Below are 115343 nucleotides of genomic sequence, written 5' to 3' on the forward strand. Positions count from 1 at the left end.
TGGCCTGGATGCCCTCATCATCACCGGCGCCAATGTCACCCAGCCCGACCTCTCGAACGAGGCCTTCTGGGAGCCCCTGATTAAGGTCGTGGACTGGGCGATGGAGCACGTCACCTCCACCCTCTGTTCCTGCCTCGCCACCCATGCCGTCCTCCAGTTTCGGTATGGCCAGCGACGTTATGGACTGCCGCGCAAGCGGTGGGGCGTCTATCCGCATCGGGTCGTGGACCGCGCCCACCCCCTGGTGGCGAGCGTCAATACCCTCTTTGACGTCCCGCATTCCCGTTTCAATGAGATCGACCGACGGCAGTTCGACGCGGCTGGGCTCCGGGTCCTGGCGGAGAGCGATGAGGCGGGCGTGCATCTGGCGGTCAGCGAGGACGGCTTTCGCCTGGTCTTCTTTCAGGGGCATCCGGAGTACGACACCGTCTCCCTCCTCAAGGAGTACCAGCGCGAGGTCAGGCGTTTTATCGCCCGCGAGCGGCGGGATTACCCCCCCTTTCCGGAGAACACCTTCCGGCTGCGGGACCGCGCCATCCTGGAGGAGCACCGCGCCCGGATTCTCACCGCCCTTGACCGCGGCCAGACCGCCCCTCCGTTCCCGGAGGCGCGCATCGCCCTCTCCCTCGACAATACCTGGCATGACACGGCGGAAGGGGTGGTGGGCAACTGGATGGGGGTCATCTATCAGATCACCCACAGCGACCGGCGGCTGCCCTTCATGTCGGGGGTGGACCCCACGGACCCCTTGAGGCTGGCTGGCCGCTGAGGCGATCAGGGCTGGCCCCCCTCCCGGGCCAGTTCCAGGGGCTGTCCGCAGGTGCCGCACAGGTAGCGCTGGCCGCGCAGGATGCGATGGTGGCGGATGCTGGTCAGCAGGTGGGACCGGCAGCCGCACTGATAGGGGTAGCGGTTGAGGGTGCGGGCCTGGAGACCGCTGACGTCGAAGTCATGGCAGCGGTCCGGGGCGGCCCCAAAGCCTTGCATCAGAGACCGCCACTCGGGGCCATGGGGTTGGATGCCCAGGCCGTGCAGGCGGAAGGCCAGGATGTGGGCCACCTCGTGGGGGACGGTGCGGGCCAGGAAGCCCTCCCCATGACGCTCCAGCAGGGCCGGGTTATAACGCACCATCCACACCCCGCCGGCCTGTCGGCGGACCTGTCCCGCCCCGCGGCCACGCAGATCGAAATGGATCTCAACCTTGGGCGTCTTCAGGCCGAAATGCCGCGCCGCCTCGTCCAGCAGGGCCTGGGTACGCGAGCGCGCCAGCAGGATCAGGTGATCCAGGGGGAGGTGCGGAGGGGGGCTGGGCTGGGTCATGGTCATGGTGCGGGTCGTCGCGCGGGCGGGGCTGGCTGGCCATGGGCGGCGGCTAATGAGGGCGGGGTTTTGCTTGCCCTGAGCCGAGGGAAACCGTATTATCACATGGATTGGAGCAGCAGAGGTTCCGTCCCGAACCCCCTGGACGCAGGCAGGACCCCGACAACGGGGTTTTTTTTGGTTTGTCGTTGCCTGGACGGGCACACTCGTTCGGGGGCGACTCGCAGCGAGTGGGCCAATTGGCCCTTTTTTTGTTTTACGGCGGTGGATGACGCATTCGGCACACAAGTTGGTGGATCTGGCCCGTTTGGTCGTGGAGCCCATGGGCTACGAACTGGTCGGCGTAGAGCATCTACCGCACGGCGGTAGTCATGGGGGTTCCCTCCTGCGCGTCTATATCGACGCCGAGCAGGGGATCAATCTGGACGACTGCTCGGCCGTCAGCCATCAACTCAGCGGCGTGCTGGAAGTGGAGGATCCCATCCCGGGCCATTACGACCTGGAGGTGTCCTCCCCTGGGCTTGATCGGCCCCTCTTCGGCGTCGCGCATTACGAACGCTTCCGCGGCCGGCGGGCCAAGGTGCGCCTCGGCGTCAAGCTGGAGGGCCGGCGTAACTTCGAGGGCCTGCTGGCCGGGGTCGAGGGCGACCGCCTGCGGCTGGAAGTCGATGGCGCCGTCCGGGAGCTGCCCCTGGCCACGATCGAGTCCGCGCGGCTGGTCCCTGAATTCTGATTCCGGATTAATGAATGAGTAAAGAAATCCTGTTAGTCGTCGAGGCCGTCTCGAATGAGAAGGATGTGCCTAAGGAGGTCATCTTCGACGCCATGGAGGCGGCCCTGGCCTCGGCTACGCGCAAGAAACTCGGCGGCGAGTCGGATGCCCGCGTGGCCATCGATCGCACCACCGGCGAATACCATGCCTTCCGGCGCTGGGAGGTGGTCGAGGACCCCGAAGAAGGGGCCGCTCTGGAGAATCTCGACGCCCAGATCGCCCTGTCCGAGGCCCGGGCCCGCGATGCCGCCCTGCAAGTGGGGGATGTCGTCGAGGACGCCATTGATATTGAGTTGGGGGGCCGCATCGCCGCCCAGGCCGCCAAGCAGGTGATCGTGCAGAAGGTGCGCGACGCCGAACGCGCCAAGGTGGTCGAGTCCTACGAGTTGCGCAAGGGTGAACTGGTCACGGGCCTGGTCAAGAAGGCCGAGCGGGGCACCATCATCCTGGATCTGGGCGGTACCGCCGAGGCCCTCATTCCCCGTGATCAGGTCATACCCCGGGAGTCCGTGCGCCCCGGTGACCGGCTGCGCGGCTATCTTTACGAGGTCAGCGCCCAGCCGCGCGGCCCCCAACTCTTTGTCAGCCGCACCCGGCCGGAACTGCTGATCGAGCTCTTCAAGCTGGAGGTCCCGGAGGTGGGCGAGGGCGTCATCGAGATCCTAGGGGCCGCCCGGGACCCGGGCGCGCGGGCCAAGATCGCCGTCCGCAGCCGCGACCCCCGTATCGACCCGGTGGGCGCCTGCGTCGGCATGCGCGGCTCCCGGGTCCAGGCCGTCTCCAACGAACTCAACGGCGAGCGGGTGGATATCATCCTCTGGAACGAGAATCCGGCCCAGTTCGTCATTAACGCCATGTCGCCGGCGGACGTGGTCTCCATCGTCATCGACGAAGACGCCAACAGCATGGATGTGGCGGTCAAGGAGGAGAACCTGTCCCAGGCCATTGGCCGTGGTGGCCAGAATGTCCGCCTCGCCAGCCAGCTCACCGGCTGGCAACTGAATGTCATGAACGAGTCGGATGCGGCGTCCAAGAGCGAGCAGGAATCCCGTAAGCTGCTGGAAAGCTTCATGGAACAGCTGAATATCGATGAGGATGTGGCCCTGGTGCTGGTCGAGGAGGGCTTCACCAGCATTGATGAGGTGGCCTTTGTCCCCCTGGCCGAAATGTTGGCCATCGCCGAGTTTGACGAGGACCTGGTCAATCAGTTGCGCGAGGGCGCCAAGGATGCCCTTCTGACCCGCGCCATCGCCAGCGAGGAGACCCTGGTCAAGGAACCGGCGGCGGACCTGCTGGCCATGGAGGGCGTGGACGAGGCCCTCGCCTACACCCTGGCCAGTCACGGCATCCTGACCATGGACGACCTTGCCGAGCAGTCCGTGGATGAGTTGGTGGAAGCCACCGGCATCGACGGCGAGCGGGCAGCCCAATTGATTATGAAGGCGCGCGAACCTTGGTTTACCGAGGCGGCGAGCGTCTAACGGCGGAGGCCACACCGAATGAGTGAAGTTACGGTTAAACATCTCGCCGGAATCGTGGGGATCCCGGTCGATCGGCTGATGACCCAGTTGAAGGACGCGGGAATCATTGTCGCCGATGGGGATTCCCAACTCAGCGAGCAGGAAAAGGTGCAACTCCTGACCTACCTGCGGCGTAGTCACGGCAAACAGGATGCGACGGACGCCAGCGGGGCACCCAGTCGCGTCACCCTGCAGCGCAAGTCCGTCAGTGAGTTGCGCCAGCCGGCCTCCTCGCCCCGTCCCCCCGGCGGTGGTACGCGCGCGCCCACGCCGGCGATCCGCGCCAAGACGGTCAGCGTCGAGGTGCGCAAGAAGCGCATTTATGTCAAACGTCCCGGAACGGGCGAGGTAAGCGAGGCCGAGGTGGCGCCACCGCCACCACCACCGGTACAGGCGCCGCCCCCTCCGGCCCCTACCCGGTCCGCGCCAGCCGTCGCCCCCGAGCCGCGGCGTCGCATTGAACCCCCACGCACCCGTCTCGACGAGTCGCGCCGCCGTGGCGAACTGGAGGCCCGGCGCGCCGAGGTGGAGACTCGCCGCTTCGCCGACCAGGAGGACCAGGAACGTCAGGCGCGCGAGGACGAGGCTCGCCGGCGCGCCGAGGAGGAGATGCGCCGTCAGGCCGAGGCCGAGGCCCGCCGCCTGGCCGAGGAAGAGGTCCGTCGCCGCGCCGAGGCGGAGGCCAAGGCCCGCCTGGAGGAGCCCGTCGTCGAGGAAGACCTTGAGGTGGAGGAAGAGGAGGAAGGCACTGCCCGTCCCAAGGCCCGCAAAGAGGGTGTCAAGGTCGAGGCCAAGCCTATCAAGGTCGTTAAGCCACGGGCCGAGGCCACCGAGAAGGAGCGTTCCGTTAAAAAGGCGGCGCGCAAGGATTCCCTGCGGGATCGCGACATCATCGTCCTGCCCCAGGCCGACTATGAGGAGGAGCCGGGCGCCGCTGCGCCGGGTGGCCGCGTGCGACGCAAGAAGCGCCTCGGCAAGCCCCAATTACAGGATAAGCATGGCTTCCAGCGTCCCACCATGAAGGTGGTGCGCGAGGTTGAAATTCCCCCGTCCATTACCGTCGGCGAACTGGCCTCGCGCATGTCCGCCAAGGTGTCGGATGTTATCCGTGAGCTGTTCAAGCAGGGCCTGGCGGTCACTATCAACCAGTCCCTGGACGCGGATACCGCGACTCTGCTGGTCGAGGAGATGGGCCACAAGGCCATTGCCGCCAAGCGCGAGAGCGTCGAGGACGCCCTCATGCTAGAACTGGAGCGTGAGTTGGGCGAGATGGCTCTGGAATCGCGGCCACCCGTGGTTACCATCATGGGCCACGTCGATCACGGCAAGACCTCGCTCCTCGACTACATTCGCCGCACCAAGGTGGCGGCGGGCGAGGCGGGTGGCATCACCCAACACATCGGCGCCTATCATGTGAAGACGGGCCGGGGCATGGTCTCCTTCCTGGATACCCCGGGTCACGCCGCCTTCTCGGCCATGCGGGCCCGGGGCGCCCAGGTCACGGACATTGTCATCCTGGTGGTGGCGGCGGACGATGGCGTCATGCCCCAGACCGTCGAGGCCATCCAGCACGCCCGTGCCTCCAAGGTGCCCATCGTGGTCGCCATCAATAAGATGGACAAGCCCTCCGCCAACCCAGACCGGGTGATGCAGGAGCTGACCCAGCACGAGGTTGTGGCCGAGGAGTGGGGTGGCGATACCATCATGGTCAAGGTCTCCGCCAAGTCGGGCCTGGGCATTGATGACCTGCTGGAGGCCGTGCTGCTGCAGGCAGAGGTCCTGGAGCTCAAGGCCCCGATCACGGGTCCCGCCCGCGGCGCCGTCGTTGAATCCAGTCTGGACAAGGGCCGAGGCCCCGTGGCCACCATCCTGGTCCAGGCCGGCACCCTGCATCAGGGCGACATGATCGTCACCGGCACCGAATTTGGCCGGGTCCGCGCCATGTTCGACGAGACGGGGCGGCCGGTGCGCGAGGCCGGACCTTCGATCCCGGTGCAGGTGCTGGGTCTCTCCGGCACCCCGAACGCGGGTGACGACGTGGTGGTGGTGGCCGACGAGCGCCGCGCCCGCGAGGTCGCCGAGTTGCGCGCGGGCCGCGAGCGCCAGTCCCGCTTCGACGATCAGAAGGTGGCCAGCCTTGACCAGCTCTTCTCCCAGCTCAAGGAAGGCGATACCAAGACGGTCAACATCGTCCTCAAGGCCGATGTCCAGGGCAGCATGGAGGCCCTGCGGGATAGCCTGAACAAGCTCTCCACGGATGAGGTCAAGGTGATGATCGTGGCCACGGGTGTGGGCGGTATCACCGAGTCCGACGCCAACCTGGCGGTGACCTCGAATGCCATCCTGCTCGGCTTCAATGTCCGCGCGGACGCCGCGGCCCGGCGGGTGGTGGAGGACAAGGGACTCGATCTGCGTTACTACAGCATCATTTACGAGCTGATCGACGATGTGAAAAAGGCCCTGTCCGGCCTGCTGAGCCCGGAGGTGACCGAGACCATCATTGGCCTGGCGGAGGTCCGCGACGTCTTCCGTTCCTCCAAGTTCGGCGCGATCGCCGGCTGCATGGTGCAGGAGGGTCAGATCAAGCGCAACAACCCCATCCGCGTCCTGCGCGAGCATGTGGTCATCTACGAGGGGTCCCTGGAATCCCTGCGCCGTTTCAAGGAAGACGTGGCCGAGGTCAAGGCCGGCATGGAGTGCGGCATCGGCGTCAAGAACTACAACGACGTACGGCCCGGTGACCATATCGAGGTCTTCGAGCGTACCGTGCGCAAGCGCGAGCTCTAGGCGGTAGTTTTGAGCCCCGGCACCGGAACCGCTCATGAAGGAATTTGATCGCACCGAACGGATCGGCGCGGAGATGCGTCGCGAGTTGGCGGCCATCCTCCGTGACGAGGTCCGCGACCCGCGCCTGCAACAGGTGACGATTCAGGAGGTCCGGGTCAGCCGCGACCTCTCCTGGGCCAAGATCTTTTTCACCTGCTTCCCCCTGGACGAGGCGAGTCAGGGACAGTCGAAGCTGCTGAATGGCCCGCTCTCCGGTTTTCTGCGGGCTCAGTTGGCGCGCCGGATGCTGTTGCGGATCATCCCGCAACTCCATTTCGAGCACGATGAGTCCATCGCCCGGGGCGAGCACTTGACGAGCCTGATCGATGGGGCCATGGCGTCCGTGAGCGAGGAGGCGGATTGATCCATCGCGGTCTCGGTCCGGTAGCGGGCTCAATTTTCAATCCTTTTATGGAAACGTGATTTATGGGGCGTCGGCGTAGGCTCGGCCGCGATATCGATGGCATTCTGCTGCTGGATAAGCCGCTGAATTTGACCTCCAACGAGGCCCTCCAGCGAGTCAAGCGGCTTTTTCAGGCCAATAAGGCGGGCCATACCGGGAGCCTGGACCCCCTGGCGACCGGCCTGCTGCCGGTGTGTCTGGGCGGTGCCACCAAGTTCTCCACCTATCTGCTCGACGCCGACAAGCGTTACCGGGTACGGGTGCGCCTGGGGGTCACGACCACCACGGCCGACGCCGAGGGCGAGATCCTGGAGACGCGGCCCGTGGCGGGTCTGGACGAGGCCCGGGTGCGGGCGGCCATGGATCGCTTCCGGGGCCCCATCGACCAGCTTCCCCCCATGTATTCGGCGGTCAAGCACCAGGGCGAGCGCCTCTACAAGCTGGCGCGCCAGGGCATCGAGGTGGAGCGCCAGACGCGCACCGTGACCATCCATGCCCTGGAACTGCTCGAACTGGCCCTGCCGGAACTGGAGATGGACGTCCACTGCTCCAAGGGCACCTATGTGCGGACCCTGGCGGAGGACATCGGCGCCATGCTGGGCTGTGGTGGCCACGTCATCGGCCTGCGCCGCACCGGCGTGGGGCCCTACGTCCAGCCCGAGAGCCGCTTCGTGACCCTGGGTGAGCTCGAGGCGATCGTCATGGCGGACGAGGAGGGCGCCTACCCTCTGCTCGACGCCCTGCTTCTGCCGCTGGCGAGCGCCCTGGATCATTGGCCGGCGGTGCGCCTGACGGCCGATGCCGCCTTCTACCTGCGTCAGGGTCAGGCGGTGCTGGTACCGCAGGCCCCGACGGAGGGTCTGGTGCGGCTTTATGATCCCTCGCTCCATTTTCTGGGCGTTGGCTGCATCCTCGATGATGGCAAGGTGCAGCCTAAGCGTCTGCTATAACCGCAAGCCACTATGCTTTTCCTGGTCGGCTGGCCGCCTGCCCGCCGTCCCTAACCCAAGGCCTGGCCCCCTGAACTCATTGTCGGAGGGCCGGCGGTAACGCCGCCAAGGGCCACCGTCGCAACACCCCTAACAGGAGTAAGACAACATGGCAATGAGCACAGCCGACAAAGCCAAGGTCGTTGAAGACTACCAGCGCAGCCCCGGGGACACGGGTTCGCCCGAGGTCCAGGTGGCCCTGTTGACCGCCCGTATCCTCGACCTGAGTGGCCATTTTGCCCAGCACAAGGGCGATCACCACTCCCGTCGGGGTCTGGTGCGCATGGTCAACTCCCGCCGCAAGCTGCTTGACTACCTCAAGGGCAAGGATGTCGACCGCTACCGCGAGCTGATCGCCCGCCTGGGTCTGCGCCGCTGATCCTCGTGCCGGATGGCCCGGGACCCCAAGGGGGGTCCCCCGACCTTTGGGCGCCTCGCCTTGCCGCGGGGCGCCCTAGCTTATGCCCATCACGGAACCCGGGGTCAACCCCCCGGGTCACCCCGTGCCTCATCCCGAATGGCGCCGGTCATATCCCCGCCCGCGCCCCCAGGCCGCTCAACGGGGGCATATCGCCCCGGCCTGCCACAGCCCCGAGGAACCCCCAGTGACTCACATCAAAAAGACCTTCCAATTGGGCGCCCAGACCGTGACCCTGGAGACGGGCGAAATCGCCCGCCAGGCCGATGGCGCCGTCCTGATCAATGTTGATGACACCGTCGTGCTCGTGACGGTGGTGATCGACAAGCGCGCCACCGAGATCAAGGACTTCCTGCCCCTGACCGTGGATTATCAGGAAAAAACCTATGCCGCGGGCCGCATCCCCGGCGGCTTCTTCCGCCGCGAGGGCCGGCCGAGCGAGAACGAGATCCTCACCTCGCGCCTCATCGACCGCCCGATCCGCCCGCTGTTCGCCGACGGCTTCGGCCGCGAAGTGCAGATCATCGCCACGGTCAAGTCCCTGAATCCCGCCGTCAACCCCGAGGTACCGGCCTTGATCGGCGCCTCGGCGGCCCTGGCCATCTCCGGCGCCCCCTTCAACGGGCCCATCGCTGCGGCGCGGGTCGGCTACAAGAACGGCGAGTATCTCCTCAACCCCTCCGTGGTCGGCCTGGGTCTCGACAGTGACCTGGACCTCATCGTGGCGGGCACCGAGCATGCCGTGCTGATGGTCGAATCCGAGGCCCGGGGCCTGTCCGAGGAGGTCATGCTCGGCGCCGTCCTCTTTGGCCACCAGCAGATGCAGGTAGCGATCCAGGCCATCCGCGAGCTGGCGGCCGAGGTCAACAAGAAGCCCCTGGCCTGGACCCCCGCCAAGAGCGATCCCGCCCTGGCTGCCGCCGTCGCGGCCATCGCCGCCGAGCGCCTCGGCGCGGCCTACCTCATCAAGGAGAAGATGGCCCGCTACGATGCCCTGGATGCTATCCGCTCCGAACTCTACACCGAACTCAGCGGCGAGGGCACGGCCTGGACCCAGAGCCAGGTCTATGGCGCCATCGAGAAGCTGGAGATGAAGATCGTCCGCGGCCGCATTCTGGCCGGCGAGCCCCGCATCGATGGCCGCGACACCAAGACGGTCCGCCCCATCAGCATCCGCACGGGCGTCCTGCCCCGCACCCACGGCTCCGCCCTCTTCACCCGCGGCGAGACCCAGGCCCTGGTCATCACCACCCTCGGCACCGAGCGGGATTCCCAGATCATCGACGCCCTGGACGGGGAGCATCGCGAGCCCTTCATGCTCCACTACAACTTCCCGCCCTTCTGCGTGGGCGAGGTGGGTCGCGTCGGCAGCCCCAAGCGGCGCGAGATCGGCCACGGTCGGCTGGCCAAGCGTGGCGTCCTGGCCTGCATGCCGAGCATCGAGGAGTTCCCCTACTCGGTGCGCGTGGTTTCCGAGATCACCGAGTCCAACGGCTCCAGCTCAATGGCCAGCGTCTGCGGCACCAGTCTGTCCCTGATGGACGCGGGGGTGCCCGTCAAGGGTGCCGTGGCCGGCGTGGCCATGGGCCTGATCAAGGAGGGCGATGCCTTCGCCGTCCTCACCGACATCATGGGCGATGAGGATCACCTGGGCGACATGGACTTCAAGGTCGCCGGTACCGCCAGCGGCATCAATGCCCTCCAGATGGATATCAAGATCGAGGGCATCACCCAGGAGATCATGGAGACCGCCCTGGCCCAGGCGAAGGCCGGGCGCCTGCACATCCTGGGCGAGATGAACAAGGTCATCGGCTCCCACCGTGCCCAGATGTCCGAGCACGCCCCGCGCATCATCGAGTTCAAGATCCATCCCGAGAAGATCCGCGACGTCATCGGCAAGGGCGGCTCCGTCATCCGCGCCATCACCGAGGAGACCGGTGCCACCATCGATATCAACGATAACGGCCTGGTCAAGATTTTCTCGGTCATCAAGAGCGCCGGCGAGGAGGCCAAGCGCCGGATCGAGCTCATCACCGCCGATGTCGAGGTGGGGGCCATCTACGAGGGCCGGGTGGCGCGCCTCATGGACTTTGGTGCCTTTGTCACCATTCTCCCCGGTCGCGATGGCCTGGTGCATATCTCCCAGATCAGCGAGGAGCGCGTCCAGAACGTCAGCGACAAGCTGTCCGAGGGGGATGTAGTCCGCGTCAAGGTCCTGGAAGTGGACAAGCAGGGTCGTATCCGCCTCAGCATGAAGGCGCTGGAGGGCTGATTAGGGTGTTCCGGCCCTACCTTTAAACGCCGAAGACTGACCAGTGCTGGGTGCTATACCCAGCCACCATAAAGGGGCCGCGAGGCCCCTTTATGGTGGTGGCGTTGGTAAATTTTGGCGGGGATCAGCCCGGCTGTTGCTGCAGGGATTCAAAGCGGGCCTTGAAGGCGGCTTGGCGCAGACGTTCGGCGTCGGCCTCTTGGGCGACCAGGGGACCGTCCAGCCATTGGCCGCTGGCGTGGTCGTAAACGGAAAAGCGGTAGCCCTTGCCGACTTTGAAGACTTGGGTGACGTCGTTGCCCGCCTGTTCCATGGCCTGGAACTTGTCGAGCCCCAGGGGCGCGGGGGTGGGCGCGAAGCTGGGTTCTGGCTGGAGCGCGGCGGTAGCGGGGCGGGCGGCGACCGTAAAGATGCTGTTTTGCATCTCGCCGTGGGTGTCCAGGGTGACGGACTCCACCCCGGGCAGGCGGGTGAGGATGTAGCCGGCCATCAGGATGCCGAGTTTGGTGTTCTCTTTCTCCAGGGCCGTCAGAAGCTTGTCGCCGACGATCTGGCAACGCTCGACCTTGCTGGGATGGGCGACCCATTCCCGACTCATCTGCCAGCCTTGATCCATGTCGGCGTCCAGCTTGGCGAAGAAGGCCTCGCCCTCCTTCAAGACTGGGTCGGGCACTTCCAGACTGAATTCTTGATCCTCAATGATGGCCTTGAGGCGCATCTCGTTTCCCCTTTCGCGAGTGGACGAAAACAGGCATTCTAGCAGAAGAGCGCCGGTGATCCGTCCCGGCCCCGCCATGTCCTACCCACCCCGCGAGATAGGGATAAGCCGTTATGCTCCTTACCATCCCCGGCCTGCTCAATGCCGCCCAGGTGGAGAAGATTCATGAAATCCTCCAAGGGGCCGCCTTTGTCGATGGCCGCCTGAGCGCCGGATTTGCCGCCGCCCGGGTCAAGAACAACCTGGAGCTGCAAGCCGATGAGCAGCGCATGGGGCGCCTGATCCGCGTCATCATGGCCAGCCTGGGCCACAACGAGACCTTCCGCTTCGGCGCCCTACCGCACCGGGTCGCCGACCCCATCATCGCCCGCTATGAGCCGGGCATGACCTATGGCGATCATGTGGACGACCCCATCATGGGCGCGACCGGGCCGCGCTTTCGCACCGATGTCTCCATGACCCTCTTCCTCAATCCGCCCGAGGATTATGACGGCGGCGAACTGGTGGTGCGCACCCCCTTCGGCGATCAGCGGGTCAAACTTCCGGCCGGGGATGCGGTGGTCTATCCCTCCTCCAGCCTGCACCAGGTGGCCCCGGTCACCCGCGGAGAGCGCCTGGTGGCCCTGACCTGGATCCAGAGCTATGTCCGCGATGCCGCCCGCCGGGAGCTGCTCTATGAGCTCAACCTGGCCCGCGAGGCCCTCCTCAAGGAGGCGCCAGGCACGGCGACCACGGGCTACGTGGACCGGTCCTATGCCAACCTGTTGCGCATGTGGGCGGATCTGTAAGCCCGTGGGCGGGACGGCGTGGCCAGGGGCGGGGGTGAGGCGGGTTGGGCTCGCCCTGCTGCTCGTCGCGGGGATCGGGCTCTCGGGGTGCTGTAGCCGGCGTCCCGCCACCGAATTCAATCGCTTCGATGGCACGGCCAACCAGCCCACCGGCTTTTGCGGCATCTTTGCCGGTTTTGGCACCAGGGACGAGCCGGAACGCTGGGGGGCCCTCTATACCCCCATCACGGTCGAAGAGTATGGCGAAATCCTCTGCGGCCGTCTCGACCCGGCGGACTATGTCACCTGCGTCAACCGCACCTGGGCCCAATATCGCCAGGCCCAACGCCAGCCGGACCTGCCCGGTGAGTCCACCTCGGGCCCCTTCGCCGTGGTGGTTGGCAACGAAATTCTGCTCGGCACCTACAGGTCACAGCCCTTCGCCGCCCACTTTCGGGTGAGCAACGAACGCCTCGTCTGCCAGGGTGGCTACGACGCCTTCGCGGGCGACACCCAGGCCGTCTTCCAGGTCCGCTGCAACAATGGTCTCAAGGGGTGGGCCCAGATGGTCCGCGACCGCAACGGCCGTAACGGCATCGGTGGCCTCTACATGGACGATGGCACCGCCGGCAAGATCGTCTTTGGCCCGGATACCCTGGGCGCGGCGCGCAACCCTCTGGCAACGCCCTAGCGCCTAAACCTGACTTCCCGGGTGCCGGCGGACGGCCCGGTTAGCCCCAGTCGCTCGGGCGAATTCGCCCCCCGCGCATCCGCCGCCCCAGGCTCAATGCCGCTGCTCGACGCCCTCTACGCTGGAGGCCGAGGCCATGTCCATGAGGCCACGCATGAGTTCGGCGCGGTCCGCCAGAGGAATGGTCTCGATCAGAGCCTGCTTGTCCTCCGACGGCAAGGGTAGGTGGGCGGTCAGGAGATTGATCAGATCCAGGTCCTCCATGCCCTTGAGGTCATCCCAGGGGATCTCGACCCCGCGCGGGCGGACATAGGCGCGCAGGGAGGCGAGAAAGCGATCGCGGTTCACCAGGTGACCGCCCTCCGGCAGAAAATCGTTGGCGAAGCGGCTCCAGCCCGCGCGTACCCGGCGATAGCCCCGGGTCTCCTCCAGTTCGCCCTGGACCTCGAAGCGGCATACCCCAGTGAGGACGATGACGACACGCCCGTCATTGGTCTCGCTGTAGGAGGTGACGCGCCCGGCGCAACCGACCCGGTGCAGGGCCGGGACTTTGACATCCTCCTGGCCGATCAGGGGCTGGATCATGCCGATGAGGTGGTCCGTCGCCAGCACGTCCTGAATCATGTTGAGATAGTGTTGCTCGTAGATATTGAGGGGGAGCTGTATCCCCGGCATGGCCACGGCCCCGGCGAGCGGGAAGATCGGCAATTCCGCGGGCAGGTCGGCGAACTTGGGCATGAAGGGCGAGGGCATGGCAATAACTCCGGGGCCGGTCAGACGCGGGTGACAAAGACGCGCGCCATGCCGGGGTCCAGTTCGAAATCAAAGGGGGTTGGCAGAAAGTCCATGGCCCACTCCGGTGAGACGTCGAGGAGGGGCGGTGGGGCCTGCACCAGCCGGTAGAGGTCGTCGCAATGGAAATGCTGACGGTTCCAGGGGTCCTTGTTCACCACCAGCAAGGCCTGGCCCTGGCCCCGGAGAGAGGCCTGCCAGAGCAGCAGGACGGCCGGGTTGCGGGACTCCAGGCGCTGGATGAGCCCATCCTCGCGAAAGACGGGGTAGGCCGCCTTGATGCGATTGACGGCGGCGATGAAGGCGGTCAAATCCACCCCCGGCGCCTCCCAATCCTCCGGTCGGGTCTTGACCACATGCAGCCGCCGCTGGAAGCCGAACTCATAGCCCATGGGCATCAGGACGCCGGTAGAGAAGAGGGCCGTGAAGAGGTAACGCTGCTTGAGGGCGTTCACATTGTGCCCCGACTCCGCGAAGAGGCGCTCTGTGTCATGGCTCTCCGGGGAAGCCGATGGACGGGGCGATCTGGCGCGTCAGTTCGTATTGCTCCAGCAGCCAGGGACTGGAAAAGTCCCACCACTTGGCGCTGTTGAAGATGGCGTCAAAACCCGCCGAGGCCGTCTGGCGGGTCTGGTCTGGCGAGCAGCCCAGGGTCTCGGCCACGAAGATCACACCGGGATGCTGGCGCCGGATATCCTTGATCAGCTTGCGCCAGAAATCCGTCGGGATCTGATAGGCCGCGTCGCAACGGAAACCGGTGAAGCCCAGGCCGATCAGGTGCTCGACCACCTTGATGGCGTATTCCAGCAGGTCCTTGCCGCCCCCCGAGCCGCTATGGTCGAACTGGGCCAGGTCCTCCCAGACCACCTTGCGCCCATCCTCCTCCAGGCAAAAGGGATGGGCGATGCGCCCGCCCTCCTGCCTGAACCAATCCGGGTGCTTGTGGGTCAGAGGTGAATCCACGGCGCAATGGTTGATGACCAGGTCGATCATGAGGCGCAGGCCCAACCCATCGGCCTCCTTGACCATATCCTTGACCTGGGCCTCCGGCTTTTTGCGCGAGCCCGGGGCCAGCAGCGCCGGGTTGACCCCGAAATAGTCGCTGATCGAATAGAGGCTACCCGATCGTCCGGGCGGTTGGATCGGGTTAATGAAGATCCAGTCGAAGCCCATGGCCGCCGCGCGCTCCAGATGGGGCGTCCAGTTGGCGAATGGTCCCGCCAGCAGGGGGAAGAGGTTGTAGATTTTCATGCTTATCCAAAAAGTCGAGTCCGGGTGACATCAGTCCTGGGAGCCCTAGGTAACCACGAGCCATGCCAATGGGCAGCCAGTGAGCATCATCTTCGCATACTGACTAGCGAGTTGTAGCTGTTCCCGGTCATCCTGACAAGCCAGGCATGGTGCTGCATCGCCCCTCATGGTCCTACATAGAGCCGATGGATGAGATTCAACATGCCGCTGTGCTTCGCCGGGGCTGGGATGGCCGAGGGCGCGGGGCGGGAGGGTCGGGAAACCGAAAATTCATGTGTTAGGAATAGCTACCCGGTTTGCACCAGTTTGACGGTGATACTGGCCGGGTAGGAAAGCGCCCACGAAGGGGGCCAAAGCAGATAGAATGCCGTGATTTTCAGCGGTTGAGGACAAGCCCATGTTTGACCAGTCCATGCACATCGAGGGTTACGACGACGCGCTTTGGGCGGCGATCCAGAATGAGGAACGCCGCCAGGAGGAGCATGTCGAGCTGATCGCCTCCGAGAATTACACCAGCCCGCGGGTGATGCAGGCCCAGGGTTCCGTCCTGACCAATAAGTATGCCGAGGGTTATCCGGGCAAACGCTATTACGGTGGCTGCGAATTCGTCGATATCGCCGAGCAGTTGGCCATCGACCGCGCCAAGGCCCTCTTTGGCGCCGCCTTCGCCAATGTGCAGCCGCACTCGGGTTCCCAGGCCAACGCGGCCGTCTATATGGCCCTGTGCGAGCCGGGCGATGTGGTGCTGGGCATGAGCCTGGCCCATGGCGGCCATCTGACCCACGGCGCCAAGCCCAACTTCTCCGGCAAGCTCTACCAGGCCTTCCAGTACGGCCTCGACCCGGCGACGGGCGAGATCGACTATGCCGAAGTGGAGCGCCTGGCCCGGGAGCACCGGCCCAAAATGATCGTCGCGGGTTTCTCCGCCTATTCACGGATCATCGACTGGCAGCGCTTCCGGGACATTGCCGACGCGGTGGGCGCCTATCTGCTGGTCGATATGGCCCACGTGGCGGGTCTGGTGGCGGCGGGCCTCTACCCCAGCCCGGTCCAGATCGCCGACGTGACCACGACCACTACCCACAAGACGCTGCGCGGTCCCCGCGGCGGCCTCATCCTGGCCAAGGCCAATCCCGAGATCGAGAAGAAGCTCAATTCCCTGGTCTTCCCCGGCACCCAGGGCGGGCCCCTGATGCATGTCATCGCCGCTAAGGCGATCGCCTTCAAGGAGGCCATGGAGCCCGGCTTCAAGGACTATCAGCGCCAGGTGCTGGCCAATGCCCGTGCCATGGCCCAGGTTTTCCTCGACCGGGGCTACGAGGTGGTCTCCGGTGGCACCGACGATCACCTCTTCCTGGTCAGCTTCATCGCCCAGGGCTTGACCGGTAAGGCGGTCGATGCCTGGCTGGGCGCGGCCAACATCACGGTCAACAAGAATGCCGTGCCCAACGATCCTCAGTCGCCCTTCGTGACCAGTGGCATCCGCGTCGGCACGCCGGCCCTGACGACCCGCGGTTGTGGCGAGGCCGAGGCGCGGGCCCTCGCCGGCTGGATGTGCGACCTGATCGACGCCCGGGGCGAGCAGGCCCGGATCGACGAGGTCAAGGCCCGGGTGCTGGACCTCTGTGCCCGCTTCCCGGTCTATCGGCACGCGGCGGGCTGATCCCGGCCCCGGATCAGGCCCCGTCCTAGACCCAGCTCAGACCCGGGATCCGGATGCGCTGTCCCTTCTGTGGTGCCCAGGACACCAAGGTCGTCGATTCCCGACTCTCCGGGGACGGCGATCAGGTGCGCCGCCGCCGCGAGTGCCTGGTCTGCAAGGATCGCTTCACCACCTACGAATCGGCGGAGTTGAACCTGCCCCGGGTCATCAAGCGTGATGGCACCCGGGTGCCCTTTGACGGCCGTAAGGTGCGCTCGGGCATGATGCGCGCCCTGGAAAAGCGGCCCGTGAGTACCGGGGAGATCGAGGACGCCCTGGCGCGCCTGACCCGGCGGCTCATCTCCAGTGGCGAGAGCGAGGTCTCCGCGCGCCTGATCGGTGAGCTGGTCATGGAGGAACTGCGCCACCTGGACCAGGTCGCTTATGTCCGCTTTGCCTCCGTCTATCGCAAGTTCGAGGATGTGCGGGCCTTCCGCGATGAGATCGATCGCCTCGAACGTCAGCCGGGCCCCGAGGCGAAGCGCCAGCAGCTCGACCTCCTGGCGAACCTGGACCCCAAGCCATGAACGATCACCTCAGCGATCCATTCAGCGATCCCATCGGTGACAGGGTCCACATGGCCCGCGCCCTCCGCCTGGCGGTGTTGGGTCTCTACACCGCCGAGCCCAATCCCCGCGTCGGCTGTGTCCTGGTTCGGGACGGCGAGGTGGTGGGCGAGGGCTGGCACCAGCGGACCGGCGGGCCGCACGCCGAGCGCCTGGCCCTGGCCATGGCGGGGGAGCGGGCGCGGGGGGCGACCGCCTTTGTCAGCCTGGAGCCCTGCTGCCACCATGGCAGGACGCCGCCCTGTACCGATGGCCTGATCAATGCCGGGGTGGCGCGGGTGGTGGCCGCCATGCGGGACCCCAACCCCCTGGTCGCCGGCGCGGGCCTGGCGCGGCTGCGCGCCCAGGGCATCGCGGTCGTCGTGGGGCTGATGGAAGAGGAGGCGCGACAACTCAATCCGGGCTTTATCAAGCGCATGGAGCAGGGATTGCCCTATGTGCGCTGCAAGCTGGCCGCCAGCCTGGACGGCCGCACCGCCATGGCCAGCGGCGAGAGTCAATGGATCACTTCCGAGGCCGCGCGGCGGGATGCCCAGTTCCTGCGCGCCCGGAGTTCCGCCATTCTCACCGGGGTGGGGACTGTGCTGGCGGACGATCCCTCCCTGAACGTGCGCCTGGCCGCCAGGGATCTGCCGGGCGTCGAGCCGGATGGTCCGGTTCGTCAGCCCCTCCGGGTGGTGGTCGATAGCCGGCTGCGCACGCCACCGACCGCGCGGATGCTGGGTCTGCCGGGGACCACGCTTATCGCCTGCCTGGCCCCCGAGCCCAGCCATGCCGCCCAAACGAAGGCCGCGGGTGCCCAGGTGTTGGCGACACCGGCGGGGCCGGGCGGGGTGTATCTGGAATACCTGCTGCGCTATCTCGCGCGCCAGGATATCAACGAGGTGCTGATCGAGGCCGGCGCCACCCTGGCCGGTGCCGCCCTCCAGGCGGGCCTCGTCGATGAACTGGTGATCTATCTCGCCCCCCACCTCATGGGCGACGCCGGTCGGGGTCTCTGCCATCTGCAGGGCCTAGAACTCATGCGGGATCGTCTGCCGCTAGTTATCCGGGATGTCCGCAGGGTCGGGCCGGACCTGAGGGTGACCGCTATTCCCCCCGGCCTGAAGGTTAGCGATTCCGTACCCCAGCCCCACGGTAGGGATGGGTGAGATCTACGCCACCCGTTATGTCGGCGGTGGCCAGGGCCGGGAGTTCTTCGCGCAACCCCCGGCCGGCTTGGGTTCCGCCATGCGCCTACAAGAGTTTGACCAGGGCCGCAATCGCCCCAACTTGCGCGAACATCAGCGGGATGAGCCACAGCAACAGGCTGTTGCGGCTGCGCTCGATCTGGAGCGTCAGGTCCCCCCGTACTTGGGCGATCTCTTTCTGCAGCCGCAACTCGACCTCTCTGATATCACCGCGTAACTGCTCGATGTCGGTCTTGACCTCGCCGCGCAATTGCTCGATTTCTTTCTGTAGCCGCAACTCGACCTCTCTGATATCGCCGCGTAACTGCTCGATGTCGGTCTTAACCTCGCCGCGCAACTGCTCAATCTCGGTCTTGACCTCGCCGCGCAACTGCTCGATGTCGGTCTTGACCTCGCCGCGCAACTGCTCGATTTCTTTCAGGAGCCGCAGTTCCGTCTCGCGCAGGTCTTGCTGGGTCACCAAGTCCGGCAGGTGCGGGTAGCGCTCCTCAAGGCGCTCGAAGGCCTCGGCGATGAGGCGCGCCCGTGCCCTTTCGTCCGGCGCGCTGGCCAGGGCTTCATAGAGTTCGACGACGGTGCCCATGGGATTGGTCCCTCCGGGGAAGGGCTGATTAGGTTGTCAATGATACCGCCCGACCGCGCGCATCACCATGGGCACCGCCAGCCCCGCGCGCTGGCGATTGGGCCGTAGGAGCGCTAAGATTCCGGGCACATATCGGCAATCCAAGTTCACGAGTATGTTTACAGGCATCATCCAGGCCAGCGGCGCGGTACATTCCATCGAATCCCGGGGCGGGGACGCCCGCCTGACCCTAGCCACCGGCAAACTGCCCATGGGCGAGGTGGTGCTCGGGGACAGCATCGCCGTCAATGGGGTCTGTCTCACGGCCGTCGCTCTCGATGGGGCGCGCTTCGCGGCGGATGTCTCCCGCGAAACCCTGTCCCTGACCACCCTCGGCGAGCTGCGGCCGGGCAGTCGGGTCAACCTCGAAAAGGCCCTGACCCTGGCCACGCCCCTGGGGGGGCACCTGGTCAGCGGTCATGTCGATGGGGTCGGCGAGGTGCTGGAGCGGCGCCAGGATGGCCGCTCCTGGCGATTCCAGATTCAGGCCCCGGCGGGGTTGGCGCGCTACATCGCCCAGAAGGGCTCCATTTGTGTCGATGGCACCAGCCTGACGGTCAACGCCGTCCAGGGGGCCCTCTTCGAGCTGAACATCGTCCCCCACACCCTGACCGAGACCCTGTTCGGCGACTACCAGACCGGGACCCGGGTCAACCTGGAAGTGGACCTGGTGGCCCGCTATCTGGAACGGCTGGTTCTGGGCGACCGGGCCGCGTTGCCCGAAACCACAGCCATTACCCCCGCCTTTCTGGCCGAGCACGGCTTTCTGCGTTAAGGCGCCCGGGCAGGCGAATCACCCGGGGCCGGCGCGGCGAGGAAAGCCACCACCCAGCACTCGGAGGGGGCCGACCCGGCGCCGCCACTGAATCAGTCCACCCTGGGTTCCAGGGCCGTGACCCGTATCTGACCGCCGGTTTCGCGCCATTTCACCTCCAGGTCATAGAGCCGCATGGCAAAATCCTGACGATCCGGATAGCGGTCCAGATAGCCGGGGCGCGGGTCCTGACGCAGGATCTGGGTGATGAGTTCGGGCAGGCGGCGCTGGCCGTCTGGGTCCAGCGCGCGGAGTTGCTCCTGGGCCTGGGGGCTGAAGGTCACGACGCGGGCGAGATCGGGCGGCGCGGGGACGAAGCCGGAACTGGCCTGGGGCAGGGCGTCGGCATAAGGGATATAGGGTTTGACGTCCAGCACGGGCGTGCCGTCCAGCAGATCCACCCCTCCCAGGCGCAGGGCGATCCCCGCCTCGTCCTGGGAGAGGCCGAGGAATTCGACGGCGGACAGGCCGATGGGGTTGGGCCGGTGCGGCGAGCGGCTGGCGAAGACCCCGACCTTGCGCCGGCCACCTAGCTTGGGGGGTCTCACCGTCGGTCGCCAGCCCTCGGCGAGGGCCTCGTGGAAGATGAAGATGAGCCAGAGATGACTGAAGCCCGTCAGGCCGGCAAAGGCCTCGGGCCGCGCAAACTCCGCGAACAGCTCCAACCGTGCCTCCGCCGCCGTTACCAGACCCGCTTGACGGGGGATGCCAAACTTGCCGGTGTAACAGGATCGGACCAGGCCGATGGGTCTTAAGGCATAGGTTTGGGTGGGAGAAATGACGGCAGGTGGCATGGATCGCGGGCGCGGAGGTGGCGTTGCCTGTTGCGTGCCAGCCGAGCGACAGCCTCAATTAGGCGGAGGCTCCAGCAGGGGCATGGCATCGGATTCGGGGCCGACGGCGTTTTGGAAGCGCTCGACGGCCTCGGCGGCCATGTCGGGCTCGCCAAAGCGGGCGATGTGGTAGAGGGCCTCGCCCTCGTTCACCAGGGGCAGGTTGACCTTGCCGATGATGATGCCGGCGGTGGGCGATTCCACTGCTATCTCGTTGTCGCCCAAAGGGTCGGCGATCCAGCCCAGATTGCCCCCCTTCTCGGCCCGGGTTCCCAAGGGCCGGGGGACGCGCAGGATGCCGCTCTGGGGGGCACGCACCCATTGACTGGAGGTGGCGATGACGGGTTCGGGCTGGCCCGGCCCGACTCGCGGGGACCGCTTGGCCCCGCCCAACATCCCAAGGGCGCGCAGCACCCCCAGGACGCCGCGGACGCCGGCGCCGATCGCCAGTTCGCTGAAGCGCAGCGCCTCGCCACCCTCATAGACGAGTACGGGCACCCCCAGGTTGGCGGCGGCCTCGCGCAGGGAGCCGTCCCGGAGGTCAGCGTTGAGGATGACCGGGCTGCCAAAGGCCTTGGCCAGGCCTTCCACCCGGCCGCTGTCGTCGAAACTGGCGCGGATCTGGGGCAGATTCTCGCGATGCACGGCGCCGGTGTGCAGGTCGATGCCAAAGTCGGCCTTGGCGACGATCTCCTCCAGGAAGGCGTTGGCCAGGCGGGCGGCCAGGGAGCCCTTCTCGGAGCCGGGAAAGCAGCGGTTGAGGTCGCGCCGGTCCGGCAGGTAACGGGACTGGCGTACAAAACCATAGACGTTGACCACGGGCACCAGGATCAGGGTGCCACGCAGGCGGGCGAGGGCCGGTGCCTGGCGCAATCTGCGCACGATCTCGACCCCGTTGATCTCGTCCCCATGCACGGCGGCGCAGACGAAAAGGCAGGGGCCGTCGCGCCGGCCGCGGAAGACCTGAGTCGACAGCACCACCGGGGTATGGGTGTAGAGCAGCGGCAGGCGCAGCTCCACCAGGCGCTGGCTGTTGGGTGGAATATCGACACCACCGATCTGGAGTCTGGCACTCACCCCTGGCCCCGGGTCCGCGTCCGTCCGAGCGAGGCGTTACGTTCGATGAAACTAATGATGGTGCCGGCGATGTCCTTGCCGGTCGCGCCCTCGATGCCTTCCAGCCCGGGGGAAGAATTGACCTCCATGACCACGGGTCCGTGGTTGGCGCGCAGTATGTCCACGCCGGCCACGTTCAGGCCCAGGATGCGGGCGGCGCGCACCGCTGTGGAGCGCTCCTCTGGAGTGATGCGGATCAGGCTGGCGGAGCCGCCGCGATGGAGGTTGGAGCGAAACTCGCCGGGTCTGGCTTGGCGCTTCATAGCCGCCACCACCTTGTCGCCGATGACGAAGCAGCGGATGTCGGCACCACCGGCCTCACGGATGTATTCCTGGGCCAGGATGTTGGCCTTGAGCCCCATGAAGGCCTCGATGACGCTCTCCGCCGCCTGTTGCGTCTCTGTCAGGACCACGCCGATGCCCTGGGTGCCCTCCAGGAGTTTGATGACCAAGGGGGCCCCGCCTAGCATCTTGATGAGATCCTGGACATCATCCGGGGCGTGGGCGAAGCCGGTTACCGGCAGGCCGATGCCCTTGCGGGACAGGAGTTGCAGAGAGCGCAGCTTGTCGCGGGCGCGGGTGATGGCGACGGATTCATTGAGGGTATAGGTGTCCAGCATCTCGAACTGGCGCAACACGGCGGTGCCGTAAAAGGTCACCGAGGCGCCGATGCGCGGGATGACGGCGTCATAGCGGCCCAGTTCCTCGCCCTTTAAGTGGATGCTGGGCCGGTGCGAGGCGATGTTCATATAGCAGCGCAGCACGTCGATGACGCGGGCCTCGTGGCCGCGCTGGGTGGCGGCCTCCACCAGCCGCCGGGTCGAGTAGAGGCGGGGATTGCGCGATAGGATGGCGATTTTCATCTCTGCGTAGGTTCACCTGTGACCAAGGGGGGGTAAAGGCGTCTTAGATTTGGCTTGCGACCCAAGAGGTAAGAGGCCTGGGGGTCCACCCGCAGTCGCCCACTCATGGCGCTGCGTCCCAACAGCATGCGAAAGAGCATGGAATCCCGGTCCGTGAGGGTCAGTTCCAGGGTCCATTCATCCTCGCCGAGCCGCGCGGGCGTGGCGATGACCCAGCGGGTCTCCCGGTGACCACCGGAATCGCTCACCAGGCGCTGATCCAGGATCTCGGCGGTGCAGATCACCGTCAGTCGCTGGCGCCGTTGCAGGGGGCGGACTCCAAAGCGGATCAGGCTTTTATTATGTTCCCGGTAAGTCTCGGTGAAGAAGGCATGCAGGGCCGAGGTCCGCGCCCCCGTGTCCAGTTTGGCCTTGATGGCGGGTATGCCCAGCGCCGGCAGCGCGAGCCACTCTCGCCAGCCGGCGAGAGTCTTTTCCGGGGGGGCATGGATACTGAACATGGGATTCTGGCGTGATCGGGGCCTTGGGGGGTGGAGGAGGGAGGGCCGCGTGGGGGCACGGCCAGCGGGATCGGGGTTCGGGCTGAGTCATGCCAACCCGAGGGAAGGTGATCCTAGGACATGTGGGACGCTGGCGCCAGTATTTGCTTGGTTACTGGGTCCCCCGAGGCCAGAGACCCCCTGGTTTGGGTGGTGCCCGGCTGGCCTGGATTCACCTAAAGCCCTTCAGGATGGCCTGGGTCTCCGCCGCGGGCAGGCGAGGGCCATAGCTGGAGACCAGGCGGGCGGCGGCGGCGGCGGCCAGATGACCGGCGCCGCGATGATCCCAGCCCTGGGTGAGGGCGTAGAGGCAGGCGCCCGCAAACATGTCGCCGGCCCCCACCGTGTCCAGGGCCTGGGTTTTTACAGGGGCGATCTCGATCAACTCTTGGCCGTCAAAGAGCAGTGCGCCCCGAGGACCGAGGGTGAGGGCGAACGCCTGGCCAATAGTCTTGAGGTAAGCGATGGCCGAGTGCAGGTCGCTGGTCTTGGCCATGCCTTTGGCCTCCGCCTCGTTGGCGAAGACCAGGTCCACCCCGGGGCCGATTATGGCCATCAGGCCGGGCTGGAAGTGGGTGACCATGTTGGGATCGGAGAGGGAAATGGCGGTCTTGACCCCGGCGGCCTGGGCGATCTCCCGGCCACGGATGGCGGCGGCGCGGGCACCCTCCGAGGTGACCAGATAGCCTTCCGTATAGTAGTAGTCGGCGTTGAGGATGGCCTCCGGGACCAGTTCGCGGTCGGTGAATTCACCGCTGATGCCCAGGTAGGTCAGCATGGTCCGGTCCGAGTCGGGGGTGACCAGCACGACGCAGCGGCCCGTGTCGCCCTCCTCGCGTTCGCCATGACGATTGGTGGCGACGCCGTTGGCGATGAGGTCCTCCAGGTAGAAGTGGCCGAGGGGGTCGTTGGCGACCTTGCAGGAGTAGAAGGTGTTTCCGCCGAGTTGGCTGACGGCGATGATGGAGTTGGCGGCGGAGCCACCGGAGCCCTTCTGGTGGGGGCGCTCGGCCAGATGGGCCATGATTTCGCTCTGGTGGTCCTGGCCCACCAGGGTCATGACCCCCTTGTCGAGGCGCAGGGTTTCGAGGTCCTCGAGTTCGACCTCGTATTCCATGTCCACCAGGGCGTTGCCAATGCCGTAAACGTGATATCTGTCCATCCGCTGTCCGAGGCCGGGTGAAAAAGGGGAAGTCATTGTAGCCTTGCCGGGGGGCGGCAAGAAAGAATCGCCGGAATTTACCGGATTGACAGGACCTTGCCCAGGTCCGCAGGAGGGAGAGGCTGTCTGCGGGATCGCCCCGGATCTGATTAAGCCTGGCTGTTACGCGAAGCGGGATAAGCTCGCCGGCATCGTCAATCAGGAGGCATCCCCGGGTTGATGGGGTCGCACAGGCCCTTGGCCCAGTCCTCCATGGCGGCGTTGGCCACGGGCATGGGGGCCTCCAGGAAGGTGATCAGAAACCCCTTGCGCGTCTGGGCCACGCCAATGGTACGCGGGCGAACGGCCAACATGGCGGGGTCCGGCAGGCTGATGCCGAAACAGAAGATCAGGAGCTTGGCGGCCAGGATCTCCTCACCGATCTGGCCCTCGGGCAGGGCGCGAGTGTGGGCATAGTGGTCAAATTCGGCGATGAAGCGGGCGGTCCGGTGTTCCTCGATGCGGTGTCTGAAGTAGGAAATGATGTCATCCACCGAGCGGTAGCGGGTCTCCCCGGGCTCGATCTCCAGACTGAAGGTGCTGTAGGACGCCTGTGACAGGGTTTGCTTCACGGCTGGCCTCCTCCCTATGATTGTCATTGAACGGTTCCCGGGCCTCCCGGCGGGGCCGGCACTATCCTGCTTAAACGCTCCGCCAGGGCCCTCTAGTGCGCCGGCACGCAGATTTGGCCCTCCCGGACGGCGCAGGCCGTGCGATAGAGCAGATAGACCACCACCAGACTGACCAGGCTCAAGAGCCCCCAGCCCAGGATGGCGAAGGCCAGGTTTTGGGTGAGTTGGTACATGATGAAGGTCGCGGTGGTCATGGCGGCGAGGGGGAAGGAGTAGGCCCACCAGGACAGGAAGAATTCCAGGCGCAGAAACCGCCCTGCCTGGACCGTCAGCAGCAAGGTCAGGAAGAGTCCCGCGTAATAGAGGATGCGGGCCAGGGCATCCAGGCCGCCGCTCAATTGCAGGTAGGCGATGAAGCCCACCGCCGGTGGGGCGATGAGGATGAAGAAGGTCGGCATCAGCCGGTCGGGCAGGGAGGGGTGGAAGATGAACCGCTGGAGCACGATGGCGAAGAGCAGCACCCAGAAGAGGAGGCCGATGGATAGGAAAAACCAGGAGGTCTCGATGAATCCCAGGCGGGCGCCGGCGATGGGTACCAGGACATTGCCGACGACCGGGATGAACCAGGCGGGATTGACGTGGTGGACCTCGAATCGCTCATGGTGAATCCAGACATTCAGCACATAGAGGGTCAACAGGAGTTGCGACGTCGCGCCGATTACCCAGAGGCCCAGCGCCAGGCCGGGCCAGTGCTCCAGGGTGGCGATGCCGAGCAGCAGCAGGCTCATAGCGATGGTCGGGAAGAAATTGAGTTGGATGGGATGGGCGAGTTCCTTCAGGACCGCCTCGCGGTAGCGGATCAGCTTGGTGAGATAGAGGGACGCCAGGACCAGGAAAGCAAGGGTGGCGATCCCCAACAGGATGGCGGCGATGGGCAGGCCGATCGCCAGCACCTGCGCGGCCTTGTGCCAGGCAATGGAGAGCCCGGCCAGCCCCATGACTATGGAGAAGAAGGCGACGGGAAAGTAGGCCAAACGGGGCAGGGGGGCGGGATTGGGCATCTTGTTCCGGAGGGATGGCTGTCGCGATGGGGAGGCTATACTAGGAGATCGGTGCCCCCGGGGCATTGAAAAGGGTCAATTGGACCTGATCGCGATGGGGTGGTGGTGTCATCGGCGGCTTGGGAGGGAGGGTCGGGAGCCCGGGAGGGGGGCAGGCGTTTTCTGGCGATGCCGCGCCCGGTAAACCCGATGCTGGGCGGCCCTGGCGGTGGCTGCTGGAGGGTCCCTTAGTCTCCGCCGACCCGGTGGAGGTTGGGGATGTCGAGCAGGAAGCGGTTGGCGCTGAGATCGACCAACAGGCCTTGGCGTTTGAACTCGGCGATGGTGCGGCTGGTAGTCTCGGTGGTGATGCCGAGCATGGCCCCCATGTCCTCGCGGCCGAAGAGGTCGCACTCGCTGCTTTCCCGGTCGCGCACCAGCCGCAACAACAGGCGGGCGACACGTTGGCGGGCGGAGCCGGTCGAGAGTTCCGTCAGCCAGGCATCGGCCTCCGAGAGGGCGCGTTGCCAGCGGGACATGAGTTCGGTGTGCAGTCGGGGGTTTTCGGCCCCCAGGGCCTTGACCACCCGGGCCGGGAAGCGGCAGACCTCCGTGGGCTGCAGGACCACGGCCTCGTGCTGGTAGGAGGCCTCGAGGATGGCCTCCAGGCCGAGGACATCGGTGGAGCGGGCCAGACGGACGATGCGCTGGCTCCCATCCGGCAGGTACTGGACCAGCTTGAGGGCGCCCGTGCGCACCGTAAAGAGGTATTCGCCCCGGTCGCCGGCGTGGTACAGGCAGGCTCCGGGTTTGAGGGAGAACTGATCAATGGGATCGTGGATCTTCTCGAAATCCGCCTCCGTCAGGCCCGCGAACAGGACCGTGTGCCGGAGGGAACAATTGCGGCAATCGGCCTCGCCGGACCATGCCTCGCGCATTGTGACGTTTTTAACCATGGCGTTTATTCGGCTGCGTCTATCAAGTTCAGCGAAAGCAATTGGTTCAAGTTTAACCGAAAAAATGCACGCCCAAGGGGTGTAAGATTCTTCTTTTAAACCATCTGGACGTGAACGGGAGAGAAAGTCATGAGTCTCGTCAATGCCTGGGCCGCCACCGCCGCGGGGGGCGCCTGTCAGCCCTTTGCCTACGATCCGGGCCCCTTGGGCGCGGATCAGGTCGAGATAGCTGTCGAGTATTGCGGCATCTGTCATTCCGACCTCTCCATGCTCCAGAATGACTGGGGCATCACTCGCTATCCCTTTGTGCCAGGGCACGAGGCGGTAGGGCGCATTGTCGCCCTGGGGGACAAGGTCGCCGGCTTAGCCCTGGGACAGCGCGTCGGCATCGGCTGGACGGCGCGAAGCTGCATGCACTGTCATATCTGCCTGTCCGGGGATCACCACCTTTGTGGCGAGGCCCAGGGGACCATCGTCGGCCGCCATGGCGGTTTCGCGGACCGCCTGCGCAGCCACTGGGCCTGGGCAATCCCCCTGCCCGCGACCCTTGATGGCGCCGCTGCGGGCCCCTTGCTGTGCGGCGGTATCACCGTCTTCGCCCCCCTCCTGCTCCACGGCATCCCGCCGACGGCGCGGGTGGGTGTGATCGGCATTGGCGGGCTGGGCCACATGGCCCTGAAGTTTCTACGGGCCTGGGGCTGCGAGGTCACCGCCTTCACCTCGAGCGAGTCCAAGCGCGAGGAGGCCCTGGCTTTTGGCGCCCACCGGGTGGTCTCCAGCCAGGATAGCCGCGCCCTGCGCGCTATCGTCAGGTCCCTGGACCTGGTGATTGACACAGTCAATGTGCCCCTGGACTGGAAGGCCGTGATGGGGACCCTGGCGCCCAAGGGCCGTCTCCATCTGGTCGGCGCCCTCCTGGAGCCGATGCCCGTCAGCGCCATGTCCCTCCTGGGGGGCCAGCAGAGTATTTCCGGCTCTCCCACCGGTTCGCCGAGCGCCATCGCCACCATGCTCGACTTCGCCGCCCGTCACCAGGTTCTGCCCCAGGTGGAACATTTTCCCATGAGCGCGGTGAACGAGGCCCTGGAGCATCTGCGCGCCGGCAAGGCGCGGTACCGGATCGTCCTGGATGCGGACTGCGCGGGCTAGGCGGCGGGCGTTCCGGTTGTCTTTGGCGCGGCGGCGGAGCGCGGCAGGCAAGGCACCAGACGCACATCCAAAAGGTTCCTCGTCTGCGTAGGGTCGGTCAGGTCGCGGGGAGGCCGTAGGGCGGCTCCCGAAGTTTCAGAAGTGGCCCTGACTCCGCCAGGGCGACCCGGCCATCCTTGAAGGCGGCGATCTCCACCACCAGGGAGACCTCGTAGCGGCCATCGCCGAGGGCGCAGGCCTCCAGGATGGTGCCGGCGGTCTGGGCGGAGTCGCTGATGGGCGAGAACACCTCGTCCCCGGGCCGGGGCATATGCTCCGCGGTTACCTCGCCCAGGTAGAGGCGGCGCTTGAGCTTCCCCAGATACTGCATGCGTGCCACGATCTCCTGCCCCGTGTAGCAACCCTTGGTGAAGCTGACGCCATCGATGAGTTGCATGTTGGCCATCTGGGGCACGAAGGCCTCGCGGGTCCCGGGATGGATAGTCGGGATGCCGGCGCGGATATCGAGGAGGGTCCAGTGGGCGGCGTTGACCGGGGTCGCCGTGGCGGCCAGGGTATCCCAGAGGGACATCATGGCCGTGACCGGCCCCAGCATCTGGAAGCGCGGGGTGGGGCCGGCCAGGCGGATCAGTGTCAGCTCGCCGTGACGGGTCAGGTCGTTGGCCTGCTCGGGTAGGGCTGGGAACAGCGCCGCCAGGCGTTCCAGGGCCTGGTCGCCGCTCAGCCCCAGGGTGACGAAGTCGTCCGAGATATCGGTCAGTACCACCTTGGCGCGCAGGACATACATCCGCAGCCGTTTGAGCAGCATGTCAAGTTGCGGCCGCGGGAGTTGCAGGTAGGTGGTCTCGTCCAGGCGCAAGACGCGGAAGTTGGCCAGCATGCGTCCCTTGGGGGTGCAATGGCTGCTGAGTTGGGTGTGAGTGGTGGTGACCAGCCGGATGTCGTTGGTGAACTGGCCTTGCAGAAAGTGGGTGGCGTCTTCTCCCGTGACCGCGATCAGGCCCAGGTGGCTCAGATCGCAGAGGGCGAGGGCGGCGCCGGCGGGCGGGGCGTCGGGAAACTGGGCCTGGCCCAGGTCATCGATCCGGGCCGAGCGGGTCCGCAGAAAATCTCGCCACTGTTCGTTCATAGTCATGGGGTCTCCGTTTCGATGGTGTCCGGGGCGGGTCGCAACCGGTATATCATAGCGAAGAGCGAGAATTTCCAATCCAACCGTGACGGCAATCTTAGAATTGAGTATTCATCAAGCGAATCTCCGGGTCGACAGCCTGGTGCTCTATAAGGGCCACCCGGCTCGGGTCCTGAGCTTGGGCGAGAAAATCGAGATCGGGCTCGACAAGGGCGAGGTCAAGCGGGTGCGTCTCAAGGATATCGACCTGCTACACCCCGGCCCTTTGCGCAACCTCAACGAACTCACCCAGGGGGAAGGCGCCTTCGCGGAGGCATGGGAGCTGCTGGAGGGCGGCACGACCCAGTTGCGGGAGTTGGCGGAACTGCTCCACGGAACCTTCACGCCGGCCTCCGCCTGGGCGGCCTGGCGGCTGGTGGCGGAGGGACTTTGGTTCACTGGTACCCCGGAGGAGATTCAGGCCCGGTCCCGCCAGCAGGTAGAGGCCGACCAGGCCCATCGCGGCGCCAAGGAGACCGCGGCCCGGGACTGGGCGGACTTTCTGGCGCGTCTGACGGCCCGCCAGCCCCTGCCCGAGGACGCCGAGCGCCTGGCGGAGGTGGCGCGTCTGGCCTGGGGCCGGTCCGAACACAGCCGTATCCTCAAGGCCCTGGGGCACGCGGAAACGCCCGAGAACGCCCATCGTGCCCTGATCCAGTTTGGTTTTTGGGCTCCGGAGCATAATCCCTATCCCGCTCGTCACGGCCTGCCCGAGGAAGACCCCCGCTTGCCGGTGGGTCAGCTCCCGGAAGAGGAACGCCTGGACCTCACCCATCTCCCGGCCTTTGCCATCGACGACGAGGGTAACCAGGACCCGGACGATGCCTTGAGCCTGGAGGACGACCGGCTTTGGGTCCATGTCGCCGACGTGGCCGCCCTGATTCCCCCCGACAGTGAGTTGGACCGCGAGGCCCGCGCCCGGGGCGGGAACCAGTATCTGCCGGAGCGCATGGTGAACATGCTGCCCCTCGCCATCACCCAGCGGTTGGGTCTCGGCCTTCAGGAGATATCGCCGGCCCTCTCCTTTGGTTTCGGCTGCGATGAGGCGGGCGAGATCAGCGACGTGACCATCCAGCGGACCTGGGTCAGGGTGGAGCGTCTGAGTTACGAAGTGGCCGAGGGCCGTCTCGAAGAACCGCCTTTCGCCGCCATGGGGGTACTGGTCGAGCGGTTCCGTCAGCGCCGGCAGGCCAATGACGCCGCCAGCATCGAACTGCCGGAGGTGAGCTTGCGGGTGCGCGACAGGGAGGTGGTCATCCGGCCCCTGCCGCGACTGCGTAGCCGGGCCCTGGTCATGGACGCCATGCTCATGGCCGGCGAGGCGGTGGCCGCTTTTTGTCGCGATCAGGGCATCCCCATCCCCTATGTCACCCAGCCGGCCCCGGACAAGGTGGAGCAGCCCACGGATTTGGCGGGCATGTACGCCTACCGTCGCCACTTTAAGCCCTCGCGCCTGGTGGGCGAACCGGCGCCTCATTTCGGCCTGGGCTTGCCCATCTATACCCGTGCCACTAGCCCCCTGAGGCGCTATTCCGATCTCCTGGTCCACCAGCAGCTTCGCGCCTGGCTGCGGGGCGAGGTCCTGATCGAGGCTCAGGCCGTGGCGGCGCGGGTGGGTGAGGCCGAGGCTGTGGCGGTGGCGATCCGCCGGAGCGAGCGGTTGTCCAATCAGCACTGGAAGTTGGTCTGGCTGCGTGATCATCCCGACTGGTGGGGCGAGGCCCTGGTGGTGGACCGGGACGAACGCAAGCATGTCCTCCTGATCCCGGACCTGGCTCTAGAGACCCGGGTGCGCCTCCAGGGTGATCCTGCTCTCAATAGCCCGCTGCGCGTCTCGCCCCGGGAGGTGGACCTGCCGGCACTGGATTGCCGCTTCCGGGTCCGGGAGTGAGGACGTGACTCCCGGTCTCGGCTTTGCCCCGTTCGGAAAATAGCCGACAATAGTCCCTATCGCCGCGTCCGCTTCCGGCACGGCTCACGAGGCCAGCTCATGATTAAGCTTCCCTTCAGCCGCAAGACCCAGGATGAACCCCTCGATCGCCCCAGCCTCGTCTTCGCCGCCTATGGCGCGGCGGAGCGGGAACGGCGCCGCGACACGGTCGATGGCCTGGACGAGAAGCGCTTTCAGGCCGCACTGGACCTGGCCCTAGAGCGGCTCCAGGCCCTGGAGTCGGCGGGGGAGAGGCATTCATGATCATTCTGCGCATCAAGGCCGAGTGTCTGCATCGCTACCGGCGCCTGCGCCTGACGGATCTGCCGGAGCGCGGCATCATTGCCCTCAGCGGTGACAATGAGAGTGGCAAAAGCGCCATCGGCGAGATCATTTGCTTCGCCCTCTTTGGCCGGACCTTCTCCCTCGCCGAGGACCGTATCGGCAAGCTGGTGCACTGGGGCGCGGGCGAGGGGGCGGTCACCCTGCGGTTTCGCGTCAAGGGCCGCAACTACGAGGTCAGTCGCCATCTCGCCCGGGATGGCGAGCAGTCAGCGCGCCTGATCCTGGTCGATGGCCCCGACGGGCCACTGGCACGGGCCACCGGGGTTACCGAGGCTGTCACCCGCCTGCTTGGCTATGGCTTCGACGATTTTGTCGAGACCTTCTATCTGGCGCAACGGGAGATTGGCTCGCCCCATCCCCGCAGCCCCGCCGTGCGCGCCATGGTGGGTGCAGCGCCCCTAGAGGAATGCGCCAGCGGCCTGGGCGAAGAGATTGGCCAGGCCGAGGCGGCCCAGGCATCCCTGCACAAGCAGCAAGGTGCCCTGAGGGATGAGTTGGGGCGGATTTCCCCCGAGTCGGGGCGGCTCCAGGCCCTGGAACTCAACCTTGTGGAGATCGCCGAGCGGGAGGAGCGTCTCGCCGAGCGTCTGCCCGCCCTCCAGACCGCCAGCGATGAATACAGCCAGGCCTACCGGGGCCTCGGATCCCACGGTGCGCGCCGTGCCCTGGCGGGCCTCTTCTCGAATATAGCTCTTCTGGCCGTCCTGGCGGTGGGGACGGTCTGGGGCCTGCTGCGCTTCCAGCCGGATACCTGGCCCATCCCGCTGCTGCTGACCTGGCTGGAGGGCTTGATCGCCGAGACCGGACTGACCCCGCACACGGTCGTGCTGACGGTCGAGGTGATCCTGGGTGGGCTGCTGCTGCTGTTCTGGCTCTGGCTGGCCTTGCTGGCCCTAGGGATGCGCCGCCGCCGGTCTCGGGCACGGCGTCTGGCCCAGGAGCTGGATCGGCTGGATGCGCTAGAACCCCTGCCGGCACGGTTGCTCAGTGCCTTGGGTCAGGGAGGGGCGGACGAGGCGACAGCGGTCTTCATCGACCGGCCAGATGTGGAGCGGCGTGCCCGCCTGCGCCAGCGCATCCTCCTGCTGGAGGCCACGGCCCAGGAGGTGGGTAGCGCCCTGGAACATGAGGCCGTGTGGATCAAGCGCGATCTCGCCCGGCTTGCCGCCTTGAGGGCCGCCGTGGAGGCGGTATTGGAGCGACTGCGGGCAGAGGGTCTGCGTCACCGCGACTTGACGCGGGAGTTGGCGGAAATCGGGAAGCGCATCGCCCTGGATAAAGACTGGCTCGCTACTCGGCGGCTCGCGAAGGAACTCCTGGAGGGGGCGGCACGCGACCTGTCCCGCCGCTTCAGCGAAGGGTTGCGCGACATGGTGAGCCATGCCCTACCGCAATTTACCGAGGGCCGCTACGAATTCCTTGAGGTGGACGAGGGGTTGCAAGTCCGGGTTTATTCGGGGGATAAGCGCAATCTACTGGACCTGGACGAGATCTCCAATGGTACTCAGCGCCAGATCATGCTGGCCCTGCGCCTTGGCCTATCCCAGGAATTGGTGGCGCGGCTGGTTCGCGACGACCAGTTCGTCTTTCTCGATGAACCCTTTGCCTTTTTCGATAGCCGCCGCATGCGCGGAGCCTTGAAAAATCTGTCGGAGCTGGGGGGTGACCTTACCCAGTACTGGATCGTCGCCCAGCGCTTTCCCCAGGATTCCCCCATCGGTCTGGAGATTGCCTGCGGTCAACACCCCGACACCTTGACGGTCGGTTTTCCCGAGACGCTTTGAGGGAAGATGGGGACTGCCGAAGGAACTCCGCTAAGGCGGAGGTTTATCCCGTCGCGGCTTGATTGTTAAACAGCGACGGGGGAGGGGATAACCTTATCAGGAACGCCAGGTACGCACCGGCCCCGTGTCCAGATGGACGAAGCTGCTGGAGTTGCCGTAGTAACCCACCCCGCCCCGGCTCAGAGAAATAGCGCCCTCGCGCAGACTGGCATTACCACAGCCTACGAAGCTGACATCCAGTGCCTGACCCGTGATATGGAGACTGTTGCGCGCGACCCGCTTGGAGGCCTGGCGAAGCATGGCGTTACTGCGGGGGGAGCGATAGGCGCTATAGACATCGATCTCGCATTCCTGGCTATTAACCCGGGTCTGCAAATCATAGATCAAGTCGAAAAGCTTGGGGTCCATGAAGGTGGTTTCATCGGTACGATGATCCCGCAGGAAGTGGTTGAGCTTGGCCAGGGCATCTCGCCGGTAGCTGTCGCCAACGCGGTAGGCTATGCGTAATTTTTCGTCGGTATGGACGTGGCGGAGGTTGAGGACGCGAGTATCTTCTCGGGCGTTAAACTTGGCGAAGGCGGGTGCCGTTGCGGCGGAAAGGGCTAGGCCGAGAAAATATCTCCGGTTCATGCAGTGACCCCCATCGTCGTCAGGTGAATGTGATGATGGGCGCGATTATAAGAATAAAACCCCGTCATGCAACAAAATTATGATTATTTTCCGAGGCATGGCATTCGTGTCATTCATTCGATTTGTCGCCTGCTTGCGACGAACGGATGATTGAAATTCCGATTCCCCAATAATGACCTCCGCGCCATGCAATCAGAAATATTCAACCAAGAGAGTAGGATGACAAAATGCCCAGGGGATAAATCCCGTGGGCGTCTTATTATTACCATCGGTTGCATTTACGCAACTTTTCGGGGAAAAGTACTTAATGCGCTCCCTGATTACCACCCTTTGTCTCCTAATTACTACCGCCCCGCAGGACGCAAGAGACAGCCCCAAAGGGCTGTCCGGGGCTGCCGGCTGGGCTTGGGAGTAGCTTTTGCGCTAGGGTAGGGTGTAGGATGAATGATTCGCCGATCCTCGACTGGATCGCAATCCCTTGTTTAATTTTGGGAAGTCACGAGGCGCCATGCGCGGACTCATTCTGCTCCTGCTGCTTTTGCCCCTGCCTGGTGGGGCGGACGTCTATAAATACGTCGATTCGGCCGGCAAGATCTATTTCACCGACTCTCCCCTTCAGGGTAAGGATCTGAAACTCGAGTGGAAGCGGGATGCGAACAAAATCGCCACGGAGAAGAATGCCAGGGTGGTGGCCATGGGCCAGAGCCGCACCTTGGTCGAGCCGTCCCCGGCCAAACTTTCCGCCCGGCGCGCCCGCTACGAGCGCACCATCGAACTGATCGCGGGTCAGGAAAGAGTTAATTCGGAGCTCCTGCATGCCGTGGTTCGCGCCGAGTCGGCCTACAACGCCAGCGCCGTCTCTCCCGCTGGCGCCACCGGTCTCATGCAGTTGATGCCGGCTACCGCCGCCCGCTACCAGGTACAGAATATCGAGGACCCCACCGAGAATCTGCGAGGCGGCGCCCGGTACTTACGCGAATTGCTCAACTTGTTCGGAAACGATCTGCAACTGGCCCTGGCGGCCTACAATGCAGGCGAGAACGCCGTGGCGCAATATGGCAATCGCATACCACCCTATCCCGAGACCCAACGCTATGTGCGGAAGGTCCTCCAGTTTCTGTGGGCCGAACGTACCTCGGCCAACAAGGGCTGAACGAGACCATCGCCGCGCGACTGGCACCGGGGCTCCAGCCGGCCCTTCGCCTTTAATCCTCGCCGATCACCCGCTCGTCCCTTGGGGTGGAGAGCAGTCTCTCCGCCTCCCCCATGCTCTTGGCGAAGATCATGCGATAGGCGGCGTCCCCGGAGAGGGGGTGATCCTGGCGCAGGGCGCGCACCATTTCCTTGGCCTCCTGGTAGGCCTGCTGGGTGGCGATATGGGACAGGGTCAGCGGTTTCTCGGTTTTCTGGTAAATGAAGTAGGGCATGACAAGGCGCTCTCAATGGGAGGTTAAGGGGTAGGATTTTAGCCCATGGAGGCCGCGACCGCTGGCCCGCCGCCGCGGCGGGATGGAGGCAGGGTGCCCTAATGCCGTATACGAGGCTTGGGGAAGCCTGGTCGCTGTGGTAACTTTCCCAGTGTCGCGCCCAGCCCGGAGCCGGTATCTGGCGGAGCGGCCAAGAATCCGGCGAAAAGCGCCATTGAGGTTTTCCAACAACAAGCTCACCGGCTGATCGGACAGGGGTCCGGAACGCGGCGCGGGGGCGATCAGGAGAGGCAGAAGATGATCAGACCAGTCGGTTCCGACGAGCTCAAACCCCTGTTCGTATATGACCCAGACCAGCACCATCGCCTGATGCGCGAGGCCGAGTCCTTGCCCTCGGTGGTTATCAGCTCCCAGGCGGCGGGCAACGCGGTCATGATGGGTGGCGGCTACTTCACCCCCCTCAAGGGCTTCATGAATGTCGCCGACGCCATGGGTACCTGCGAGAAGATGCGTCTGACCGATGGCTCCTTCTTCCCCGTGCCGGTGATGTGCCTGCTGGAAGACGTCGCGGCCATCCGTGGTGCCAGCCGTATCGCCCTGCGCGACCCTAACATGGATGGCCATCCGGTCCTGGCGGTCATGGAGGTGGAGACCATCGAGGAGGTTAGCGACGGACAGATGGCCTTCATGACCGAGAAGGTCTATCGCACTAGCGATAGCGAACACCCGGGCGTGGCCACCTTCAACAGCCAGGGCCGCTTCGCTGTCTCCGGCTCCATCCAGGTCCTGCACTTCTCCTATTTCCAGGATGACTTCCCGGATACCTTCCGCACCGCGGTGGAGATTCGCCACGAGATCGCCGAACGCGGTTGGCAGCGCGTCGTCGCCTTCCAGACCCGCAACCCCATGCATCTCGCTCACGAAGAGCTGTGCCACATGGCCATGGACCGGCTGAATTGCGACGGCCTGGTCATCCACATGCTGTTGGGCAAGCTCAAGCCGGGCGATATCCCGGCTCCCGTGCGCGATGCCTCCATCCGCAAGATGGTCGAGCTCTACTTCAAGTCGAACAGCGCTATGGTCACTGGCTACGGCTTCGATATGCTCTATGCGGGTCCCCGCGAGGCCGTGCTGCACGCCTACTTCCGCCAGAACATGGGCGCATCCCATTTCATCATCGGTCGCGATCATGCGGGCGTGGGTGATTACTACGGCGCCTTTGATGCCCAGACCATTTTCGATGAGGAGGTGCCCGAGGGCGCCCTCGATATCGAAATCTTCAAGGCTGATCACACCGCCTGGTCCAAGAAGCTGGGTCGGGTGGTCATGATGCGCGAGGCCCCGGATCACACCAAGGAGGATTTCGTACTCCTGTCCGGCACCAAGGTGCGTGAACTGCTTGGTAGTGGCGTTGCCCCGCCCAAGGAGTTTTCGCGTCCCGAGGTGGCCAAGATCCTCATGGATTATTATCAATCCTTGCAGTAATCCCCAAACCCTGGGCTCAGGCGGGGCTTTCCGGCCCCGCCTGAGCCGTGACGACTACCCCTATCATGGGGTGGGAAAGAGCTAACGTTCCGCCACTCTCTCCACGGGTTTAGTAACCATGGAAACCCGGGGACGCCAGAAGCTGGGAAAGTCAGGATTGACGTAGCCCGGCAGGGCGACCATCTCCAGTGGCGGTTCCAGGCGGGAGGTGTAATCCATGATGGCGGCTATGTCGCGGCTGCTGAAGCCCTGGATTTGCTTGACCATCTCCTGGTCCGCATTGCGGCGCTTGCCGTCACGGATCCATTCGAACTGGCGTAGCAAGTAGCGATAGTGTTGCCCCTGGAGCATGGGCATGTGCTTCTCGGGGATCCCCTGGCCACGGTCACCGTGGCATTCCGCGCAGTTTTCAGCATAGAGACGCTTGCCGAGCTTCAGGTCCGTGCCGGGGCCCATGCCGTTGTGCGGGTCCATGGGGAAATGCTCGATGTAGGCGCTGACATCGGCAATGTCCTGGATCGAGAGGGTTTTTGACATGGTAAAGGGCAGCATGGTCGGGTTGTCCCGATTGCGCGCCCGGATGTCGGCGAGTTGCTTGATGGTCACCGAGGCGTACTGGCCGGCGATCTGGGGATAGGCGCCGTCCACGCTGCCCCAGCCCTCCGGTTGATGGCAGACGGAGCAGATGAGATAGACCTTTCGGCCGTTTTCCAGATTGGGGTTGAGATGCAGGGCTTCATTCACCTCCTTGGCGGCGGTTTCCGGGTCATCCGCCAGGAGGGGGGAGCTGGCCGTCAGGCCAAGGGCGAGGGTGAGCGTAAGGACAAGACAGGGATTCATGGGTATTCCTCCTGGGTGGGTGCCGCCGGCCGTGCCATCGGTGATCCCCTTGCTCTCCCCTGATTGCTTAGGCCCTGGGAAGGCGAAAACGCTTGGGAAGGGGCAGAAGGGGGGTGGGTGGGCGTCTCCCCGCGATGCTAGGTCGGGGGAATTATTTCTATATTGTGACAATAACGCGAGTTTTAGGCTGACGCAAGGCCCCTTGAACGGAACCTCGGTCCGTGGGGAAGGGGAGGCTTATCCCCATCGACTGTGGATAAGTCTGTAGACAAGGGTTGGTGAATCTCCGGGAAGGCCCGTCGCTTAAGGGCTGGGGCGGTGTTGGCAACTTTCTGGCCAATTAACATTACATATTGATAAACAATAAGTTAAATAGTCCTAAAAAAGAGTTGCAAGGCTCTTGACATCCAGTGACTCGGATGGCTAGGCCCTGTGGGCAATTCCTCCTTTGCTGCCGGTTTTCAGGGTTCGCGGCTGCCGAGCAGGTCGCGGATCAGGGGTAAGGTCGGGCGGCGCTTATGGGCAAGACTGGCCTGATCGAGTTCGCCGAGCAGGGCGAGCAGGTAGCCGGGTTCACGGGGGCAGTGCTTGAGGAGGTAGGCGATGGCCTCCTCGCCGAGGGGCAGCCCACGCCCTTGTGCCCCTTGGCGCAGCAGCTCCGCGCAGCCCTTCTCGTCAAGGGGCTTGAGCCGGTAGGCGGGGCACCAGGCCAGGCGCGAGACCAGGTCCGGGAGCTGAACCCCCACTTCGGCGGTCGGCCTCCTGGCGGCGACCAGCAGGCCTCGCTCGGCCTGGCGTAGCCGGTTGTAGAGGTGGAAGAGGGCCTGTTCCCAGGCATGAATACCTGCTATGGCCTCCAGGGCGTCGAGGGCGATGCGGTCCAGGCTTTCCAGTTCATCCAGGATGGCGGGGTCTAGCCCCGGATGGTCCAGGGGCAGGTAGGCCGAGGCTAGTCCGGCCTCCCGCGCGGCTTGGCAGGCGGCCTGGAGCAGGTGGGTCTTGCCGGTGCCAGGAGGACCAAAGAGGTAGAGGAAGCGCTCGCCCTCCGCCCCCGGGGTTGCCTGAGCCCAGGCAAGGATGGCCGCTACCACCTCGGCGTTAGGCCCGGGCAGATACTCGGAGAAATCCAGCTCGGGTCGCTTGTCGAGGGCCAGGGGCAACTGTGCACCCAGCCCACCGCCCCTTGGCCCCTCCTGCTGCGCCCCTTCGGGTCCCATCTGCTTCGTCCGCTCAGTGGCTGGCGCGCCCCCTTACCAGGGCAAGGGCCACGCCGGCCAGGCGCCGGCCCAGGGCCTGGCAGAGGCGTTTTTCCTCCTCGGTCAGGGGTTGGTTGCTCTCGCCACCGGCTAGGTGGCTGGGCCCGTAGGGAGTGCCGCCGCTGGTGGTGCGCAGCAGGTCCGTCTCGCTGTAGGGCAGACCCAGGATTAGCATACCGTGGTGCAACAGCGGGAGCATCATGGTCAGGAGGGTGGTCTCCTGGCCACCATGCAGGCTGGAGGTGGAGGTGAAGACCGCGGCGGGCTTGCCGATGAGGGCGCCGGCCATCCACAGCGAGCTGGTGCCGTCGAGAAAGTATTTCACCGGCGCAGCCATGTTGCCGAAGCGGGTCGGGCTGCCCAGGGCGAGGCCGAGGCAATGCCGCAGGTCGTCCGATGTGGCGTAGGGCGCCCCGGTGGGAGGGACGCTGTCCTCGGTGGCCTCGCAGACCGCGGAAACCGCCGGGACCGTGCGCAATCTGGCCTCAATGCCCGATATCTCCTCGACCCCCCGGGCGATGAGGCGCGCCAACTCCGCCGTGGCGCCGTGACGACTGTAGTAGAGAATCAGGATGTAGGGCATGGGGGGACTTCTCGGGTTAGGATGGGGCCGAGGTCGGCGAGGCCTTCCGGGGCCGGGTGAGGGCATTCTAAGGGGCGCAGGCCCCGCGGCCCAAGCGTCCTGGCCTGTTCAATCCCAGGATGAGAGGGTCCGGTTGAGAGGATCCCCTTGCCCTCCTGGCTGCTTGCCAGGACAATCCACCCCGTCCAGGCGCGGTGCGCGAGCATCCTGTTCAACATTTGGGGAGCGGACCATGATCCAGCAAGAGGGGAAGACCGCTCCAATCGGGCTGCGCTGCCTGGTGGCGGGTCGGGTGCAGGGGGTCTTTTTTCGCGCCTCGACGCGCGAGCAGGCCCTGCGCCTGGGACTCACCGGTTACGCCCGCAATCTTCCCGATGGCCGCGTCGAGGTTCTGGCCTGCGGTCCGGCCCCGGCCCTGGACCAACTCCGTGACTGGCTGCGCGTGGGCCCGCCCCAGGCCCAGGTCACCGCCGTCACCAGCGAATTCGTGCCCTGCCAGTCCCTGAGCGGTTTCTCGACCCGCTGAGCCCTGGCCTCCCCGGCGATCCCGACCCCCGTGCGACTGCCACCCCTGGTTGATGGGTGCATCCTGCGCCGTTACCAGCGGTTCCTTGCCGACGTGGCGTTGGCGGACGGCACCCTGGTCACCGCCCATGTCCCCAACACGGGTCGCATGACCGGCTGTTGGGCGCCGGGTGCACCGGTGCAACTCAGTCACAGCGATGATCCGCGGCGGCGTCTGGCCTGGACCCTGGAGCGGGTCGATATGGGCCAGGGGTGGATCGGCGTCCATACCGGGCGCCCCAACGCCGTCCTCGCCGAGGGCATTGCCGCTGGCCTCGTCCCGGCCCTGGCCGGTTACTCGCGGATACGCCGGGAACTGACCTATGCCCCCGCCGGGCGGGAGTCGGGTCGACTGGATATCGCCCTCTTCGCGGGCACGACACTCGCCGTCTTGGTGGAGATCAAGAACGTGACCCTGCTTGCCGGGAAGCGGGTACTGTTTCCGGACGCCGTCAGCGAACGCGGGCTCAAGCACCTGATGTTGCTCCAGACCGCCGTGGGCGAGGGTTACCGGGCCGTCATCCTCTTCGCCATCAACCGGCCCGAGGGCCAGCGCTTTGCCCCCGCCAGGTCCGTGGATCCCCGCTATGCCGATCAGTTGCGCCAGGTCGTGGCGGCGGGTGTCGAGCCCCTGGCTATCCGGTTGCGCCACACGGCGGAGGGTATCGAGGTGGGTGAGAGCCTGCCGGTGGATCTCGATTGATGGGCCTCAATAGCCCGCGCCGCTAAGATCGAGGGGGTCCGGATAGTCCGCGATACGCTCGATGCCCGTGTAGATCCCGCCATCCGGGTGGAGTTCAAGCCAGCGGAAGCCCGGCGTGGCCGCATCCAGGGCAAAGTCCTGGCTCCCGGGCAGGAACTGGATGCAGGTGGAAGGTGCCCCGAGCAGGGCCACCCCGTTACGTTCGGCGCTGAAGGCTTGGTGGATATGGCCGAATACCAGGCCCCGGACCTGGGGCTGGTGGTCGAGAATGGCGAAGAGGTCTTCGGCATTGTTCAGGCCGATCTCATCCAGCCAGGGACTGCCCACCGGCACCGGCTGATGGTGCAGGGCCAGCAGGGTCGGCGCCTGGGGTCTGGCGGCCAGGGCCGAGGCCAGCCGGCGCAGCGAGTCCGCGGTCAGATGACCCCCCTCCTTACCCTCCAGGGTCGAGTCCAGCATAATCAGAAGCCAGGGGCCGCAATCGATTCGGCGAGAAAGATCGATAGGGCCAGCGCCCAGGCTCCGCGCCATCTCCGCGGGGTCATCGTGATTGCCTGGCAGGGCGTGGCAGGGCAGTCCCAGCCGCCCGCAGCGGTCCGCCAGATAACGGTAGGCGGCCGGGCTGGCATCCTGGGTCAGGTCACCGGTCAGCAGCACCCGATCGGGGGCGCCAAATTTGGCACCAGCTAAATTTAGCACCCCTTCCAGGGTGAGGCGGGTTCTCTGGCCGAGCAGATCCCCCTCCGGGTCCGCGAAGAGGTGCGGGTCCGAGATTTGTAGCAGGCGCTGAGTGACGTGGCGAGACATGGGCGCTCCTTCGAAACGGGGGGTGGGTTAGGGATCAACCGCTATTCTGTGCGCAGGTCGGGTTCTGGGCGAGACCGCTAAGGGCCGCCTGAAACCGGGGCCCTGCGGGATGGACCGGCCGGACTCCGGCAGTGATTGGCTCAGGCTATCTTGACTATTGATAGAAACTATTGCTACCAACGCCTGTCGGGGCTATCTTGCCTTCATCCGGGCGAATCACTCGCCCATCATCCCCACCATTGGAGACAAGTATGGAACTCAAGGGCAGCAAGACCGAAGGTTGCTTGAAAGAGGCCTTCGCGGGCGAATCCCAGGCTAACCGCCGTTACCTCTACTTCGCCGCCAAGGCGGATGTCGAGGGCTACAACGACGTCGCGGCCGTTTTCCGCTCCACCGCCGAGGGCGAGACGGGTCACGCCCATGGTCACCTGGAATACCTGGAGGCCTCCGGCGATCCCGCCACTGGCCTGCCGATCGGTGGCACTAGCAATAACCTCAAGGCCTCCATCGCCGGCGAGACCCATGAGTACACCGACATGTACCCCGGCATGGCCAAGACTGCGCGTGAGGAAGGCTTTGACGAGATTGGCGACTGGTTCGAGACCTTGGCGAAGGCGGAGCGTTCCCACGCCAACCGCTTCAAGAAGGCCTTGGACACTCTCGACGCCTAAGCGCTAGTCAGTCCCTACGACATGTTAAGGGGCGCTTCGGCGCCCTTTAAAGTTTTTGTTCCAGCTCCGGCGCCTAAGGCTTCGCCGGCGGCCAACTCTACTGATGATCCTCGACGCCCAAGGCCTTTAGCGTCTTTTGGACTATGCCCGCATCCCCTTGCCAGTCCGGCACCTCCACGATCACCTCCTCGGGCTCTCGCCCCGCCGCCCGCGCGGGATTGGGCGTGAGGAAGCCATCAACCCGCGTCATGACGTCGCCCTCGAAGTGGACGACCAGCGGCTTTTTCTCCATCTCCTGGTGGGCCTGGCGGATGGTATAGGTGTAGTACCAGCGGTCACCGTGGAAGATGTCCACGAGCATGGGTGTGCCCAGCAGATAGCGCACCTGGTTGCGGGTCATGCCGGGTTCGAGCCGATCGACCATATCCTCGGTGATGATATTGCCCTGCTGGATGGTCATCTGATAGACGAAGGGCAGCCGATTAAGCGGCGATTCGCGGTATTGGGGCGCGCCGTCCGGATTTTTGGCGCAACCGCCCAGCACCAGGCCCGCGCCCAAGGTCAGTAAAATGGGAAGCTTTTGCATCTAAATGGTCTTTACCCAGGCGGACGCCGATTTAAGGGGGAAATGATAACCCAGCCTATGGAGCCGATGGGAAGTAATCCGCGTATCACCGGTGCCCGGGCTGGGAAAACCATCGGATCAAGCCGGCCGGGCCCGCGGTCGGTAGGTATTCAGGCCGCCGCCCGCTCGATCATCTCCCGGGCGTGAGCCAGGGTCTTCTCCGTGATGGTGGCACCCCCGAGCATGCGCGCTATCTCGTCCACCCGCGCCTCGGGCCCCAGGTGGGCGATGTGGGTGTAGGTCTGGCCGTCCCGATTCTCCTTACGCACCAACAGATGATGATGGGCCTGGGCCGCGACCTGGGGTAGGTGGGTCACGCACAGCACCTGCCGTTTGGTGCCCAGGGCGCGCAGGAGACGGCCGACGATTTCGGCCACGGCCCCGCCGATGCCCACATCCACCTCGTCGAAGACCAGGGTGGGGATGGCGGCACACTCGGCGGTGGCGACCTGGATGCACAGGCTGATGCGCGACAGCTCGCCGCCGGAGGCGACCTTGGCCAGGGGCTGCAGGGGCTGGCCGGGATTGGCGCTGACCAGGAACTCGACCCGATCCAGGCCCTGTATGCCGGCGGCAGCCGCCTCGCCGCGCAGGGTGCTGGCCTCGAAGCGGCCGCCCTTCATGCCCAACTCCGCCATGGAGGCGGTGACGGTCGCCGAGAGCCGGGCCGCGGCCTGGGTCCGCCGCGCGCTGAGGGTCATGGCCTGGTCCAGGAAGCGGTCCCAGGCGGCATCCCGCTCCTGGGCCAGGGCATCGACCGATACCTCATCACCCTCCAGGGCCGCCAGTTCAGCGCGCAGACGCTCCAGGGTCTCCGGGATCTGGCGGGGCTGGATGCGGAATTTGCGCGCCAGGTCATGAATCAGGGCGAGCTGGGTCTCGACCTGCTCCAGCAGTGCCGGGTCCAGTTCCAGCCCATCCAGGTATTGCCGCAGGCCCGAGGCGGCCTCCTCTACCTGGATGGCGGCCCCGGCGACCAGGTCGCGGATTTCCCCCAGGCGTTCGTCGCAACTCAGCAGCCCCCCGAGATCGCTCTCGGCCCGGCCGAGCTGGTCGCAAATGGCGGCCTCGCCGTCATACAGGCTGTTCAGTAGCCGCCCCGCGGTGCCCTGGAGCAGACCCAGATTGGCCAGGCGTCGTTGTTCCCGGTCCAGTTCGTCGATGTCCTCGGCGCTCAGCCCCAGGACCTCGAGTTCTCCCACCTGGAAACGCAGCAGGTCGAGGCGCGCTGCCCGCTCCGCCCCCTGGGTCTCGATGTTGCGCAACCGCTCGTCGAGGGCGCGGAAGTCGCGGAAGAGCCCCGCCACCTCACGCGCCAGACCCAGATGACCGGCATAGCCGTCCAGCAGCTCCCGTTGGGCCGCCGGGCGCAGCAGGGATTGGTGAGCGTGCTGGCCATGGATATCGACCAGGCGCTCGCCCAGGGCCTGCAGCTGACCACTGCTGGCGAGGCGGCCGTTGATGTAGGCCCGGGAACGCCCGGAGGGGGGCAGGACGCGACGGATGGCGCAGTCGCCCCCATCGGCCAGGTCCTGCTCCTCCAGCCAGGCACGCGCGTGCGCGACGTCGTCCAGGTCGAAGCCGGCCGCCACCTCGGCGCGTTCGCCGCCGTTACGGATCAAGCCGGCGTCCGCCTTGTCGCCGAGGGCCAGCCCCAGGGCGTCGATCAGGATAGACTTGCCAGCCCCGGTCTCGCCGGTCAGGGCCGTCATGCCGGCCCCCAGTTCGAGTTCCAGTTGACTGACGACGGCCAGATCCTGGATGAGGAGATGGCTCAACATTGGGCTTACTCCAAGGAAGGTCCGGCTGGATGACCGCCCCAGCCGAGTTTGGCGCGGAGGATTCCGAAGTGGTCGTGACCCTTGGGGTGCAGCAGGCGGATCGGGTGCGGTCCGCGCTCGATGAGGACGCGGGACTCGGCGGTCAGGAAGACGTCGGTCTGACCATCGCAGGTCACGATGATATGGCCCTGATCGGCGCGACTGGGGGCCCGGATGGCGATCCGGCTGGACCCCGCCACCACCAGCGGCCGGTTGCTCAGGGTGTGGGGGCAGATGGGCACCAGGGCGATGGCGTCCAGGGCCGGGTGGATTAGGGGGCCGCCACCGGACAGGGCATAGGCGGTGGAGCCTGTGGGGGTCGAGACGATGATGCCATCCCCGCGCTGAAGATTGACAAAGACGCCGTCGATGCGGGTCTCCAGTTCGATCATGCGCGCCGTGTTCCACTTGTGGATCACCACGTCGTTGAGCGCCAGGACGGGCGGCTTCTCGTTCACCCGTGCCGAAAGCAGCGAGCGTTCCTCCGCATCGAAATCCCCAGCGAGGATGGCGTCCAGGCAGGTTTCGATGGCGTCCGAGGACATCCGCAAGAAAGCCCAGCCGGCCCAGGTTGATACCCAGCAGGGGCACCCCCGAGCTAGCCAGGGCGCGAGCGGCACCCAGGAGGGTACCGTCCCCGCCCACCGTGATGACCAGGTCGCAATGCTGGCCCATCTCCGTGGCAGTCAGTACCCCAGGTTTCCCCACGCTGGCAAGGGCGGCGGCCAAGGGGTCGAAGCAGACTTGCGGCCCGCGCTGGCGCAGGTAGCGGGCCAGGCGCGCGACCACGAGCCGGGTTTCGGGGGTCTCGCCCTGCTTGGCAATGACGCCGATGGTGGGGAACGGGGGCTGGGAGGACATGATGCGCGCGATCATCGCCGAAAGGGACCTTGGCGTAAACCTTGACAGCCCGATTGGCAATCCCTAAATTGCTATCCTTAGCACTCGCCCACAGGGAGTGCTAATAGGGTCGGAGGTTGCGCAGTCGCGCGTAGTCGGGTTTCCGAGGGGCGCAAGTTGACGGCAAAGAGTGACAATCCGGTCAGCGATCGGGCCTTGCATTTTCTCAAGGTCCTGGTGGAACGCTATATCCGGGATGGACAGCCCGTGGGTTCCCGTACCCTGGCGAAGGACACCGGGCTGGAGCTGAGTCCGGCCACGGTGCGCAATGTCATGTCCGACCTGGAGGATCTGGGCCTGGTGTCTTCCCTCCACACCTCCTCGGGCCGGGTGCCGACGGTCTCGGGCTACCGCCTCTTCCTCGACACCCTGCTGACGGTGCGGCCCCCGGCGGAGACCGAGGTGGACGAGATGCGCCGGCGCTTTACCGCCCTGGACGACTCCCCGGCCCTGATCACGACGGCCTCCCAGGTCCTCTCGGGCGTGACCCGCCTCGCCGGGGTGGTGATGCTGCCCCGTCGCGAGCGCAACGCCTTCCGCCAGATCGAGTTTCTGCCCCTGTCCGGCGACCGGGTGCTGGCCATCCTGATCACGGAAGAGGGCGAGGTGCATAACCGCGTCATTCACACCGATGAACGCTATTCGCCCTCTCAGTTGGAACAGGCGGCCAACTACCTCAATAGCCTGTTCACGGGCCGCGACTTGCGGGAGGTGCGTCATCGGTTACTGGACGAGATGCGCCACACCCATGACCATATGGATCGCCTGATGCGCCAGGCGGTGGAACTGGCGCGGCAGGTGGTAGAAGTGGCCGAGGACAAGGATAAAGACGACCTCTGCGTGGCGGGACAAACCAATTTAATGGAATTTTCCGAGCTCGCGAGCATGGACCGGCTCAAACAGTTGTTCGAGGCCTTCGCCGAGAAGCGTCAGATCCTGCACCTGCTCGATCGCTGTCTCGCGGCCGAGGGCGTCCAGATTTTCGTCGGCGAGGAGTCCGGCTACGAGTTGCTGGGGGGCTGCAGCCTGGTGAGCGCGCCCTACCAGATCGACGGCAAGGTGATCGGGGTGCTCGGCGTTATTGGCCCGGCGCGCATGAATTACTCCCGCGTCATCCCCATAGTGGATGTCACGGCGCGCCTGCTGGGCGCGGCTCTCAAGCACGGTTAACTTTGAATTGACGGATTCCCGGGGCTAAGCACCCCAAAACCCAATCGGGAGGTGACAATGGCAGTGGAAGAGGAAAAGGTTCAACCTGGCGAGGTGGCCGAGACCCCGGCCGAGCCTGTTGTCGAGGCCGATGCCGAGGCCCAGGGGGAGCCGAATCCTTTCGAGGGGGCCACCCAGGCCGCCAGTTCGGCGCCCGCCCCAGCGGCGGGAACGGGCGGAGATCTGACCAGCCTGCTGGAGGATGCCCGTTCCAGGGCGGACGATCATTGGGATCAACTCCTGCGTTCCCGCGCCGAGATGGAGAATTTGCGACGGCGCCATGCCAGCGAGCTGGAAAAGGCTCACAAGTATGCCCTCGACAGCTTCGTCAAGGATCTGGTCGGGGTGCGCGACAGTCTGGAGCTGGCCTTGGAGGCCGCGCGTTTGGAGACGGCGGACCTGGCCAAATTGCGGGAGGGCACGGACCTCACCCTCAAGCAGCTGGCGGATGTCATGACCCGCTTTGGCGTCGAGCGTCTCGACCCCACGGGCGAGCCCTTCAATCCGGAGTATCACCAGGCCATCACCATCCAGCCCCGGCCCGACCTGGCGCCCAACAGCGTGGCGACCGTGATCCAGAAGGGCTATGTGCTCAATGGCCGCCTGGTGCGTCCCGCCATGGTCATTGTATCGAGCGCGGCATGAGCGAGGTCTTGGGCCACCCGGTAACCGGGGTTCGCTAAAACAGCTTTCTATCTTGAAACTTTCGGGGTCTCGACCCCACCTGACGCGGCAATAGGCGCGCGCGGCGCGCCAGCCTCATATTCCGGAGAAAAACAATCATGGGAAAAATCATCGGCATCGACCTGGGCACCACGAATTCCTGTGTCGCCATCATGGAGGGTGATAAGGTCAAGGTCATCGAGAACTCGGAAGGCGATCGCACCACGCCTTCCGTCGTCGCCTTCACCGGCGACGGCGAGGTGCTGGTAGGCCAGTCCGCCAAACGCCAGGCGGTCACCAATCCCCAGAACACCCTTTTCGCCATCAAGCGTCTGATCGGCCGCCGTTTTGAAGACGCCGTGGTCAAGAAGGACATGGGCATGGTGCCCTACAAGATCGCCCGCGCCGACAATGGCGACGCCTGGATCGAGGTGCATGGCAAGAAGATGGCCCCGCCCGAGATCTCGGCCAAAATCCTGCAGAAGATGAAGAAGACGGCGGAGGACTACCTGGGCGAGGAGGTCCGCGAGGCCGTCATTACCGTGCCCGCCTACTTCAACGATTCCCAGCGTCAGGCCACCAAGGATGCGGGCCGCATCGCCGGCCTCGACGTCAAGCGCATCATCAACGAGCCCACCGCCGCCTCCCTCGCCTACGGCATGGACAAGCAGCGGGGCGACCAGAAGATCGCCGTCTATGACCTGGGGGGTGGCACCTTTGACATCTCCATCATCGAGATCGCCGAGATCGAGGGCGAGCATCAGTTCGAGGTGCTGTCCACCAATGGCGACACCTTCCTGGGTGGCGAGGACTTCGACAAGCGCATCATCGATCACCTGGTGGAGATCTTCCAGAAGGAGCAGGGCATGGACCTGCGCAAGGACCCGCTGGCTCTGCAGCGTCTCAAGGAGTCCGCCGAGAAGGCCAAGATCGAGCTCAGCACCAGCCAGCAGACGGACCTCAATCTGCCCTACATCACGGCGGACCAGAACGGGCCCAAGCACCTCAACGTCAAGCTGACCCGGTCCAAGCTCGAATCCCTGGTGGAGGACCTGGTGGAGCGCACCATAGCCCCCTGCCGCACCGCCCTCAAGGATGCCGGCCTGGGCGCGGGCGAGATCAACGAGGTAATTCTGGTCGGGGGTCAGACCCGCATGCCCATGGTCCAGGCCAAGGTCCAGGAGTTCTTCGGCAAGGCCCCGCGCAAGGACGTCAATCCGGACGAGGCGGTGGCCGTCGGTGCCGCCATCCAGGGCGGCGTTCTCGGGGGTCAGGTCAAGGATGTGCTGCTCCTGGATGTCACGCCCCTGTCCCTGGGCATCGAGACCCTGGGCGGGGTCATGACCAAGCTGATCGAGAAGAACACCACCATCCCGACCTCGGCCCAGCAGGTGTTCTCCACCGCCGACGACAACCAGACCGCGGTCACCGTCCACGTCCTCCAGGGCGAGCGCGAGCAGGCCTCGGCCAACAAGTCCCTGGGGCGCTTCGATCTCAGCGACATCCCGCCGGCCCCGCGCGGCATGCCCCAGGTCGAGGTCAAGTTTGACATCGACGCCAACGGCATCCTCAACGTCTCGGCCCGCGACAAGGCGACCGGCAAGGAGCAGTCCATCATCATCAAGGCCTCCTCGGGTCTTTCGGATGACGAGATCAAACGCATGGTCAAGGATGCCGAGGCGCATGCCGAGGATGATCGCCGCTTCCATGAGTTGGTCACCGCACGCAACCAGGCCGATACCCTGATCCACGCTACCCGCAAATCCATGGAGCAACTGGGCGACAAGATGGAGTCGGGTGAGAAGCAGCGCATCGAATCTGCCATCAAGGATCTCGAAGCGACCATGAAGGGCGAGGACAAGGACCGTATCGAGGCCCAGACCAAGGCCCTGGGCGAGGCCTCCGCCAAGATGGCCGAGCGCCTCTATGCCCAGCCGGGCGATACCGGCGGCGACGCGGGCCATGCCGGTCATGCTGGCCAGGCCCCGGGCGGTGGCGAAAAGAAGGCTGGCGGCGACGACGTCGTCGATGCCGAGTTCGAGGAAGTCAAGGACGACAAAAAGTAGCCAGCGCGGGAGACCGACCCGCCGATGCTGGATGGGAGCGCCCCTCGGCGGGCGCCTGGCGGCCACCCGAAGTTCTTCGCGGTGGCCGTCCTGCATCCAGTCAGACCGATATCACGATTGATTTCCGTTAGAGCATTCTGAAGCCCCCCGCCATGTCCAAACGCGATTACTACGAAGTTCTGGGTGTTCCCCGCAACGCCAGCGAGGCCGACATCAAGAAGGCCTACCGGCGCTTGGCCATGAAGTACCACCCGGACCGCAATCCCGGCGAGGAGGCGGAGCAGAAGTTCAAGGAGGCCAAACTAGCCTACGAGATTCTGACGGACCCCAAGAAACGCTCCGCCTACGACCAGTTCGGCCACGCCGGGGTCGAGGCGGACGCGGGTATGGGCCAGGCCGGGGGTTTTGGCGACATCTTCGGCGATGTCTTTGGCGACATCTTTGGCGGCCGGGGCGGTGGCCGGCGGGTTCATCGGGGCGCCGACCTGCGTTATGACCTCAGCCTCAGCCTGGAAGACGCGGTGGCGGGCAAGGAGGTTAAGATCCGCATCCCCACCCTGGTGGAGTGTCACCACTGCGGCGGCAGCGGTGCTCGTCCGGGCTCCAAGCCCCGCACCTGCACCACCTGCAACGGCATGGGCCAGGTGCGGATGCAACAAGGCTTCTTCTCCATCCAGCAGGCCTGTCCCCAGTGTCGTGGCACCGGCAGCCGCATCGATGATCCTTGCGTCCATTGCCACGGCCAGGGCCGGGTCCAGGAGCAGAAGACCCTCTCGGTCAAGGTGCCCGCCGGGGTCGATACCGGCGATCGCATCCGCCTGGCGGGGGAGGGGGAGGCGGGTGATAAAGGGGGTGCGCCGGGGGATCTCTACGTTCAGATCGAGGTCGAGCGCCATCCCATCTTTACCCGCGAGGACAATCATCTGTTCTGCGAGGTCCCCATCGGTTTCGTCACCGCCGCCCTCGGCGGCGAGATGCAGGTGCCAACCCTCGACGGCAAGGTGATGCTCAAGATTCCACCCGGGACCCAGACCGGTAAGATGTTCCGGGTCCGTGGCAAGGGTGTTAAACCCGTGCGTGGGGGCGTTATTGGCGATCTCATCTGCCGGGTCCTGGTGGAGACCCCGGTGAATCTCACCGAGCGTCAGAAGGAGCTGCTGCGGGAATTCGACGAGTCCGTCATTGCCGGCGGCGACAAGCACAGCCCTCAATCCCATTCCTGGCTGGACGGCGTTAAGAACTTCTTCGAGAAGATGGTTACCTAGCGCGAGGACGAGCCCTGTCAGTACAGGCCGGCTTCCGCCCGCTCGAGTTTGTGCCTGATCGCCTCCTCGCGGGCATCATCGATTTCCCGCATGATGCTGTCCAGATCAGCCTGCTTATTGCTGCCCTTGAAATGGCCGGTCAGTTTGGTGTCCGGCCTCAGATTGCCGCTCTCGTAGATGTACCAGATTTCCTTGCCGTAGCTGGTGGCCAGCAGTTCGGGCGCATAACGACCGAAATAGGCGGCCAGATTGTTCACATCCCGTTCCAGCATCCTGGCCGCACTGTTATTCGCCGCTGCATCGACCGCCTGGGGTAGATCGATAATGACGGGGCCCTGGGCATCCACCAGGATGTTGAACTCGGAAAGATCGCCGTGGATCAGGCCGCCGCAGAGCATTTTGACGACATTGCCGATGAGTTGGCCGTGGTAATCCAGCGCCTGCTCTCCGGTCAATTCAATATCGTTGAGTCGGGGCGCGGCTTCACCCTCTTCGTCGACCACTAACTCCATCAGGAGCACGCCTTCGACATAATGATAAGGTTGGGGAACACGCACGCCGGCCGCGGCCAGCCGGTATAAGGCATCGACCTCCACATTCTGCCAGACATCTTCCTGCTGCTGACGGCCATAACGGGAGCCCTTTTCCATGGCCCGGGCTTGGCGACTGTTGCGCACCTTGCGCCCTTCCCGATACAGCACTTGTTTGTGGAATCCTCGCTGATTAGCTTCCTTATAGACCTTGGCACAGCGAATGGCGCCGTCACAGCGCACCACATAGACCGAGGCCTCCTTGCCGCTCTTCAGCGGGCGGATCACTTCATCGACAAGGCCGTCGTTAACGAGCGGTTCGAGACTTCTTGGGGTTTTCATAGTCGGCTTGCTGGGGAATGACCAGTGACAGGGGTGGAACCAACCGCCAGGGCCCTGACGGCCCCGGGAGACGCGCACACACCGGCCCTCACTTCTTCACCCATTGCCCTCCGGATTGAATGAACTGACCCGCGGGGGTCTTATCCATGGCCTTTTTGCCGGCCAGGGCCTCCACGTCCCCCAAGGGGATGGCGTTTTTGTTGGCGACTTGCTGATATTCAGCCCGGCGCGCCTCGTTGATCAGGCGGGCAATCTCGGCGGCCTGGCTACCTGGGGCTATGACCCCCAGGTAGCCAGTGGGCTTCTCGCCGACCTGACCCGAGGCCTTGGCCTGGCCAAGGGCGGCGCTGGCCTGATTCAGGTTGAGCGCCAGAACGGGCAGACTCATGCCCAGGCCAAGGGCCAGGAGGACCGCGGCGATACGGATGCGTGAGGACATGGGCGACTTTTCTCCGGGGAGCCTCGACGGGGCGCCTAAAATAAACCGCTGGATTTGTTGAGGACCTGATCCAGGTCCTTATCGACCTTGATATAAATCTCGTGTTCGATCTTGACGTTAAGATTGATGTTGATCGGCTCCGAGGGCATGGCCAGTTGCACGGTAGGCGTGCAGCCAAGCAACAGGGGCGCTAGCAGGATCAAAAAGGCCGGCCTGGGTAAAGGCATCGAGGTTCTCCTAGAATTCCGCTCAAGATTAGCCGCTTGTCGTGATCCTGACAAGAATAACCCGGTCCCCCTGGGATATCCTGGCCCTCGACCTTTACCAGCGATCGGCAATCCAGATTCAATCGGCCCTGGGGAGAGACCCTTGTTCAGATCCGTTGCGACAGCGTCCCCGGGCTGGGGGCAGCCTCGGGCGCCGGCCGGTCCGCGCCTTGCTCCTCGCGACCCGTGCATCCCCCCTTAGGGTCCGGGTCGCCGAACTCAGGGTTCACTACGAACAGCCTAGCTCCCAGGAGGGAGCCACCGGGTTGGCGCGACAAGGCCGGGCAATTGGCCAGGACGGTGCTTCTCGCCGAAGGGACTTAAATCGGTACCAGCTTCATGGTCATTAAGAGCGCCGGGCCGGTGACGGTGCATTAGGTCAACGCCAACGCCAACGGCACGGCCCAGGTCGGCAGTCATTAAACCGAGCGAGCGTTAGGACACATTTCGCCCGTGCAGGCCCTGCAAGATTGGCAGGAGAAATGCCCCAGATTGTTTAAAAAGAAGGTATATAATCTAACGGGTCTTGATACCAGTAGTACCATTAATACTACCAATGTGCTCAACGCCTTTCGGCATCGGTGATTATTCCGCGGCCAATTCCCAACCCATTGACTTGATGGTGTACCAGTGCTCAACGCCTTTCGGCATCGGTGATTATTCCGCTCGCCACCGCGACCCGTACCCGATCGATGATTTTGTAGTGCTCAACGCCTTTCGGCATCGGTGATTATTCCGCCGGTATGGGCCGCGACCCAGGCATCTACCGAATAACGTGCTCAACGCCTTTCGGCATCGGTGATTATTCCGCAGAGCCACGACAGAAATTTCAAAAGCATAAGTTAGGTGCTCAACGCCTTTCGGCATCGGTGATTATTCCGCAAAAAGTCCGACGTTTGTTGTTGACGATAGAGGCAGTGCTCAACGCCTTTCGGCATCGGTGATTATTCCGCATGTTCCAACGAGGACTCCAATAACCTTCTCGATGTGCTCAACGCCTTTCGGCATCGGTGATTATTCCGCAGATCCCGCGCGGCATCATCCACCACCTGTTGTGCCGGTGCTCAACGCCTTTCGGCATCGGTGATTATTCCGCAGATAGACGGCGCGCTCGCACAAAGCCCCGGTATGTGCTCAACGCCTTTCGGCATCGGTGATTATTCCGCGAGACCTGGAAGGAACAGGGCGACAGCCTGGACAAGTGCTCAACGCCTTTCGGCATCGGTGATTATTCCGCCCCTGACGGAGATTGATATGGCCCTCCTGGCTACCAGGTGCTCAACGCCTTTCGGCATCGGTGATTATTCCGCCATGATCGAAAGCAGGTCTTCGTCTGCGGTGTAGCTGTGCTCAACGCCTTTCGGCATCGGTGATTATTCCGCAGGCGAGAGGGCGAGCAAACTTACAGATTGAGCGGAGTGCTCAACGCCTTTCGGCATCGGTGATTATTCCGCCTTTGGTGGCACGCAGTACGAGGATATGACAGAACGTGTGCTCAACGCCTTTCGGCATCGGTGATTATTCCGCCGCGCCGCTGCAACCGGCGGTATTTTCGGCGAATTTTCGCCTCTCCGACATGCACCGCGGGCATTTTGGCAACGCGGCTTCGGTGAAGGACTTGAAAAGACACTTATTTAAATCAAAAACAATTGATTGCATTCGACATGCGGTTTCAGGAGGAAGGAGCATTAAAATCCGCTGGATTTTCAGGTGACCTTCGGGATTCCCTGCAACCCCGCCTTACTCCACCCCCTGATGCTTGCCGGCCGGCCTCACAGGATTTCGAACCTGGGCCGGCCCTGCTCCCAGCCTGCCCGTTCGCCCCATATCCGCACCCGCGTGGCGCAGCTTGGGCAGAGGTGGATGATGAGCAGGTCATCCTCCTGGGCTAGGATCTTTTCTAATCGCCACCGCAGCCTCTCCAGCTCGGTGCGGTTGAGGTGGCAGCGGAATAGAGAGTATTGCACTCGTTCGCCGGTCCCGCAAAGCATCTGGTAGGCCTTTCGCCAGCGGCGCTGGTCGCGGATGTCGTAGCTCACCAGATACCAGTGGCGGTCGGCGTGCTCCAGTTCCTTGCCCATATTCCTGCCTCATCCGCGCAGCCGCATCTTGGCGAATAGCCCCGGTGTGCCGCTCCACTCCTTCTCCAGTAGCCGTGCCTCCAGCTCGATGGCGCGGTGGTAGCTGAGGGCATAGCCTACCACCGGATGTTTCCATCTCTCCTGCTTGCGGGTTTCGTAGAGTTTGATGGCGAGCTTACGTCCGTCGTCGGAGAGCCAGACCTGCTTGCCGGTGGTGGTGAAGTGTTCTTCGGTCCACTGGCGGCGGTTGATGGCGGCCACTAGGGGCATGTCCCACAGCAGGGTGCGAAACAGCTCCATCAGGTCCAGGGCCAGGGGGTAGGCGGCGCTGCGTGGGGTGTGGAAGAAGCCGAAGGCGGGGTCGAGGCCCACGGCGATAAGGGCGGCCATCACGTCCTTGTAGAGCAGGGCGTAGCCGAAACTCAGCGCGGCGTTGAAGCGGTCGAGGGGCGGTCGGCGGTTGCGGCCGTCGAACTGCATATGGGCCTGTTCGGGGTCGAGTAGCCGGGGCAGCGCGCCGAAGTAGTGGCGGCCGGCCATCCCTTCGTGGCCGCGGATGGCGTCCCCCCCTCCGCAGCCTCCAGCCCACGCAGTTCGCCCCGCATGGCGTCGAGGTGGGAATCGATCTCCTCCCGCACCCCGCGGGTGCGGCCGGCACGGAGCAGGAAGTGGAGCTGGTTTTCGATCTTGGTGTGGGCCAGCCGTCGCGCCAGGCCGAGACAGAGGGCGGGGTCCCCCAGTCCCAGGAACTGGCGGTGGCGGCGCTGCACCCCGCCAGGCGGGACCACGCCGCCAGCGTAGCTGCCGCCGCCGGTGACCCAGTGGATGCCAATGTCGTTGGCCAGACAGTAGTGGATGGTTTGGCTGCTGATCTGCGCCGCGCCGTGGAGCACGATGGCGGCGACATCGTGGCTGGGGAAGAGCCGCGCCACGCCCTCCCTGGGCGTGACCTTGATCTCCTCGCCGTGCTTGCCTACGTGCATGCCGGGGTCGGTGACGTGCAGCACCCGACGTTCATCTATCTCGGGGAAGAGCCGCACCAGCGGGCCGTCGCTTTTTTCAGGCTCGCCTTCGGTCACGGCAGCGAGGCGCTCCTCCTCAGGCAGGCAAACCGGGGCCAGGGAGCAGCGGGCGCAGAGATTTTCGTTTAGAGCCACCGGCGGGCGCAGCACCGATCCCGCGAGCTCATGGGCGCGGTCGATAGCGCTGCGCAGCCCCTCCAGCGCGACCTCGTCGATGGGAACGCGCACCGTCTTGTTGTTGGCGTGGTAGCGGATGCGCCCTTCGGGGATGGGGCGGTCGAGGTGCTCCGCCAGGAGGGCGGCATAGGCGGTGATCTGGAGACGGTCCGACTCCCACGCATCGTCCCCCTTCGAACGGCCGCGTTTGTGCTCAAACGGGACCGGGTGGCCGTCGCGGTAACGGAAATAGTCGAGCTTGCCCTTCAGGCCCCAGCGCTCGCTCTCCAGGGTGATATTCACCAGCTCGCCGCCGTCCTTCGGCAACTCGGACTCGTGAAGGGTGCGGCCGGCGTAGACGCGGTGATCGGCGACGCGAATCTCTTCGACCTCTTCCAGGTAGAACAGCCGCTCGCAATAGGCCAAGGCATGCAAGGCCATGATGCGGAGCAGGGATTGGTTCGTTACGGTATCGGTATCGGACATAGGATGCCTCCGGCGGTGGACGTTCCAAGGATGGATGACGGGCCGTAATGGCCCAACACCCTGGGGCATCGGGGATGGGTGGGCGCCATGCCGCAACGGCTTGCCAGGCCCGCGAGCGTCCATACAGTGGCTATATTAAGCTAATCTCAATCAGGGTGGATAACCCCGAGGTGCTTCATGAATATTCGCGCTGGCCCCGCTCGACCGCCATCAGTTTTCGCGCACTCCCCGCCCACCGGGCGTTGCTTGATCAGGCGGTGACGTTATCTGGATGCTGGGGGTTAGGGTAGGGCGGATACCCGAAGGGCGATTTGCCTTGATCGGCCGTCCTGTTGGCGGAACCCCGGCCGGTTCTGCGCACTACCCGCGATATGAAGAGATGGCATCTCCATTCCATGTCAGTAGCCCACCGCGACCCAGCTCCATTCCGGTGGCTCGCCTCTCGCTTTTGATTCCACCCGAAACAACCCGCTCTCGGTGCGCGCCATGTCGGCGCGATCAATGCGCAGGGTGAGGCGCATCGCTCCCTCGGTGAGATCGTTCATTGCGGTCCCCTGCTCTAACGGGGCGAGCCAGCGGGCCTCGACCGTCTCATCGGCCGGCCCGATGCGATCCGGAAGGAAGTTGTTGTCCCCGAGGAAGGGCAGCCCGTAGCGCGGTCGCTTGCCATGCAGGCCGGCGAGGATATCGGCCTCTAACGCTACGTCACCGCGCAGGGCGAGCAGGGCATCCAGCCGGTGCAATACCACGCGGCGCGCCGGGGTGATGTTGTACTTGTTGCCCCGGGCAAGCTCCTCGCGCTCCTTGCCCGAATTGCCTACCGGATAGTTGTGCAACTGCTGGTAGAGGGTCTGTAACGTGGGCAGCGCGCCGCACACCCCTAAGGCTAGATCGAAGCGCGGTAGGCCAGCGGCGATGAGGGTCATCGCCGATTTCCCGTCGTCCGGGGCGCGCATCTCCCGCCCCGCCAGGTTGAGCAGTAGCCCGTAGGCCGCCGAGTAGGTAATGAAGGGGGCGCTGGGGCGAAAGCTGCCCGCCGCGAAGTTGCGGAAGGTGGCGAAGGGTGCCTGTACCCGAAGACGCAGCATGGCGGCGCGCCTCAGAGTTGCTGGGCGACGGTTTCGAGCAGCCGCTGCGGGTTGCGGTCGAGGGTGACGCCCTTGTCCGCCAGCGCCTTCCGGGTGGCCTCGTCCATCTCCTTGATCAGCTTTCCGCCGAGGAAGAACTCCGCGCCCGGATAGTCGCCCGCGAGCAACCCCTCTACCACCTCGGGGAGTTGGTGTTTGCCCTCCTTGATCGAGAACCCGTAGGTGTCGAAGCCCGCCACCAGTTGCGGGGTAAGGCGCAGCACCAGACTGGCCGGGGCCATCTCGAAGTAGCTGCGGGCGTGGTTGCCGGCCACGCCGTTCAGCTCGCCAATGGCCTTGAGCAGGTCGCGGGTCCAGTCCAGGTGAGGGGCGCAGTCGCCGAGGTTAAGGGCAAAGGGGTATTGGAAGGCGGTGACGGCGGTCTCGCGCAGCAACAGGTTAGAACTGGTGTCGTTGGTGTGGGCCTTGATCCCCTTGTCGGTTGCGTCCAGCGGCGATTGCGTGAACACCGTGTCGTGGCGGTATGGCTCCACCGCCAGCGCCATGTTCATACGCAGGATGGAGTCGCGCTTGAAGGTGAAGGCGTCCGGGTTGCGCCCCTTGGTCTTCAACTCTTTCTTGATCTTCTCGCGATCCTTGCCATTAGCCGCCACCATCCAGCCCATGAAGAAGTCGTCGGCAAAGCGGCCATCGTCGGGGTAGTCCTTGAAGCGCACGGCCAACTGCTCTTCGTCGTCCAGACGTTCGCGGTTGCAGGGCAGGCCGAGGGCGGCGAGGGTCTCGCGCAGGGCGTTGCGCATCGCCTCGGGGCTGATGATGGCGTGCTCGAAGCGGCCGATGGTGATCTTTTGGATGACGGCGCGGTTCTCGGCGGATTCGCCGCGATAGTTGGCGCTAGGGGCGGTGTAGGTGAGGGCTGTACCAAACAGGTTCTTGGTTGCGTTCATGGTGATGGCTCCTTGGAAACGTGCGTTCAATTCGATTCAGCGGATTCGTCGGCGTTGCCGCCCGGCATCCACGAATGGGCCGAGAGGGCGAGCATGGAGAGGTCTTTGATGAGGTCCGGGTCCTCGATAAGGGCTTGGGAGAGTGCGATGAAATCCTCTTGGCGGCCGAAGAACTGGGGGACCGAGCAGATGGTGCCGGTGAAGTAGGCGACGAATTCGCGGTCGTTGCGCCCGCGCATGGCAAGGAAGGCGTCTTTGGTCACTTTCTCCACCGCATCGCGAAGATCTTTGGGGTAGTGGACCTTGCCATCCTCGCCCTTGGTGAAGTCGCGCCGGCGTTTGCCGCTGCGCTCCTGGGCGCGGTGCTCCACATAGGCGCCGATGAGTTGATAGACGCGGGCGACCAGCGCCTCAGCCAGGGGTTTGGGCTTGGTTTGACTCATAGCAATATTCTCCTGTGCCTTGAGGTCTTGGATTTGGGCAATAAATCGGTGGCGCGCAACGGTGCCGAAGAAGGCGAAACGCGGTGTCTTGGCGGAGTGGATAAAGAACTCCACCGGCTGCAAGGCGAGCAGGTTTGCCGCGCCCTGGTGCCAGGGCCGATCCGCCAGCAGGTTGCCCAGAGTGAGGTGTTTGAATAGCGGGTTGCCGTGGCGCTGGCGGGCATCCTCATAACGCCGCAGCAGGGCGCGGTCGGCGCGGATGCGTCCCTGGCCATGCATCCGGATGTTGTTGCCCTGCTTCTCCTGGTGGAACCACTCCACCCCGCTGATAGAAAGCGATAAGCCGGAGTGCTGGCCGGCGCGGCAGTGGGCGAGCTCGTAGAGGAACTCCAGGCCGCCCTCCTGCGGCACGTCGATCACCGCCTGTTCGGGGCGGTAGCCGGCCACCTTATCGGTGCGCGACCGCCAGAACGCTTCGATATTGTCAAGGAACTCTTCCAGATCGCTGACCTCCGGGATAGCCAGCAGATAGCCCTGATCGGTCATGCGCCGATTCTTCGCGTCAATAGTGCGTGGGGCGTAGATCGGCGTGACCAGTTGCCAGAATTGAAGAAGAAAATTGATCTCCACCCTGCCCTGAAAACTCACCTTCTCCGCGTTGACCGCCTGAGCGCCGACGAAGAGCGACCCGGCCACCGAATCGACGATCAGCTTGTTCTTGGCGCGCCCCTTGGCGGCCTTGAGCAGGGCTCCCCAGGTGCTGGAAGGCAGGGCGATGGGTTGGCCGTTGGCGTGGGCCTCGTAGTCGCCCCGCGTGGCGGGCTGGGCGCGCAGCACGGCCCAGAGCATGTCTTGCCAGAGCTTGAGCCAGCGGCTTTCCGCGCCGCCTTTAAGAAGATGAATGAAGAAGGGGCCGGCGGGCCGGAAGTCATCATAGACAAAACGCTTTTCCATCTTGCCCGAGTCGTCGTTCTTGGCCGGGACCTCGGCGACTCGCTTGGGCTCCTTGCCCCGCCACTTCGAAGGGGAGAAGACCTCGCGCCAGGAAGCGGCATAGAGATCATCGAAGGTTGCTTGCAGCGATTCGGGGCCGATGACGATTTCCGCCGCATCGGGGGCGACTTCCGCGACCTCGATGGCGTGCTTAACGCCCCGCGATTGCAGGCTCCGCGCATGGAACACCAGCCCCGCCAGCCCCGCCTTGTGCTGTGCCGATGGTAGCTCGTGGAGCCGGTAGCGCAGCCGCAGGCGGCCATCGGCTTCATTGCTGATTTCTGGATTCATTGCCCTCCTCCTTGGTCGGTCGATCGGGGATGTTTGAGCAGGCCCAGCTTGGGGTCGTAGTGGCTTGCTGGAGCGAGTTTGAGATAGCGCGGCAGGCGGTCATCGGGTTTGGCGAGGCTGCGCGGCGCGGGCAGGATGAAACCATCGGTGGGTTCATGCCGGCGCAGGGCGGCGAGAAAGGCGTCGATCGCATCATCCAGGACCGCCGGAGCGGAGCGGTCGTCGCCATCGCGCAGCTCGTCGCAGTGGGCGTCGGAGGACCAGGGGCCGTCGTCGATAAAAGCAGCCCAGCGGTTCGATTCGCGCCCCTGGCTTTGGGTAATGCGTTGCAACAAGGCTTCGAGCCGCGCCTGGGATACTGGCTGACCGTAGATCTCGGCGACGAAGATCGGAACCGAGGCCATCTCGTCGGGCTTGTAGGGAAGCCCGCTTTCGCCGGGGTAGAGAAGCACCTGTCCGGGGGTGTTGGCCCCTGGCCGGGCGTGGCGGTTGCAGCGGCCCATGCGCTGGATCAGCGACGAAATTGGTGCGTACTCGCTCACCAGCAGGCGGGCGTCCAGGTCCAGGCTCATTTCGCAGATCTGGGTGGTGATGGCGAGGCGGCCTTTGGCCTCCTTCCCCTGAAAGGCGGCGATCACCTCATTGTGGCGCTGTTTGCGGTCGTCCAGGGTGAAGCGGCTGTGGTAGCAGATGGGATCAAGGTCGTGCAGCCGCTGGGCCAGGGCCTGGGCGAGGTCCACGGTGTTGACCACCCACAGCAGGTTGCCCCCCTCCGCCAGGGCGGCGCGCACCGCTGTTTCGGCCTCCTTGTCATCGGCGATGGCCTTGACCTCGTAACGCTCCAGTTCGGCATTGGCGGTTAGGTCGGCCTGATCCGCGCCGGTATAGAGGTGCAGCCCCTCGGCCTCCAGCAGTTGCCGCCGCCCCTCGGGCAGGCTCGCGGTCATCGCCAGCACCGGCAGGTCGAAGTGCTGGAGGAACTTCAGAAAGGCGTCGAACAGCCCGACATCGAAGCTGTGCACCTCATCGAAGACCACCACGGCATCGGCCAGTACCGGCAGCAGGCAGAGCCCCTTGTAGCACTGCTGCATGAAGGCGAGGAACTGATCGACCGTGGCGCTGAATAGGCGCTTGTTCCAATAGCCCAGGGCGTAAAGGCGGGCCTCGGTGAGGTAGTCCGCGCCGTTTCTTCCGTCTCCGGGGTTGCTGAACATGTCGCGCAGCTCGTAGGCGGCGGTGCCGGTCAACAGGCTGGCGTCGCTCTCCGGGGCGTGGGCCACGTAGTCGCGGAACCCCTCGGTGGCAGTGGCGCGGGTGGGGTAGAGGAAGATCACCCGGCCCCTGGGTCGCTCGGCAAGCTGCGCCTGAATCCAGCGCCAGGCGGCCAGCGTCTTGCCCGCGCCGCAGGGTGCGATCATCAGGGTCCGGCTCGGCTGGGCGGCGGCTTGATTCTGAAACCCGTGGTAGTCAAAGGTACCGCCGTGGCGCGCTTCGATCTGGCGTTTGCGTGGGTCAAGGACATGGCGCTGGATGTAGTCGCCGTCGAGCCGCTGGGCCGGGTCGAAGAGCCCGGCGATCCAGCCAGGGATGTCGTACCCCTCGCGAGCGAAGCCGGAACCTGCGCTGTCGGAGGCGATGACGGCGGCCTTGAGAGCGCGCAGCAGGCGGCGGCGTGGCTCGTCCCGCTTCAGGGCAAGTTTTAGTTTGGCAAAGCGGCGGCCTAGCCGCTCGGCGTGGTCGGGGATCGATTCGCCGCCGCCTTCCAGCGACCACAGCCGGGGCAAGGCGAAGGTCGGCTCTGGCGCCCCTTGTTCAGGTGGAAGTAGATTCGGCATGCCCAGGGATGGCATCTCTTGCGAGGATCCGATGGCGCGGCGCGGATGGCCAAGCCGTTCGGCCAGCAGTTGGAAGGCGGCTTGGACCTCGGCATCGTCGCCGGGGAAGGTCAACAGGTTGCGCTCGCCCGTCTTTCTGCCCACCTCATCGGGACCGGCCTTGAGGTGGTGGCCGATCACCGCGCTCAACACCAGATCCCAATCGAGCAGCGGGATGGCTGCAAGCCACCGCTCCACCTCGGGCAGGGCGATGACCAATGCGCTCAGGTGTTCGTGGCGGATGACCTGCTCGCCCTTGCGCCGCAACGCCTGTTGAAAGCCGTCGTTGGCCTTGCCCAGGTCATGCAACGCAATGGCGGCCACGGCGTTGGTCCAGAAGGCAGACCAGTGGAACGGCTCCAGGCGGAAGAAGCGCAGCCAGTCGGCGGCCAGGGCATTGGGGCGCTCTCGGGCGCCAAAGAGGGCGATAAAGGCGTTGAGGTCATCGCGGACGTGGCCGCTCAGGCTCTTCTCGCCGCCCACCGTCGAAGACTTGGCGAGCAGCGTAGTCATTTGGCCTCCCACGGCACAAACACCCCGCACCCCAGCTTGCGCCTTCCGCCCAATCCCACCTCTTGCAGCCGGATCGACTCGTCCGCCGTCAATTCGGTGACCAGCAGGGTGTGGGCGACGACACGCTTGTCCTTCACCCGGAAGGTCCGTCGCGGCCCGCGCTGGGGCTTGCCCCGCACCCCCAGGGCGGTGAGCTGGCGGGCGATCTCTTCGTCAAAACGCACCTCGTCCTGGCCGTTCTTGGTGGTGACGAGGTGGGCGTAGAGGCTGGGGGCGGGAATGAGGACGGCGGGTTGGGGGATGCCGATGCGGAGGCGCTCGTCGCCGAGCGGGATCGCCTTGCCGGCGAGGGGTAGGAATCGGGGGAGCAGCGCTGCGGGCAGGCGGATGGAGAGCCGGGATTCCGGGGTCAGGGCGAGTAGGCCTGGGCCGATGTAGCGCCCGCGGATGTTGTGGATGGCGAGCTCTGCGCTTGCGTGCAGCCATGGGTCGTCCGGTCTTTCGAGCAGGCTGGAGAGCGCGGCGAAGAGGAGGTAGCCGTGGTCGAGCGGAATTTCGCGTCCGGTAAGGGGAAATCTGAGGTCGATCTTTGGGGTGTCCATCTGGTGTGCTCCGGGGTACAGGTCCAGGACGTCGTTGGGCTCGGTGGTTATCTTAGAGCACCTCCCCGCGGACGGCGGCGATCTAGTTAAAGGGTTGCTATTGCATCCCTATTCCCTCTGTAGCGGGCGGGGCCGCAATGTTGGCCAGATCCCCCGGCCCGCGTGGTGAGCCAGACCCGTAACAGTCTAAGTGGTGAGCAGTTAGCCCCGCTCGGTGTTGTCCTCGGCGCTGGAGCGGCACCGCCCAGCCCACCCGCTCTACAGCCGCCGCATCAATACCCCACGCTGCCGCCAGAACATCAGCGCCAATACCAGCACTGTGCCCACAAACCATATCGGCAGCAAAGCCAGGGCACCCGCCAGGCCGGCTTCGGGATTGCTTGTCTCATGGGATGCTCGCAGGGCCAGGGCGAACATCAGGCTGACGAAGCCGTAGCCCAGGTTGAAGGCCAAGCCTTTGAAGGAAATCACCGTGGCCCGGTGGCGGTTATCGACGGCGCTGTTGAGGTAGTGCGATACCACGAAGCCGACGCCGGCGATGGCGGCGGCCAGCGGCAGGGCGAACAGCACGCCCCACAGCGGGACGTTCAGAGCCACGCCCAGCAGCCCCAGGCCGGCGACGGCGGCCAGCAGCAGATAGCTGCGTAGCACCGAGCCGCCCGTCACCAGTCGGCGGGCCAGGGGCGAGACCACCACGCCGATGCCAGCCAGGCCGGCGCCGATCAGGCCATAGCTGGCTTCCGGCAGGTCGATCAGGCGGAAGTAGGCACTGCCGAAGGTCAGGAATAACCTAATGACGCTGTCGATGAGTAAACCGCCGAGGATCAGGAACAGGGCCAGCGGAGTGCGGGCGATCCAGGCACTGGCTTCCAGCACGGCTTGCCAGGCCTGTTGGGTAGTGGGCAGGACATAGCCGGGGGCATGATGGGGTTCGCGCATGCGCAGGCTGACGATCAGCACGCCGACGGCGGTGAGCAGGTTGAGGTAGATGGGGAAGCGCAGGGTGGTACCCAGGTCGAACCGCCAGGCCAGACCCAGCCACGCGGCCAGGCGGTTGAGCAGCTGCGGGTCGTAGACGGCGCTGCCCAGCAGCATGGCGAGGACCATGGCCAGCGATTGCCAGTGCATGACTTGGGCAAGCACCTTGGGCCAATCGTCGCGGCGGTCTGCGTTGGCCAGTGATTCGAAGGCCAGTGATTCATCGGCGCCGCTGGCCAGGGCCTCGGCCATGCCGCTCAGCACGCGATTGAGCAGACAGAACAGGAACAACAGCAGCCCGCCATCGCGCGGGGCCACCGCCAGCACCGCCATTTCGGCGAGCATGCAGACCCCTGCGGCAACCAGTAGGGGACGCCGGCCAAGGCGGTCGGCAAGCACGCCGAAGGGCACTTCGGCAAAGACGATGGCCAGTGCCCAGGCGAAGTTGAGCAGGGTGTATTGCGTGGCGCTGAGACCCAGATCCAGAAACAGGATGGCCAGCACCGGGTAGTAGAAGCGGGCGTTGAACAGCACCCGAAACCATACGAAGAGCCGGCAATTATGGTCGGCCAGTGTGAGCATCATGGGAGTGTCAGCATTGGGCTGCTATTGATTCGGCTTGGGAAGGTGTCAGGGTTAAAGTGGGTCAGGCTTCAAGGGGCCGTCATACCGGCGCAGAAAGGTATCCAGTTTTGCCAAGCTGGAAGGATGCCGCAACTCCAACGGACCGCCAATTGGATAAAGGCGTCCAGGGCGATGCGCAGCCAGTCCTGTTCCAGTGGGCAGGCCGGGACGGAGACCAGGGGGATATAGGGCAGTTCCTGGGTGGGGCGTTTGCCCAGCCGCACAAGGCGCACCAACCCGATCAGGCCGAACCTGGCGGTCACCCTAAAGCCAGCGGCCCAAGTATTTCGCCATCCCACTCGCTAATCCCTGGCCTTCCGCTTCCCCTGCTTACCGGCTTTCCCCTCCACCCGCTCCCGGACCCGCTCACGAATCGTTTCGCTCACCCGATCGGAGAGTTGCAGGCTGGTCAGGAGGGCGGGGATGTTCTCCTCTAGGTTGATGTTTAGGTTGATGAGACGTCCGCCCTCGATGGCCGGGTTGCGGCCGCTCAGGTGCAGGGCGAGCAGGAGCTTGCCGTCTTCGTCGTAGCTCAGGTCGCTGTCGAGCTGGTCGAACTGGAAGTCATCGAGGGCCTGCACCACCAGTTGCAGGGCGGGATTGGCGGCGCCGTAGGTGCGCAGGCCCTCGGAGCGGAACTGGAGCTGACCGCCGGGGGCGCGGGCGAAGACCGTACCCTCCTGGATAGTTATGCCCTCGGCACCGAGGCGCACCGGCAGCCGCCCCTCCAGGGTCCCGGCGCCGCTCAGGCCCTCCGTCGGATAGGCCGCCAGTAGCGAGGCCAGCTCCACGCCCTCGAAGCGCACCGGCAGGGTTGGGCGACCCTTACCCACTGTCAGCGAGCCCGGTTCCAGCCAGACGCGCCCGCCAAAGAGCCTCGCCTCGGCCTGGCGCCAGGACAGGATGCCCGCGCCGGGCGCCTCGAGGGGCGCCTGGTACTGGCCGGCCAGGGTCAGGGGGCCCAGGGTCAGACCGGCGTTGGCCTCCGGCAGGCTCAGGCGGGGCAGGTCCAGCCGCAGCTCCCGCGCCGTCAGTACCCCGGTCAGATGCCCGGTCAGACCCCTGAAGGCGATGCGGTCCTGGATGCCCGACAGGCCGTCCAGGTCCAGGGCCAGGTCCCCGCGCCAGGGCTTGGCCACCGGGGCTGTCAGGTTCAGGGTCAACCGCGCTGCCCCGCCGTCCAGGCTCAGCAGCGTCGGCCAGTCGATGAGGACCGCCGCTAGGGGATTGCCGGTTGCAAAGGCCAGGTCCGCGCCGGGCACCTGGGCTACCAGGCCCGCTTGGGCATCCCAACTCAGCGCCAGCGGGGCGGCGAACCCGCTGGCGGCGCTCATCTCGCCCTGGAAGGCGAGCCGCTCCAGGTCGGCATCCAGGTCCCCACTGAGGGTCCAGGCCTGGGGGTGCAGGGCCGGGTGGCCGACGGACCCGGCGCTCAGCTCCACTAGCCCGCGCATCGCCAGCACTGGGCCCAGGGTCCCCCGATCCGCGGCGTCCAGGTTCCCCAGGAACAGCACATCCGCGCTCAGGTCGCTGAACTCCACCCCGGCCACCACCATCCGGGGCAACTGGGCCAGCAGTCGCCCCTTCCAGGTGTGGCCCCTCTCGGCCGGGAGCACCTCGCTCTCCAGCCGCAGGGGGCCGGCCTCCCAGCGGCAGGCGCCGGTGGGGCAGGGCAGATCCAGTTGCACCCCTTGAATATGCGTGACGCGCGTCAGCCACACCAGGTTGGCGAGGAGGGGCTGGAAGTCCGCCGGCGCCACCGGGGGTGGGAGGGGGGCCGCCGGACCCGGTCGCCAGACCACCTTCAGTTGGGCGATGTCCAGCATCTCCAGGCGGGGCTTGCCGGTCCCGAGTCCCGCCCAGGTCAGGCGCAGATCCCGGGCATCGAAACGTATCTGGTCGCCAGCGGGCAGGGTCCTGGCCAGGGCCAGGCGGTCCAGGTGCAACTCCCCGAGGGCCAGGCGCGGGTAACCCCACTCCAGCAGCTCCAGACCCGAGGCCCGCCAGGCCCAGGCCCCGCCCAAGGCGAAGGCCAGACCGAGCAGCAGGGTCAGGCCCAGCAACCAGCGGGTAATGACCCGCCCGCGCGATCGAGGCCTCATGGCTACTCCCGACGCTCAGGCGTGCTTGATGACCAGGGAGTCCAGGATGGTGGCGATGCGCCCCGCCCCGTCGAGGGCCGTCTCCAGACGGTCCAGCAGGTGGGACCAGCGCAGCAGGGGGAGGGGATGGGCGGCCTCGGCCTCTTCTTCATAAAGCTCGCCCAAGGCCACCAGCAGCAGGCTGTCGGTCTCCTCGGTGAGGTGCTCGACGGCGGCAATCTCGGCGGCGATGGTGTCCCCCCGCCGCAGCCGCTCCAGCATGCGCGCCGTCAGGGTCAGCATCTCCCCCAGGCTCCCGGCCAGGGACTGGGCCGCCGGGCGTGGTGCGGTAAAGCCGTAGAGGCTGGCCCGCGCCGCGACTGCCACCAGGGCGCGGGTGGTCTCCTCCAGGGCCAGGCTCAGGGCGTGGAGGTCGGCGCGCTCCAGGGGCAGGAGCCGCGTCAGGCCCAGCTCCCGGCCCACCTCCCGGAAGGTCAGGCGCGCCGCCTGCTCCAGGTCGCGTACCCGGCCCGCCGCTGGGGCCGAGGCCGCCGGATTCGCCAGCAGGGCCTCCAGCTCCCGGCTGGCGGCGATCAGCAGGCTGAACTGCCGTTCCAGCAGGGGGCCGAAGGGAAAGGCTGGACCCAGCAGCGAGAAGGCCATGGGCGACTCCTAGGACGCCAGGGGCGCCCGCCGCTGGCCTGCCAGCCAGCGGGCGAACTGGCCCAGGTAGAGGTAGAAGACCGGCGTTACGTAGAGGGTCAGGAGCTGGGAAAACAGCAGGCCCCCCACCACCGCCACGCCCAGGGATTGGCGTGCCTCCCCCCCCGCCCCCCAGCCGCTGGCGATGGGCAGGGTGCCGAGCAGGGCCGCCAGGGTGGTCATCAGGATGGGCCGAAAGCGCGTCAGGCAGGCGGTATGGATGGCCGCCAGGGGCTCCAGGCCCCGGGTACGCTCCGCCTCCAGGGCGAAGTCCACCATCATGATGCCGTTCTTTTTGACGATGCCGATGAGCAGGATGATGCCCACATAGGCGTACATGTCCAACTCCAGCCCCAGCAGCTTCAGGGAAGCCAGGGCGCCGAAGGCCGCCAGGGGGAGGGCGGTGAGGATGGTCAGGGGGTGCAGGAAGCTCTCGTAGAGAATCCCTAGCACGATGTAGATGATCACCAGGGTGATGATCAGCAGAAAGCCCATGCTCGCCAGCGAGGCCTGAAAGGCCTGGGCCGTGCCCTGGAAGACGGCATGGACGCTCGCCGGCAGGGTCTCGTGGGCCAGTTGGTTGATGGACTCGATGACGGGGCCGATGGAGGCCTGGGGCTTGAGGTTGAAGGAAATGGTCGCCGAGGGCAGTTGCCCCAGGTGGTTGACGGTGCGTGGCGCCTGGGTCTCCGTCAGGCGCGCCACTGACCGCAGGGGCACCAGGGCGCCGCCCTCCGCCCGCAGGTAGAGGCGGTCCAGGGCATCCGGGGCCTCACGGTGGGCCGGGTCCAGTTCCAGGATGACGTAGTAATAGTTGGCCGCGGCATAGATGGTCGAGACCTGGCGGCGGCCATAGGCGGAGTAGAAGGCATCCTGGATCTGGAGCGGGGACAGCCCCAGGGCCGCCGCCTTGTCCCGGTCCAGGGTGATTTCAACCCGTGGCTGGCGCATCTGCAGGTCCGATTTGACGTCGATGATGGCCTCCAGTCCCCGGAGTTTGTCCTCCATGACCGCGCCATAGTGCTGCAACTCCGTCAGGTCGTCGCCTTGCAGGGCCAGCTGCCACTGGGCGCTGGTCAGACGCGAGCCGATGGTGATGAGGGGCGGGTTCACCAGGGAGACGATGAGGCCTGGAATCTGGTTCAGGGGCGGGCGCAGGCGGGCGATGATCTCATCCACGGAATGGTCCCGTTCCTCCGCCGGGGGCAGGCTCAAAAAGGCGATGCCGGTGCTGTCGCCCATGAGCCCTACGATGGAGGCGATGTTCGCCGTTCGGGCATCCGGGTCCGTCAGGAGCACCTGGTTGAGCTGCTCCTGGTGGCGCAGCATGTCGGTGAAGGAGGTGCGGTCATCGATCTGGGAGAAGATGCGGAAGAAGCCCTGATCCTGGGTCGGGATGAAGCCCTTGGGCAGGGCCTGGAACAGCAGCACCGTGCCGGCCAGGGTCGCCAGGGTCAGGATCAGCATCAGGCCCCGGTGGCGCAGGCTGAGGCTCAGGGAGCGGTCATAGCCCCGCAGCAGCCCCGCGAAGCCACTCTCGAAGACCCGCGCCAGCCGTCCGGTGGGCTTGAGCTCCGCCCCCACCAGCAGGCGGCTCGCCAGCATGGGCGTCAGGCTCAGGGACAGGAAACCCGACAGCAGGATGGCGGCGGTGATGGCTACGGCGAACTCCCGGAACAGCCGCCCCAGGATGCCTTCCATAAAGAGGATGGGGATGAAGACCGCCGCCAGGGAGATGGTCATCGACAGCACGGTGAAGCCGATCTCGCGGCTGCCGCGCAGGGCCGCCTCCAGGGCTCCCTCGCCGCTCTCCATGCGGCGGATGATGTTCTCCAGCACCACGATGGCGTCATCCACCACGAAACCGATGCTCAGGGTCAGGGCCATCAGGGACAGGGTGTTGAGGCTATATCCCAGCACCGCCATGACGATAAAGGTCGCGATCAGGGCCAGGGGGATCACCAGGCTGGGGATCAGGGTCGGTCGCCAGGCGCGGATGAAGACGAAGATCACCGCCACCACCAGCGCCAGGGTCAGACCCATGGTCAACTGCACGTCCACCACGGAGGCGCGGATGAAGTCGCTCTGGTCGTAGAGCACCTCCAGGGTCGCGGCCCCCGGCAGGGCCGCCGCCAGCCCCGGCAGCCTGGCCTTGATGGCGTCCGTCAGGCGCACGGCGTTAGCCCCAGCCTGCTTGCGTACCCGCAGGAAGACCGCGTCCTGGACCTCGCCATTCTTGATGGACCAGGCGTGGGTGAGGTCCTTCTCGACGCCATCCACCACCTCGCCCAAGTCCCCCAGGCGCACCGGGTTGCCGCCGCGATAACGCACCACTAGGTCGCGATAGGCCGCCGCGTCCAGCAGACGCCCCTCCGGGTTGAGGGTATAGGCGGTCACGTCCCCCTCCAGGGTGCCCCCGGGCAGGTTAACATTGCCCGCCCGCAAGGCCTCCGCTACCTCGTCGATGCCAATGCCCCGTTGGGCCAGGGCGTCCGGGTTCACCCGCACCCGCACCGCATACTTCTGCGGCGGAGCCAGGTCGATCTGGCCTACCCCCTCGACCATCGAGAGGCTCGCCATGATGCGGCTCTCCGCCAGATCCGACAGCTCCGTCAGGGGCAGGGTTTGCGAGGTCAGGGCCAGCATCATGACCGGCATGTCCGCCGGGTTCACCTTGACATAGGTGGGCGGATTGGGCATCTCCGGGGGCAGCACCCCCATGGCCGCCGCGATGGCGGCGCTGATGTCCTGGGCCGCCGCGTCGATGTTGCGCGACAGGGCAAACTGGACATTGATGGTGGTCGTCCCCAGGGCCGAGGTCGAGGTCATGGAGTCGATGCCGCTGATGGACGCGAACTGCTTCTCCAGGGGCAGGGCCACCGCCGCCGCCATGATCTCGGGGTTGGCGCCGGGCAGGTTGGCGGTGACGCTGATGGTGGGAAAATCGACCGATGGCAGATTGCTGATCGGCAGCCGGTGGTAGGCGATGAGGCCAAAGAGGAGCAGCGACAGCATGACCAGGGTGGTCATCACCGGCCGCCGAATGAAGAGCTCCGAGAGGTTCACCCGGTCAGGCCCTCACCGCCCCACGACCTTGAGGGGACTGGCCGGCTTGAGCTTGTTCTGCCCCTCGACCACCACGGCGTCCCCCGGATGCAGGCCGGCCAGAATCAGGGTGCGCGCCTCCAGGGTCTTGCCGGTCTTCACCGGCCTCAGCTCCGCCTTGGCATCGGCCCCGGCCAGGAAGACACAGGTCCCTTGGGGACAATTCACCACCGCCTCGCTGGGCACCAGCAGGGCGTCGGCGATCGTCCGCAATATCAGACGTACCCGAACGAACTGCCCGGGCCAGAAAAAGGCGTCCGGGTTGTCAAAGCGCGCCTTGAGTTTGATCATCCCCGTCGCCGGGTCCACGGTATTGTCGATGAAATGCACCACCCCGCCGCCCCGGGACTCACCCGAGGCCGTCACCGTCGCCGTCACCTCCAGGCGTTCCGCCTTGAGGGCCTCCAGCACCTCCGGCAAGCGTGCCTCTGGCAGGGCGAAGACGATGAGGATGGGATCGATCTGATTGACGACCACCAGCGGTGTCCGGTAGGCCTCCACAAAGGCCCCGGCGTTGGCCAGGTAGGCCCCGGCCCGGCCAGGGATGGGCGAATGGATCTGGCAATACTCCAGACTCAGCCGCGCCTGCTCCACCTCCGCCTCCTGGGCCCGGATTGCCTGCCGCAGGACCATGGCGGCGTTGGTGAACTGTTCGGCCTGGGAGCGCGATACCGTGCGTTTGGACTCCAGGGCCGCGTAGCGATCCGCCTCGTCCTGGGCATATTTCAGCTCGGCCTGGGTCCGCGCCAGTTGGGCCTCGGCGGAGCGCAGCTTGGCCTCGAAGGTGGCGGGGTCCACGGAATAGAGGAGATCCCCGGCGGCCACGGCCTGGCCCTCCTCGAAGTGACGCCTCAGGATTTGGCCGCCGACCCTTGGCAGTAGGGTGGCGGAATTGGATGCCTCCGCCCGGCCCACCTCCTCCACCGCCACGGGTACGGCCTCGGTGGCGACCTGCAGGGTGACCACGGGCACGGGGGGCGGTGGGGCCGGGGCCCGCGGTTGTTCGCAGGCCGCCAGGCCCAGGAGTGTCAGCAGGAACAGGGGGAGGGCGGTCGAATATCGCATGGGCATGGCTGGCAAATCCCGGCGCCCGGGAAGACCTTGAGCGATGATGTTAGTCCCGAGGTCGGCCCCAGTACAAGCGCCATCAGGCCGCGTGAAGCGGCTCAATGCAAGACGGGAGGGGCGAGGGTTATCGCCCCCGGGGCTTGGGTCAGTGGTGCGACCTGGTAGCGATAGTGCTTGATCTGGCGGCGGATGTTGCGCTGGATGATGACGCCGAGCACCCGCCACTCCAGGCCGGTGAGGTCGATCTCGGGATAGAGGTCATTGAGGGCGACCAGCGTCTCCCGGCCCGTCGCGTCACGGCGGTACTGGCGGAACCACCGGACGCCCTCAACCTCCACGAAGACGTGCATGCCGTCGGTGCAGCTATCCTCGGGCCGGATGACGACGATGCACTGGTCCGGAAATTCCGGCTCCATCTCGTTACCCAGAACTTGGAGGGCATAGGGCTCGCTCAGGCTGCAACCGGTGAAATCGAAGGTATCGTCCGTCATGGGGGCTATCTCGGGCTGGCGCTAAAGTCTCATTAAAAGCCAAAAGGCGGTCCGAGTTCCAGACGCGATGACATCTTGGGTCACGCCCTCGGCTATCATCACCCCTTCGGAGGCCTTGACGGGGGCCCCAAGGAGTCCAGTTGCGGAGCACCATGATCACTAATGCCACCGAACGGGTCCATAAGGACCGCCGCGATGCCCACAACCTGCGGGCCATGCTGCCCTATCTGTGGGAGTTCCGCGGCCGGGCCCTCCTGGCCCTCGCCTGTCTGGTGTTGGCGAAGGTGGCGAACGTGGGGGTGCCGCTGGTGCTGAAGGACATTGTCGATGCCTTCGCGCCGGGCCAGGCCCAGACCTTGATTCTGCCCGTCAGTCTGCTGCTGGCCTATGGCCTGCTCAAGCTTTCCGCAACCCTGTTCAATGAGTTGCGCGACATCGTCTTCGCGCGGGTCCGTTACCGGGCCATGCGCCGGCTCTCGACCCGGGTACTGGAGCATCTGCATCGGCTATCCCTGCGCTATCACCTGGAGCGTCAGAGCGGGGCCATCAGCCGGGACTTGGAGCGGGGGACGCGCTCGGTCAGTTCCATTCTCAACTATATGGCCTTCAGCATTCTGCCGGTGCTGGTGGAGTTCGGCCTGGTGGGGGCCATCCTGCTGTCCCGCTACGCACTGGCCTTTACCCTGGTGACCTTCGGCGCCGTGGCCCTCTACGCCCTCTTTACCTTCGCCGTGACCGAGTGGCGCATGGATTACCGCCATCAGATGAACCGGCTCGACTCCCAGGCCAACAGCCAGGCCTTCGACAGCCTGATCAATTATGAGACCGTCAAGTATTTCGGCAACGAGGGCCTGGAGTCGCGGCGCTATGACGGCACCCTCGATGCCTGGGAGGAGGTGGCGGTCAAGAGCCAGACCTCCATGTCCTTGCTCAACTTCGGCCAGGGCGGCATCATCGCCCTGGGCGTGACCCTGATCCTCTTGCTGGCCGCCCAAGGGGTGGTGGCGGGCGAGATGAGCATCGGTGACCTGGTGTTGGTCAACGCCCTTCTGCTGCAGATCTTCATCCCGCTGAATTTTCTGGGGATCGTCTATCGCCAGATAAAGTATGCCCTGGCGGACATGGACCTGGTGTTTAAGCTACTGGAGCGGGAGCCGGAGGTGCGGGACGCCCCCGACGCCCGCCCCCTAGTGCTGGGGCGGGGTGCGATCCGCTTCGAGGGGGTCGATTTCCATTACCAACCGGAGCGGGCCATCCTGAAGGGCCTGAGCTTCGAGATCGGCCCTGGCCAGAAGGTGGCGGTGGTGGGGCACAGCGGGGCGGGGAAATCGACCCTCTCCCGGCTCCTATTCCGCTTCTATGATGTGACGGGCGGCCGCATCCTGATTGATGGCCAGGATCTGCGTGGCTTGACCCAGGACAGCCTGCGGGCGGCCATCGGCATCGTTCCCCAGGATACGGTGCTCTTCAACGACAGCCTTTATTACAACATCGCCTACGGGCGTCCGGAGGCGACCCGGGACGAGATCGAGCGGGCGGCGGCCATGGCCCATATCCGGGACTTCATCGAGAGCCTGCCGGAGCGCTGGGACACGGTGGTGGGGGAGCGGGGGCTCAAGCTCTCCGGGGGCGAGAAGCAGCGGGTGGCCATTGCCCGGGCCATCCTCAAGCACCCGCGCATCCTGGTCTTCGACGAGGCGACCTCGTCCCTGGACAGCGCCACCGAGCAGGCCATCGGCCGGACCCTGGCCGAGGTGGCGGAGAACCATACCACCCTGGTCATTGCTCATCGCCTGTCCACGGTGGTGGATGCGGACCAGATCCTGGTGCTGGAGGCCGGGCGCCTGGTGGAGCAGGGCACCCACCGTGAGCTCCTGGCCCTGGGTGGTCGTTATGCCGGCATGTGGGAGTTGCAGCGGCGCGAGCGGGAGCAGGCCTTGGGGGCCGGGGCGGCCTGATGAGGGCTTTGGCCCCTGATCCACCGCGAAACCGGCTTCTAACCCGGTTTCCTGGCCGTCGGGTTGGGCCCGGCTCACCCCTTGCCGCGGCCGGGGCGAGGCTTGCCTTCCGCCCCTGCCTCCCCAAATAGTGCCTGATATGCTTAACTCCTCCTTCATTTCGACCCAGGCCTTGGCCTCCGAGGGGCCAGAGAGCCGGCTGGCCGCGGGGGTCTTGGGGGGGGTGGGCCTGACGGTGCCCTTGCTGGCCCTGGTCACGGGAATACTGGGCTTGGCCCTGACTTTCGCCGGGTCCCTATCAGCGCCAATGGCTTGGGTGCCACTGCCGCGTTGGCTCTGGCTGGGTTTTCCGCTGCTCTCCCTGGGGGGCCTGAGCCTGGGGGCCTGGCGGCTCCATAGCCGGCTGCTCAAGCCCTTGGCCCGTTTGGAGGAGACGGTCGCCCGCGTTTGTCAGGGGGAGCCCGGTGCCGGGGGCGCCCTCCGGGAACTGGGGCACCAGGCGGGGACCCTCGCCAACCTGACCCAGGCCATCGACAGCCTCAACGAGGAACTGACGGATCTCTACGAGGACATGGACAACCGGGTGGCCCGCCAGACCACGCGCCTGGCGCAGAAGACGGCGTCCATCAAGATTCTCTACGACGTGGCGGCGGGCATCAACGAGGCCGAGTCCCTGGATAGCCTGCTGCTGCGGTTTTTGCGTGTCCTCAAGGAAATGGTGAACGGTCGCGCGGCCACGGCCCGCCTGGTCAAGCCAGACGGCGGCCGGCGGTTGGTGGGCTCCATCGGCCTGGACGAGGCGCGGATTGGCGACCCGGCGGCGATGCCCCTGGATCTGTGCCTCTGCGGCAAGGTGCTGGCGTCTGGCGATATCCTCTGTGATAACGACCAGGGCTATTGCTCCCGGGTCTATGGCCGGCGCATGTTCCGGGGGGATGAGATCGAGGTGGTTACCATCCCCCTGGAGCATCGAGACGAACTCCTGGGGTACTACACCATTTTCGTGGATAAGCCCGGCATCGGTGGGCGCGAGGATATTCTCGAGTTGCTGTTCAGTATCGGTCATCACCTGGGCATCGCCGTGGCCAAGCACCGTTCCGACGCCGATGCCCTGCGCCTGTCGATCATGGAGGAACGCAACTCCCTGGCCAACGAACTGCACGATTCCCTGGCGCAAACCTTGGCCAGCCTGCGGCTTCAGGTTAACCTGTTCGAGGAATCCCTGGCTCAGACCCCGATTCCAGATAAGGCCCGGGTCGATCTGGAACGTCTGCGCGGTGGCCTGGACGAGGCGCACCGCGAGTTGCGCAGCCTCCTGGCGAATTTCCGGGCGCCCATGGACCGGCGCGGCCTGGTGCCGGCCCTGGAGCGGATCACCGCCGGTTTTCGCCAGGCCACCGGCCTCAAGGTCCTGTTTCAGAATAATCTCCGCGCCTTTGAATTGCCGGCCGCGGCGGAGTTACAGGTCACGCGCATCACCCAGGAGGCCCTGGCCAACATCCGCAAGCATGCCCGAGCCCAGACAGTCCGGGTGTTACTCACCACCCGCATGGAGGGCGATCAGATCCTCTTGATCGAGGATGACGGCGTGGGTTTTCAGCTCCCCGGGTCGGATGGGCAGACGGGAGAACACATCGGTCTCTCCATCATGCGCGAACGGGCGCGCCGCATGGGCGCCGAGTTGCGGATCGAAAGCGAACCCGAGGAGGGGACGCGGGTGGAACTACATTTCTCGCTGCCGGATCGCCGTCAGCCCCGGCCAGTGGGAGTAATCTGATGCGCGTGCTGCTGATCGATGATCATGCCCTCTTTCGTTTTGGGGTCAGCGAACTCCTGGAGCGGCGCGGCATCCAGGTGGACGCCCTGGGTGATGGCGAGGCGGGCCTGGCGCGGGTGCTGGAGCGGGCCCCGGACGTGGTCCTGCTGGATCTGCGCATGCCCCAGATGACGGGTCTTGAGGTCCTCAAGCGCCTGCGCGATGCCCATCAGACGATGCCGGTGGCCATGCTCACCACCAGCACGGATGAGCGTGACCTGATCGCCGCCCTCCAGGCGGGGGCCCAGGGCTATCTGCTCAAGGACATGGAACCGGAGGAACTGATCACGGCGCTGAAGGATATTTTGGCGGGGCGCACCGTGGTCGCCAAGGAGTTGACGGGGATCCTGGCCCGCGTGGTCCAGGGCGGGCACGAGGATCGGCGGGCGCCGGTGGCCTTCTCCGACCTGACCCCCCGCGAGCGCGAGATCCTCTGTCAACTGGCCGAGGGACGCAGCAATAAGGGTATCGCCCGCATTCTGGGCATCACGGATGGCACCGTTAAGCTCCACGTTAAGGCGATATTGCGCAAGCTGGCGGTCCATTCGCGGGTGGAGGCGGCGGTTATCGCGGTCGAGAAGGATCTGTGCGAACGATGACCGGTGAGGCCTGTGCGCCCCAGGTTGTGGTCTTTACCCGGTGGGCGGCGCTGGCCGGGCTCATTTGCGGAGCGATGACGACATGAAGCATTTCATCGAACTGGTGCGCGGCTGTCTGACCGAGGTGCGCGAGATCATGCCCTGGGACCTGGAGGAGCGGCGCGCGGCCAACCCGGAGCTGTTGATCGTGGATGTGCGCGAACCCTACGAGTTCTATGCCATGCATATCCCCGGCTCCATCAATGTCCCGCGCGGCATCCTGGAGTCCGCCTGTGAGTGGGATTACGAGGAGACGGTCCCTGAGCTGGTGCGCGGCCGCGACCGGGAGATCGTGGTTGTCTGCCGCTCCGGCTACCGCAGCATCCTCGCCAGCCATGTGATGCAGGTGCTGGGCTTCACCCAGGTGGCCTCGCTGCAGACCGGCCTGCGGGGCTGGAAAGACTACGAACAGCCCCTGGAGGATGCCCATGGCCAGGAGGTGGATCTGGAGGAGGCGGATATCTATTTCACGCCCGTCCTGCGTCCCGACCAGATGCGGCCCCCCGAGGCGGACTGAGGGCCCAGGGCGGGGACCCGCTCCCGCCAGGACCGGTCAATAGGCTAAAATCAGGCCGTTGTTACGCCACGGACCCCGAAACGGATCATCTTATGATTTCCCTACTTGATTACGGCGCGGGCAATGTCCGCAGCGTTCGCAATGCGGTGCTCAAGCTTGGCCATGAGCTGAAGGTCATCCGGACCCCCGAGGATATCCAGCAGGCCGAGTTCATCCTCTTCCCGGGCGTCGGTAGCTATGGCTCCGCCATTCAGCGGCTCCACCAGATGGGTTTCTTCGAGCCCCTGCGCGACTACCTGCGGGCGGGCCGGCCTTTTCTCGGTATCTGCATTGGCCTGCAGGCCCTGTTCGAGGGCAGCGAGGAGTCCCCGGGCGTGGCGGGGCTGGGCATCATCCCCGGTCAGGTCCGCCGTTTCGAGGCCCCGGGCCTGGCCGTGCCGCACATGGGCTGGAATGGTATCCGCCCGCGGCGTGCCGCCAGCCTGCTGGCGGGCGCCGAGGACGAGAAGCTCTATTTCGTCCATTCCTACCGCGCCGTGCCAGAGGCAGCGAACGCGGACTGGGTTTTGACGGAGACGGATTACGGTGAGAGCTTTATCAGCGCCGTGCGCCGGGGAGCCGTGGCGGCGGTCCAGTTCCATCCGGAAAAGAGTGGACCAGCGGGGTTGCGCCTGCTGGATGCCTTCCTGGGTGCCGCCGTGGGCACGGGCGCCCCTGACCCCGACGCGAGGGGCGAGGGGATTCAGCCCGCGGGGCAGCCGACGCGGCTGGCCAAGCGGGTCATCGCCTGCCTGGATGTGCGCGCCAATGATGCCGGCGACCTGGTGGTCACCAAGGGCGACCAGTACGACGTCCGCCAGGAAGGCGAGGTCCGGAATCTGGGCAAGCCGGTGGATCTGGCGCGGCGCTACTACGAGGAGGGGGCGGACGAGATCACCTTCCTCAATATCACCGCCTATCGTGACTTCCCCCTGGCCGATCAACCCATGCTGGAGGTGTTACGGCGGACCTCGGAAAACGTCTTTGTCCCTCTGACCATTGGCGGTGGCATCCGCGCCTTTACCGACGCCGAGGGCCGCTACTATTCGGCCCTGGAGGTGGCCGCGGAGTATTTCGCCTCGGGCGCCGACAAGATCTCCATTGGCAGCGATGCCGTGACGACCGTGGAGCAGGTGCTGGCCCAGGGTGGCCCCACCGGCGATAGCGCCATCGAGGTCATCGCCCATCGCTACGGTAACCAGGCTGTCGTCATCTCCATTGATCCCCGCCGGGTCTATGTAGCGGGGCCCGAGGCGGCCCCCCGCCATCGGGTTGTACCCACCACCACCCCGGGTCCCGGGGGCGAGGGCTGGTGTTGGTTCCAGTGCACCATCAAGGGCGGCCGCGAGGGGCGGGATCTGGACGCCGTGACCCTGGCCCGGGTCTGCGAGCAACTGGGCGCCGGGGAGATCCTGCTTAATTCCATCGATCGCGACGGCACCGGCGCCGGCTTTGACCTGGAGTTGATCCAGGCGGTGCGCTCGGTGGTGACTATCCCCGTCATCGCCTCCAGTGGCGCTGGCCGGGTCGAACACTTCGCCGAGGTCTTCGCCGTCACTCAGGTGGAGGCCGCCCTGGCCGCCGGCATCTTCCATCGCCGGGAGGTGCCGATCTCGGCGGTCAAGGAGCATTTGCGCCAGGAGGGCATCGAGGTGCGGCGCTAGGCCAGGTCCGGGTCCGGCGCGGGCGGGCTCGCCCTGTCCTTGGCCGGGGGGGGGGGGGGGGGGCCAGGGCGCGCGCGGGGTGGCCGTCCGGGTTCGGCGCTTCACGGCTGGCGCCCGGATGCTCTATGATTCGAATAACGTCCCCCCAAGCTGGAGATCGCCATGCGCCCCACCCTGCTCCTGGTTTGCGCCCTGACCATTTTACTGGCGGCCTGTGGGTCGAGTTCCCGGCAAGATACCGCCGGCGGTTCCTCGGCGGGGGCCTATGCGCGCTCGGCATCCGGTGATGGACGGTTGCGGGGCGACTATGCCAACTATCCCGCGGCCCAGGCCTTTGTCGATCGCATGGCGGCCGAGGGTTTCGACCGGGCTCAGGTGGCGGACTGGCTGTCCCGGGCCCAGCGCCAGCAGTGGATCATCGATTTCGTTCATAAGCCCGATGCCAAACCCTCCACCCAGCCGACGGGCGCCTGGACGCGCTATCGGGCCAGGTTTCTCACCGAGGCCAATATCGCCAAGGGGGTAACCTTTTGGGGGCGTTATGAGCGGGAATTGAACCGCGCCCAGGAGAAGTATGGCGTACCACCGGAGTACGTGGTCGCCATCATCGGGGTGGAGACCAACTGGGGCGGTTACATGGGCAAGCATCGAGTCATGGATGCCCTGGCTACCCTGGCCTTTGATTTTCCGCGCCGGTCCGATTACTTCACCGGCGAACTGGCGGCTTATCTCAAGATGGCCCGCGATGAAGGCATGGACCCCTTCCAGCCGCAGGGTTCCTATGCCGGCGCCATGGGTTATGGCCAGTTCATGCCCTCCAGCTACCTCAAATGGGCGGTCGAGTTCGACGGTGATGGTCGGCGCGATCTCTGGAACCCTGTCGATGCCATCGGCAGCGTGGCCAACTATTTCGCCGTGCATGGCTGGAGGCGGGGCGAACCCGTCGCGGTCAAGGCGGACGCCAGCGGCGCCGTCGCCCTCAAGGCCGGCTTTGACACCCGCTACAGCCTGGATGTCCTGGCCCGCGATGGCATCCGCCCCCAGGGTCGCCTGCCCACGGGGGACGAGGTCAGCCTCATCCGGCTCGACGCCACCGGCGGCTACCAATTCTGGCTGGGGTTGAATAACTTTTACGTCATCACCCGCTACAACCACAGCAGCTATTACGCCATGGCCGTCCACCAATTGGCCCAGGCCCTTCGCGCCCGCCACGGCGGTACCTCGGATGCCCGCCTGTCGGGTCTGGAGGGGGTCGGGGAGCCGAGGCTCTGACCTGGCACGCCAGGCCCCTGGCGGTGTTGGCCCGGACCTGGCTCTAGGCCAGCGCCGCCTTGGTGAAGACGCAACCCCAGCCGCTTGAAACCCAGCCTGTAACCAGTCTGCGGGGCGTGGGCCCCCGGCTCGCCGAACGCTTGGCGCGGCTGGGGTTGGCGACGGTGCTGGATCTGCTGTTCCACCTGCCCCTGCGTTATCAGGATCGCTCCCGGCGGCGACCGCTGGGTTCGCTCCTGCCGGGGGAAGAGGCCATGATCGAGGGCGAGGTGGGGGAGGCCCGCATCAGCCATGGCCAGCGCCGGACCCTCAAGGTCTGGCTGGCGGACGAGTCCGGCACCCTCCAGTTGCGCTTTTTCCATTTTGGCCGCACCCAGACCGCGGCCTTCACCCCGGGGACGCGCCTGCGCTGCTTTGGCGAGGTACGGGTCGGGGTCCCCTCGCTGGAGATGATCCATCCGGAATACCAGCTCCTGACCGGCGCGGCGGAAGAGGCCCAAGAGGAGGGCCTGACCCCCATCTACCCCACGACCGAGGGGCTCCAGCAGGTCAGCCTGCGCAACCTGATCGCCCAGGCCCTGGCCTTGCTGGAGTCGGACCAGGCCGCGGGGGGGCTGGGGCCGCGGGAGCTGTTGCCCCCCGAGGTCCTGGACCCCCTGCTGCTGCCGAGCCTGGTGGCGGCCCTGCGCTTCCTGCACCATCCACCCCTGGAGGCGCTGGGGCTGGACTTGAACGAGCACCGCCACCCGGCCTTCCGACGCCTTGCCTTCGAGGAACTGGTCGCCCATCAACTGGCCCTGCGCCGCTTGCGCCGGCAGCGTCAGAGGCTGGAGGCGCCGGTGCTGGCGGGCGGTGGCGACCTGCGGGCCCGGCTGCTGGTGGCGCTGCCCTTTGGTCTGACCGGTGCCCAGCGGCGGGTGCTGGAGGAGATTTCCGCCGATCTGGCCCGGCCGCGTCCCATGTTGCGGTTGCTGCAAGGGGATGTCGGTTCGGGCAAGACGGTGGTCGCGGCCCTCGCCGCCCTGCAGGCGGTGGAGTCGGGCCGCCAGGCCGCCCTCATGGCCCCCACCGAGATGCTCTCCGAGCAGCATCGCCGCAATCTCGCGGCCTGGCTAAGCCCCCTGGGGCTGGCGCCGGCCTGGCTCGCTGGCCGCCACAAGGGCCGGGAGCGCGAAGAGCTGCTGGCGCGCATCGCCTCGGGGGAGGCGCGGGTGGTGGTGGGGACCCACGCCCTCTTTCAGGAGGATGTCGCCTTCCAGGACCTGGGCCTGGCCATCGTCGATGAGCAGCATCGCTTTGGCGTCCACCAGCGCATGCGGTTGCGCGAGAAGGGGTCGGGGGAGGGCGGGGTGCCTCATCAGCTCATCATGACCGCCACCCCCATCCCGCGCTCCCTGGCCATGACCCTCTACGCCGATCTGGACCTGTCCGTCATCGACGAGATGCCCCCGGGCCGCACTCCGGTGACGACGGTGGCCGTGCCGGACAGCCGCCGGGAGGAGGTGATGGTCCGGGTGCGCGAGGCCTGCGCCAGCGGCCGCCAGGCCTACTGGGTCTGCACCCTGATCGAGGAATCGGAGGCTCTGCAATGCCAGGCGGCCGAGGAGACGGCCCGCAGCCTGGCGGAGGCCCTGCCGGGGGTGCGCATTGGCCTCGCCCATGGCCGCCTCAAGGCGGTGGAGCGGGAGGCGGTGATGCGCCACTTTGCCGGCGGCGACCTGGATCTGCTGGTGGCTACCACGGTCATCGAGGTGGGCGTGGATGTGGCCAACGCCAGCCTCATGATCATTGAAAATCCGGAGCGCCTAGGCCTGGCCCAACTCCACCAGTTGCGGGGCCGGGTCGGCCGTGGTGCCCAGGCCAGCCATTGCCTGCTCCTCTACCACGCCCCCTTGTCGCGCCTGGCGCGGGAGCGCATCGAGCTCCTGCGGCGCAGCACCAACGGCTTTGAGATCGCCCAAAAGGACCTGGAAATGCGCGGTGCCGGCGAGGTCCTGGGTACCCGTCAGACCGGGGAGATGCAATTTCGCATCGCCAATCCGGTGGCCGACGAGTCCCTGCTGGTGGCCGCCTGTCAGGCGGCGGACCTCATCCTCGACCGGTATCGCGACCGGGTCACCCCCCTCATTGACCGCTGGCTGGGGGCCAGGGAGCATTGTGGCGGCGTCTGAGGCCCGGGTCAGGCGCTGCGATCGGCGCTGACCCTGTGTCATAATTCGCCCCCAATGCCTGGGCGAGGCGCCGCAAGCGGCGACGCCAACCCGCCCGCTATTTCCCCTTGATCACCCATCAACGACAGGACAGGTTCCAGGCCCGCCCATGACTCTGGCAGCGAATACCAGCCCCCCGAGCACACTGGACTGGCGTCAGCGCCTGCGGGCTTACGCCCTGCTGGTGCGTTTCCATCGCCCCATCGGCAGCCTCCTGCTGTTGTGGCCTGCCCTCTGGGCCCTGTGGCTGGCGGCCCAGGGCCAGCCGCCCTGGCGGGTGGTGCTCATCTTTATCGCCGGGGTCTTTCTGATGCGCTCCGCCGGCTGCGCCATCAACGACATCGCGGACCGCAACCTGGATGGCCAGGTGCTGCGCACCCGGGAGCGCCCCCTGGCGACCGGGCTCGTCAGCCCGCGCGAGGCCCTCGGCGTCTTTTGCGTCCTCGGCCTGGCGGCCTTTCTGCTCGTGCTCTTGCTGGACTGGAAAACCATCGCCCTGTCCGTGGTGGCCCTGGGGTTGGCGGTCCTTTATCCCTTCATGAAGCGCTTTACCCATTGGCCTCAGGTCTTTCTCGGCGCCGCCTTTGGCTGGGCCGTGCCCATGGCCTACACCGCTATCACCGGCCAGGTCCCGCTCCAGGGCTGGCTGGTCTTTGTTGCCGCCCTCATCTGGGCCCTGATTTATGACACCCAGTACGCCATGGTGGATCGCGAGGACGACCTCAAGGCGGGCATCAAGTCCACCGCCATCCTCTTCGGGCGCCAGGACCGGCTCCTGATCGGCCTGCTGCAACTGGTCTTTCTGGGTCTCATGGTTTACATCGGGCTGACGGCGGGACGCGGGGTCTGGTATTTTGGCGGGCTGGCGGTGGCGGCCGGTCTCTCGGCCTATCAGCAGTATCTGATGCGCGACCGGGAACTGGCGGCCTGTTTTCGGGCCTTTCTGAATAATAACTATCTGGGTCTGGCTCTGTTTCTGGGGCTCTTCCTGGATTACGCCCTATCCTGACGCTGCTAGACCCACGAACTTTCCACTGGCGGCGCGGGTCGAATCCGCATCGCTCAACCCCCTAAGCTATCAAGAGGATTACCCCCTTATGTCCTTCCGCTTCCTGTTATCACTGCTGTTCGCTTGCCTGCTCTCGGCCCCGGTCTGGGCCATCGACGAGGGCATCGAATACACGGTGCTCGCCAACCCCCAGCCGACGGAGACGGGGGACAAGATCGAGGTGCTCGAGGTCTTTATGTACTCTTGTCCCCACTGCTTCCACTTGGAACCGACCCTGGCGAAGTGGCGGGAGACCCAACCGGCCAACGTGGCCTTCCGGCGGATGCCGGCGGTATTCAGCACCAAGCCGGATCTTCAGGCCCAGGCCTTCTACGCCGCTGAATTATTGGGGGCGCAGGATAAGTTCACCCTGGCCATGTTCGATGCCATCCATGTCAAAAAGCAGAAAATCAGCGATGAAGACGTAGTGGTCGCCATCGCCGAGGGGGCGGGCATCGATGGGGCCGAGTTCCGCAAGGCCTTGAATTCCTTCGATGTCAATATGAAGGTCAACCGCGCGCGCAATGTCACCAAGAACTACGGCATTGACGGCGTCCCCGCCGTGGTCGTCAACGGCAAGTACCGCACCAGCCCCGCCCAGACGGGCAGCCGCGAGGCCCTGGTCAAGGTGATCGACCAACTCATTGCTCGCGAGACCGGTGGTTCCTGAGGGAGTCGCTTTCGCCAGGGATGGCGACTGACGTGAAAATCCGCCAGGCCTTGACGATGTGAGCCCCGGTCTTCAGTCGTAGTAGTGGGGTTTTACCTCTTCGATGACCGGGATATCGGGTGGGTTGGGGTGTAGTGCCACGACCCAGGCCGGTAACTTGGCCTGATTGGCATGGTAGAGGGTCTCGGACTCCAGGAGGATGAGGACGAGCACGGTCGCCATGATGGGCAGTATGCCCATGCCGACGATGATGGCCAGGACCGCCTCCCGCCTCAGCCCCAGATAGCTGTAGCCGATCCACCCCAACAGCACGATCGCCAGGAGCAGGCTCAGCATCAGGATGAAGATGCGGCTGCGGCGCGCGCAGACTTGCCAATGGCACATGGGGTACCAGGGGTCGCGGGTCAGCGAGCGCCGCGCGCGCCAGAGGATGTAGCCGAGGAGGGCAAAGGAGGTGAGGGGAATGATGGCCATGACCCAGGGGAAGCTGCCCGCCACGCCTCCGGCGCCGACGGCCATGAGAATGTGATTGCCGATCAGATTGGTCAAAAAGACCTCGTGGGGGATGTTGGCCCTTTTGATATCGTCGGGGCTGACCTGGAAGCGCATCTTGAATCACCGGGTTGATCGCATCCGCCTTGGAGGGCGCGCGAGGAAGGCGAAATTATACCGAAAAGCTGAGTGTTCGGTTTCCCGGGCCGGGTGGTGTCTGGCGGGGGACGCCGTGAATACATCCCTGTAGGCTTGACGACAGCATCCCTGCTGTCGACACCCCCGCCAGCCCCCACCCGACCCTCCCGCCAACTACCGGCAAGTGACTTGCTCTGGGTGCGGTAGCTTGTTGGGTGATGGGCCACTCTGGCCTTAACAACCGCAGACGGGGCAGGCGGGGTCGGCGGGTAGGCCCAGGGTGCGAAATTCCAGGGTCAGGGCATCGATGAGCAACAGGCGGCCGGCCAGGGTTCGGCCCGCGCCGGTCAGGACCTTGAGGGTTTCCGTCGCCTGGATGGCGCCAATGATGCCGACCAAAGGGGATAGGACGCCGTTGTTGGAACAGGTCTCGTCCGTCGGGCCCGCGCGGGGGTAGAGACATTGATAGCAGGGACCGCCGGGGGTGCCTGGAAAGACGGTGACCTGGCCCTCGGCGCGAATGGCGGCGCCGGAAATGAGGGGGATCTGGTGACGCTGGCAGGCGGCATTGACGGCGTAGCGAGTGGCAAAGTTATCGCAGGCATCCACCACGGCGTCCACTCCCTCCAAGAGGCCCGGCAGGCTCCCGGCATCAATCCGACCCCGGTAGCCCTCGACCTGGACTTCGGGATTGAGGGCCCCGAGGGCCTGGATAGCGGAGTCGACCTTGGCCATGCCGATCCGGTCCGTGGTGTGCAGGATTTGGCGCTGGAGATTGGACAGGTCCACTCTGTCGAAGTCCGCCACCCGCAAGTGGCCCACCCCGGCCGCGGCCAGGTAGAGGGCCACCGGCGAGCCGAGTCCGCCGAGGCCCACGATCAATATCCGCGACTGGAGCAGACGTTCCTGCCCCGCGATATCGATAGCCGGGAGATGGATCTGGCGGCTGTAGCGCAGGAGTTGCTCGTCGTTCATGGCTAGCGCTTGAACTCGGGTTTAATCGAATAAATGATTGAATTGCTGTCCAATAACATCATTTATTCCCTGTCGGGTAAGGGGCGATCTTTGCGGATTTCTCTTTGCCATGCAACAGGATCGGCAAAATGAGACAAGGCATTCCTATCTGCCATGCGCTGGAGAATCGCAGCCATACGCTGGCCTTGGTGCATTTTAGGCGTAGGTGGCACTTGTAAAGAAAGCCCTTCTTCCTGTGCAAGTTGTGCCAGTAGAGCTTGCATTAGCTGAAATTTATCGGAATGAAGTAGAGCCTAAACTTAAGGAAGTATTTTTGCTATGAATATACCATGTTTTCCCTTTCACCATTTGCATGATTTTCTTAAAGGAACAACTGCTTGCTCAAGACCGCTAACATCAAAAGTAACTTGTACTGGATTTTTCCCAAATGGCGTTACTTCTATCAATAGTTTAGTGACACCAAAGAGTGATTTTATAAATGGGATAGATTGTCCACCTGAAAAATAACCTAATGCTTCATGATCTGTACTTATAGAAAAAGATTTTGTGCTCGCTTTTTGTGAGTCTATCCTATAAATCATCGAAATATTTTGAATATTTATGAACACATCCCAGTCTACAAAAGCAGACGTAGTATTTTCAGAACATCTTATCCATAGTTTGGGGCGAACAGGCAGATTTAGTGTTCCTGGAATAGTGTCATTAGCAGCTATGTGCATATAAACATTCGTAGAATCATCTAAGCTTGATTTGTCAATGGATAAATTCCATCTGGTTTGCAATTCCCGCAAAGCTTTGTTTTGTTGCTTCTCAGCCTCATGTTTTTGGCGTTCAACTTCTGCGATTTTTTGAAAGCGATCTAGTTCATTCTGATAGCTTTTATTATCAGGTGACAACTGAAGAAGTTTTTTATAGCGTGTAAGATGACCTTGTTTATCAGTGTCAGGTAAAGCATCAAGCTCTGACAAAATGTTTTGAATTTGTGTTTCTCTTTCTGTTGCTTCGCGTGCCAACCGTTCAGCCTCTACACGTTCTGCCAAGATCTCTTGCGCTTGACTAACTAAAGAAGCAACTTCTTTATCAAAATTAGTGTACATAGCGCCTTTGTCTACTATTGCCTGATAATTTTCAGTATTCAGAAGGCTCTTTAATTCGTTTATAATTACATCGCGATGTTCTATAAACTGCTTTCTTTTTGCTTCAGAATCAGTCTGTTCCTTCAGTTCCGCTTGACGGATTTTTTGGGCACGTTCCGAGGCTTCTTGAGCTAACCGAGCCTCTTCACGTTTGGCTGAGTCTTCATGCACAGCCAATCTAAACATGACAAATCCACTAATCAGTAATACTGCAAATAACCACCTACTCCCAGGCAATTTTTCTAATTTTTCGGCTATGGGCGGCAATAAAAAAACAGAAGATAGCAGTATTAGAAGTCCACCTGTTGGAGCAATCATAATTAACAGTAGTCCAAGCAATGCGATAAAAGTCGATGCAAGCCACGGAAATACTGTAGATAATTTTTTACCAATATCCATATTTTTAAGTTTCTTGATGTTTGTTGGGTGATAGCCCGACCTTTTGCCTAAAGTGGATTAGACAGAATCTACTTTGGCCATACTAGGCAAGAATCGCTCGAGTCTCTGACCTGTCCCCTGGGCAGGACCCCGGGACTAGCCCGGTCCCCCCGCTAGTTCGTCAGATATGGGAGGGTAGTCCAGGCCCCCTAACCTGTCAAATCATAAGGAAAAGGGCACTTTCTACTGGGACCGCTAAGTGCAAATCGCCATGAATCAGGCGTCAACCCCCCTTCCGACCGCTAGAGGATGCCCCGGGCGAGGAGTCATATCTGTCGGCTCAACTGGAGCATCTCCTTACGGGCCAGGACTCATCGAACGTGGACAGCTACTGGCTGACCTGGGCCGCGGCTCAAGTCCCGGGGGCTGGCGGTTCCGGCAAGCCGCCGATGCTGTCCGAGGTGGCGGCCTGGTTGGCGCGAGCGATGCCCAGTCCCGTGCTTGGGTTCAGCGATTACCGAATCGATAGCCCAGTGTCGCGCGCGGATGTCCAGCGAGGTCGGGGCGAGTCTCCAGGTATTCGAATCCCGCCTCCGCCAACAGGGCCCGTACCCCGGCATCCTGATCGAAGCCGTGCTCCAGCGCCAGCAGGCCGCTAGGCTTTAGGCATTGCGCGGCCTGGCGCGTGATCTGGAGCAGGGCGTCCAGGCCATCGGCGCCAGAGGCCAGGGCGGAGCGGGGTTCGCGCGGCAGGTCACCCTGGCGCAGATGCGGGTCGGTCGCGGGGATATAGGGCGGGTTGGCGATGAGGGCGTCCAGGCTGGCCGGGGCCAGAGGGGCGAGCCAGTCAGACCGCAGGACCCAGGCGTTGACGGCCTCATGGCGGGCGAGATTGGCCGCCGCCACCGTGACCGCGCCCGGGCTCAAGTCCAGGGCGATGAGGGTCCAGGCCGGCCGTTCCAGGGCCAGGGCCAGGGCGATGGCGCCGCTGCCCGTGCCGGCATCTGCGATCAGCAGGGGGGCGTCCGCTGGCAAGCGTTCCAGGGCGATCTCCACCAGCAGTTCGGTCTCGGGGCGGGGGATCAGGGTGTCCGGGGTAATCCGCAACTCCTGGTTCCAGAAGGCCTGGCGGCCGCGGATATGGGCGATGGGCTCGCCGTCCAGGCGTCTGGTCACCAGGGCCTGGAAATGAACGACCTGCTCGGGGGTGGGGGTCCGCTCCGGCCAGGCGATTAGCTTGGCGCGGGTGGCGCCCGTCGCCGCCATGAGCAGCCACTCCGCCTCCAGCCTGGGTTCCGCCTGGGGCAGGGCCTTGAGGCGCGCGGTGGCCTCGCGCACCAAGGCGCCCATCGTCGGCGGGGACGGCGGCCCTGGGCGCTCAGGCATCCATCATGGCCGCCAACTGCTCGGCCTGGTATTCCTGAATCAGGGGTTCGATGACTTGGTCGAGCTGGCCGAGGAGGATCTCTTCCAGCTTGTAGAGGGTGAGGTTGATGCGGTGGTCGGTGACCCGGTTCTGGGGGTAATTGTAGGTGCGGATGCGCTCGGAGCGATCGCCGCTGCCAACCTGGAGCTTGCGGTTCTGGGCCTGTTCGCTGGCCTGGGCCTCCCGGGCTTGGGAGAGGAGCTTGGCCTGGAGCAGGGACATGGCGCGGGCGCGGTTCTTGTGTTGGGAGCGCTCATCCTGGCATTCCACCACGATCCCGCTGGGCAAGTGGGTGAGGCGTATCGCCGAATCGGTCTTGTTGACGTGCTGGCCCCCCGCCCCAGACGAGCGATAGGTATCGACGCGCAGGTCCTTGGCGTCGATATCCACCCCATCCACCGCCTCGACCTCGGGGAGGATGGCCACGGTGCAGGCGGAGGTGTGGATGCGGCCCTGGGACTCGGTCTCGGGGACGCGCTGGACGCGGTGGACGCCGGATTCGAACTTGAGGCGGGAATAGACGCCGCTGCCGCTGATGCGTACCACCACCTCCTTGAAGCCGCCGAGTTCGCCCTCGCTGGCGCTCATCTGCTCCGTCCGCCAGCCACGGATCTCGGCGTGTCTCAGGTACATGCGCAGCAGGTCTGCGGCGAAGAGGGCAGCCTCGGCGCCGCCGGTCCCGGCCCGCACCTCCAGAAAGACGTTACGCTGATCGTGGGGGTCCGGTGGGATCAGCAGACGTTGCAATTCGGGTTCCAGAGCGGCGCGCCGCTCCCGGGCCGCCTCCATCTCTTCCCGGGCCAACCCGGCCATCTCCGGATCGGTGAGCATGGCCTCGGCGTTGGCGAGGTCCTCCTCGATGGCCTGGTAGCCCTGGAAGCAGAGGGCCACGGGCTCGAGTTGGGCGTATTCCTGGCCCAGGGCACGGAACCGGGCCTGGTCCCCCTGGACCTCGGGTTCCGCCATCAGGGCGGTGATCTCGTCAAAGCGCTCGGAGAGACGCTCCAGCTTGCCCTGGATGGAGGGATTCATCAGGCCTCTCGCTTGTGATCGAGATCGAAAAGGGTGTTCGCGGCCTCCAGGAGGTCGGCCTGGCCATCCCGGCCAGCCTGCCGCAGGCGGGTGCTGGGGGCGTGCAGCAATTTGTTGGTAAGGGTGTTGGCGAGGAAGGCCAACACCTCCTCCGCGGGCTTGCCAGCCTCCAGGCGGCGGCGCGCTTGGGCGAGCACCTGGTCACGGAGACATTCGGCGTTGTGGCGGTAGCCCTGGATCAGGTCGGTGGCATCGAGCGAGCGCAGCCAGGCCAGGAATTCGCCCGCGTGGAAGTCGATGATTTCCCGCGCGGCCTGTGCGGCGGCCTGGCGTGAGCGCATGCCGTCCTCGACCACATCCTGGAGATCATCCACCGTGTAGAGGTAGACGTCGCTGAGTTCGCCTACCTCCGGCTCGATATCGCGTGGGACGGCAATATCGACCATGAACATTGGCCGGTGCTTGCGGGCCTTGAGGGCCCGCTCCACCGTGCCCTTGCCGAGCACGGGGATCGGGCTGGCGGTGGAGGAAATGATGATGTCCGCCTCGGCCAGATGGGTACCCAGCTCCGCCAGGGAGATGGCAAAACCGCCGAACTCGGCGGCCAGGGCGTGGGCCCGCTCCACCGTGCGGTTGGCGACGATGATGCGGCCGATACCCTGCTGACGCAGATGGCGCGCGGCCAGTTCGATGGTCTCCCCCGCGCCGATGAGGAGGGCGGTCTGGTTCTTGAGGTCGCTGAAGATCTGCCGCGCCAGGCTGACGGCGGCGAAGGCGACGGATACCGGGCTACTGCCGATGGCGGTGTCGGTGCGAACCTGCTTGGCGACCGCGAAGGTATGTTGAAAGAGGCGCCCCAGGAGCTTACCAGCGGTGCCATGATCGCAGGCGCTCTGGAAGGCGGTCTTGACCTGGCCCAGGATCTGGGGCTCGCCGAGGACCATGGAATCCAGACCGCTGGCCACCTCCAGCAGGTGGATCACGGCATCGAGATCCACATGGGTGAAGAGGTAGGGGGCGATACGCTCGGCCTCCAGTCCATGAAAGCGGGCGAGCCAGTCGCTGACGCTTTCCTGACGAGTCCCGGACAAGACACAATAAATCTCGGTGCGGTTGCAGGTGGACAGGATGGCGCCCTCGCTGAGGGCGGGGTCCGCAGCCAGGCTGTGCAAGGCACCGGCCAGGATATCCGGCCCAAACGCGATGCGTTCGCGGATATCCACCGGGGCGGTTTTGTGGTTGAGTCCGACGGCCAGTAGGGTCATGGTGCGTCTTGCGCTGGTAAAATCGGTACGATTCTTGGATATTGACGGCGCGGATGCAAGTCTTGCTTTAGTATTTCTCTTGATTTTGGCCAGGACGGCCTGATTTCTACCTCGTCTGGCGGGTCCAGTTTTTGTCGCGGAACCGGCGGGTTATACTGAAGTCCAACCCCTCGCTGTTCTCCCTTCGCCATCTTTCTCGTTTTTCGACACCCATGCGTTTAGCTCTCCTGCTGTCAGCCGTGCTCTGTTCGCGGGCATTCCTCTTACCCGATCGCCTTGAGGCTCGGGAGGGCCCCTTGGCCACCCATGCCGCTTCCTCCCCGGTGGCGCCGACGGCGGTCGGGACTCCGCCGGGCCTGACCAAGACGCTCGTTTATGCCGTCCTGGCCGGCCAAATCGCCGCGCAGCGTGGCGAGCACCTGGCGGCCTTCGAACACCTGTCGCGGGCGGCCCAGTTGGCCCGGGACGAGGACCTGGCCGAAAAGGCCGCGCGCTCGGCACTGGCTTCGAACCAGGACGAGGCGGTTGGGCGAGCGGTTGCCCTCTGGCTGGAGATTGCCCCCGATTCCCTCTCCGCTCATCAAATCGCAGCCTTCGTGCGCCTGCAGGACGAAGACCTGGAGGGTGCCATGTACCATCTGCGGCGGCTGGTGAACCTAACCTCGGACGAGGGGGAAAGCGGTTTTGTCCAATTGGCCCGCCTGGTCCACAAGCTGCGGCCACCGGGGCAGCGCATGGAGCTCATGGAGCAACTGACCGCGGGCGAGCCCGACAATGCCGACGCCTGGTTCGCCCGCGCCCTGGTGGCGGCGGGTTCCGAACGCCAGGACGAGGCCGTGACCGCCGCTCAACGCGCCACCGAGCTGCGGCCAGACTGGATCGAGCCCCGCCTGTTTCTGGTCCAACTGCTCAAGGATGCGGACCGTCAGGAGGAGGCCAGGGCCACCCTGGAGCGTTTCGTCGCCGAGAATCCCCGCGACCAGGGACTGCAAACCCTCTATGCCCAATTCCTGGTGGATGACAAGGAGCTGGATCGCGCCCGGGAGGTTTTTGCGGGCATGCTGGTGGAATCGCCCCGGGAGCCCGACGTGCTCTTCGCCCTGGGTATCCTGTCCCTGCAACTCGAGGATCTCGCCTCCGGACGTGACTATTTCACCCGGCTGCGCGAGACCGAGGAGCGCCGGGATGACGCCGCCTACTACCTGGGGCGGGTGGAGGAACTCGACGGCAAGCCCGAGGCCGCGGCGGCCTGGTACCTCAAGGTCCGGGGGGAGCATGCCCAGGACGCCCGCATCCGCCTGGCCCGCCTCGAGGCCAAGGGTGGCGATCTGGACAAGGCCCGCGAGCGGCTGCGGTTGATGCGCGACCAGAGTCGCAAGGATGCCGTCATGCTGTTTATGGTCGAGGCCGAGCTCTTGACCGAGATGGATCGTAAGCCTGAGGCTCTGAAGGTTTATGACGCTGCCCTGGAGGCCCATCCGGATGATCCGGAGCTCCTTTACGCCCGTGGCTTGCATGGTGCCGCCATGCAGCGTCTGGATGTGCTGGAGTCTGACCTGGGCCGCCTGCTGGAACTCGAACCCGATCATGCCGATGCCCTCAACGCCCTCGGCTATTCCCTGGCGGACATGACCGACCGCTATCAGGAGGCGCTGACTCTGATTCAGCGGGCCCTGGCCCTCAAACCCGATGAGGGGGCCATCCTGGATAGCCTGGGCTGGGTTCATTACCGCCTCGGCAATCTGGAGCAGGCCCTGGACTACCTGCGCCAGGCCAGCGCCAGGATTCCGGATGATCCCGAGGTCGCGGCTCACTTGGGCGAGGTGCTCTTTGCCTTGGGCCGGCACGATGAAGCCTGGCAGATATGGGAGAAGGGGCTGGCGAAGGCCCCGGAACACGCCTATTTGCTCAGGGTTGTTGGCCGTCATCGTGTTAGCCACAATGGCGTCAAGCCTTGACGGGCGCCCCCTGGCCGGCGCCGGCTAAGCTCAACCTCACTCTGCGGGTGCTGGGCCGACGCGAGGATGGCTATCATCGCCTCCAGACCCTGTTTCAATTCATCGACTATGGCGATTGGCTCTCGTTCGCCCCCCGCGCCGATGGCCAGATTCAGCTTTTGACGGAGATCCCGGGTGTCCCTGCGGCATCTGATCTCTGCGTCCGCGCCGCCCACCGGCTCCAGGCCGCCTCTGAATGCCAACTGGGTGTCGATCTGAGCATCGACAAGCGGTTACCTCTGGGCGGGGGGCTGGGCGGTGGCAGTTCCGACGCCGCTACCACCCTGGTTGCCCTCAACCGGATCTGGGGCACGGGCCTGACCGAGGATGATCTGGCAGCCTTGGGCCTTGCATTGGGGGCGGATGTCCCCGTCTTTGTGCGTGGTCGGGCGGCCTGGGGCGAGGGGGTAGGGGAGCACCTGACCCCGGTGGAGGTTCCGGAACCCTGGTACCTGGTCATGGCGCCGGCTTGCGCCGTGTCCACGGCCGCGGTCTTTGCCGATCCCGAATTGACAAGAAATTCCCCGTCAATCAAAATCGCCGACTTCCTTGCCGGGGAGGACCGCAACGATTGCCTGGAACTGGTCCGTTTGCGTTACCCTGCCGTAGCCGATGCCTTGGATTGGCTTGAGACTTTTTCCCGGGGGCGGCTGACGGGCACCGGGGCCTGCGTCTTCGCCGCCTTTGGCTCCGCTGTCGAGGCCCATGCCGTTCTGAACCAGGCCCCCGCCGGTCTGAGGGGCTTTGTGGCCAAAGGGTTGAATCGCTCGCCGCTGCTGCAGCGACTGGACGCGAGCTAAATTTCTTGGGGTGTCGCCAAGTGGTAAGGCACTGGGTTTTGATCCCAGCATTCCCAGGTTCGAATCCTGGCACCCCAGCCAAGTTTTTTAACACCCATTAAGCCGGCGCCAGGGTGAAGAATCCAGAGCGACGGCTTAAGATCCTTATGTCATGGCGATGGGGGGATACTGGCCGTGCCCACCAGTCAATTGATGGTCTTTTCCGGAAATGCCAATCCGGCGCTGGCCGCGGAAATTGCGTCCTACCTGGCCCTGCCGCTCGGCAAGGCGGTGTTAGGCCAGTTTAGCGATGGCGAGGTTATGGCCGAGATCCAGGAGAACGTCCGGGGTCGCGACGTCTTCGTGGTTCAGCCGACCTCCGCGCCTACCAACGATCACCTGATGGAACTGCTGGTGATGATTGACGCCCTGCGCTGGGCCTCCGCCAAGCGCATTACGGCGGTCATCCCTTACTTTGGCTATGCGCGTCAGGATCGTCGCCCCCGCTCGGCCCGTGTGCCCATCACGGCGCGGCTGGTGGCCAAAATGCTTGCCGACGCGGGTGCCCACCGGGTTTTGACCGTGGACCTGCATGCCGATCAGATCCAGGGCTTTTTCGACATTCCCGTCGATAATGTCTATGCCTCGCCCATCCTGCTGGGCGATGTCTGGCGCCAGAAGTATCCCAATCTGCTGGTGGTCTCGCCGGACGTGGGCGGCGTGGTCCGGGCCCGTGCCCTGGCCAAGCGCCTTGACGATGCGGAGCTGGCCATCATCGATAAGCGGCGCCCCAGGCCTAACGAGGCCAAGGTCATGAACATCATTGGCGATGTCGTCGGCCATTCCTGCGTGATCATTGATGACCTGGTCGATACCGCCGGCACCTTGTGTCAGGCGGCCGCCGCTCTCAAGGACCATGGCGCGGCGCGGGTGGTGGCTTATTGCACCCATCCGGTCCTGTCGGGACGAGCGGTGGAGAATATCAACGCCTCCCGGCTTGACGAGTTGGTGGTCACTAACACCATCCCCCTGCGTCCGGAGGCCCAGGCCTGTGGACGCATCCGGCAGCTCAGCATCGGCGAACTCCTGGCCGAGACTATGCGCCGTGTCTCCAGCGAGGAATCGGTCAGTTCGCTCTTCGTCGATTGACGCCAGTCCTTTTTACCCTTCCCCTGGGAAGACGCCGTCCGGCATCTGGTCGCGGATGCCGGGCATGTTCCTTGAAAACAGCCATTTGAGTTATCCAATATGAGCGAAAAGTTTGAAGTACTCGCGGAGTCCCGTACCGATACAGGGAAGGGTGCGAGCCGCCGCCTGCGTCGCACGGGCCGCGTCCCCGCTATTGTCTACGGCGCCCACCAGGAGCCGGAGATGATCAGCGTGGGACATAACGCGATGATCCTGCAATTAGAGCATGAGGCCTTTTATTCCCGCATTCTTAGCCTAAATATCGCGGGCAATACCCAGAGCGTGGTGCTCAAGGCCTTGCAGCGTCACCCCGCCAAGCCCTTCATCCTGCATGCGGACTTCCAGCGTATTCAGGCGCACGAGAAATTGCGCATGTCGGTGCCTCTGCATTTCCTCAATGCCGCGAATTGCAAGGGCGTAAAGCTGGGTGGTGGTGTCGTGTCTCATAACATGACCGACATCGAGGTGATCTGTCTGCCCCAGTATCTGCCGGAATTCATTGGTCTCGACCTCACGGATCTCGACCTGGGCGGCATCATTCACCTTTCCGAGGTGCCCTTGCCGCCGGGGGTCGAGCTGGCCCAAGCGCCAGACCCGGACGTTCCGGTGGTTGTCATTCATAGTGGTCATGGTGGCGAGGGCGAAGAAGAGGGCGGCGAGGCCTGATCTTCTTCCACCCTGGCCTGGTTTGCGGACCGCGCATCCGCCGGTCCGCAAATTGTCGGGACCCTCGCCTCCCGGAAATATATCCCCCTATCACCTCATTTTGGCCTGGGAGTAACCCCGTATGCCCGAGACCGGCATCAGGCTCATCGTCGGTCTGGGCAATCCAAGCTCTCAGTACGAGGCCACCCGTCACAACGTAGGTTTCTGGTTCGTTGACGCCCTGGCGGCGCGTCATCAGGGCCAGTTCCGGTCGGAGATCAAATTCCACGGTCTCTTGAGCCGAGTCCCCATCGGCGGTGTTGATTTACGCCTCCTAAAACCCTCTACCTTCATGAACCGCAGTGGCCAGTCCCTGGGTGCGGTGGCGTGCTACCTGGGCATAGCCCCCGAGGCTATCCTGGTCGCGCACGATGAACTGGACCTGGCCGTGGGTACCGCGCGCCTCAAGCAAGGTGGGGGACATGCGGGCCACAACGGCCTGCGTGACATCATCAATGTCCTCGGGAGCCGCGATTTCTGGCGCTTGCGCATTGGCATCGATCATCCCGGTGATCGGGAACAGGTCGTCAATTATGTCCTTGGCCGGCCATCCCGGGACGACGAGGGGCGTATCCGGTCCGTCCTGGACGCCGCAGAATCCTGCCTGCCCGACCTGCTCGCGGGTGAGTTCCAGAAGGCAATGCAGCGCCTGCACGCGAGCCGTTGACCGCCTATTTTGTAACAAAGGGTTGCAATTGTTGCGGCCTTCTGGAAAAGTGTCGCCAATTATTTCAGCGCTCGGTCTTCGGGGGGTAGCGGCCGGGCGATTTCTTCGAAAATTCTATATCTCGCCCGGCGGCCAGCATCGGATCGCCTCCTTTGGTCGTGGTATCGGCCTGGGTGGAGGCCGCCTGGGTATTAAATTCATTGCATCATCCATCATAGAGAACGAGAGGAGTACTCCAGAATATGAATACCAAGCTTAGGAACATCGTCGCGATGGCGTTGGTGGCCGGTGCGGTCACGCCCATGACCGTCCTGGCCTCCAATGGCTACTTCTCCTTTGGCTGGGGGACCAAGTCCAAGGCCATGGCCGGCGTTGCCGCTGCCTTGCCTCAGGATACCCTGGTCGCCGCCACCAACCCGGCGGGCATGGCCTTGATCGACACCAGCCTTGATCTGGGCGTGGCCTTCTTCAGCCCCTCGCCCCGAGGCTATGAGGCCGACAACAATTTCTCCACTAACGCGATGGGTTTCCCTACGAGCGGTTTCGTGACGCCGGGGGAATACGAAAGCAGTAGCGATTGGTTCCTGGTGCCGAGCTTCGGGTATAACCGCGTCCTCAACGACAAGATGACCCTGGGTGTCAGCGTCTTTGGCAATGGCGGCATGAATACCGATTACCGTGAACGCCCGGTCTGGGAGAACTTCGCGGGGGCCCCCAATCAGTTGGCCATCGGACCGGGCATGACGCCTCCCCCGGGTACCATTGCCGCCCCTAATGGCATGTTGTTCAGCATGGGGCCCGACGGGCGTCCTCAGCCTGTCACCAATCCTAATGCCACCCCCGCCCAGGGGAATGTCAATCCCGGTGGTATTTTTTCCGCCACCACCCCCACGGGCATCAATCTCGAACAGCTCTTCATCGAAGTTCCCTTCACCTATAAGGTCAACGGACAACATTCCCTGGGCATAGCCCCGGTCTTTGCCGTCCAGAGCTTCGAGGCTAAGGGCCTGGAGCCCTTCCGCCAGATGTCCTTGCACCCTGATGCCGTCTCGAACAATGGCAAGGATTGGTCCTACGGCTTTGGCGTTCATGTCGGCTGGGTTGGCGAGATCACCGATACCCTAACCCTCGGCGCTTCCTACCGCACCAAGCTCTGGATGACCGAGTTTGATGACTATAAGGGGCTCTTCGCGGAGAACGGCGACTTTGACATACCGGCCATGCTCAACCTGGGCCTGTCCTTCAAGGTGCGACCCGACCTGGTGCTTGCATTCGACTGGCAGCGCGTCTTCTACAATGAAATCGCGTCGGTCGGTAATACCAATAATGTCAATGTCATGCCATGCATGATGGGCGTCAAGGCTAGCTATTGTCTGGGCGGTGACGATGGTCTGGGCTTTGGCTGGGATGATATGGATGTCTTTAAGTTTGGCGCGCGCTGGGACTATAACGAAAAGTTCAGTTTTATGGGTGGTGTTAGCTATGCTACCCAGTTTGCCCCTGAGACTGAGGGTTTATTGAACGTCATGGCCCCGGCTACCATCGATTGGACTTGGACCCTGGGTGGTAGTTACCGCCACAGCGCGACGGATTCCTTCAACCTGTCTCTGGCCTACATGCCCAAGGCTACTATTGATGGGGGCTCTAACCCTAGTATTACTGGCGGCCAGACCGGCAGTCTTTATATGGAACAGAAGGATATCGAGATCAGTTGGAATCATCGCTTCTAACACCCAGCACGGCTGACTCGCAATATTGAGGCGGCGGATCGCTCAAGCGGGCCGCCGCCTTTATTTATGGAGATTCCAAAATTTCCAGGCCCAGGGGGGTTAAAGTGGACCCCATGTCCAGGACAGTTTTTACCTGAATTTAAGCTGTGGTGCACCGCTGCTCGCAGCGGGTTGGCGCTGCCCCAGTTTCGGAGCCGCCCGTAGGGTGGCGTCCGATGAAAGATAAAACAAAGATGGTTGTTGTTTCGCTGCAGGCGTCCTCAACCCCCACCTTGTCCACACGGTCGCTGGCCACATTCACGCTGTGTCCACACGGAGTCCGCTAGCGGAGCCGGGTCCTTTGGTCAAGCCGCCAGGACGGCCTGAGGGCCCTCAGCGATGGCATCAAGGGGGTCCGGCGAGGACGCCGGTGGGTCACCGAAGTGGTCTGCGATGCTCGCCCCACGCCCTTCCCCCGAGTGGTACAGGGCATCGGGGGTGCGATGGTCGAGGCCCTGGTGTGGACGCTCGCTGTGGTAGAAGGCGAAATACTCGGTCAGCCTGAGCAACAGTTCGGGCAGGGTGGCGTAGCCCTTGAGGTAGATGTCCTCGTGCTTGACGCTGCGCTAGAGACGCTCGCCGAAGATACTGTCCAGGGCCCGTCCGCGCCCATCCATGCTGATGGCGATGCCGGCGTCCAGGAGCACCCTTGAAGATCTCAGGCCGGCCATGGAGGCGTAGGGCGTCCTCAAGGCCGTCCACCCAGAACGCCGCCTCCAGGGTGTTGGACAGCCGCCAGGACCGTGGCGCCCAGCGTCGCGGCGCCAGCGCGCCCGGCACCGCCGCTCATGCCCACTACGGACGCACCCCGGCCATCATCGCGGCCCGCGCTCAGACGTTCCACGCCGCCTGCGAGGCCAACCCACTGCCTTTAAGGGCAAACCGCCGACCCCCAAGCGGCTTCCCCCAGCCGTCTGGATCGACCCGCCGGCCGCAGGCTCCTCCGACCCCCAGGAGTCTCCCGAGCAACACTAAATTTGACACCCCGGTGTCTCATTTTCATTGACACATTCCAACCGCGGGCGGACACTCGCTGGTAAATGCTGCGCGCGGCAGGAGCCTGAGGAGGCGATGGCGGTTAGCTGACCGACGCATCGTAATGCGAGAAGAACACGCTCATGGCCGCAGTGCCTCTTTTGCGTGTTCTCCAGAAGCGTTCGTTGGCTCAACGGGGCCTGTATCAAAAGTGTAGTCTATGGTCTTCCGACCCACGCCCCGTCGGTCTGAGGCGAAGCCTTACTAGATTAGGACCGAGGCAAAACCCCCACGGTCCGGTGTCCACAACAACGACATAGAGGTCCGCTCTCATGCAACCGAACGACAACAACCGCTCCGGCATCGACCGCCGCTGGTTTCTCAAGGGCTGCGCCTCGGCCGCCATTGCCGCTGGCCTGATCGGTCCCAAAGAAGCCCTCGCGGGCGGGTCCGGTGCCGCCGTTCCTCCTGGTCAATTCGGCCGAAATCTGCTGGCACCTCCGAGGAATATGAAGAGGCCGGGCACCGAGCAGTATTGGCGGGAGGTCCGCAAGGCCTTCGACCTGGGCAATGACTATATCCACATGAACACCGGCACCACCGGCTCCCAGCCCGAGTTCGTGCAGAACAATCTGGCCGTCTACAACCGGTACAAGAGCCGCGACCCCCTGAGCTGGACCAACAACCTGGCGGCGGACTTCCCTGATCTGTTCCCTGTCACCCCCTCGGCCAACGGGGCGCGCCAGACCCAGGTTGCCGCCGCCTACGGCGCCGACGCCAACGAGATCGTGCTGAGTTACAACACCACGGATGCCTGCAACCTGATCTTCTCCGGCACCCCCTGGCAGCCCGGCGACCGCATCGTCACCACCAGCTTCGAGCACCCCGGCATGGTCGGTCCCATCGCCTGGGCCCGGGACTATCACGACGTCGAGGTCGTGGTCATCTACATGCCCTCGAACTTCACGGCGGGCATCACCGTGGCGGAAGTCTTGAGCTGGTTCGAGCCGGCCCTGGCCGCGCCCCTGCCTGCCGGGGCCAAACAATACCTGGCCATCTCCGAGATCTTCTACAAGAACGGCCTGCGCCTGCCGGTGCCCGAGCTGTGCGCCCTGGCCCGCAGCTACGGGGCCTACTCCATCATCGATTCGGCCCACGGCTGGGGCATGCTGCCCATCAACTGCCATACCTATGGGGCGGACTTCATCGCCGGGGCCGGCCACAAGTGGCTGTGCGGTGGTCCCGGCACCGGCATCTGCTATGTGCGTGCCTCGGGCGCCACCGACAACCCCCTGCCGCCCTTCGCCATGGGTAGCTTCTCGGGCTACGGCAACCTGTTCGTCGCGCCCAGCCTCAACTACCAGAGCCGCACCTTCTCCCCGTCGTCCTCCACCCAGGCCAGGGGCGAGTTCAATACCCCGGCGGTCTATGCCATGACCGACTCCCTGGCCTTCTTCACCCAGATCGGGATCCAGGCCATCTATGAGCGCGGCCTGGCCCTGGGCAACTACCTCAAGGCCAAGATTGCCGACCAGTGGGGCCCGGACGCCCTGTGGGTGCAGCCGGGGGACAGCCGCTTCGCCACCGCCCTGACCTCATTCAATCCCTTCGCGGACAAGGACAACGGCGCTGCCTATGCCGCCATGCGCACCGCCATCGGCAACGTCGGCACGGCCCTGGCGGCGCAGACGCCCAAGATCTACATCCGCAATGTCACTTGGCGCGACGGACCCGGCTCCACCGCGGACGACCGCGTCGGTTTCCGCATCGCCACCCACGGCGTGTACAACAACTACGACGAGATCGACTACATGTTTGACTGCCTCGTCGAGCAGGTCAACCTTAGCACCCTAACCCAGTTGTCCTGACCTATCCACCCGCAGCGCCCCGGGCCGACGGCAAGCTGCCGCTCGCCCCGGGGTAGGGCCCAAGCGCGAGGCCCAGGCCCGATACAAAGGATGCGGATGCCGGGCAATCTCTTTAAGTTAAACCGTCATACCCGCAGGGACTGCCGGTATCCAGGGCACATGGACGTGATCGGGGCCTGCCAGCCCTGGAATCCGGGTTCCGGCATTGCCTACCGGAACGACGGGCTTCCCTTAACTTGACGGCATTGGGATGCCGGGGGGTTCCCTCCGCCAAATCCCCTGGTCACAGCCTCCAATCAGGCCCGACACCCCATCCGTTCGCCGCCAGTTCGAGCAGCGACCCCATACCCATTGTTCTCACCTAACAGCGACTCTGCCGGTACTGGTCGCCCGATGAGATTTCCTTGAGCGAGATCGCAGTTCTGCGCAGCGAGGAACTCCAACTGCTTAACGGTTTCCACGCCCTCCCCAACAACCGTCAATCCAAGCCCATGCGCCATCGCAATGGCGGCAATCACCAGCTCTCCGCTTGCCAAATCGTCCCCAACAACGCAGATGAAACCGCGATCGATCTTCAGGCTGTCAAATGGATAACGCCGCAGGTACCCAAGCGATGCATAGCCGGTACCGAAATCGTCCATCACTATCCCCACCCCCTGCGCGCTGAGCGCGCTCAGGGAGTGGTCTATGCAAGAACCACCTGCCAGCAGGACGCCTTCCGTCACCTCAGGTTGGAGGAAACGGCCGGGCACTCTGTCTCGTGCAGGACTGCTGCGACGAACCCCGAAAGCCCGGGATCGAACAACTGCCTGGACGAGATGTTCACGGATATCAGAAGATCTCTTCCGGTCAGGCGGCGCCAATCCACCAGGGTACGCACCGCCGCCTTCAGCACTGTTAGTGGCCATCTAACCCGAATTATTCATAAAAAGGAGCGATCCGCGTTTAACCATATGATATAATTAACGTTCCTCTAAGGACGGTCCGGAAGAAGCTAAACGAGGTCGCCGATGTCCGAGTCTATCCCAGAACCGTTGCGCTTTCCCCCTGTCGCCGGTCTCACGGTGCGCGGCGACTTCGATGGCGGCGCCTTGTCGTCTGACTTTGGCCCCATGCTCCTGCGTGGGGTTGATCGGCAGATCGGTCTGACCGAGCGGTTGAGCGCAGCGATCAACGATCAGCGCCACCCGTCCTATGTCACCCATCCAATGCGCGAGTTGATCGCGCAGCGGGTCTACCAGATCGCCTGTGCCTACGCAGACGGCAACGATGCCAATACGCTGCGCCATGATCCGTTGTTCAAGCTTGGGCTGGAGCGTAACCCCCTCGATGCGGCGATGGATCTGGCCAGCGCGCCGACCTTCTCGCGCTTGGAGAACGGGGTTAGCGCACGCGACCTCTACCGCATCGCCCGGGCCTTCGTCGAGACCTTCATCGCCAGCTACCCGCAGCCGCCCCAGGTGATGGTGCTCGACATGGACCACTCCGAGGATGCTACCCACGGCCAGCAGGAGTTCGCTTTCTACCATCATCACGGCAACCATTGCTACTTGCCGCTGTTTATCTTCGAGGGCCTGTCGGGGAAGTTCATCACCGCGGTGCTGCGCCCGGCAAGCGCCCCACCGGTGCAGAGAACGCGATGATCCTCAAGCGCGTGCTCAAGCGACTGCGGGCCGCCTGGCCGCAGACGCGCATCATCCTGCGCGGCGATGGGCATTTCTCAACCGGAGTTGATGGCCTTGGCGATGGCCGATCCGCTGACAGACTTCATTTTCGGCCTCGCCGGCAACCGGGTACTCACCCCGCGGGCTGAGCCGTTCATGGCCGATGCCCGCAAGCGCCATGCGCTGCGCGTGGAGAATGCCCGGCGCGCTGGCGCCAGCGCGCCAGAGCGTACCCGCACCTACCATGAGATCGACTACCGCGCTGGTTCTTGGCCCGGTGAGTTCCGCACCATCCTCAAGGCCGAAGTGATGGCCCGCGGCGACAATCCCCGCTTCGTCGTTACCTCCTTGGACCTGCCCAGTCCCGAGTGCGTCTACCGCGATCTGTACTGCGCACGCGGTCAGGACGAGAACTTCATCAAGATGATCAAGAACGATCTGGCCAGCGACCGTACTTCCGACAGCAGTTTCTTAGCCAACCAGATGCGGCGGTTCTCCTCCTGCGCCGCCTATATCCTGCACCAACCCTTCGCACCGAGGTCCTTGCCGGTACCGAGCTGGCCAACGCGCAACCCTCCACCGTGATCATCAAGCTGTTCCAGCTCGCCGTGCGCGTGGTGCCGTACAAGGACCGCGTGCGCCTGCACCTGCCCTCAAGTTGTCCAGTAAGGCATTGTTGCAGCACGTCACCGCAAAACTCTTCGCGCGCCGCCCTGGGCGGCACCCGCCTAGACGTCCGACACCACCCCGAGAAGGGGTGCTTCACCAAGCCGATCACGGCGATGCTCTCCTCGGGCAGGCCGTACCCTGCCCATCGAGCGGCAAATCTGGTAGAGCCCCATGGATGGAGCCCAGTGCTGCACGATTTTTCCACCATCCAGCGCCGTCCGAACTCCCTCGCCGCGCCCGGCGGCGTTCATATCGGGGCGCATCGACTGGGGTATTGGCGGCCGAGCGGGTTTATGAAATATCCGGGCTAAACTGATCCACCTGCGGCCAACAATTTTGACCCACCTCAGGGCAGGGTTGGGGGCCTTCCGGCCCGTAAAATCCCCGGCGATTTTACCGCTGGGGATACTGCACATTGAAAGAATGGGTCATGATTCACACGATTAAAGCCATGTATGACGGTGGGCGCGGTAGCTCCCTGCGCGCCATCGCCCAAGAGTTGGGGCTCTCGCGCAACACGGTACGCAAGTATGCGACGATGCCGGAGGAGGACATCGCCGGCTACCGAGACGAGCGCGAGCGCACCAAGCGCCTGGACGGACAGCGCGATTACATCGTTCATCTGCTGGAGACCTATCCGCGCCTGAGCGCGGTGAAGATCCTGCGCAAACTCACGGAGGCGCACGGGGAGCTGGAAGTCTCGATCCGCACGGCGCGCCGCTACGTGCGGGCGCTCAAGGAGACCGCCGTGGTCAAGCGCGAGCGGTACTATGAGCCGGTGCTGGACATGGTTCCGGGGGTGCAGTGCCAGGTGGATGGCGGGGAGCAGCGCGCGGTCCTGATCGGTGGGGCGGCGACGACGGTCTACTTCATGGTCTTCGTGCTGTCGTACTCGCGGCTACTGTACGTGGCGGCGAGCCTGCGGCCGATCGACACCGCGGCCTTGATCCGGATGCACGACGCCGCCTTCCGGTCCTTTGGCGGGTTCCCCCAGGAATGCGTCTACGACCAAACCCGTCTGGTGGTGAGCGCCGAGACCTTCCGCGAATTGGCCCTCAATGAACGCTTCGCCCGCTACGCGACTACGGTGGGCTTTCGGATTCGCGCCTGCGAAGGCTATGACCCCGAGAGCAAGGGCAAGGTGGAAGCCGGGGTTAAATACGTCAAGCAGGACGCCCTCTACGGCGAGACCTTCGCGGATTTTCCGGCCCTGGAGGTGTATGTGGCGCAGTGGCTCGACGAGACGGCCAACGTGCGCCTCCATGCCGCGACCGGGGAGGCCCCGCGTGTGCGCTTCGAGCGCGACGAGCGCACGGCCCTGGGTGCCTACTTCAGTCCCCGCGGGATCGCCGAGCTAGGGCCGGCGCCGCTCGAGACCCGCAAGGCGGACAAGACGGGGCTCATCGCCTATCGGGCGAACAAATACTCCGTCCCGCTGGCCTACCAGCGGAGCCCCGTGGGGGTCAGGGAAGCGGACGGGCAACTCCTCGTCTGCGCCCTGGACACCGGGGAAGTCGTCGCGCGCCATCCGCTGGGCGACGGCAAAGGCGAGACCTTCAAGAACACCAACCACTACCGGGACCGCGCCCAACAGATCGCCGAGTTGGAGGGAGCGATCCACGCCGCGCTGGGCGCGGCGCGGGGCCAGCGCCTATGCGCCCTGCTCAAGGCCACCTCGCCGGCCATCTACAAGGACCAACTGCGCGGTGCCGCGCGGGTCTTGGCCGCCCACCCCAGCCTCCCGGAGGTGGTCCTCGATCATGTCTGCGATCGCCCGCGCTTGACCGCCACCGGGCTGCGCGACTATGTACTCGCCTACGCCGCCCATCCCGAGCGTCTGGCGGCGCCGGGCCACGGCGCCGTCCCCGTCCCCGCAGGGCACCTCACCTTTGGCCCGCTACGCCGACATCAGCGCCGAGCCTCGCCGCGAGGGGGCCCATGAGCACCCTTGACCGACTGCTCCAGCACTACCGTGCCGTGCATTGCTACCACATGGCCACCGGCCTGCCCGACTTGCTGGCCCGCGCGGAGGCCAACGAGTTGTCCTACCTACAACTGGCCGAGGATCTGGTCGAGCTGGAGCGCCAGGGCCGCGAGCGCAACCGCCTGGCGATCAATCTGCGCAAGGCGGGGTTTCCCGCGATCAAACGCTTGGAGGAATTCGACTTCCGCCACCAGACCACGATCACCAAGCGCCAGGTCGCCCAGCTGCTCGACTTCCGCTTCCTTGACGCCCGCGCCAACGTGGTGTTTATCGGCCCGCCCGGTGTCGGCAAAACGCACCTAGCCATCGCCATCGCGCTCAAGGCCGTGGAGTCCGGCTACAAGGCGCTGTTCACCACCGCCTTAGCCCTGGCCGAAACCCTGGAGATCGCCGAACTCAAAGGCGAACTGAAGAAGAAAATCGCCAGCCTGCTCAAGTTCGATCTGCTGGTCATTGATGAACTGGGCTACCTCCCGATGAACCGACAGGGCATTTATAACTTGTTCCAATTGGTCAACGGCCTCTACGAGCAGCGCTCGGTCATCTTGACCACCAACAAGGACTTCACCTCCTGGGGTGAGTTTCTGCGCGACGAGACCGTCGCTGTGCCCATCGTGGATCGCCTGATCCACCACTCACAGGTGTTCATGCTCGGAGGTGAAAGCTATCGCCTAAAGCAAAAATTGGCTAATTGACCACGTTTTCCCCACCCAAGGGTGGGTCAAAATTATTGGCCGCTAGTGGGTCAATTCTGATGGCCGTTGACAAGCACGTGGAGACCGATCGTCACGATCAGCCCAGAGCTCTCCGCCACAGCGATGCACTCGTCCGGAGAAACGTCACCCAATGCGGCATTGTGCCAGCGCAGCAGGGCCTCCGCGCCAACGATTTCCTGCGAGCGAACAGCCATCAACGGCTGGTACAGAACGGTGAATTCTCCCCGCTCAAGGGCGCCATGGGGCTGCTCCTCCACCGCCAAGCGCCGTCAAACACGGTCGTTCAGGGCCTCGGTGAAATAGTGGTACGTGTTTCGACCCAGCTCCTTGGCCCTGTACATCGCCATATCCGCGCTGCGCAGGAGCTCAGCCGGCGTCTGACCATCTGTCGGATAAACGGCAATGCCAATGCTTGCCCGTCAGCATCAACCCCCGGTTGTCGATCCGGAAGATGCTACGAAAGCGATTCATGAGTATTTCTGTAATGCCCCGCGCATCGTGGTAGTGCCCCGATCAGCAGGATAGAATTTTCTAACATGCTGATTAATATCTATAAGCTTCGTAATTATCCTGCGGATTGGGGCACTACCCGATAGTGAACACTTCTACACCCAGCGCCATGAAGCGGCCGAACTGTTCGCCAACCGCAAACAATGGCTGATGGAAACCTTCTACCGCCAGATGCGCAAACGCCATCGGGTACTGATGGACGGCGCCGATAAGCCCGCTGGCGGCCAGTGGAACTTTGACGCGGACAACCGCAAGCCCTGGAAGGGCACGCCGCCCGAGCCGCCCGACTGGCGCCCGCGCCACGACCACCGCGCGCTGTGGGCCAGCATTCAAGCGGCCGGTGTGCAAAGCTTTGGCGAGCCCAGCGCGGACCACTTTCGCTGGCCCATCAACCGGGCCGAGGCGCTAGGGCAGCTGGATCACTTCATCACCCAGGCCCTGCCGCACTTTGGCGATTTTCAGGACGCCATGAGCCGTAAGGCCTGGCGCCTGTTCCACTCGCTGCTCTCTTTTGCGCTAAACGTGAAGATGCTCAAGCCCGCCGAAGTGGTGAACCGTGTTGAGGCCGCATGGCGCGCGGGCCGGGTAGAGTTGGCCCCGGCCGAGGGTTTTATCCGCCAGATCATCGGTTGGCGCGAGTATGTGCGCGGCATCTACTGGGCGCGGATGCCGGGCTATGATCAAAACAACTTTTTCGAGCACACCACGCCGCTGCCCGAATGGTTTTGGACCGGGCGAACCCGCATGAACTGCCTGGCCGCCGCCATCACCGGCTCACTGCGCAACGCCCATGCGCATCACATTCAGCGGTTGATGGTGATTGGCAACTTTGCCCTGCTGGCTGGCCTGGACGTCCAGGCGCTGCACCGCTGGTATCTGGGCATTTACATCGACGCCTTTGAGTGGGTGGAGCTGCCCAACACGCTGGGCATGAGCCAGTATGCCGACGGTGGCCTGCTGGGCCACCAAGCCGTATGCGAGCAGCGCCGCCTACATTGACCGCGCATGAGCGACTCCTGCAAGGGCTGCGCCTATGACAGGAAGCCGCGTCTGGGCGAGACCGCCTGCCCCTTCAATGCGCTGTACTGGGACTTTTATCGGCGCAACGCCGCCAAGCTGGAGCGTAATCCGCGCATCGGCATGGCCTATCGTCAATTGGCCAAAATGCCACCAGACGAGGTGGCCGCGCTGCAAGCCCAGGCCGCGCACACCCGCCAGCGGCTGGATATCCTCTGACTTCATCAAGCAAAGCCTTGCCCCGGATGGCCACCAGGGCTGCCCTTGCGATCCATCCGCCTTATTCCTATCTGATTACGGCCGAAGTGGGTACTGGGCGTCAATCAGCTCCAGCAACCGCAGCTCCAGTTCGTCCAAGCCGTCTCCCGGCGCCGGCCGGTAAACCCAGGAACGCGCTACCCCCGACAGCGCGCATTGCCGGCTCACCGAAACCACGTCTGCCACCGGGCACCCACCGGGCTCTATCCACTCCCGCCGGACCCTCACCGGCTGATCCCGTACTTTTTTCAGCTAGTCCCATTCCATCTTCAGTTGATCGATCTCGCTGTAGAGCCGCTCCGGTGCCCCTTTGCCATCCTCCGCCTGCTTCGGACCGCGCGTGGCCTCGAACAAGGTCCCAGACCGCGCCACGATCTCCCGCTGCCACTGCCCCACCTGGGCCGGATGCACCCCGTGCTCTTGACCGATCTCGTTGACCGTCTTGACCCCACGGATCGCCTCCAGCCCAACCTTGGCCTTGAAGGCGGCCGTGTAACTCTTACGCTTTGCTTCGCCCATTCTTACCTGCCCCTATGGGTTCGGGTGCGAACTTAAACTACTGTCCGGGTTTCGGGGTCCACTTTACTTTGCCCAGTCACCCCGTGCGGGATGCAGGGGAAGGGGTATCCCTGATTAATTGCCAATGCCGAAAGGTCGCCGCCTGGCCATATCTCTGTTGCGTTTCATCGATCAGAGTCCAGACCGTGGCCTGTTCGATTCGGAACCGCACGCCGGTCTTGGAAATCCGAACTCCTGCATAATCATCGATGTATCCGTATGCGGTCACCCCTTCCAGCAAGCGCTACCGTTCAGCTCGCAGGGGTACTTCCGTCGTGCAGTGGGATGGCATGGCTGTGAACTCTTCCCAAGGCATGGCGAAAAGGTTCAGTGCGGCCAGGTTGCCGTAGTTAAGGATGGGATCAGCGGCAGTATCGTGCGATAGCACGACAAAGGGTGCGTAAAACAACCCTTCGGCAGCGGCGATGGGGGGCAGCGCCGGGTCCAGGAGGTGACGACCGGTCAGCGCATGGTATGCTCGGCGTAACCGTTCCGCGTGATCAACCTGAAAGTGATTGGCCGGGGAGGGTATGAACATGGGGGACTCGTGGCTTGGCTGGTGTGGGACCAAGCCGGCCAAGGGGCTTGTGGGCTTTCCCGGTTGGCTTGGGGCAGGAGAACCTCCCGTGCCCACCAAGCGCCTCACGGGGGCGAAGCGGGACTGGGTAAGGATTGCCGTTGCGGCTTGGCGGTCGGGCTAGGCTTGGGGCTAGTCAAGTCGGGAGATAAGAAAAGATAAGCGGCCCGTAGGCCGCTGAAAAAAAAGAAAAAAACTATGTTAATGGTGGAGGCGGCGGGAATCGAACCCGCGTCCGCAAGTCCTCTGCCTAGAGATCTACATGCTTAGCCCTGTCTATTTTTTTTAACCTTCCAGCGCCCGAAGGGCAGGGCACTCGGTCAGCGATTCCGAATTGGGTTTTAGCGGTTCAAGTCCGGACTCCCGTCACCGCGATCCCGTGTGTTGTTACCCCTGAAACCCGCCCCCCATGGGCAGAGGACGGTCAGAGGCTCGCCGGTTTAGGCGGCGAGAGCGTAGTTGTCGTCGTTGGCAACTGTTGATTTGCGGATGGATTTACGAGGTACCCCGCACCTCGGCATGCACCCCAGGGTTCGCAACCCACGTCGAAAGCCATGTCGCCCCCAGAGTCGTTTAATTGGAGAGTATAGAGGGGGGGAAGTTCCCGGGCAATGTAAATCAGCCCGATCGCATCCTACTTCTGCTTGAAGAGACGATCCTTTTCCCGCACCCAGTCCCGGTCCTTCTCGCTGTCCCGCTTATCATGGAGCTTTTTGCCCTTAGCGAGGCCGATCTCGAGCTTGGCCCGGCCCCGCTTCCAGTACATGGCGGTGGGGACCAAGGTGTAGCCGGAGCGCTCGACCAGTCCAATCAGGCGGTGGATCTCGCTCCGTTTCAGCAGTAGTTTGCGGTTGCGCACCGGGTCCGGGTGGACGTGGGTGGAGGCGCTGGTGAGGGCGGACATGTGACAGCCCAGGAGGAAGGCCTCACCCTGGATGATGCGCACATAGCCCTCGCGTAGTTGAACACGCCCGGCTCGGGCGCTCTTCACTTCCCAGCCTTCCAGGCTGAGTCCTGCCTCGTAGCGCTGCTCGATGAAGTAGTCGTGCCCCGCCTTCTTGTTGAGGGCGATATTGGACTGAGCGATCTTGGGTTTTGCTTTGGTGGCCATGTTGGAGAGTGTAATGCATGGAGCGCCCCCGGAGAATGGCCCGAGGCGGGCGCGGCCAAGATTTTGCGATTGCTTTTAGTCGGCCAACCCGCTATCTTCTCGCGCTCTTGAAAGGCAGGAGATTCTCATGCGTCAGCCCTTGGTTGCCGGCAACTGGAAAATGAATGGATCCACCGCAAGCGTGCGCGAGCTGCTGGCGGGGGTCAAGGGTGGCCTGGCGGGGGTTGCCAAGTGCGAGGTGGCGGTTTGCCCGCCTTACATTTATTTACCTCAGGTCCAGTCGGAATTGTCTGGCACGGCCATGGCTTGGGGCGGGCAGAATTTGTCCAACCAGGTATCCGGCGCCTTCACGGGCGAGATCTCGGCCTCCATGCTGCTGGATTGTGGATGCACCTACGTCATCGTCGGTCATTCGGAGCGCCGTACCCTCTACGGTGAGGATGATGCCATGGTGGCGGCCAAGTTCGCGGTGGCGCGGGCCGCGGGCCTCAAGCCTATTCTCTGCGTGGGCGAGACCCTCGCGGAGCGTGAGCAGGGGGTAACCGAGGCGGTGATTGCCCGCCAACTGGACGCGGTTATCGAGGTGCAGGGGGTTGCGGCCCTGGCGGCCGGGGTTATCGCCTACGAACCCGTCTGGGCCATCGGCACTGGCAAAACGGCCTCGCCGGAGCAGGCGCAGGAAGTTCATGCCTTTATTCGCGGCCGGATCGCCGCCCACGATGTCGGCGTTGCGGATGGGTTGCGCATCCTTTATGGTGGCAGCATGAAACCCGACAACGCGGTCCAATTGATGGCTAAGCCCGATATCGATGGGGGTCTCATTGGCGGTGCCGCGCTGGTGGCCAATGACTTCCTGGGTATCTGCCAGGCCGCGCACGCTAGCCTGTGATTCTGAAATGCAGACCATACTGACCGTAGTACATCTCTTTCTGGCCTTGGGGCTTATTGGCCTGGTGTTGATACAGCACGGAAAGGGCGCCGATATGGGCGCGGCCTTTGGGAGTGGTGCCTCGGCTACCGTTTTTGGAGCGCGTGGTTCGGGTAATTTCCTGTCCCGGACCACCGGAATCCTGGCGGCATTGTTTTTTGTCACCAGCATGGTTCTGGCCTATTATGCGTCCCAGGTTGGAGAGCCGGTAGGGCTCATGGACAGGCTCGATCAGGTGCCGGTAGCGCCCTTGGTAAAGCCGGCCGAATTACCGGCGGTTGATCCAGTACCCGGGCCCGTAACGAGTGTGAAGGGATCTCTCGAAATCCCGCCTGTGGTGGCCCCGGTCGAGATCATTAAAGAAGTCGAGGTTGTGGTTCCTCCGGTTGCGGAGCCCCCGGCCCCTAAGGAGTAATGAAGTTTTAGCCGACGTGGTGGAATTGGTAGACACGCTATCTTGAGGGGGTAGTGGCGCAAGCCGTGCCGGTTCGAGTCCGGCCGTCGGCACCAATTTGAAGTGAGGCAGGTCGTTAAAATGACCTGCCCTTTTTTTTGCCCAGTTTGCGGGTTCCGCATCCCTTAAATCCGTAACTCACTGATTTATATTTTGAAAGGGTGGATGTTTCGGCTTGACATATGTCAAGAAGCTGCACTAGACTTCACCATCCGCGTTGTAATGACTCCGTAAGAATTCAACAGCAAGGGGAAGTGGGTGCTAGAAAACTACCTTCCAATTCTGATTTTCATGGTCATCGGCTTGCTGGTGGGTGGGGGCGCCATGGCTGCGGGCTTTTTCCTGGGGGAGCGCCGGCCCGACGCCGCTAAGAATGGTCCTTACGAATGCGGCTTTGAGGCCTTCGAAAGCGCTCGTCTCAAGTTCGATGTCCGCTACTATCTGGTCGCCATCCTCTTTATCATTTTTGACCTGGAAATCGCCTTCCTTTTCCCCTGGGCCGTCGCCCTCGAGGGCTTGGGCTTGGTTGGTTTCATGGCCATGGTGATTTTCCTCGCTATCCTCGTAGTCGGTTTCATCTATGAGTGGAAGAAGGGGGCCCTGGAATGGGAATAGCCGGCATCCTTGAGCAGGGCGTGATCACTACCACGGCCGATAAACTCATCAATTGGGCGCGTACCGGGTCCATGTGGCCTATGACCTTTGGGCTTGCCTGCTGCGCTGTTGAGATGATGCAGGCCGGTGCGGCCCGCTATGACCTCGACCGCTTCGGCATGATTTTCCGACCCAGCCCCCGTCAATCCGATGTCATGGTGGTTGCTGGCACCCTCTGCAATAAGATGGCCCCCGCTTTGCGTAAGGTCTATGACCAGATGGCGGAGCCGCGCTGGGTCATCTCCATGGGCTCCTGTGCCAATGGGGGCGGCTATTATCATTATTCCTATTCGGTGGTGCGCGGTTGTGACCGCATTGTTCCGGTGGATATATATGTCCCCGGCTGCCCGCCCACGGCCGAGGCCCTGCTTTACGGCATCCTGCAGTTGCAGAACAAAATCCGCCGTACCAACACCATAGCCCGCTGAGCAGCCACTCGTCATGTCACAACAGGAATCGAGAACCGGCGACGCGCGACAAGATGCACTCGTGGATGCGATCGACCGTCACTTCGCCGGTAGCGACTATCATCTGGAGTTCAGTCGCGGGGAGATGACGCTGGTCACCCAGGCGGAGGTTTGGTACGACCAGGCCCTGATCCTCCGCGATCACCCGGATTTTCTTTTCGCGCAACTCACGGATGTCTGTGGCGTGGATTTTGCCGCCTACGGCCAGTCCGAGTGGGAGACCGAGGCGGCCTCCAATACCGGATTCGGACGCGGTGCCGAGAGGAACGAGGCGTTTGCGGCCGATGATTCCAAACGATTCGCATCGGTCTATCATTTGCTGTCGATGAGCCATAACCGCCGGCTGCGGATTCGGGTCCAACTTGTCGGCCATCAGCCCATGGTGGACTCGGTGGTGGATATCTGGAGTGTGGCTAACTGGTTCGAGCGCGAGGCTTTCGATCTGTTTGGTATCCTCTATCGTGGTCACCCGGATCTACGTCGTATCCTTACCGACTACGGTTTTGTTGGCCATCCCTTCCGCAAGGACTTCCCGATCTTGGGCCATGTGGAGATGCGCTATGACCCAGAGCTTGCCCGCGTGGTCTATGAACCGGTCAGCATTGAGCCCCGCGTCCTGGTGGCGCGCGTAATTCGCTCCGATAGCCGCTTCGGCGACGCCTCGCTGGACCGCCCCCATGCCTGAGATTCGCAATTACACCCTGAACTTTGGGCCTCAGCATCCCGCCGCTCATGGCGTCTTGCGCCTGGTGCTGGAGATGGATGGTGAGGTTATCGTCCGGGCCGATCCCCATGTCGGGCTGCTTCATCGGGGTACCGAAAAGCTGGCGGAGACCAAGCCCTATAACCAGAGTATTGGCTACATGGATCGCCTGGACTATATGTCCATGCTCTGCAACGAGCATGGCTATGTCATGGCTATCGAGCGTTTGCTGGGTATCGAGGCGCCGATTCGCGCTCAATATATTCGAACCATGTTCGACGAGATCACCCGTCTCCTCAACCACCTGCTCTGGCTGGGGACCCATGGTCTGGACGTAGGCGCCATGACCATGTTTATTTATTGCTTCCGTGAGCGCGAAGATCTCATGGATTGTTACGAGGCGGTCTCTGGCGCGCGGATGCACGCGGGCTATTATCGGCCGGGTGGCGTCTATCGTGATCTCCCGGAACAGATGCCCCGTTATCGCGAAGAGCCCAGCAAGTGGCATAGTGCCGCGGATTTTGCCCGGCGCAACACCTCCCGCCAGGGTTCGCTGTTGGACTTCATCGAAGACTTTACCCTGCGGTTCCCGGGTTACGTCGATGAGTACGAGACCCTGCTCACCGATAACCGTATCTGGAAGCAGCGCACCGTGGGTATCGGCGTCGTCTCGCCAGAGCGTGCCCTCCAGCTTGGCTTTACGGGCCCCATGATCCGGGGCTCTGGCTTTCCCTGGGACTTGCGTAAGAAACAGCCCTATGCCGCCTACGACCTGGTGGATTTCGATATCCCGGTGGGGCAGAACGGTGACAGCTACGATCGTTACCTGGTGCGCGTCGAGGAGATGCGCCAAGCTAACCGCATCATCAAGCAGTGCGTCGAGTGGCTGCGGGCCAACCCGGGTCCGGTCATGATCGACGACCACAAGATAGCCCCACCGCCTCGCGCCGAGATGAAGGGCGATATGGAAGCCCTCATTCATCACTTCAAACTCTTTACCGAGGGCTATTGCCCGCCCGCGGGCGAGGTCTATGCCGCGGTAGAGGCCCCCAAGGGCGAGTTTGGTGTCTATCTGGTGTCGGACGGGGCCAATAAGCCCTACCGGGTCAAGATTCGCGCCCCAGGCTTTGCCCACCTATCGGCCATGGACGAGATGGCGCGTGGGCACATGCTGGCGGATGTGGTGGCCATCATTGGCACCATGGACATCGTATTTGGGGAGATTGACCGCTGATGAGCTTCAGAAGCGTACCCCTGACCGTCCCGGCCCCGCGCGTGGTTAAGGAAGGTCTCTTTGACGCCACGACTCGTGCCGCTATTGACGCTTATATCACCCGCTATCCGGAGGAGTGGAAGCAGTCGGCGGTCATGCCGGCCCTGACCCTGGTGCAGGATTGGAACGGCGGCTGGCTGTCGCGGGAACTGATGGACGACGTTGCCCGCTATTTGGATATGCCCGCCATCGCCGTCTATGAGGTGGCGACCTTTTACAACATGTATGACCTTGAGCCCACGGCCAAAAATAAGGTCTGCGTGTGCAATAGCATTTCCTGCATGTTGAACGGATCGGAAGAACTCATCGCGCACGTCGAACACCAATACGGCCTCAAACCCGGCCAGACCAGCAGCGATGGCCGCTTCACCTTCAAGGAGGTTGAGTGCCTGGGTGCCTGCCGGCATGCACCGGTGGTACTGGTGGGTCATACCTATCACGAGGGACTGACCCCCGAAGCCCTGGATAAGCTGATTGAGGGGTTGGGTTAATGGACGAGCGTCAGAACACCGTCTGCTTCCGTACCCTGCATCTGGATCAGCCCTGGACGCTGGCGGCTTATCGCAGTGTCGGCGGCTACAGCCAGTGGGAGAAAATTCTGCGGGAGCGGACGGACCCCAACGACATCATTAATGAGTTGAAACTCTCCAATCTGCGTGGGCGGGGTGGGGCGGGCTTCCCGACGGGGCTCAAGTGGAGCTTCATGCCGCGCAAGGAGCCGGGCCAGAAGTACCTGGTCTGCAACTCGGACGAGGGCGAGCCGGGCACCTGCAAGGACCGCGACATCCTGCGCTACAACCCGCACCAGTTGATCGAGGGTATGGCCATTGCGGGTTACTGCATTGGCGCCACGGTGGGCTACAACTATATCCGCGGGGAGTTTTACGAGCCGATCGCCCGCTTCGAGGCCGCCCTGAGCGAGGCTTACCAGGCGGGCCTGCTGGGACGGGACATTGCCGGGAGTGGCGTCGATTTCGATTTGTATGTTCACCTTGGCGCGGGGGCTTACATCTGCGGCGAGGAGACGGCTTTACTCGAGTCCCTGGAGGGCAAAAAGGGCCAGCCTCGTTACAAGCCCCCCTTCCCGGCCCAAGTGGGGCTCTATGGCCAGCCCACCACTATCAATAACACCGAATCCCTGGCATCGGTGCCCGTGATTCTGGAGCGGGGTGGGCGGTGGTTCCTGGAACAGGGCTTGCCCAATAATGGTGGACTCAAGCTCTTTTCCGTGACGGGGCATGTCGAGAAACCGGATAATTTCGAGGTACCTCTGGGTACCCCCTTCAAGGACCTGCTGGCCATGGCCGGTGGCGTCAAGGGCGGGCGCAAGCTCAAGGCGGTGATCCCCGGTGGCTCATCGACTCCGGTGGTGCCAGGAGATGTCATGTTGGGCGTCACCATGGACTACGACGC

The 115343-nt window shown here is 64.4% G+C and carries 103 protein-coding genes, 2 tRNA genes, 1 other RNA gene, 6 pseudogenes and 1 CRISPR repeat array (2 of these 113 only partly in view); of the genes and pseudogenes, 57 read left to right on the top strand and 55 right to left on the bottom strand.

Translation table 11 applies throughout. From position 1 onward, the window contains the following. Positions 1-769 carry the 3' portion of a homoserine O-succinyltransferase gene (locus IPN92_14365; protein MBK8639388.1) on the top strand. Its footprint begins 305 nt before the window's first position, so the window shows 769 of its 1074 coding nt (coding positions 306-1074); the start codon falls outside the window, past its left edge; it ends in the stop codon at positions 767-769. Positions 770-774: 5 nt separating this feature from the next. Here the strand turns inward: IPN92_14365 and IPN92_14370 are convergent, their stop codons facing one another. Continuing rightward, positions 775-1320 (bottom strand): SprT-like domain-containing protein, encoded by a 546-nt coding sequence (locus tag IPN92_14370; GenBank protein ID MBK8639389.1) that lies wholly within the window; start codon positions 1318-1320, stop codon positions 775-777. A 268-nt stretch (positions 1321-1588) separates the two neighbouring features. Here IPN92_14370 and rimP point away from each other — a divergent pair, with 268 nt between their 5' ends. The 7 genes from rimP (at position 1589) to pnp (ending at position 10520) form a co-directional block, all read left to right on the top strand. After that, complete coding sequence (gene rimP, locus IPN92_14375; GenBank protein MBK8639390.1) at positions 1589-2053, top strand: ribosome maturation factor RimP; 465 nt, start codon at positions 1589-1591, stop codon at positions 2051-2053. A gap of 14 nt (positions 2054-2067) precedes the next feature. Beyond that, positions 2068-3573, top strand: coding sequence for a transcription termination/antitermination protein NusA (nusA, locus tag IPN92_14380; GenBank protein ID MBK8639391.1), 1506 nt, complete (start codon positions 2068-2070; stop codon positions 3571-3573). An 18-nt stretch (positions 3574-3591) separates the two neighbouring features. Beyond that, the gene (infB, locus tag IPN92_14385) at positions 3592-6399 is read left to right on the top strand and encodes a translation initiation factor IF-2 (GenBank protein MBK8639392.1); all 2808 of its coding nucleotides are present in this window, start codon (positions 3592-3594) and stop codon (positions 6397-6399) included. Between the two features lie 34 nt (positions 6400-6433). Next, positions 6434-6802: a 30S ribosome-binding factor RbfA gene (gene rbfA, locus IPN92_14390; GenBank protein ID MBK8639393.1), complete on the top strand. Its 369-nt coding sequence runs from the start codon at positions 6434-6436 to the stop codon at positions 6800-6802. A 62-nt stretch (positions 6803-6864) separates the two neighbouring features. Further along, positions 6865-7791: a tRNA pseudouridine(55) synthase TruB gene (gene truB / locus IPN92_14395; protein ID MBK8639394.1), complete on the top strand. Its 927-nt coding sequence runs from the start codon at positions 6865-6867 to the stop codon at positions 7789-7791. A 148-nt stretch (positions 7792-7939) separates the two neighbouring features. Then, entirely contained in the window at positions 7940-8209 is a 270-nt protein-coding gene (rpsO, locus tag IPN92_14400) for a 30S ribosomal protein S15 (GenBank protein ID MBK8639395.1), read from the top strand. Between the two features lie 82 nt (positions 8210-8291). Continuing rightward, positions 8292-10520 carry a polyribonucleotide nucleotidyltransferase gene (gene pnp, locus IPN92_14405; GenBank protein MBK8639396.1) on the top strand — a complete coding sequence of 743 codons (2229 nt, stop codon included), beginning with the start codon at positions 8292-8294 and terminating at the stop codon, positions 10518-10520. A gap of 124 nt (positions 10521-10644) precedes the next feature. Here pnp and IPN92_14410 read toward each other — a convergent pair whose 3' ends face one another. Further along, positions 10645-11238, bottom strand: coding sequence for a hypothetical protein (locus tag IPN92_14410; protein MBK8639397.1), 594 nt, complete (start codon positions 11236-11238; stop codon positions 10645-10647). 113 nt (positions 11239-11351) lie between these two features. Between IPN92_14410 and IPN92_14415 the strand changes: the two genes are divergently transcribed. Together IPN92_14415 and IPN92_14420 are read left to right on the top strand one after the other, a co-directional pair. Then, complete coding sequence (locus IPN92_14415) at positions 11352-12026, top strand: Fe2+-dependent dioxygenase (protein MBK8639398.1); 675 nt, start codon at positions 11352-11354, stop codon at positions 12024-12026. Positions 12027-12060: 34 nt separating this feature from the next. Beyond that, on the top strand, positions 12061-12696 hold the full coding sequence (locus IPN92_14420) for a hypothetical protein (protein MBK8639399.1): 636 nt from the start codon (positions 12061-12063) through the stop codon (positions 12694-12696). Positions 12697-12789: 93 nt separating this feature from the next. On the opposite strand, the gene IPN92_14425 is transcribed toward IPN92_14420, so the two are convergent. Together IPN92_14425 and IPN92_14430 are read right to left on the bottom strand one after the other, a co-directional pair. Continuing rightward, positions 12790-13449, bottom strand: a complete 660-nt coding sequence (locus IPN92_14425; protein ID MBK8639400.1) for an LON peptidase substrate-binding domain-containing protein — start codon at positions 13447-13449, stop codon at positions 12790-12792. Between the two features lie 20 nt (positions 13450-13469). Further along, positions 13470-14739 (bottom strand): annotated as a pseudogene (locus IPN92_14430) (alpha-amylase). A gap of 397 nt (positions 14740-15136) precedes the next feature. Here IPN92_14430 and IPN92_14435 point away from each other — a divergent pair. From IPN92_14435 to ribD, 3 genes are read left to right on the top strand one after another with little or no spacing between them, the layout of a single operon-like run. Continuing rightward, positions 15137-16402, top strand: coding sequence for a serine hydroxymethyltransferase (locus tag IPN92_14435; GenBank protein ID MBK8639401.1), 1266 nt, complete (start codon positions 15137-15139; stop codon positions 16400-16402). 53 nt (positions 16403-16455) lie between these two features. After that, positions 16456-16968: a transcriptional regulator NrdR gene (nrdR, locus tag IPN92_14440; GenBank protein ID MBK8639402.1), complete on the top strand. Its 513-nt coding sequence runs from the start codon at positions 16456-16458 to the stop codon at positions 16966-16968. A gap of 50 nt (positions 16969-17018) precedes the next feature. Continuing rightward, positions 17019-18158: a bifunctional diaminohydroxyphosphoribosylaminopyrimidine deaminase/5-amino-6-(5-phosphoribosylamino)uracil reductase RibD gene (gene ribD, locus IPN92_14445; GenBank protein MBK8639403.1), complete on the top strand. Its 1140-nt coding sequence runs from the start codon at positions 17019-17021 to the stop codon at positions 18156-18158. An 85-nt stretch (positions 18159-18243) separates the two neighbouring features. Here the strand turns inward: ribD and IPN92_14450 are convergent, their stop codons facing one another. Continuing rightward, positions 18244-18780, bottom strand: coding sequence for a DUF1640 domain-containing protein (locus tag IPN92_14450; protein MBK8639404.1), 537 nt, complete (start codon positions 18778-18780; stop codon positions 18244-18246). Positions 18781-18934: 154 nt separating this feature from the next. On the opposite strand from IPN92_14450, the gene IPN92_14455 reads away from it, so the two are divergent. Continuing rightward, the gene (locus IPN92_14455; GenBank protein ID MBK8639405.1) at positions 18935-19594 is read left to right on the top strand and encodes a riboflavin synthase; all 660 of its coding nucleotides are present in this window, start codon (positions 18935-18937) and stop codon (positions 19592-19594) included. A 92-nt stretch (positions 19595-19686) separates the two neighbouring features. On the opposite strand, the gene tsaA is transcribed toward IPN92_14455, so the two are convergent. The 8 genes from tsaA to IPN92_14495 all read right to left on the bottom strand — a co-directional run bounded on the left by tsaA (position 19687) and on the right by IPN92_14495 (position 26753). Continuing rightward, positions 19687-20427, bottom strand: coding sequence for a tRNA (N6-threonylcarbamoyladenosine(37)-N6)-methyltransferase TrmO (tsaA, locus tag IPN92_14460; protein ID MBK8639406.1), 741 nt, complete (start codon positions 20425-20427; stop codon positions 19687-19689). Between the two features lie 54 nt (positions 20428-20481). Continuing rightward, the gene (locus IPN92_14465; protein ID MBK8639407.1) at positions 20482-21543 is read right to left on the bottom strand and encodes a succinylglutamate desuccinylase/aspartoacylase family protein; all 1062 of its coding nucleotides are present in this window, start codon (positions 21541-21543) and stop codon (positions 20482-20484) included. After that, on the bottom strand, positions 21540-22445 hold the full coding sequence (rimK, locus tag IPN92_14470) for a 30S ribosomal protein S6--L-glutamate ligase (GenBank protein ID MBK8639408.1): 906 nt from the start codon (positions 22443-22445) through the stop codon (positions 21540-21542). Before rimK ends, IPN92_14465 begins: the two co-directional genes overlap by 4 nt. Next, the gene (locus tag IPN92_14475; protein ID MBK8639409.1) at positions 22442-22945 is read right to left on the bottom strand and encodes an ATP-dependent zinc protease; all 504 of its coding nucleotides are present in this window, start codon (positions 22943-22945) and stop codon (positions 22442-22444) included. The genes rimK and IPN92_14475 overlap by 4 nt, the downstream gene beginning before the upstream one ends. A 211-nt stretch (positions 22946-23156) precedes the next feature. Further along, complete coding sequence (locus IPN92_14480) at positions 23157-24146, bottom strand: adenosine kinase (GenBank protein ID MBK8639410.1); 990 nt, start codon at positions 24144-24146, stop codon at positions 23157-23159. A 194-nt stretch (positions 24147-24340) separates the two neighbouring features. Next, complete coding sequence (locus IPN92_14485; GenBank protein MBK8639411.1) at positions 24341-24757, bottom strand: hypothetical protein; 417 nt, start codon at positions 24755-24757, stop codon at positions 24341-24343. Positions 24758-24849: 92 nt separating this feature from the next. Then, positions 24850-25818 (bottom strand): SLAC1 anion channel family protein, encoded by a 969-nt coding sequence (locus IPN92_14490; protein ID MBK8639412.1) that lies wholly within the window; start codon positions 25816-25818, stop codon positions 24850-24852. 227 nt (positions 25819-26045) lie between these two features. Further along, positions 26046-26753 (bottom strand): Crp/Fnr family transcriptional regulator, encoded by a 708-nt coding sequence (locus tag IPN92_14495; GenBank protein ID MBK8639413.1) that lies wholly within the window; start codon positions 26751-26753, stop codon positions 26046-26048. A gap of 129 nt (positions 26754-26882) precedes the next feature. Between IPN92_14495 and IPN92_14500 the strand changes: the two genes are divergently transcribed. After that, the gene (locus IPN92_14500) at positions 26883-27902 is read left to right on the top strand and encodes an NAD(P)-dependent alcohol dehydrogenase (GenBank protein MBK8639414.1); all 1020 of its coding nucleotides are present in this window, start codon (positions 26883-26885) and stop codon (positions 27900-27902) included. A 97-nt stretch (positions 27903-27999) separates the two neighbouring features. Here IPN92_14500 and IPN92_14505 read toward each other — a convergent pair whose 3' ends face one another. Continuing rightward, entirely contained in the window at positions 28000-29031 is a 1032-nt protein-coding gene (locus tag IPN92_14505) for a folate-binding protein YgfZ (protein ID MBK8639415.1), read from the bottom strand. 103 nt (positions 29032-29134) lie between these two features. Here IPN92_14505 and IPN92_14510 point away from each other — a divergent pair, with 103 nt between their 5' ends. The 3 genes from IPN92_14510 (at position 29135) to IPN92_14520 (ending at position 33129) form a co-directional block, all read left to right on the top strand. Next, entirely contained in the window at positions 29135-30961 is a 1827-nt protein-coding gene (locus tag IPN92_14510) for an RNB domain-containing ribonuclease (GenBank protein MBK8639416.1), read from the top strand. 99 nt (positions 30962-31060) lie between these two features. Further along, a complete protein-coding gene (locus IPN92_14515; protein ID MBK8639417.1) occupies positions 31061-31264 on the top strand; it encodes a hypothetical protein in 204 nt (67 codons plus the stop codon). After that, complete coding sequence (locus IPN92_14520) at positions 31261-33129, top strand: AAA family ATPase (GenBank protein MBK8639418.1); 1869 nt, start codon at positions 31261-31263, stop codon at positions 33127-33129. Before IPN92_14515 ends, IPN92_14520 begins: the two co-directional genes overlap by 4 nt. A gap of 96 nt (positions 33130-33225) precedes the next feature. Here IPN92_14520 and IPN92_14525 read toward each other — a convergent pair whose 3' ends face one another. After that, on the bottom strand, positions 33226-33759 hold the full coding sequence (locus tag IPN92_14525; GenBank protein MBK8639419.1) for a DUF882 domain-containing protein: 534 nt from the start codon (positions 33757-33759) through the stop codon (positions 33226-33228). 508 nt (positions 33760-34267) lie between these two features. Here IPN92_14525 and IPN92_14530 point away from each other — a divergent pair. Beyond that, positions 34268-34912 (top strand): lytic transglycosylase domain-containing protein, encoded by a 645-nt coding sequence (locus tag IPN92_14530; protein MBK8639420.1) that lies wholly within the window; start codon positions 34268-34270, stop codon positions 34910-34912. 52 nt (positions 34913-34964) lie between these two features. Here the strand turns inward: IPN92_14530 and IPN92_14535 are convergent, their stop codons facing one another. Next, complete coding sequence (locus tag IPN92_14535) at positions 34965-35186, bottom strand: hypothetical protein (GenBank protein ID MBK8639421.1); 222 nt, start codon at positions 35184-35186, stop codon at positions 34965-34967. Between the two features lie 297 nt (positions 35187-35483). Here IPN92_14535 and sat point away from each other — a divergent pair, with 297 nt between their 5' ends. Then, positions 35484-36671 carry a sulfate adenylyltransferase gene (gene sat / locus IPN92_14540; protein ID MBK8639422.1) on the top strand — a complete coding sequence of 396 codons (1188 nt, stop codon included), beginning with the start codon at positions 35484-35486 and terminating at the stop codon, positions 36669-36671. An 81-nt stretch (positions 36672-36752) separates the two neighbouring features. Here the strand turns inward: sat and IPN92_14545 are convergent, their stop codons facing one another. From IPN92_14545 to wrbA, 3 genes are all read right to left on the bottom strand, one after another. Beyond that, positions 36753-37511 carry a c-type cytochrome gene (locus IPN92_14545; protein MBK8639423.1) on the bottom strand — a complete coding sequence of 253 codons (759 nt, stop codon included), beginning with the start codon at positions 37509-37511 and terminating at the stop codon, positions 36753-36755. Between the two features lie 461 nt (positions 37512-37972). Then, on the bottom strand, positions 37973-38728 hold the full coding sequence (hda, locus tag IPN92_14550; GenBank protein ID MBK8639424.1) for a DnaA regulatory inactivator Hda: 756 nt from the start codon (positions 38726-38728) through the stop codon (positions 37973-37975). Positions 38729-38741: 13 nt separating this feature from the next. Next, complete coding sequence (wrbA, locus tag IPN92_14555) at positions 38742-39350, bottom strand: NAD(P)H:quinone oxidoreductase (protein ID MBK8639425.1); 609 nt, start codon at positions 39348-39350, stop codon at positions 38742-38744. A 232-nt stretch (positions 39351-39582) separates the two neighbouring features. Here wrbA and IPN92_14560 point away from each other — a divergent pair, with 232 nt between their 5' ends. Continuing rightward, a complete protein-coding gene (locus tag IPN92_14560; protein ID MBK8639426.1) occupies positions 39583-39876 on the top strand; it encodes an acylphosphatase in 294 nt (97 codons plus the stop codon). Positions 39877-39906: 30 nt separating this feature from the next. Next, on the top strand, positions 39907-40617 hold the full coding sequence (gene sfsA / locus IPN92_14565; protein MBK8639427.1) for a DNA/RNA nuclease SfsA: 711 nt from the start codon (positions 39907-39909) through the stop codon (positions 40615-40617). Positions 40618-40623: 6 nt separating this feature from the next. Here sfsA and cpdA read toward each other — a convergent pair whose 3' ends face one another. Beyond that, positions 40624-41424: a 3',5'-cyclic-AMP phosphodiesterase gene (gene cpdA, locus IPN92_14570; protein MBK8639428.1), complete on the bottom strand. Its 801-nt coding sequence runs from the start codon at positions 41422-41424 to the stop codon at positions 40624-40626. A 251-nt stretch (positions 41425-41675) separates the two neighbouring features. On the opposite strand from cpdA, the gene IPN92_14575 reads away from it, so the two are divergent. After that, positions 41676-42095 carry a rubrerythrin gene (locus IPN92_14575; GenBank protein ID MBK8639429.1) on the top strand — a complete coding sequence of 140 codons (420 nt, stop codon included), beginning with the start codon at positions 41676-41678 and terminating at the stop codon, positions 42093-42095. A 97-nt stretch (positions 42096-42192) separates the two neighbouring features. Here the strand turns inward: IPN92_14575 and IPN92_14580 are convergent, their stop codons facing one another. From IPN92_14580 to IPN92_14590, 3 genes and pseudogenes are all read right to left on the bottom strand, one after another. Continuing rightward, a complete protein-coding gene (locus IPN92_14580) occupies positions 42193-42681 on the bottom strand; it encodes an outer membrane protein assembly factor BamE (protein ID MBK8639430.1) in 489 nt (162 codons plus the stop codon). A gap of 149 nt (positions 42682-42830) precedes the next feature. Next, positions 42831-44501, bottom strand: a complete 1671-nt coding sequence (gene recN, locus IPN92_14585) for a DNA repair protein RecN (protein MBK8639431.1) — start codon at positions 44499-44501, stop codon at positions 42831-42833. A gap of 5 nt (positions 44502-44506) precedes the next feature. Beyond that, positions 44507-45401 (bottom strand): annotated as a pseudogene (locus IPN92_14590) (NAD(+) kinase). Positions 45402-45557: 156 nt separating this feature from the next. Between IPN92_14590 and hrcA the strand changes: the two are divergent. From hrcA to dnaJ, 4 genes are all read left to right on the top strand, one after another. Next, positions 45558-46610: a heat-inducible transcriptional repressor HrcA gene (gene hrcA / locus IPN92_14595; GenBank protein MBK8639432.1), complete on the top strand. Its 1053-nt coding sequence runs from the start codon at positions 45558-45560 to the stop codon at positions 46608-46610. Between the two features lie 57 nt (positions 46611-46667). Beyond that, positions 46668-47294, top strand: a complete 627-nt coding sequence (grpE, locus tag IPN92_14600; protein MBK8639433.1) for a nucleotide exchange factor GrpE — start codon at positions 46668-46670, stop codon at positions 47292-47294. Positions 47295-47431: 137 nt separating this feature from the next. Next, a complete protein-coding gene (gene dnaK / locus IPN92_14605; protein MBK8639434.1) occupies positions 47432-49378 on the top strand; it encodes a molecular chaperone DnaK in 1947 nt (648 codons plus the stop codon). 152 nt (positions 49379-49530) lie between these two features. Further along, a complete protein-coding gene (gene dnaJ, locus IPN92_14610) occupies positions 49531-50643 on the top strand; it encodes a molecular chaperone DnaJ (GenBank protein ID MBK8639435.1) in 1113 nt (370 codons plus the stop codon). 17 nt (positions 50644-50660) lie between these two features. Here dnaJ and IPN92_14615 read toward each other — a convergent pair whose 3' ends face one another. The 17 genes and pseudogenes from IPN92_14615 to IPN92_14695 all read right to left on the bottom strand — a co-directional run bounded on the left by IPN92_14615 (position 50661) and on the right by IPN92_14695 (position 71765). After that, positions 50661-51515: a serine protein kinase RIO gene (locus IPN92_14615; protein ID MBK8639436.1), complete on the bottom strand. Its 855-nt coding sequence runs from the start codon at positions 51513-51515 to the stop codon at positions 50661-50663. A gap of 88 nt (positions 51516-51603) precedes the next feature. Then, positions 51604-51954, bottom strand: a complete 351-nt coding sequence (locus IPN92_14620; protein ID MBK8639437.1) for a YdbL family protein — start codon at positions 51952-51954, stop codon at positions 51604-51606. Positions 51955-51989: 35 nt separating this feature from the next. Beyond that, the gene (locus tag IPN92_14625) at positions 51990-52181 is read right to left on the bottom strand and encodes a YnbE family lipoprotein (protein ID MBK8639438.1); all 192 of its coding nucleotides are present in this window, start codon (positions 52179-52181) and stop codon (positions 51990-51992) included. A 597-nt stretch (positions 52182-52778) separates the two neighbouring features. Further along, a CRISPR array of direct repeats spans positions 52779-53747; the repeat unit is 36 nt; unit sequence GTGCTCAACGCCTTTCGGCATCGGTGATTATTCCGC. 245 nt (positions 53748-53992) lie between these two features. Further along, positions 53993-54301, bottom strand: coding sequence for a CRISPR-associated endonuclease Cas2 (cas2, locus tag IPN92_14630; protein ID MBK8639439.1), 309 nt, complete (start codon positions 54299-54301; stop codon positions 53993-53995). Between the two features lie 9 nt (positions 54302-54310). Further along, positions 54311-55920 (bottom strand): annotated as a pseudogene (gene cas1 / locus IPN92_14635) (type I-MYXAN CRISPR-associated endonuclease Cas1). A 443-nt stretch (positions 55921-56363) separates the two neighbouring features. After that, a complete protein-coding gene (gene cas5, locus IPN92_14640) occupies positions 56364-57053 on the bottom strand; it encodes a CRISPR-associated protein Cas5 (GenBank protein MBK8639440.1) in 690 nt (229 codons plus the stop codon). Between the two features lie 11 nt (positions 57054-57064). Beyond that, positions 57065-58000 carry a type I-B CRISPR-associated protein Cas7/Cst2/DevR gene (locus IPN92_14645; protein MBK8639441.1) on the bottom strand — a complete coding sequence of 312 codons (936 nt, stop codon included), beginning with the start codon at positions 57998-58000 and terminating at the stop codon, positions 57065-57067. A 26-nt stretch (positions 58001-58026) separates the two neighbouring features. Next, positions 58027-59727, bottom strand: coding sequence for a type I-MYXAN CRISPR-associated protein Cmx8 (gene cmx8, locus IPN92_14650; protein MBK8639442.1), 1701 nt, complete (start codon positions 59725-59727; stop codon positions 58027-58029). Beyond that, positions 59724-62114 carry a CRISPR-associated helicase Cas3' gene (cas3, locus tag IPN92_14655; protein ID MBK8639443.1) on the bottom strand — a complete coding sequence of 797 codons (2391 nt, stop codon included), beginning with the start codon at positions 62112-62114 and terminating at the stop codon, positions 59724-59726. The genes cmx8 and cas3 overlap by 4 nt, the downstream gene beginning before the upstream one ends. Then, positions 62111-62716 carry a type I-MYXAN CRISPR-associated protein Cas6/Cmx6 gene (gene cas6, locus IPN92_14660; protein MBK8639444.1) on the bottom strand — a complete coding sequence of 202 codons (606 nt, stop codon included), beginning with the start codon at positions 62714-62716 and terminating at the stop codon, positions 62111-62113. The genes cas3 and cas6 overlap by 4 nt, the downstream gene beginning before the upstream one ends. Positions 62717-62974: 258 nt before the next feature. Continuing rightward, positions 62975-64279, bottom strand: a complete 1305-nt coding sequence (locus tag IPN92_14665) for an MFS transporter (GenBank protein ID MBK8639445.1) — start codon at positions 64277-64279, stop codon at positions 62975-62977. Positions 64280-64347: 68 nt separating this feature from the next. Further along, positions 64348-64581, bottom strand: a complete 234-nt coding sequence (locus IPN92_14670; protein ID MBK8639446.1) for a hypothetical protein — start codon at positions 64579-64581, stop codon at positions 64348-64350. A 39-nt stretch (positions 64582-64620) separates the two neighbouring features. Next, positions 64621-66420 (bottom strand): YdbH domain-containing protein, encoded by a 1800-nt coding sequence (locus IPN92_14675; GenBank protein MBK8639447.1) that lies wholly within the window; start codon positions 66418-66420, stop codon positions 64621-64623. A gap of 15 nt (positions 66421-66435) precedes the next feature. Beyond that, positions 66436-67062: a DUF47 family protein gene (locus tag IPN92_14680; GenBank protein MBK8639448.1), complete on the bottom strand. Its 627-nt coding sequence runs from the start codon at positions 67060-67062 to the stop codon at positions 66436-66438. Positions 67063-67071: 9 nt separating this feature from the next. Next, entirely contained in the window at positions 67072-70167 is a 3096-nt protein-coding gene (locus IPN92_14685; protein MBK8639449.1) for an efflux RND transporter permease subunit, read from the bottom strand. A 12-nt stretch (positions 70168-70179) separates the two neighbouring features. Continuing rightward, the gene (locus IPN92_14690; protein MBK8639450.1) at positions 70180-71277 is read right to left on the bottom strand and encodes an efflux RND transporter periplasmic adaptor subunit; all 1098 of its coding nucleotides are present in this window, start codon (positions 71275-71277) and stop codon (positions 70180-70182) included. A 95-nt stretch (positions 71278-71372) separates the two neighbouring features. Next, positions 71373-71765 (bottom strand): S24 family peptidase, encoded by a 393-nt coding sequence (locus IPN92_14695; GenBank protein ID MBK8639451.1) that lies wholly within the window; start codon positions 71763-71765, stop codon positions 71373-71375. A gap of 152 nt (positions 71766-71917) precedes the next feature. Here IPN92_14695 and IPN92_14700 point away from each other — a divergent pair, with 152 nt between their 5' ends. From IPN92_14700 to IPN92_14740, 9 genes are all read left to right on the top strand, one after another. Next, positions 71918-73723: an ABC transporter ATP-binding protein/permease gene (locus tag IPN92_14700; GenBank protein MBK8639452.1), complete on the top strand. Its 1806-nt coding sequence runs from the start codon at positions 71918-71920 to the stop codon at positions 73721-73723. Positions 73724-73862: 139 nt separating this feature from the next. After that, positions 73863-75500 (top strand): histidine kinase, encoded by a 1638-nt coding sequence (locus IPN92_14705; protein MBK8639453.1) that lies wholly within the window; start codon positions 73863-73865, stop codon positions 75498-75500. Continuing rightward, positions 75500-76138, top strand: coding sequence for a response regulator (locus tag IPN92_14710; GenBank protein ID MBK8639454.1), 639 nt, complete (start codon positions 75500-75502; stop codon positions 76136-76138). The genes IPN92_14705 and IPN92_14710 overlap by 1 nt, the downstream gene beginning before the upstream one ends. Positions 76139-76220: 82 nt before the next feature. Further along, positions 76221-76694 carry a rhodanese-like domain-containing protein gene (locus IPN92_14715; protein ID MBK8639455.1) on the top strand — a complete coding sequence of 158 codons (474 nt, stop codon included), beginning with the start codon at positions 76221-76223 and terminating at the stop codon, positions 76692-76694. Between the two features lie 92 nt (positions 76695-76786). Beyond that, positions 76787-78397: an imidazole glycerol phosphate synthase subunit HisF gene (gene hisF, locus IPN92_14720; protein ID MBK8639456.1), complete on the top strand. Its 1611-nt coding sequence runs from the start codon at positions 76787-76789 to the stop codon at positions 78395-78397. Positions 78398-78559: 162 nt separating this feature from the next. Then, the gene (gene mltB / locus IPN92_14725; protein MBK8639457.1) at positions 78560-79669 is read left to right on the top strand and encodes a lytic murein transglycosylase B; all 1110 of its coding nucleotides are present in this window, start codon (positions 78560-78562) and stop codon (positions 79667-79669) included. Positions 79670-79731: 62 nt separating this feature from the next. Then, a complete protein-coding gene (gene recG, locus IPN92_14730) occupies positions 79732-81840 on the top strand; it encodes an ATP-dependent DNA helicase RecG (protein ID MBK8639458.1) in 2109 nt (702 codons plus the stop codon). A 148-nt stretch (positions 81841-81988) separates the two neighbouring features. Then, a complete protein-coding gene (gene ubiA / locus IPN92_14735; protein MBK8639459.1) occupies positions 81989-82888 on the top strand; it encodes a 4-hydroxybenzoate octaprenyltransferase in 900 nt (299 codons plus the stop codon). 88 nt (positions 82889-82976) lie between these two features. Then, positions 82977-83597, top strand: coding sequence for a thiol:disulfide interchange protein DsbA/DsbL (locus IPN92_14740; protein ID MBK8639460.1), 621 nt, complete (start codon positions 82977-82979; stop codon positions 83595-83597). A 72-nt stretch (positions 83598-83669) separates the two neighbouring features. On the opposite strand, the gene IPN92_14745 is transcribed toward IPN92_14740, so the two are convergent. The 7 genes from IPN92_14745 to IPN92_14775 form a co-directional block, all read right to left on the bottom strand. Then, positions 83670-84206, bottom strand: a complete 537-nt coding sequence (locus tag IPN92_14745; GenBank protein ID MBK8639461.1) for a hypothetical protein — start codon at positions 84204-84206, stop codon at positions 83670-83672. A 255-nt stretch (positions 84207-84461) separates the two neighbouring features. Then, positions 84462-85202, bottom strand: coding sequence for a molybdopterin-synthase adenylyltransferase MoeB (moeB, locus tag IPN92_14750; protein ID MBK8639462.1), 741 nt, complete (start codon positions 85200-85202; stop codon positions 84462-84464). Between the two features lie 62 nt (positions 85203-85264). Then, the gene (locus IPN92_14755) at positions 85265-85465 is read right to left on the bottom strand and encodes a hypothetical protein (protein ID MBK8639463.1); all 201 of its coding nucleotides are present in this window, start codon (positions 85463-85465) and stop codon (positions 85265-85267) included. A gap of 78 nt (positions 85466-85543) precedes the next feature. After that, complete coding sequence (locus IPN92_14760) at positions 85544-86737, bottom strand: hypothetical protein (protein ID MBK8639464.1); 1194 nt, start codon at positions 86735-86737, stop codon at positions 85544-85546. A gap of 486 nt (positions 86738-87223) precedes the next feature. Further along, complete coding sequence (gene prmC / locus IPN92_14765; GenBank protein MBK8639465.1) at positions 87224-88102, bottom strand: peptide chain release factor N(5)-glutamine methyltransferase; 879 nt, start codon at positions 88100-88102, stop codon at positions 87224-87226. After that, on the bottom strand, positions 88095-89174 hold the full coding sequence (gene prfA / locus IPN92_14770) for a peptide chain release factor 1 (GenBank protein MBK8639466.1): 1080 nt from the start codon (positions 89172-89174) through the stop codon (positions 88095-88097). Before prfA ends, prmC begins: the two co-directional genes overlap by 8 nt. Continuing rightward, positions 89174-90439, bottom strand: coding sequence for a glutamyl-tRNA reductase (locus IPN92_14775; protein ID MBK8639467.1), 1266 nt, complete (start codon positions 90437-90439; stop codon positions 89174-89176). The genes prfA and IPN92_14775 overlap by 1 nt, the downstream gene beginning before the upstream one ends. Positions 90440-90735: 296 nt before the next feature. Between IPN92_14775 and IPN92_14780 the strand changes: the two genes are divergently transcribed. From IPN92_14780 to IPN92_14810, 7 genes are all read left to right on the top strand, one after another. Beyond that, on the top strand, positions 90736-92397 hold the full coding sequence (locus IPN92_14780) for a tetratricopeptide repeat protein (protein ID MBK8639468.1): 1662 nt from the start codon (positions 90736-90738) through the stop codon (positions 92395-92397). Then, on the top strand, positions 92394-93236 hold the full coding sequence (gene ispE / locus IPN92_14785) for a 4-(cytidine 5'-diphospho)-2-C-methyl-D-erythritol kinase (protein ID MBK8639469.1): 843 nt from the start codon (positions 92394-92396) through the stop codon (positions 93234-93236). The genes IPN92_14780 and ispE overlap by 4 nt, the downstream gene beginning before the upstream one ends. A 6-nt stretch (positions 93237-93242) precedes the next feature. Then, positions 93243-93317, top strand: a tRNA-Gln gene (locus IPN92_14790). A 111-nt stretch (positions 93318-93428) separates the two neighbouring features. Next, a complete protein-coding gene (locus IPN92_14795) occupies positions 93429-94364 on the top strand; it encodes a ribose-phosphate diphosphokinase (GenBank protein ID MBK8639470.1) in 936 nt (311 codons plus the stop codon). A gap of 99 nt (positions 94365-94463) precedes the next feature. Continuing rightward, entirely contained in the window at positions 94464-95069 is a 606-nt protein-coding gene (locus tag IPN92_14800; protein ID MBK8639471.1) for a 50S ribosomal protein L25/general stress protein Ctc, read from the top strand. A gap of 121 nt (positions 95070-95190) precedes the next feature. After that, entirely contained in the window at positions 95191-95775 is a 585-nt protein-coding gene (gene pth / locus IPN92_14805; GenBank protein ID MBK8639472.1) for an aminoacyl-tRNA hydrolase, read from the top strand. Positions 95776-96017: 242 nt separating this feature from the next. Beyond that, entirely contained in the window at positions 96018-97505 is a 1488-nt protein-coding gene (locus IPN92_14810; GenBank protein MBK8639473.1) for an outer membrane protein transport protein, read from the top strand. Positions 97506-97849: 344 nt separating this feature from the next. Here the strand turns inward: IPN92_14810 and IPN92_14815 are convergent, their stop codons facing one another. Continuing rightward, positions 97850-98089 (bottom strand): hypothetical protein, encoded by a 240-nt coding sequence (locus IPN92_14815; GenBank protein ID MBK8639474.1) that lies wholly within the window; start codon positions 98087-98089, stop codon positions 97850-97852. 762 nt (positions 98090-98851) lie between these two features. On the opposite strand from IPN92_14815, the gene IPN92_14820 reads away from it, so the two are divergent. After that, positions 98852-100387 (top strand): aminotransferase class V-fold PLP-dependent enzyme, encoded by a 1536-nt coding sequence (locus IPN92_14820; GenBank protein ID MBK8639475.1) that lies wholly within the window; start codon positions 98852-98854, stop codon positions 100385-100387. 296 nt (positions 100388-100683) lie between these two features. Here IPN92_14820 and IPN92_14825 read toward each other — a convergent pair whose 3' ends face one another. Then, on the bottom strand, positions 100684-101139 hold the full coding sequence (locus IPN92_14825; GenBank protein MBK8639476.1) for an EAL domain-containing protein: 456 nt from the start codon (positions 101137-101139) through the stop codon (positions 100684-100686). Positions 101140-101397: 258 nt separating this feature from the next. Here IPN92_14825 and IPN92_14830 point away from each other — a divergent pair. From IPN92_14830 to IPN92_14840, 3 genes and pseudogenes are all read left to right on the top strand, one after another. Then, positions 101398-102754: pseudogene (locus IPN92_14830) on the top strand (IS1380 family transposase). A gap of 396 nt (positions 102755-103150) precedes the next feature. After that, entirely contained in the window at positions 103151-104662 is a 1512-nt protein-coding gene (locus IPN92_14835) for an IS21 family transposase (protein MBK8639477.1), read from the top strand. After that, entirely contained in the window at positions 104659-105399 is a 741-nt protein-coding gene (locus IPN92_14840; protein ID MBK8639478.1) for an ATP-binding protein, read from the top strand. Before IPN92_14835 ends, IPN92_14840 begins: the two co-directional genes overlap by 4 nt. A 50-nt stretch (positions 105400-105449) precedes the next feature. Here IPN92_14840 and IPN92_14845 read toward each other — a convergent pair whose 3' ends face one another. Then, positions 105450-105683 carry an EAL domain-containing protein gene (locus IPN92_14845; protein MBK8639479.1) on the bottom strand — a complete coding sequence of 78 codons (234 nt, stop codon included), beginning with the start codon at positions 105681-105683 and terminating at the stop codon, positions 105450-105452. A 6-nt stretch (positions 105684-105689) separates the two neighbouring features. Beyond that, on the bottom strand, positions 105690-105830 hold the full coding sequence (locus tag IPN92_14850) for a diguanylate cyclase (GenBank protein MBK8639480.1): 141 nt from the start codon (positions 105828-105830) through the stop codon (positions 105690-105692). A gap of 136 nt (positions 105831-105966) precedes the next feature. Here IPN92_14850 and IPN92_14855 point away from each other — a divergent pair. Further along, a pseudogene (locus IPN92_14855) lies at positions 105967-107166 on the top strand (cryptochrome/photolyase family protein). 291 nt (positions 107167-107457) lie between these two features. Here IPN92_14855 and IPN92_14860 read toward each other — a convergent pair. The 4 genes and pseudogenes from IPN92_14860 to smpB form a co-directional block, all read right to left on the bottom strand. Further along, a complete protein-coding gene (locus tag IPN92_14860; protein ID MBK8639481.1) occupies positions 107458-107724 on the bottom strand; it encodes a transposase in 267 nt (88 codons plus the stop codon). A 76-nt stretch (positions 107725-107800) separates the two neighbouring features. Beyond that, a pseudogene (locus IPN92_14865) lies at positions 107801-108301 on the bottom strand (MEKHLA domain-containing protein). 244 nt (positions 108302-108545) lie between these two features. Beyond that, positions 108546-108905: a transfer-messenger RNA gene (gene ssrA, locus IPN92_14870) on the bottom strand. 69 nt (positions 108906-108974) lie between these two features. After that, positions 108975-109451 (bottom strand): SsrA-binding protein SmpB, encoded by a 477-nt coding sequence (smpB, locus tag IPN92_14875; GenBank protein ID MBK8639482.1) that lies wholly within the window; start codon positions 109449-109451, stop codon positions 108975-108977. Positions 109452-109578: 127 nt separating this feature from the next. On the opposite strand from smpB, the gene IPN92_14880 reads away from it, so the two are divergent. From IPN92_14880 to nuoF, 9 genes are all read left to right on the top strand, one after another. Further along, positions 109579-110340, top strand: coding sequence for a triose-phosphate isomerase (locus IPN92_14880; protein ID MBK8639483.1), 762 nt, complete (start codon positions 109579-109581; stop codon positions 110338-110340). A 7-nt stretch (positions 110341-110347) separates the two neighbouring features. Then, entirely contained in the window at positions 110348-110794 is a 447-nt protein-coding gene (secG, locus tag IPN92_14885) for a preprotein translocase subunit SecG (protein ID MBK8639484.1), read from the top strand. Positions 110795-110804: 10 nt separating this feature from the next. Then, positions 110805-110889: transfer RNA gene (locus IPN92_14890), tRNA-Leu, on the top strand. Positions 110890-111091: 202 nt separating this feature from the next. Further along, positions 111092-111448, top strand: coding sequence for an NADH-quinone oxidoreductase subunit A (locus IPN92_14895; GenBank protein MBK8639485.1), 357 nt, complete (start codon positions 111092-111094; stop codon positions 111446-111448). Continuing rightward, a complete protein-coding gene (locus IPN92_14900) occupies positions 111439-111915 on the top strand; it encodes an NADH-quinone oxidoreductase subunit B (GenBank protein MBK8639486.1) in 477 nt (158 codons plus the stop codon). The genes IPN92_14895 and IPN92_14900 overlap by 10 nt, the downstream gene beginning before the upstream one ends. A 13-nt stretch (positions 111916-111928) precedes the next feature. Further along, positions 111929-112639, top strand: a complete 711-nt coding sequence (locus IPN92_14905) for an NADH-quinone oxidoreductase subunit C (GenBank protein MBK8639487.1) — start codon at positions 111929-111931, stop codon at positions 112637-112639. Continuing rightward, positions 112632-113891: an NADH-quinone oxidoreductase subunit D gene (locus tag IPN92_14910; GenBank protein ID MBK8639488.1), complete on the top strand. Its 1260-nt coding sequence runs from the start codon at positions 112632-112634 to the stop codon at positions 113889-113891. The genes IPN92_14905 and IPN92_14910 overlap by 8 nt, the downstream gene beginning before the upstream one ends. Beyond that, a complete protein-coding gene (locus tag IPN92_14915) occupies positions 113891-114421 on the top strand; it encodes an NAD(P)H-dependent oxidoreductase subunit E (protein MBK8639489.1) in 531 nt (176 codons plus the stop codon). Before IPN92_14910 ends, IPN92_14915 begins: the two co-directional genes overlap by 1 nt. Beyond that, positions 114421-115343: the 5' portion of an NADH-quinone oxidoreductase subunit NuoF gene (gene nuoF, locus IPN92_14920; GenBank protein ID MBK8639490.1), read on the top strand. The gene runs 361 nt beyond the window's last position; 923 of the gene's 1284 nt are visible here — the first part of the coding sequence; its start codon is at positions 114421-114423; its stop codon lies beyond the right edge, outside the window. Before IPN92_14915 ends, nuoF begins: the two co-directional genes overlap by 1 nt.

Source organism: Chromatiaceae bacterium (assembly GCA_016714645.1).
GTDB lineage: Bacteria > Pseudomonadota > Gammaproteobacteria > Chromatiales > Chromatiaceae > M0108.

Bases quoted from the DNA above. Each gene is read 5' to 3' on its own strand.
- IPN92_14370 (MBK8639389.1), bottom strand. From the start codon at position 1,320: ATGACCCAGCCCAGCCCCCCTCCGCACCTCCCCCTGGATCACCTGATC.
- rimP (MBK8639390.1), top strand. From the start codon at position 1,589: ATGACGCATTCGGCACACAAGTTGGTGGATCTGGCCCGTTTGGTCGTG.
- nusA (MBK8639391.1), top strand. From the start codon at position 2,068: ATGAGTAAAGAAATCCTGTTAGTCGTCGAGGCCGTCTCGAATGAGAAG.
- infB (MBK8639392.1), top strand. From the start codon at position 3,592: ATGAGTGAAGTTACGGTTAAACATCTCGCCGGAATCGTGGGGATCCCG.
- rbfA (MBK8639393.1), top strand. From the start codon at position 6,434: ATGAAGGAATTTGATCGCACCGAACGGATCGGCGCGGAGATGCGTCGC.
- truB (MBK8639394.1), top strand. From the start codon at position 6,865: ATGGGGCGTCGGCGTAGGCTCGGCCGCGATATCGATGGCATTCTGCTG.
- rpsO (MBK8639395.1), top strand. From the start codon at position 7,940: ATGGCAATGAGCACAGCCGACAAAGCCAAGGTCGTTGAAGACTACCAG.
- pnp (MBK8639396.1), top strand. From the start codon at position 8,292: ATGCCCATCACGGAACCCGGGGTCAACCCCCCGGGTCACCCCGTGCCT.
- IPN92_14410 (MBK8639397.1), bottom strand. From the start codon at position 11,238: ATGCGCCTCAAGGCCATCATTGAGGATCAAGAATTCAGTCTGGAAGTG.
- IPN92_14415 (MBK8639398.1), top strand. From the start codon at position 11,352: ATGCTCCTTACCATCCCCGGCCTGCTCAATGCCGCCCAGGTGGAGAAG.
- IPN92_14425 (MBK8639400.1), bottom strand. From the start codon at position 13,449: ATGCCCTCGCCCTTCATGCCCAAGTTCGCCGACCTGCCCGCGGAATTG.
- IPN92_14435 (MBK8639401.1), top strand. From the start codon at position 15,137: ATGTTTGACCAGTCCATGCACATCGAGGGTTACGACGACGCGCTTTGG.
- nrdR (MBK8639402.1), top strand. From the start codon at position 16,456: ATGCGCTGTCCCTTCTGTGGTGCCCAGGACACCAAGGTCGTCGATTCC.
- ribD (MBK8639403.1), top strand. From the start codon at position 17,019: ATGGCCCGCGCCCTCCGCCTGGCGGTGTTGGGTCTCTACACCGCCGAG.
- IPN92_14450 (MBK8639404.1), bottom strand. From the start codon at position 18,780: ATGGGCACCGTCGTCGAACTCTATGAAGCCCTGGCCAGCGCGCCGGAC.
- IPN92_14455 (MBK8639405.1), top strand. From the start codon at position 18,935: ATGTTTACAGGCATCATCCAGGCCAGCGGCGCGGTACATTCCATCGAA.
- tsaA (MBK8639406.1), bottom strand. From the start codon at position 20,427: ATGCCACCTGCCGTCATTTCTCCCACCCAAACCTATGCCTTAAGACCC.
- rimK (MBK8639408.1), bottom strand. From the start codon at position 22,445: ATGAAAATCGCCATCCTATCGCGCAATCCCCGCCTCTACTCGACCCGG.
- IPN92_14475 (MBK8639409.1), bottom strand. From the start codon at position 22,945: ATGTTCAGTATCCATGCCCCCCCGGAAAAGACTCTCGCCGGCTGGCGA.
- IPN92_14480 (MBK8639410.1), bottom strand. From the start codon at position 24,146: ATGGACAGATATCACGTTTACGGCATTGGCAACGCCCTGGTGGACATG.
- IPN92_14490 (MBK8639412.1), bottom strand. From the start codon at position 25,818: ATGCCCAATCCCGCCCCCCTGCCCCGTTTGGCCTACTTTCCCGTCGCC.
- IPN92_14495 (MBK8639413.1), bottom strand. From the start codon at position 26,753: ATGGTTAAAAACGTCACAATGCGCGAGGCATGGTCCGGCGAGGCCGAT.
- IPN92_14500 (MBK8639414.1), top strand. From the start codon at position 26,883: ATGAGTCTCGTCAATGCCTGGGCCGCCACCGCCGCGGGGGGCGCCTGT.
- IPN92_14505 (MBK8639415.1), bottom strand. From the start codon at position 29,031: ATGAACGAACAGTGGCGAGATTTTCTGCGGACCCGCTCGGCCCGGATC.
- IPN92_14515 (MBK8639417.1), top strand. From the start codon at position 31,061: ATGATTAAGCTTCCCTTCAGCCGCAAGACCCAGGATGAACCCCTCGAT.
- IPN92_14520 (MBK8639418.1), top strand. From the start codon at position 31,261: ATGATCATTCTGCGCATCAAGGCCGAGTGTCTGCATCGCTACCGGCGC.
- IPN92_14525 (MBK8639419.1), bottom strand. From the start codon at position 33,759: ATGAACCGGAGATATTTTCTCGGCCTAGCCCTTTCCGCCGCAACGGCA.
- IPN92_14530 (MBK8639420.1), top strand. From the start codon at position 34,268: ATGCGCGGACTCATTCTGCTCCTGCTGCTTTTGCCCCTGCCTGGTGGG.
- IPN92_14535 (MBK8639421.1), bottom strand. From the start codon at position 35,186: ATGCCCTACTTCATTTACCAGAAAACCGAGAAACCGCTGACCCTGTCC.
- sat (MBK8639422.1), top strand. From the start codon at position 35,484: ATGATCAGACCAGTCGGTTCCGACGAGCTCAAACCCCTGTTCGTATAT.
- IPN92_14545 (MBK8639423.1), bottom strand. From the start codon at position 37,511: ATGAATCCCTGTCTTGTCCTTACGCTCACCCTCGCCCTTGGCCTGACG.
- hda (MBK8639424.1), bottom strand. From the start codon at position 38,728: ATGGGACCCGAAGGGGCGCAGCAGGAGGGGCCAAGGGGCGGTGGGCTG.
- wrbA (MBK8639425.1), bottom strand. From the start codon at position 39,350: ATGCCCTACATCCTGATTCTCTACTACAGTCGTCACGGCGCCACGGCG.
- IPN92_14560 (MBK8639426.1), top strand. From the start codon at position 39,583: ATGATCCAGCAAGAGGGGAAGACCGCTCCAATCGGGCTGCGCTGCCTG.
- cpdA (MBK8639428.1), bottom strand. From the start codon at position 41,424: ATGTCTCGCCACGTCACTCAGCGCCTGCTACAAATCTCGGACCCGCAC.
- IPN92_14575 (MBK8639429.1), top strand. From the start codon at position 41,676: ATGGAACTCAAGGGCAGCAAGACCGAAGGTTGCTTGAAAGAGGCCTTC.
- IPN92_14580 (MBK8639430.1), bottom strand. From the start codon at position 42,681: ATGCAAAAGCTTCCCATTTTACTGACCTTGGGCGCGGGCCTGGTGCTG.
- recN (MBK8639431.1), bottom strand. From the start codon at position 44,501: ATGTTGAGCCATCTCCTCATCCAGGATCTGGCCGTCGTCAGTCAACTG.
- grpE (MBK8639433.1), top strand. From the start codon at position 46,668: ATGGCAGTGGAAGAGGAAAAGGTTCAACCTGGCGAGGTGGCCGAGACC.
- dnaK (MBK8639434.1), top strand. From the start codon at position 47,432: ATGGGAAAAATCATCGGCATCGACCTGGGCACCACGAATTCCTGTGTC.
- dnaJ (MBK8639435.1), top strand. From the start codon at position 49,531: ATGTCCAAACGCGATTACTACGAAGTTCTGGGTGTTCCCCGCAACGCC.
- IPN92_14615 (MBK8639436.1), bottom strand. From the start codon at position 51,515: ATGAAAACCCCAAGAAGTCTCGAACCGCTCGTTAACGACGGCCTTGTC.
- IPN92_14620 (MBK8639437.1), bottom strand. From the start codon at position 51,954: ATGTCCTCACGCATCCGTATCGCCGCGGTCCTCCTGGCCCTTGGCCTG.
- IPN92_14625 (MBK8639438.1), bottom strand. From the start codon at position 52,181: ATGCCTTTACCCAGGCCGGCCTTTTTGATCCTGCTAGCGCCCCTGTTG.
- cas2 (MBK8639439.1), bottom strand. From the start codon at position 54,301: ATGGGCAAGGAACTGGAGCACGCCGACCGCCACTGGTATCTGGTGAGC.
- cas5 (MBK8639440.1), bottom strand. From the start codon at position 57,053: ATGCTGCGTCTTCGGGTACAGGCACCCTTCGCCACCTTCCGCAACTTC.
- IPN92_14645 (MBK8639441.1), bottom strand. From the start codon at position 58,000: ATGAACGCAACCAAGAACCTGTTTGGTACAGCCCTCACCTACACCGCC.
- cmx8 (MBK8639442.1), bottom strand. From the start codon at position 59,727: ATGAATCCAGAAATCAGCAATGAAGCCGATGGCCGCCTGCGGCTGCGC.
- cas3 (MBK8639443.1), bottom strand. From the start codon at position 62,114: ATGACTACGCTGCTCGCCAAGTCTTCGACGGTGGGCGGCGAGAAGAGC.
- cas6 (MBK8639444.1), bottom strand. From the start codon at position 62,716: ATGGACACCCCAAAGATCGACCTCAGATTTCCCCTTACCGGACGCGAA.
- IPN92_14665 (MBK8639445.1), bottom strand. From the start codon at position 64,279: ATGATGCTCACACTGGCCGACCATAATTGCCGGCTCTTCGTATGGTTT.
- IPN92_14675 (MBK8639447.1), bottom strand. From the start codon at position 66,420: ATGAGGCCTCGATCGCGCGGGCGGGTCATTACCCGCTGGTTGCTGGGC.
- IPN92_14680 (MBK8639448.1), bottom strand. From the start codon at position 67,062: ATGGCCTTCTCGCTGCTGGGTCCAGCCTTTCCCTTCGGCCCCCTGCTG.
- IPN92_14690 (MBK8639450.1), bottom strand. From the start codon at position 71,277: ATGCCCATGCGATATTCGACCGCCCTCCCCCTGTTCCTGCTGACACTC.
- IPN92_14695 (MBK8639451.1), bottom strand. From the start codon at position 71,765: ATGACGGACGATACCTTCGATTTCACCGGTTGCAGCCTGAGCGAGCCC.
- IPN92_14700 (MBK8639452.1), top strand. From the start codon at position 71,918: ATGATCACTAATGCCACCGAACGGGTCCATAAGGACCGCCGCGATGCC.
- IPN92_14705 (MBK8639453.1), top strand. From the start codon at position 73,863: ATGCTTAACTCCTCCTTCATTTCGACCCAGGCCTTGGCCTCCGAGGGG.
- IPN92_14710 (MBK8639454.1), top strand. From the start codon at position 75,500: ATGCGCGTGCTGCTGATCGATGATCATGCCCTCTTTCGTTTTGGGGTC.
- IPN92_14715 (MBK8639455.1), top strand. From the start codon at position 76,221: ATGAAGCATTTCATCGAACTGGTGCGCGGCTGTCTGACCGAGGTGCGC.
- hisF (MBK8639456.1), top strand. From the start codon at position 76,787: ATGATTTCCCTACTTGATTACGGCGCGGGCAATGTCCGCAGCGTTCGC.
- mltB (MBK8639457.1), top strand. From the start codon at position 78,560: ATGCGCCCCACCCTGCTCCTGGTTTGCGCCCTGACCATTTTACTGGCG.
- ubiA (MBK8639459.1), top strand. From the start codon at position 81,989: ATGACTCTGGCAGCGAATACCAGCCCCCCGAGCACACTGGACTGGCGT.
- IPN92_14740 (MBK8639460.1), top strand. From the start codon at position 82,977: ATGTCCTTCCGCTTCCTGTTATCACTGCTGTTCGCTTGCCTGCTCTCG.
- IPN92_14745 (MBK8639461.1), bottom strand. From the start codon at position 84,206: ATGCGCTTCCAGGTCAGCCCCGACGATATCAAAAGGGCCAACATCCCC.
- moeB (MBK8639462.1), bottom strand. From the start codon at position 85,202: ATGAACGACGAGCAACTCCTGCGCTACAGCCGCCAGATCCATCTCCCG.
- IPN92_14755 (MBK8639463.1), bottom strand. From the start codon at position 85,465: ATGCAAGCTCTACTGGCACAACTTGCACAGGAAGAAGGGCTTTCTTTA.
- IPN92_14760 (MBK8639464.1), bottom strand. From the start codon at position 86,737: ATGGATATTGGTAAAAAATTATCTACAGTATTTCCGTGGCTTGCATCG.
- prmC (MBK8639465.1), bottom strand. From the start codon at position 88,102: ATGCCTGAGCGCCCAGGGCCGCCGTCCCCGCCGACGATGGGCGCCTTG.
- prfA (MBK8639466.1), bottom strand. From the start codon at position 89,174: ATGAATCCCTCCATCCAGGGCAAGCTGGAGCGTCTCTCCGAGCGCTTT.
- IPN92_14775 (MBK8639467.1), bottom strand. From the start codon at position 90,439: ATGACCCTACTGGCCGTCGGACTCAACCACAAAACCGCCCCGGTGGAT.
- IPN92_14795 (MBK8639470.1), top strand. From the start codon at position 93,429: ATGGTCTTTTCCGGAAATGCCAATCCGGCGCTGGCCGCGGAAATTGCG.
- IPN92_14800 (MBK8639471.1), top strand. From the start codon at position 94,464: ATGAGCGAAAAGTTTGAAGTACTCGCGGAGTCCCGTACCGATACAGGG.
- pth (MBK8639472.1), top strand. From the start codon at position 95,191: ATGCCCGAGACCGGCATCAGGCTCATCGTCGGTCTGGGCAATCCAAGC.
- IPN92_14810 (MBK8639473.1), top strand. From the start codon at position 96,018: ATGAATACCAAGCTTAGGAACATCGTCGCGATGGCGTTGGTGGCCGGT.
- IPN92_14820 (MBK8639475.1), top strand. From the start codon at position 98,852: ATGCAACCGAACGACAACAACCGCTCCGGCATCGACCGCCGCTGGTTT.
- IPN92_14835 (MBK8639477.1), top strand. From the start codon at position 103,151: ATGATTCACACGATTAAAGCCATGTATGACGGTGGGCGCGGTAGCTCC.
- IPN92_14840 (MBK8639478.1), top strand. From the start codon at position 104,659: ATGAGCACCCTTGACCGACTGCTCCAGCACTACCGTGCCGTGCATTGC.
- IPN92_14860 (MBK8639481.1), bottom strand. From the start codon at position 107,724: ATGGGCGAAGCAAAGCGTAAGAGTTACACGGCCGCCTTCAAGGCCAAG.
- smpB (MBK8639482.1), bottom strand. From the start codon at position 109,451: ATGGCCACCAAAGCAAAACCCAAGATCGCTCAGTCCAATATCGCCCTC.
- IPN92_14880 (MBK8639483.1), top strand. From the start codon at position 109,579: ATGCGTCAGCCCTTGGTTGCCGGCAACTGGAAAATGAATGGATCCACC.
- secG (MBK8639484.1), top strand. From the start codon at position 110,348: ATGCAGACCATACTGACCGTAGTACATCTCTTTCTGGCCTTGGGGCTT.
- IPN92_14900 (MBK8639486.1), top strand. From the start codon at position 111,439: ATGGGAATAGCCGGCATCCTTGAGCAGGGCGTGATCACTACCACGGCC.
- IPN92_14905 (MBK8639487.1), top strand. From the start codon at position 111,929: ATGTCACAACAGGAATCGAGAACCGGCGACGCGCGACAAGATGCACTC.
- IPN92_14910 (MBK8639488.1), top strand. From the start codon at position 112,632: ATGCCTGAGATTCGCAATTACACCCTGAACTTTGGGCCTCAGCATCCC.
- IPN92_14915 (MBK8639489.1), top strand. From the start codon at position 113,891: ATGAGCTTCAGAAGCGTACCCCTGACCGTCCCGGCCCCGCGCGTGGTT.